At 45.0% G+C, this 115,343-nt stretch carries 97 protein-coding genes and 2 pseudogenes (1 of these 99 running past the window's edge); 61 read left to right on the top strand and 38 right to left on the bottom strand.

From position 1 onward, the window contains the following. Positions 1-963, bottom strand: the 5' portion of a protein-coding gene (locus ACWQAU_RS09085; RefSeq protein ID WP_027821724.1) for a MucBP domain-containing protein. Its footprint begins 2,622 nt before the window's first position; 963 of the gene's 3,585 nt are visible here — the first part of the coding sequence; it begins with the start codon at positions 961-963; the stop codon falls past the left edge of the window. Between the two features lie 455 nt (positions 964-1,418). After that, entirely contained in the window at positions 1,419-2,900 is a 1,482-nt protein-coding gene (locus ACWQAU_RS09080; RefSeq protein ID WP_027821725.1) for an FAD-dependent oxidoreductase, read from the bottom strand. 170 nt (positions 2,901-3,070) lie between these two features. Between ACWQAU_RS09080 and ACWQAU_RS09075 the strand changes: the two genes are divergently transcribed. From ACWQAU_RS09075 to ACWQAU_RS09065, 3 genes are all read left to right on the top strand, one after another. Then, a complete protein-coding gene (locus ACWQAU_RS09075) occupies positions 3,071-3,979 on the top strand; it encodes a LysR family transcriptional regulator (RefSeq protein WP_060418101.1) in 909 nt (302 codons plus the stop codon). A gap of 154 nt (positions 3,980-4,133) precedes the next feature. After that, positions 4,134-4,958, top strand: coding sequence for an NAD(+) diphosphatase (gene nudC / locus ACWQAU_RS09070; protein WP_027821727.1), 825 nt, complete (start codon positions 4,134-4,136; stop codon positions 4,956-4,958). A 301-nt stretch (positions 4,959-5,259) separates the two neighbouring features. Continuing rightward, on the top strand, positions 5,260-6,861 hold the full coding sequence (locus ACWQAU_RS09065; protein ID WP_027821728.1) for a cation:proton antiporter: 1,602 nt from the start codon (positions 5,260-5,262) through the stop codon (positions 6,859-6,861). 481 nt (positions 6,862-7,342) lie between these two features. On the opposite strand, the gene lepA is transcribed toward ACWQAU_RS09065, so the two are convergent. Then, a complete protein-coding gene (gene lepA, locus ACWQAU_RS09060) occupies positions 7,343-9,130 on the bottom strand; it encodes a translation elongation factor 4 (RefSeq protein WP_027821729.1) in 1,788 nt (595 codons plus the stop codon). Continuing rightward, complete coding sequence (locus ACWQAU_RS09055) at positions 9,127-9,789, bottom strand: TetR/AcrR family transcriptional regulator (protein ID WP_027821730.1); 663 nt, start codon at positions 9,787-9,789, stop codon at positions 9,127-9,129. The genes lepA and ACWQAU_RS09055 overlap by 4 nt, the downstream gene beginning before the upstream one ends. Before the next feature lie 943 nt (positions 9,790-10,732). Here ACWQAU_RS09055 and ACWQAU_RS09050 point away from each other — a divergent pair. The 4 genes from ACWQAU_RS09050 (at position 10,733) to ACWQAU_RS09035 (ending at position 21,312) form a co-directional block, all read left to right on the top strand. After that, positions 10,733-12,985, top strand: coding sequence for a BspA family leucine-rich repeat surface protein (locus tag ACWQAU_RS09050; RefSeq protein WP_079111847.1), 2,253 nt, complete (start codon positions 10,733-10,735; stop codon positions 12,983-12,985). A gap of 52 nt (positions 12,986-13,037) precedes the next feature. Beyond that, the gene (locus ACWQAU_RS09045; RefSeq protein ID WP_027821731.1) at positions 13,038-13,610 is read left to right on the top strand and encodes a WxL domain-containing protein; all 573 of its coding nucleotides are present in this window, start codon (positions 13,038-13,040) and stop codon (positions 13,608-13,610) included. A gap of 73 nt (positions 13,611-13,683) precedes the next feature. Continuing rightward, positions 13,684-14,745 (top strand): DUF916 and DUF3324 domain-containing protein, encoded by a 1,062-nt coding sequence (locus ACWQAU_RS09040; RefSeq protein WP_021355886.1) that lies wholly within the window; start codon positions 13,684-13,686, stop codon positions 14,743-14,745. Between the two features lie 468 nt (positions 14,746-15,213). Beyond that, positions 15,214-21,312 (top strand): mucin-binding protein, encoded by a 6,099-nt coding sequence (locus ACWQAU_RS09035; RefSeq protein ID WP_027821732.1) that lies wholly within the window; start codon positions 15,214-15,216, stop codon positions 21,310-21,312. 97 nt (positions 21,313-21,409) lie between these two features. Here ACWQAU_RS09035 and ACWQAU_RS09030 read toward each other — a convergent pair whose 3' ends face one another. Continuing rightward, positions 21,410-21,790: a MerR family transcriptional regulator gene (locus ACWQAU_RS09030; RefSeq protein ID WP_003642358.1), complete on the bottom strand. Its 381-nt coding sequence runs from the start codon at positions 21,788-21,790 to the stop codon at positions 21,410-21,412. Between the two features lie 10 nt (positions 21,791-21,800). Next, positions 21,801-22,637, bottom strand: coding sequence for an SDR family NAD(P)-dependent oxidoreductase (locus ACWQAU_RS09025; RefSeq protein ID WP_003642357.1), 837 nt, complete (start codon positions 22,635-22,637; stop codon positions 21,801-21,803). Positions 22,638-22,946: 309 nt separating this feature from the next. Here ACWQAU_RS09025 and ACWQAU_RS09020 point away from each other — a divergent pair, with 309 nt between their 5' ends. The 3 genes from ACWQAU_RS09020 (at position 22,947) to ACWQAU_RS09010 (ending at position 25,352) form a co-directional block, all read left to right on the top strand. Beyond that, positions 22,947-23,402: a DapH/DapD/GlmU-related protein gene (locus ACWQAU_RS09020; protein WP_003642356.1), complete on the top strand. Its 456-nt coding sequence runs from the start codon at positions 22,947-22,949 to the stop codon at positions 23,400-23,402. Between the two features lie 16 nt (positions 23,403-23,418). Continuing rightward, the gene (locus tag ACWQAU_RS09015) at positions 23,419-24,165 is read left to right on the top strand and encodes an SDR family oxidoreductase (RefSeq protein ID WP_003642355.1); all 747 of its coding nucleotides are present in this window, start codon (positions 23,419-23,421) and stop codon (positions 24,163-24,165) included. Between the two features lie 293 nt (positions 24,166-24,458). After that, on the top strand, positions 24,459-25,352 hold the full coding sequence (locus tag ACWQAU_RS09010) for an SDR family oxidoreductase (protein WP_013355936.1): 894 nt from the start codon (positions 24,459-24,461) through the stop codon (positions 25,350-25,352). On the opposite strand, the gene ACWQAU_RS09005 is transcribed toward ACWQAU_RS09010, so the two are convergent. The 4 genes from ACWQAU_RS09005 to ACWQAU_RS08990 form a co-directional block, all read right to left on the bottom strand. Beyond that, a complete protein-coding gene (locus ACWQAU_RS09005) occupies positions 25,333-25,845 on the bottom strand; it encodes a TetR/AcrR family transcriptional regulator (protein ID WP_003643401.1) in 513 nt (170 codons plus the stop codon). The two genes, ACWQAU_RS09010 and ACWQAU_RS09005, sit on opposite strands and share 20 nt — an antisense overlap. A 243-nt stretch (positions 25,846-26,088) precedes the next feature. Next, complete coding sequence (locus ACWQAU_RS09000) at positions 26,089-27,084, bottom strand: FecCD family ABC transporter permease (protein WP_027821733.1); 996 nt, start codon at positions 27,082-27,084, stop codon at positions 26,089-26,091. Beyond that, positions 27,081-28,079, bottom strand: coding sequence for a FecCD family ABC transporter permease (locus ACWQAU_RS08995; protein WP_003643400.1), 999 nt, complete (start codon positions 28,077-28,079; stop codon positions 27,081-27,083). Before ACWQAU_RS08995 ends, ACWQAU_RS09000 begins: the two co-directional genes overlap by 4 nt. Then, on the bottom strand, positions 28,076-28,870 hold the full coding sequence (locus tag ACWQAU_RS08990; protein ID WP_003642350.1) for an ABC transporter ATP-binding protein: 795 nt from the start codon (positions 28,868-28,870) through the stop codon (positions 28,076-28,078). The genes ACWQAU_RS08995 and ACWQAU_RS08990 overlap by 4 nt, the downstream gene beginning before the upstream one ends. 284 nt (positions 28,871-29,154) lie before the next feature. Between ACWQAU_RS08990 and ACWQAU_RS08985 the strand changes: the two genes are divergently transcribed. Continuing rightward, on the top strand, positions 29,155-30,036 hold the full coding sequence (locus ACWQAU_RS08985) for an ABC transporter substrate-binding protein (RefSeq protein ID WP_046947578.1): 882 nt from the start codon (positions 29,155-29,157) through the stop codon (positions 30,034-30,036). A 120-nt stretch (positions 30,037-30,156) separates the two neighbouring features. On the opposite strand, the gene ACWQAU_RS08980 is transcribed toward ACWQAU_RS08985, so the two are convergent. After that, positions 30,157-30,756: a TetR/AcrR family transcriptional regulator gene (locus tag ACWQAU_RS08980; protein WP_003643398.1), complete on the bottom strand. Its 600-nt coding sequence runs from the start codon at positions 30,754-30,756 to the stop codon at positions 30,157-30,159. A 117-nt stretch (positions 30,757-30,873) separates the two neighbouring features. Here ACWQAU_RS08980 and ACWQAU_RS08975 point away from each other — a divergent pair, with 117 nt between their 5' ends. The 3 genes from ACWQAU_RS08975 (at position 30,874) to ACWQAU_RS08965 (ending at position 34,208) form a co-directional block, all read left to right on the top strand. Then, positions 30,874-32,352 (top strand): DHA2 family efflux MFS transporter permease subunit, encoded by a 1,479-nt coding sequence (locus ACWQAU_RS08975; RefSeq protein ID WP_022638460.1) that lies wholly within the window; start codon positions 30,874-30,876, stop codon positions 32,350-32,352. 116 nt (positions 32,353-32,468) lie between these two features. Then, a complete protein-coding gene (locus tag ACWQAU_RS08970; protein ID WP_003642346.1) occupies positions 32,469-33,422 on the top strand; it encodes an aldo/keto reductase in 954 nt (317 codons plus the stop codon). 219 nt (positions 33,423-33,641) lie between these two features. Next, positions 33,642-34,208, top strand: coding sequence for a TMEM175 family protein (locus ACWQAU_RS08965; RefSeq protein ID WP_027821735.1), 567 nt, complete (start codon positions 33,642-33,644; stop codon positions 34,206-34,208). 148 nt (positions 34,209-34,356) lie between these two features. Here ACWQAU_RS08965 and ACWQAU_RS08960 read toward each other — a convergent pair whose 3' ends face one another. Further along, positions 34,357-35,394, bottom strand: coding sequence for an SDR family oxidoreductase (locus tag ACWQAU_RS08960; protein ID WP_003642344.1), 1,038 nt, complete (start codon positions 35,392-35,394; stop codon positions 34,357-34,359). A gap of 126 nt (positions 35,395-35,520) precedes the next feature. On the opposite strand from ACWQAU_RS08960, the gene ACWQAU_RS08955 reads away from it, so the two are divergent. Next, a complete protein-coding gene (locus ACWQAU_RS08955) occupies positions 35,521-36,087 on the top strand; it encodes a TetR/AcrR family transcriptional regulator (RefSeq protein WP_011102040.1) in 567 nt (188 codons plus the stop codon). Between the two features lie 158 nt (positions 36,088-36,245). Here the strand turns inward: ACWQAU_RS08955 and ACWQAU_RS08950 are convergent, their stop codons facing one another. Further along, positions 36,246-36,974, bottom strand: a complete 729-nt coding sequence (locus ACWQAU_RS08950) for an SDR family oxidoreductase (protein WP_003642342.1) — start codon at positions 36,972-36,974, stop codon at positions 36,246-36,248. A 132-nt stretch (positions 36,975-37,106) separates the two neighbouring features. On the opposite strand from ACWQAU_RS08950, the gene ACWQAU_RS08945 reads away from it, so the two are divergent. Further along, a complete protein-coding gene (locus ACWQAU_RS08945; protein WP_011102039.1) occupies positions 37,107-37,472 on the top strand; it encodes a winged helix-turn-helix transcriptional regulator in 366 nt (121 codons plus the stop codon). Between the two features lie 283 nt (positions 37,473-37,755). Here ACWQAU_RS08945 and ACWQAU_RS08940 read toward each other — a convergent pair whose 3' ends face one another. Continuing rightward, positions 37,756-38,040: a DUF1905 domain-containing protein gene (locus tag ACWQAU_RS08940; RefSeq protein WP_033608037.1), complete on the bottom strand. Its 285-nt coding sequence runs from the start codon at positions 38,038-38,040 to the stop codon at positions 37,756-37,758. Between the two features lie 285 nt (positions 38,041-38,325). Between ACWQAU_RS08940 and ACWQAU_RS08935 the strand changes: the two genes are divergently transcribed. Then, the gene (locus ACWQAU_RS08935) at positions 38,326-40,908 is read left to right on the top strand and encodes an SH3 domain-containing protein (RefSeq protein ID WP_027821737.1); all 2,583 of its coding nucleotides are present in this window, start codon (positions 38,326-38,328) and stop codon (positions 40,906-40,908) included. A gap of 270 nt (positions 40,909-41,178) precedes the next feature. Here ACWQAU_RS08935 and ACWQAU_RS08930 read toward each other — a convergent pair whose 3' ends face one another. Both ACWQAU_RS08930 and ACWQAU_RS08925 read right to left on the bottom strand, forming a co-directional pair. Further along, entirely contained in the window at positions 41,179-42,591 is a 1,413-nt protein-coding gene (locus ACWQAU_RS08930; RefSeq protein ID WP_003642338.1) for an NAD-dependent succinate-semialdehyde dehydrogenase, read from the bottom strand. A 39-nt stretch (positions 42,592-42,630) separates the two neighbouring features. Continuing rightward, positions 42,631-43,545: an NAD(P)H-binding protein gene (locus tag ACWQAU_RS08925; RefSeq protein ID WP_027821738.1), complete on the bottom strand. Its 915-nt coding sequence runs from the start codon at positions 43,543-43,545 to the stop codon at positions 42,631-42,633. 134 nt (positions 43,546-43,679) lie between these two features. Between ACWQAU_RS08925 and ACWQAU_RS08920 the strand changes: the two genes are divergently transcribed. The 4 genes from ACWQAU_RS08920 (at position 43,680) to asnB (ending at position 49,014) form a co-directional block, all read left to right on the top strand. Beyond that, positions 43,680-44,261: a TetR/AcrR family transcriptional regulator gene (locus tag ACWQAU_RS08920; RefSeq protein WP_079111846.1), complete on the top strand. Its 582-nt coding sequence runs from the start codon at positions 43,680-43,682 to the stop codon at positions 44,259-44,261. 355 nt (positions 44,262-44,616) lie between these two features. Continuing rightward, the gene (locus ACWQAU_RS08915; protein WP_003642334.1) at positions 44,617-45,867 is read left to right on the top strand and encodes a GHKL domain-containing protein; all 1,251 of its coding nucleotides are present in this window, start codon (positions 44,617-44,619) and stop codon (positions 45,865-45,867) included. 4 nt (positions 45,868-45,871) lie between these two features. Beyond that, positions 45,872-46,618: a LytR/AlgR family response regulator transcription factor gene (locus ACWQAU_RS08910; RefSeq protein WP_027821739.1), complete on the top strand. Its 747-nt coding sequence runs from the start codon at positions 45,872-45,874 to the stop codon at positions 46,616-46,618. A gap of 494 nt (positions 46,619-47,112) precedes the next feature. Beyond that, positions 47,113-49,014 (top strand): asparagine synthase (glutamine-hydrolyzing), encoded by a 1,902-nt coding sequence (gene asnB, locus ACWQAU_RS08905; protein WP_027821740.1) that lies wholly within the window; start codon positions 47,113-47,115, stop codon positions 49,012-49,014. A gap of 131 nt (positions 49,015-49,145) precedes the next feature. Here the strand turns inward: asnB and ACWQAU_RS08900 are convergent, their stop codons facing one another. Together ACWQAU_RS08900 and ACWQAU_RS08895 are read right to left on the bottom strand one after the other, a co-directional pair. Beyond that, a complete protein-coding gene (locus ACWQAU_RS08900; RefSeq protein WP_003642331.1) occupies positions 49,146-49,775 on the bottom strand; it encodes a L,D-transpeptidase in 630 nt (209 codons plus the stop codon). Positions 49,776-50,305: 530 nt separating this feature from the next. Then, complete coding sequence (locus tag ACWQAU_RS08895) at positions 50,306-51,511, bottom strand: MFS transporter (RefSeq protein WP_003642330.1); 1,206 nt, start codon at positions 51,509-51,511, stop codon at positions 50,306-50,308. A 111-nt stretch (positions 51,512-51,622) separates the two neighbouring features. Between ACWQAU_RS08895 and ACWQAU_RS08890 the strand changes: the two genes are divergently transcribed. The 22 genes from ACWQAU_RS08890 to ACWQAU_RS08785 all read left to right on the top strand — a co-directional run bounded on the left by ACWQAU_RS08890 (position 51,623) and on the right by ACWQAU_RS08785 (position 77,898). Next, positions 51,623-52,000, top strand: a complete 378-nt coding sequence (locus tag ACWQAU_RS08890; protein WP_003642329.1) for a winged helix-turn-helix transcriptional regulator — start codon at positions 51,623-51,625, stop codon at positions 51,998-52,000. A 365-nt stretch (positions 52,001-52,365) separates the two neighbouring features. Then, positions 52,366-53,019: an HAD family hydrolase gene (locus ACWQAU_RS08885; RefSeq protein WP_003643386.1), complete on the top strand. Its 654-nt coding sequence runs from the start codon at positions 52,366-52,368 to the stop codon at positions 53,017-53,019. A gap of 135 nt (positions 53,020-53,154) precedes the next feature. Continuing rightward, positions 53,155-53,979, top strand: coding sequence for an Ig-like domain-containing protein (locus ACWQAU_RS08880; protein ID WP_003642327.1), 825 nt, complete (start codon positions 53,155-53,157; stop codon positions 53,977-53,979). A gap of 522 nt (positions 53,980-54,501) precedes the next feature. Then, entirely contained in the window at positions 54,502-57,249 is a 2,748-nt protein-coding gene (locus ACWQAU_RS08875; RefSeq protein ID WP_027821741.1) for a BspA family leucine-rich repeat surface protein, read from the top strand. 176 nt (positions 57,250-57,425) lie between these two features. Then, positions 57,426-57,797 carry a cell surface protein gene (locus tag ACWQAU_RS08870; RefSeq protein ID WP_003642325.1) on the top strand — a complete coding sequence of 124 codons (372 nt, stop codon included), beginning with the start codon at positions 57,426-57,428 and terminating at the stop codon, positions 57,795-57,797. Continuing rightward, entirely contained in the window at positions 57,794-58,402 is a 609-nt protein-coding gene (locus tag ACWQAU_RS08865; RefSeq protein WP_013355925.1) for a WxL domain-containing protein, read from the top strand. Before ACWQAU_RS08870 ends, ACWQAU_RS08865 begins: the two co-directional genes overlap by 4 nt. Before the next feature lie 72 nt (positions 58,403-58,474). Continuing rightward, positions 58,475-59,518 (top strand): DUF916 and DUF3324 domain-containing protein, encoded by a 1,044-nt coding sequence (locus ACWQAU_RS08860; RefSeq protein WP_027821742.1) that lies wholly within the window; start codon positions 58,475-58,477, stop codon positions 59,516-59,518. Between the two features lie 180 nt (positions 59,519-59,698). Then, on the top strand, positions 59,699-60,331 hold the full coding sequence (locus ACWQAU_RS08855; protein ID WP_013355923.1) for a GyrI-like domain-containing protein: 633 nt from the start codon (positions 59,699-59,701) through the stop codon (positions 60,329-60,331). Positions 60,332-60,426: 95 nt separating this feature from the next. Next, positions 60,427-60,822 (top strand): iron-sulfur cluster biosynthesis family protein, encoded by a 396-nt coding sequence (locus ACWQAU_RS08850; protein ID WP_013355922.1) that lies wholly within the window; start codon positions 60,427-60,429, stop codon positions 60,820-60,822. Positions 60,823-60,846: 24 nt separating this feature from the next. Then, the gene (locus ACWQAU_RS08845; protein WP_027821743.1) at positions 60,847-61,815 is read left to right on the top strand and encodes a quinone oxidoreductase family protein; all 969 of its coding nucleotides are present in this window, start codon (positions 60,847-60,849) and stop codon (positions 61,813-61,815) included. 724 nt (positions 61,816-62,539) lie between these two features. Next, positions 62,540-63,244: a WxL domain-containing protein gene (locus ACWQAU_RS08840; RefSeq protein ID WP_003642319.1), complete on the top strand. Its 705-nt coding sequence runs from the start codon at positions 62,540-62,542 to the stop codon at positions 63,242-63,244. Positions 63,245-63,300: 56 nt separating this feature from the next. Beyond that, on the top strand, positions 63,301-64,365 hold the full coding sequence (locus ACWQAU_RS08835; protein ID WP_013355919.1) for a DUF916 and DUF3324 domain-containing protein: 1,065 nt from the start codon (positions 63,301-63,303) through the stop codon (positions 64,363-64,365). A 27-nt stretch (positions 64,366-64,392) separates the two neighbouring features. Then, the gene (locus ACWQAU_RS08830; RefSeq protein WP_011102025.1) at positions 64,393-64,818 is read left to right on the top strand and encodes a cell surface protein; all 426 of its coding nucleotides are present in this window, start codon (positions 64,393-64,395) and stop codon (positions 64,816-64,818) included. Further along, complete coding sequence (locus tag ACWQAU_RS08825) at positions 64,811-66,298, top strand: Ig-like domain-containing protein (protein WP_027821744.1); 1,488 nt, start codon at positions 64,811-64,813, stop codon at positions 66,296-66,298. Before ACWQAU_RS08830 ends, ACWQAU_RS08825 begins: the two co-directional genes overlap by 8 nt. A gap of 209 nt (positions 66,299-66,507) precedes the next feature. Next, positions 66,508-67,836: a sensor histidine kinase gene (locus ACWQAU_RS08820; protein WP_015380918.1), complete on the top strand. Its 1,329-nt coding sequence runs from the start codon at positions 66,508-66,510 to the stop codon at positions 67,834-67,836. Between the two features lie 3 nt (positions 67,837-67,839). Continuing rightward, on the top strand, positions 67,840-68,124 hold the full coding sequence (locus tag ACWQAU_RS08815; protein WP_003642314.1) for a TfoX/Sxy family protein: 285 nt from the start codon (positions 67,840-67,842) through the stop codon (positions 68,122-68,124). 330 nt (positions 68,125-68,454) lie between these two features. After that, a complete protein-coding gene (locus tag ACWQAU_RS08810) occupies positions 68,455-69,216 on the top strand; it encodes a helix-turn-helix domain-containing protein (protein WP_027821745.1) in 762 nt (253 codons plus the stop codon). A 133-nt stretch (positions 69,217-69,349) separates the two neighbouring features. Then, positions 69,350-73,423: a mucin-binding protein gene (locus tag ACWQAU_RS08805; RefSeq protein WP_027821746.1), complete on the top strand. Its 4,074-nt coding sequence runs from the start codon at positions 69,350-69,352 to the stop codon at positions 73,421-73,423. 406 nt (positions 73,424-73,829) lie between these two features. After that, positions 73,830-74,204, top strand: a complete 375-nt coding sequence (locus tag ACWQAU_RS08800) for a cupredoxin domain-containing protein (protein WP_003642310.1) — start codon at positions 73,830-73,832, stop codon at positions 74,202-74,204. Positions 74,205-74,219: 15 nt separating this feature from the next. Beyond that, a complete protein-coding gene (locus ACWQAU_RS08795) occupies positions 74,220-74,489 on the top strand; it encodes a cupredoxin domain-containing protein (RefSeq protein WP_027821747.1) in 270 nt (89 codons plus the stop codon). Continuing rightward, positions 74,489-76,414 (top strand): copper-translocating P-type ATPase, encoded by a 1,926-nt coding sequence (locus tag ACWQAU_RS08790; RefSeq protein WP_033608039.1) that lies wholly within the window; start codon positions 74,489-74,491, stop codon positions 76,412-76,414. The genes ACWQAU_RS08795 and ACWQAU_RS08790 overlap by 1 nt, the downstream gene beginning before the upstream one ends. A gap of 362 nt (positions 76,415-76,776) precedes the next feature. Then, positions 76,777-77,898 carry an NAD(P)-dependent alcohol dehydrogenase gene (locus ACWQAU_RS08785; RefSeq protein WP_027821749.1) on the top strand — a complete coding sequence of 374 codons (1,122 nt, stop codon included), beginning with the start codon at positions 76,777-76,779 and terminating at the stop codon, positions 77,896-77,898. A gap of 1,185 nt (positions 77,899-79,083) precedes the next feature. Here the strand turns inward: ACWQAU_RS08785 and ACWQAU_RS08780 are convergent. Together ACWQAU_RS08780 and ACWQAU_RS08775 are read right to left on the bottom strand one after the other, a co-directional pair. Continuing rightward, positions 79,084-80,256 (bottom strand): annotated as a pseudogene (locus tag ACWQAU_RS08780) (iron-containing alcohol dehydrogenase). 295 nt (positions 80,257-80,551) lie between these two features. Then, positions 80,552-80,947 (bottom strand): aggregation-promoting factor C-terminal-like domain-containing protein, encoded by a 396-nt coding sequence (locus ACWQAU_RS08775; RefSeq protein ID WP_003642303.1) that lies wholly within the window; start codon positions 80,945-80,947, stop codon positions 80,552-80,554. 296 nt (positions 80,948-81,243) lie between these two features. Here ACWQAU_RS08775 and yjeM point away from each other — a divergent pair, with 296 nt between their 5' ends. The 5 genes from yjeM to ACWQAU_RS08750 all read left to right on the top strand — a co-directional run bounded on the left by yjeM (position 81,244) and on the right by ACWQAU_RS08750 (position 85,402). Then, complete coding sequence (gene yjeM / locus ACWQAU_RS08770) at positions 81,244-82,728, top strand: glutamate/gamma-aminobutyrate family transporter YjeM (protein ID WP_027821750.1); 1,485 nt, start codon at positions 81,244-81,246, stop codon at positions 82,726-82,728. 126 nt (positions 82,729-82,854) lie between these two features. Next, positions 82,855-83,676: a helix-turn-helix domain-containing protein gene (locus ACWQAU_RS08765; protein ID WP_027821751.1), complete on the top strand. Its 822-nt coding sequence runs from the start codon at positions 82,855-82,857 to the stop codon at positions 83,674-83,676. Positions 83,677-83,832: 156 nt separating this feature from the next. Further along, the gene (locus ACWQAU_RS08760; protein WP_050482350.1) at positions 83,833-84,258 is read left to right on the top strand and encodes an SRPBCC family protein; all 426 of its coding nucleotides are present in this window, start codon (positions 83,833-83,835) and stop codon (positions 84,256-84,258) included. Continuing rightward, a complete protein-coding gene (locus tag ACWQAU_RS08755) occupies positions 84,248-84,385 on the top strand; it encodes a hypothetical protein (RefSeq protein ID WP_003644884.1) in 138 nt (45 codons plus the stop codon). The genes ACWQAU_RS08760 and ACWQAU_RS08755 overlap by 11 nt, the downstream gene beginning before the upstream one ends. A gap of 126 nt (positions 84,386-84,511) precedes the next feature. Continuing rightward, complete coding sequence (locus tag ACWQAU_RS08750; protein ID WP_003644885.1) at positions 84,512-85,402, top strand: SDR family oxidoreductase; 891 nt, start codon at positions 84,512-84,514, stop codon at positions 85,400-85,402. A 91-nt stretch (positions 85,403-85,493) separates the two neighbouring features. Here ACWQAU_RS08750 and ACWQAU_RS08745 read toward each other — a convergent pair whose 3' ends face one another. Further along, complete coding sequence (locus tag ACWQAU_RS08745; RefSeq protein WP_027821753.1) at positions 85,494-86,693, bottom strand: amidohydrolase; 1,200 nt, start codon at positions 86,691-86,693, stop codon at positions 85,494-85,496. Positions 86,694-86,947: 254 nt separating this feature from the next. Next, the gene (locus ACWQAU_RS08740) at positions 86,948-87,544 is read right to left on the bottom strand and encodes a hypothetical protein (protein WP_228402979.1); all 597 of its coding nucleotides are present in this window, start codon (positions 87,542-87,544) and stop codon (positions 86,948-86,950) included. Positions 87,545-87,983: 439 nt separating this feature from the next. On the opposite strand from ACWQAU_RS08740, the gene ACWQAU_RS08735 reads away from it, so the two are divergent. Genes ACWQAU_RS08735 through ACWQAU_RS08725 form a run of 3 tightly spaced genes read left to right on the top strand, consistent with a single transcriptional unit; the run spans position 87,984 to position 92,694 of the window. After that, positions 87,984-89,708 carry an ABC transporter ATP-binding protein gene (locus tag ACWQAU_RS08735; RefSeq protein ID WP_079111845.1) on the top strand — a complete coding sequence of 575 codons (1,725 nt, stop codon included), beginning with the start codon at positions 87,984-87,986 and terminating at the stop codon, positions 89,706-89,708. Further along, complete coding sequence (locus tag ACWQAU_RS08730; RefSeq protein WP_027821754.1) at positions 89,701-91,482, top strand: ABC transporter ATP-binding protein; 1,782 nt, start codon at positions 89,701-89,703, stop codon at positions 91,480-91,482. The genes ACWQAU_RS08735 and ACWQAU_RS08730 overlap by 8 nt, the downstream gene beginning before the upstream one ends. Before the next feature lie 21 nt (positions 91,483-91,503). Further along, positions 91,504-92,694 (top strand): AbrB/MazE/SpoVT family DNA-binding domain-containing protein, encoded by a 1,191-nt coding sequence (locus tag ACWQAU_RS08725; RefSeq protein ID WP_003642293.1) that lies wholly within the window; start codon positions 91,504-91,506, stop codon positions 92,692-92,694. Positions 92,695-92,857: 163 nt separating this feature from the next. Here ACWQAU_RS08725 and ACWQAU_RS08720 read toward each other — a convergent pair whose 3' ends face one another. Genes ACWQAU_RS08720 through ACWQAU_RS08680 form a run of 9 tightly spaced genes read right to left on the bottom strand, consistent with a single transcriptional unit; the run spans position 92,858 to position 98,901 of the window. Further along, positions 92,858-93,514, bottom strand: coding sequence for an NAD(P)H-binding protein (locus ACWQAU_RS08720; protein WP_027821755.1), 657 nt, complete (start codon positions 93,512-93,514; stop codon positions 92,858-92,860). Between the two features lie 16 nt (positions 93,515-93,530). Further along, a complete protein-coding gene (locus ACWQAU_RS08715; RefSeq protein WP_015380907.1) occupies positions 93,531-94,286 on the bottom strand; it encodes an SDR family NAD(P)-dependent oxidoreductase in 756 nt (251 codons plus the stop codon). 16 nt (positions 94,287-94,302) lie between these two features. Then, positions 94,303-94,656 carry a cyclophilin-like fold protein gene (locus ACWQAU_RS08710; RefSeq protein ID WP_003642289.1) on the bottom strand — a complete coding sequence of 118 codons (354 nt, stop codon included), beginning with the start codon at positions 94,654-94,656 and terminating at the stop codon, positions 94,303-94,305. 13 nt (positions 94,657-94,669) lie between these two features. Next, positions 94,670-95,080, bottom strand: coding sequence for a cupin domain-containing protein (locus ACWQAU_RS08705; RefSeq protein ID WP_003643374.1), 411 nt, complete (start codon positions 95,078-95,080; stop codon positions 94,670-94,672). 25 nt (positions 95,081-95,105) lie between these two features. After that, a complete protein-coding gene (locus tag ACWQAU_RS08700; RefSeq protein ID WP_003642287.1) occupies positions 95,106-95,600 on the bottom strand; it encodes a YbhB/YbcL family Raf kinase inhibitor-like protein in 495 nt (164 codons plus the stop codon). 12 nt (positions 95,601-95,612) lie between these two features. Further along, positions 95,613-96,251, bottom strand: a complete 639-nt coding sequence (locus ACWQAU_RS08695) for an SDR family oxidoreductase (RefSeq protein WP_003642286.1) — start codon at positions 96,249-96,251, stop codon at positions 95,613-95,615. A 16-nt stretch (positions 96,252-96,267) separates the two neighbouring features. Beyond that, positions 96,268-97,674, bottom strand: coding sequence for a hypothetical protein (locus tag ACWQAU_RS08690; RefSeq protein WP_027821756.1), 1,407 nt, complete (start codon positions 97,672-97,674; stop codon positions 96,268-96,270). Between the two features lie 47 nt (positions 97,675-97,721). Further along, positions 97,722-98,465 carry an SDR family oxidoreductase gene (locus tag ACWQAU_RS08685; RefSeq protein ID WP_003642284.1) on the bottom strand — a complete coding sequence of 248 codons (744 nt, stop codon included), beginning with the start codon at positions 98,463-98,465 and terminating at the stop codon, positions 97,722-97,724. A 16-nt stretch (positions 98,466-98,481) separates the two neighbouring features. Further along, the gene (locus ACWQAU_RS08680) at positions 98,482-98,901 is read right to left on the bottom strand and encodes a membrane protein (RefSeq protein ID WP_027821757.1); all 420 of its coding nucleotides are present in this window, start codon (positions 98,899-98,901) and stop codon (positions 98,482-98,484) included. A 137-nt stretch (positions 98,902-99,038) separates the two neighbouring features. On the opposite strand from ACWQAU_RS08680, the gene ACWQAU_RS08675 reads away from it, so the two are divergent. The 3 genes from ACWQAU_RS08675 (at position 99,039) to ACWQAU_RS08665 (ending at position 102,236) form a co-directional block, all read left to right on the top strand. Further along, on the top strand, positions 99,039-99,950 hold the full coding sequence (locus ACWQAU_RS08675; protein ID WP_027821758.1) for a LysR family transcriptional regulator: 912 nt from the start codon (positions 99,039-99,041) through the stop codon (positions 99,948-99,950). 340 nt (positions 99,951-100,290) lie between these two features. Continuing rightward, entirely contained in the window at positions 100,291-101,811 is a 1,521-nt protein-coding gene (locus tag ACWQAU_RS08670) for a Y-family DNA polymerase (RefSeq protein ID WP_079111844.1), read from the top strand. Beyond that, entirely contained in the window at positions 101,811-102,236 is a 426-nt protein-coding gene (locus tag ACWQAU_RS08665; RefSeq protein WP_011102010.1) for a hypothetical protein, read from the top strand. The genes ACWQAU_RS08670 and ACWQAU_RS08665 overlap by 1 nt, the downstream gene beginning before the upstream one ends. Before the next feature lie 70 nt (positions 102,237-102,306). Here ACWQAU_RS08665 and ACWQAU_RS08660 read toward each other — a convergent pair whose 3' ends face one another. The 3 genes from ACWQAU_RS08660 to ACWQAU_RS08650 all read right to left on the bottom strand — a co-directional run bounded on the left by ACWQAU_RS08660 (position 102,307) and on the right by ACWQAU_RS08650 (position 104,938). Continuing rightward, entirely contained in the window at positions 102,307-103,443 is a 1,137-nt protein-coding gene (locus ACWQAU_RS08660; protein WP_011102009.1) for a GGDEF domain-containing protein, read from the bottom strand. 198 nt (positions 103,444-103,641) lie between these two features. After that, complete coding sequence (locus ACWQAU_RS08655) at positions 103,642-104,286, bottom strand: DNA-3-methyladenine glycosylase I (protein ID WP_027821759.1); 645 nt, start codon at positions 104,284-104,286, stop codon at positions 103,642-103,644. Between the two features lie 127 nt (positions 104,287-104,413). Then, positions 104,414-104,938: a hypothetical protein gene (locus ACWQAU_RS08650; RefSeq protein ID WP_003643365.1), complete on the bottom strand. Its 525-nt coding sequence runs from the start codon at positions 104,936-104,938 to the stop codon at positions 104,414-104,416. A 114-nt stretch (positions 104,939-105,052) separates the two neighbouring features. Between ACWQAU_RS08650 and ACWQAU_RS08645 the strand changes: the two genes are divergently transcribed. Beyond that, on the top strand, positions 105,053-105,946 hold the full coding sequence (locus tag ACWQAU_RS08645; protein ID WP_003643364.1) for a metal ABC transporter solute-binding protein: 894 nt from the start codon (positions 105,053-105,055) through the stop codon (positions 105,944-105,946). On the opposite strand, the gene ACWQAU_RS08640 is transcribed toward ACWQAU_RS08645, so the two are convergent. After that, positions 105,932-106,279: an ASCH domain-containing protein gene (locus ACWQAU_RS08640; RefSeq protein WP_003642275.1), complete on the bottom strand. Its 348-nt coding sequence runs from the start codon at positions 106,277-106,279 to the stop codon at positions 105,932-105,934. The two genes, ACWQAU_RS08645 and ACWQAU_RS08640, sit on opposite strands and share 15 nt — an antisense overlap. Positions 106,280-106,427: 148 nt before the next feature. Between ACWQAU_RS08640 and ACWQAU_RS08635 the strand changes: the two genes are divergently transcribed. Beyond that, the gene (locus ACWQAU_RS08635) at positions 106,428-107,030 is read left to right on the top strand and encodes an SdpI family protein (RefSeq protein WP_003643363.1); all 603 of its coding nucleotides are present in this window, start codon (positions 106,428-106,430) and stop codon (positions 107,028-107,030) included. A gap of 160 nt (positions 107,031-107,190) precedes the next feature. Here ACWQAU_RS08635 and ACWQAU_RS08630 read toward each other — a convergent pair. The 3 genes and pseudogenes from ACWQAU_RS08630 to ACWQAU_RS08620 all read right to left on the bottom strand — a co-directional run bounded on the left by ACWQAU_RS08630 (position 107,191) and on the right by ACWQAU_RS08620 (position 109,739). After that, positions 107,191-107,857: pseudogene (locus ACWQAU_RS08630) on the bottom strand (LysM peptidoglycan-binding domain-containing protein). 440 nt (positions 107,858-108,297) lie between these two features. Beyond that, positions 108,298-108,912 carry a LysM peptidoglycan-binding domain-containing protein gene (locus tag ACWQAU_RS08625; RefSeq protein ID WP_003643361.1) on the bottom strand — a complete coding sequence of 205 codons (615 nt, stop codon included), beginning with the start codon at positions 108,910-108,912 and terminating at the stop codon, positions 108,298-108,300. Positions 108,913-109,295: 383 nt separating this feature from the next. After that, the gene (locus ACWQAU_RS08620; RefSeq protein WP_003642271.1) at positions 109,296-109,739 is read right to left on the bottom strand and encodes a MerR family transcriptional regulator; all 444 of its coding nucleotides are present in this window, start codon (positions 109,737-109,739) and stop codon (positions 109,296-109,298) included. Positions 109,740-109,844: 105 nt separating this feature from the next. Here ACWQAU_RS08620 and ACWQAU_RS08615 point away from each other — a divergent pair, with 105 nt between their 5' ends. The 5 genes from ACWQAU_RS08615 to ACWQAU_RS08595 all read left to right on the top strand — a co-directional run bounded on the left by ACWQAU_RS08615 (position 109,845) and on the right by ACWQAU_RS08595 (position 115,164). Then, on the top strand, positions 109,845-110,864 hold the full coding sequence (locus tag ACWQAU_RS08615) for an SDR family oxidoreductase (RefSeq protein WP_011102005.1): 1,020 nt from the start codon (positions 109,845-109,847) through the stop codon (positions 110,862-110,864). 196 nt (positions 110,865-111,060) lie between these two features. After that, a complete protein-coding gene (locus ACWQAU_RS08610; protein ID WP_015380877.1) occupies positions 111,061-112,443 on the top strand; it encodes a glycoside hydrolase family 1 protein in 1,383 nt (460 codons plus the stop codon). Then, complete coding sequence (locus tag ACWQAU_RS08605; protein ID WP_011102003.1) at positions 112,443-113,915, top strand: PTS sugar transporter subunit IIC; 1,473 nt, start codon at positions 112,443-112,445, stop codon at positions 113,913-113,915. Before ACWQAU_RS08610 ends, ACWQAU_RS08605 begins: the two co-directional genes overlap by 1 nt. Positions 113,916-113,938: 23 nt before the next feature. Continuing rightward, a complete protein-coding gene (locus ACWQAU_RS08600; protein ID WP_003642267.1) occupies positions 113,939-114,265 on the top strand; it encodes a PTS sugar transporter subunit IIB in 327 nt (108 codons plus the stop codon). Between the two features lie 452 nt (positions 114,266-114,717). Continuing rightward, the gene (locus ACWQAU_RS08595; protein WP_027821760.1) at positions 114,718-115,164 is read left to right on the top strand and encodes a PTS glucose transporter subunit IIA; all 447 of its coding nucleotides are present in this window, start codon (positions 114,718-114,720) and stop codon (positions 115,162-115,164) included. Positions 115,165-115,343 lie beyond the last annotated feature (179 nt).

Here is a 115,343-nt window from a genome sequence, read left to right as displayed (position 1 = left end):
GGAATACGTGCTGGCAGCGATACTATTGACGGCGCTGGTTATCACGCTAGCCGAGGCAGCGCTTGCCGCACTAGCTGCCATCTTAGCACCACTAGTGGGCGCAGACGAGCTGCTCGAAATAGCACTCGTCATTGGATGAATAACCTCTGAACCGTCAGATATCTGGATTGTACTTGTAGTGCTTGCTGCGGCTAATTTTTCTGAGCTAGTCTCACTGGAAGTCGAAAGCGGCACTGACTCGGCAGCACTATCAGTTGTCGTCACACTAGTAGGAGCCGTGCTGTTAGCTGCCGTACTATTAGTGACGTCTGGCGCAGCGGCACTAGCCGTCTTGGTGGTTGTCATACTGGCGACTGAAGTTGGTATGAGTATACTTGCAGAGCTAGCAGGGGTCGTTGAATGAGTTACACTAGAACCGTCAATTTGCTGGATTGTATTCATAGTTTTGTTAGGTGTACTACTTTCAGCACTAGTTGGACTGGAACTAGCATTAGGCGTTGCAGTTGTGTCTGTTGGATACTTAGTGGTCGCAGAGCTGGCCATGGCCGCCGAAGTTGGAATCAGGTTATTGGTGCTTGCTGCCTCGGTCACACTTGAACTAGGTTCGGCGGCGTGACCACTTGTCGCTGAAGAGCTGGCCATTGCTGACATCAATGAGCCACTAGTAGCCGTTGATTTCACGGGCATTGCTGCGGTACTAGTTGCTACAGGACTACTGGTTGTAGCACTGCCAGTTGCGCTACTACCAGTTGTCGATGTTAAGGTAACTTGACTGCCGGATAGCGGGTTAGTCGGCGCTGTTTGATGGACAGTCGGCGCAGTGGTAGTGGGTGCTGTTGTCGAATCAGTGGCCGCAAAGGCGTCTTGATTGGTCAAAATAATGCCGGCCAAAATCGTGGCCGCAATCCCAGTAATTAAGTGCCACTTTGGTGGGTTATTAGTGATAATTTTTCGCTTGTTCAAAATAATCATACTCCTTTTGATGATTGATTTAGTCATAAGCACACTAAATTAGTTAAAGTGTAGCACCATTATTTTGGCGGGTCTAGCCAGTTTGGTGGACGTCTTGTCACTTAGTTGTGAATGGCTGGATGCCGGTGCTTTTCAAAATCATGAAACAAACCGTTATTTGACGGTACTTAACGCCGATGTTGAGCTGAGTTAGAACGGATGGACATTAAGAAGTGCACGCTTTTAGCGCTGAAATGCTTGTTTTTTTAAAGTTTGGTGGCTCGCAAAGGCAAGTTGGTAAACTTGCCTAAGAATGGCCCTCAAGCCAGAGCTACCGATTAACTCGCGAGATTGCGGCGAAATTGGTAGTCACTAAACTGCCCATCGGCGTATCAATGTGAAGACAGCGTAAAACGACCTTTCCGGATAAATTCTGGGAAGGTCGTTATAGGTTTATAAATAAGAAATTAATGACTAACGATTGACTGCTGGTGCGTGTATTGCGCCGCGTGCCGACCGGAATTGCGTCCAGAGTAGAAGGCGTAGCCAACACAGGTTCCAGGCATGTTAGGACCATACGTATCACCAGTTAGTCCAGCGGCGTCGTTGCCAGCAGCATATAGACCGGTGATCGGTTGACCAGCAGTGTCTAAAACTTCATTATTAGTGGTTACTTTGAGACCGCCCATGGTACAAAAGGCGCCGACATTGAGTTCAAAGCCGTAAAATGGACCTTGGGCAACCTTAACGAGATATTCAGGATTCTTGCCGAAATCATCGTCTTGACCATTATCACAATATTGGTTGTAAGTTTGAATGGAGTGGGTGACTTGATCAACGGGTAGGTGCATTTTGGTCGCCAGTGCTTCAATCGTATCGGCTTTAAAAATAAATGGTTTATTGGCGGCCACGGCTACATCGATTTCAGCCTGGAGTTTCGTCATTTTTTCGCCCCGCCGAACGTAAACACCTAAGCCCATGAAGTTCCCGTCCTGAGCCATTTTGTTGATCGCACCTTGGTCGAGAATGCTGAATACTTGGTTTTGGGTGTAGAGCGCGTTGCCGGCGTATGAGAAGTTATAAACGACAGCTTCATCGACAAATCGTTCCCCATGTTCGTTTAGCCAGAGCAACGGTTGCTGACCGGCCGCTGTTTCCATCTGGGAGGCCATGTACTTAAAGGAAGGTTCGCTCGGATCTTTGAGATAACCGCCAAAGAGCATCGCCATTCCCGTGCCATATTGTTGTGCACCGGCTTGCCACGCTAGCCGAAGACCGTCACCAGTTCCTTTACCTGAACTAACTGGAATTAAGCGGCGCGTGTCATAGTGGGTCAGTTTCTGCATCATGTCGGGATTATTGAGGTAACCACCGGTAGCAAGAATGACTGCGGCCGTATTGATGACTTGGGTCTCATTAGTGGCGGCACTTTGAATCGTTACACCGGTAATTGCACCGTCAGTGGCTTGATGTAGCGTGGTGGCGGTCGTGGAAGTCAGTAGTTCGACACCCAGCTTTTGTGCTTGTGGTTGTAAAGCGTCATGTAAGACGGCTTGGCCCATTCCTTTATAAATATGCCACGTGGCTTCGCCGGCACCCATTGCTTGTACGCCTTCGTATTCGACACCTTGATCTTTAAGCCATTGCACCGTGTTGGCGCTATCGTCCAAGTAACGACGCCAGATTCGAGAATCAGCGCGATATTTAGAATATTCGACTTCTTCTTTTAAAACGTCAGTGGCGGAAACGTTGATGTTTTGGGCCTTTTGTAAGTATGAGTCGACGGCAAAGAGACCCTCAGTGTAATTGCTGCTACCGCCAGTATGGCGTCCTTTTTCGAGTAATAACACGGACGCGCCGTATTGTGCGGCTTCTAAGGCTGCCGCTGTTCCTGCTGCTCCGGTACCAACGACGACAATATCGTATGAATCATGTTTTGCTAACGTCATGTCAATTCCTCCAAACTGATTTGTTATCTAATGAGCATTTGACGGTTAAATTCACCATTACTATAATGAAGTAACCGCTATCACACCCTCATCATAACGGGGGTATGGTGGTTAGCAAACAGACAATTTGGTTCGGCAGGCGAATCAATCGTGCGGATGGAGTTGAAAAAATGGATCTTGACCGGCTACAGACGTTCTTAAAAGTTGTTCAGTATGGTAGTTTTCAGCAAGTGGCTGCCCGTGAATACCGTTCACAGCGGACGGTATCAAAGCAAATGACCCAGTTAGAAAATGAATTGAAAGTGACGTTATTTGACCGTGGACAGAACAGAATTCAATTGACTCCTCAGGGGCGGTTATTTTGGGCATCTGCTCAGGATATTGTGAACAACTATACGACGGCCTTGACGGAGTTACGTCAATTTAATGTTCCTACTGATCAAATCTTACGAGTCGGTTATTTCTCAGCCTTTGAGCAGCGGCTCCTATTACCGGCCTTATACGATTTAAAGCAACAGCATTCGGAGCTGCAACTCGTTGTTCGCCAAGGTAGTAACGAGCATCTGGCGCAGCAAGTAGCTGATGGTTCACTTGATTTAGCACTATCGATTAATTATGGCCGTCCCGCCGTTACTCCAGAATCACAGTTAACCGCTGTCCCAATTTATCATAATCAAATGGTGATTGGGGTGAGCCGGCTAAATCCACTGAGTCGGTTGTCACAATTGCCACCGAGTGCGTTGGTGACTTTGCCCATTTTATATTACAGTCCAGAAAGCTCAACATTTTTATTAGAAAGTTTTTTGGCTAGTGCCCCGTTTATTCAAGACTATGAGCAGATTCGGCGAGTATCTAGTGCAGAGCAGATGCACTTGTTAGTTGCGTTGAACCAAGCTTTGGCATTCTATCCTGCGGGGTTAGTGCCAACTAAGCATGATGAACAAGTCGCGTATTTGCCGATTACGGATGCTGCGCAACAAGGCTATGACATCGTGGCGTTATTAAAATCAAACCGGTCCCGGCCGTTGATAGCCAAATTGGTACAGCGGTTAAAGGCGAACGCGAAATCTGACGAGTAGAAGATTAACCTCACAGTGAGAAGGTACTGATACGGTGAGCTTGCTTAAGTAAAAGGACCGGCTGAGATTGCAGGCCTGTAAAAATTCAGTGACTCCGTTATAATAAAACCATTGTTCTCAAACTAATGAATTTATACAGGAAAGTGGGCCCAACATGTTTCAAGATATTCAACCACACGTTTTAAAAAATCAGAATGATCAGCAGCGGGCACCCCGGTCGGGCGATTATATCTTAATTGGTCGTCAACAACAGGTGCTTTTAATGAATGGAACCTTGCCCAAGTACGAAGATGTCGATGCGGATTACGCGTTTAGTCCTGACCAGTATCAGTACTTGCTGGCTGTCGATCAGGCGGCCTTTTTCTGGGTCGATGTTGATGCGGTTGCGAATGATAACTATACCGTTGGCACCACTCGGGGGTTCCGAAACCTGACACCGGCCTGGTTGGCTTTCAGTAGTGCGACGGCTGCCCATTTGGCTTGGTGGTATGATACGAAGCGGTTCTGCGGGCATTGCGGCCAACCATTACATCCAGGCGCTACGGAACGGTCACTGGTGTGTGCAGCGTGTGGTCAGACGATTTATCCGACGATTATGCCTGCGATTATTGTTGGCGTGACGAATGGTGATAAGATTTTGATGACCAAGTTTTTATCCGGCTACAATCATTTTTCACTGATTTCAGGTTATACCGAAATCGGTGAGACCTTTGAAGATACCGTTCGCCGGGAAGTCTTTGAAGAAGTCGGCCTTGAAGTTCATAATATTCGGTACTTCGGTAGCCAACCGTGGGCACCATCGCACTCCTTACTGGCCGGCTATTTTGCGGACCTTAATGAGAACGTGGCAATTGAGCTAGAGACGGACGAACTATCGAAAGCCCAATGGTTCCAGCGTGACCAAATTCCTCATAATGATACGAACACGAGCCTGACATGGACGATGATTGAAGCATTTCGGCATCATCAGGAGAAGTAGAATTATGCTACATTATACCGAAAATTAAACGGAAGTTTTTAATAAGATAGCGTACTGAGAATTGAAAGCTAAATTCTTGGTACGCTATTTTGATGTGATGGTCGAGTCTAAGGCGACTTTCCTACAAACAACCATTATTTAAAACGATGGTAGTGACGATACAAGCAGTTATTTAGTGGGCTATGAGATCATAGCTTGAAGTCAATTAATGATAGTGTCATAAAGTGTGGTTACTTTACAAGATGGACTAAACTGATAATAATCAATATTAGTTATATTAATTAAAAAAGGGTGAAGCAGAATGGCACTACTTATTTCGACTGGTGTGTTAGTGGTTGCGGCAATGGTTAGTATTGTAATTAACCGTCGTTGGCTCCCACGACTATCGGTCAACTATGTGAGCATGTTTATTGGGGCGGGGATTGCGGTTATCCCGTTCTTAAATGGCCTTATCGAAAAGTTCAATTCAGATATTTTTATTGGACTGATTGTAGCACCATTATTATATTTTGAAGGCCAGAATACGCGGCTGAATTTAGTTGGTCGTCACGTACGAGAAATTGTGAGTCTTACAGTTGGCATGGTGATTTTATGTGCAGTCATGGCTGGACTCGGCACTAGCCTGCTAGCGGGTGTTGGACTACCATTAGCCTTTATCTTGGCTGCTATCAGTACACCAACTGACGCAACGGCTACTGAGTCGGTGACGATGGGCCGGGTGCTACCGCAGCGTGAACAGACTAGTTTGAAATTAGAATCATTGTTTAATGATGCTTCGGGAATCATTCTGCTAAACATGGCTATTCTGTGGTATGTTAACGGTTATATTAATTATTCGCAGACCTTATGGGATTTCGTCTATGCGGCTGGTGGAGGGATTGCTTTTGGTGGCCTTGTAAGCGGCTTAATTGTTTATATTCGACAATTAATGTTGCGCTCTAAACTTAATTTTATTAATAACACGTATAATAATGGTACTCCGTTAAAAGTGATTTATTTAATGACACCATTTGTGTTGTACTTTGGTGCTGAAGCACTTGGTGTTTCCGGTATCATTGCTGTTGTATTTGCGGGATTAGTTCATAATGCTGAAGGAGAGCGGAGTGCATTAGCCAATCCTCAGCTCGCCAGTGATATTTATCAATTAATTGGTCTATTGAGCGATATTTTAAATAGTGTGGTCTTTATTGTATTGGGAATTATGTTATTGCGGACCGCGTTGGATCATTCCGTCTCTTATAATGGATCACTGATCTGGATTGTAATTGGTGTTATTTTATACGTGGCCAATCTGTTAGCACGTTATGGTTACGTTCGACTTATTCATCATGTCTCTAATCGAGAAGCGTGGGTATTTGCTTTGGGGGGCATTCATGGTGCTGTGACGTTTGCGTTGGCCTTTACCGTTGCGGAAACTCAAGTTAAAACGACTGATTTCAATTTAGTCTTGATGTCTGAAAGCTTATTGATTATTTTGAGCTTATTAGTACCAACGATTGTTTTTCGCTGGCTATTGCCGAAAATTAAGACTGATACGGATGGTGCGGCCAAAATGGCGGTGATTAGAGAACAGATGATTGAAGCTGGAGTTCATGATTTGTGGCAAATGCCGATTTCACAAGAATTTAAAGCTGCGGTGACGTTTGACCTACGTTCACAGAATGGACACACGACAGTTCGACAGTTTATTTCGGAATGGCGTCGGATGGTCCAACATCCTGAATATACTGCTGATGAAATGCGTGAACTAATGGTTATTTATCGACAAGTATTTCAAACGGAACGCGATTACTTGCAGCGACAATACGATGCGACACATGCCATTAGCGAAGACTTGTTTAACCGCTTGTATCATGAAATTACGATGGCTGAGATGGTTGTTCTGGAGTATGGTGTGAAGTAAGCGGGATAAGCCAAGATTGGTGTGGCAAGTCGAAATATTGATTGGTGATCGTCTCAAATGTAAAGGCACCCCAATACTTATTCACTGTGAATAAGTATTGGGGTGCCTTTTTAAGACTGACTAGAAACCTGCAATTAAATAGTTGGTAATAAATATTAAGTTGGCTGTCAGTGTTTAAATCAATAGGGGGGAATTTTTGTTGATTGCCAGAACTTGATGGGGATATTGCAAGCGAGTGTGATTAGTTGTTTGGAAAGTTCGGCAATGCCACCACTTGATTCATCCGGGGACTGATATGGTGCATGATGTCAAATATGGTCATTAGGATGGCAGTCAAAACAATGACTCGCCGGCGAGTGCCATAATAAAAATTAATGCTGGGTTGTTTAAACGTGAAAACCAACGTCTGATTGGCTGCATTGCAAGGGCTAGTTTCACCCGATTGATTGAAACCCAGAGATCAACGGATGGTCTAACTTGATTAAAGGCTTAAAATTGCATTAAAAACACTTTGTGGCAGCTTAATCGTATTTTTGGACGCGCGGCGTTTATTAGCGCTTTGCCGCCGTAGTAGGGCCGCTTTTTTGGAAGTACTGTGTTGTTCGCCGTTCACTGCTGCATTTTTACGCAATGGTGGGACATCGACGCGGGCGATAACCTTACCTTCAACACGTGCTTGGACGGGTGTGGGATATAGTTGCCGTGGAACCGTCGTCTTCAGATTGGCGACCAATTGCTGCGTCATGTTGGGGGCGTCTTCACGATGGACGATGAAGGTCAACGCATCTACGGGCGCATAGTTGATATCAACTTCAACTTTGACTAGATCACTGACTTCATTAGCCATAAAGGCGGTGCTTAAACTCGCAAAGCCATGTGAGACTGATTTTAGTTCTGAGAAAAAGTGGTAGGCGATTTCTGACAAGGGTATCTTGAGACTTGCAACAATCAAGTCCCCGCTGTTTGCCAAGTCGATCAAGGTCCCTTTATGCTGTTCCGCAAGCTTTAAGACGGCATTTAGATTGTCAGCAGGCATCGTGATCTCGGCTTTCATAAAGGGTTCAGTCACTTCTTTAATGAGACTGAATGCCGGAAACTGAACGGGATTATTGACGATCATTTGCTGACCATTGGTGAGTGTAACGTGGTAAGTCACATTGGGAGCCGTTGTTAGCACGTCGACCCCGTACTCATCGTGGAGTCGTTCACGAATGATTTGGAGGTGAAAGGTCCCTAGAAATCCGCAACGGAAGCCAACGCCAAGCGCCTCGGATCGTTCTTCAACATAGGTAAATGACGGGTCGTTCAAGTTCAATTTTTGAACGGCTTCCTTAAGTGCCGGATAGTCATTATTCTTAGGATATAAGCCCGCGAAGACCATTGATTTGGCTGGTTGGTAGCCGGCTAGCGGCCACTGCGTGGGGGTGGCGACGGACGTCAGCGTATCACCAACACGGACTTTTCGTGGATCTTTAATACCAGTGACCACGTAACCGACGTCACCAGCGCTTAGCGATTCTTGGGGGTGCATTTGAGGCGCGAAGACACCAATGGCCTTGCCGTTAAAATCCTGTTGTCCTTGCATTAAGCACAGTGCTTGTTGTGATTTGAGCTGACCATCAATCAGTCGGACATAGGCAATGACACCTTGATATGGGTCATACAACGAATCAAAGACTAAAGCTTTCAGCGGCTGGTGTAAGTCGCCTTGGGGAGCTGGCAACCGCTGCTTGATGGCTTCCAAGACGGCCGGCACGCCTTGCCCGGTTTTAGCGGAGATTTGCAAGACTTGCTCGGGTGTGAAAGCTGAGTCGAGGTCGTTCAATTGGGCCAACGCAGCGTCAATATCCGCAGAGGGCAGATCAACTTTATTGAGAACTGGTATCAAGGTTAATTGACGTTGTTTGGCAATTCGGTAATTGGCAATGGTCTGCGCTTGAACGCCCTGAGTGGCGTCTACTAATAGGATGGCACCCTCGGTAGCAGCCAAGCTTTTAGCCACTTCGTAATTGAAATCAACGTGACCAGGGGTGTCAATTAAGTTATATTCATATTCTTGACCATCATCGGCCTGATAGTAATTCCGAACTGTGCGTGCTTTGACAGTCACACCATGAGCCTGTTCAACGGTCATATCGTCTAATAATTGGGCGTGTTGTTCACGCGCACTGACGGTCTGGGTCAGCGCCATGATTTGATCCGCCAACGTTGATTTACCATGATCAATGTGGGCGATGATGGCGAAGTTACGGATATGGGATTGTTTCATTTGTGCGAAAACTCCTTCAAATATTGGGTCAAGTAGTAACGAATTTGTTGTTGGGCCTCCGGTATGAGTCGAATTTCGAAGTCGGGATAATCAACGGATAATTTATGATGATTAAAGCTGGTCAAAGCCGCCATATTCATGAGCCCACTGATAATGCCACTTTGAATAATGAACAGGTGGCTAAATTGGGACTGGTCTAATAAGTGGTCTGTTTGGATAACGAGTTGTTGTCCTAAGCGTTGACTGGCGCGATACAGGGCCTCACGTTGTGTGATGGTTTCCTGCATGTTAGCTTTGCCTTCTAGGATTGGCCCACGAATGGCATTCAATCGAATCAGAACGCTATGTTCTTCAATTAATTGGCGAGTTTGGGTGGTCATCCACGCGATAAAGTCGTCAGCTGATAGTGGTGGTTGCTGGGCTAAGTCGGTCGTGAGTTGGATAAAGTATTGTTGATAGTCTTCCAATAAAATCGTCATGAACAAGTCTTCTTTGGTCGTGAAATAGCGAAAAGTCGCCCCCTTAGAGCTACCGACGGCTTCCGCAATTTGCTGCATGGTGATTTCGGGATAGCTCCTATGGGCAAATAAATTAATGGCAGCCGTCATGATGGCTTGACGCTTGGCTGCTTTTTGACTGGGCGTATAGATATTAGCCATGTCGGATCCTCCTAATTTAAAAATGACCGGTGGTTATCTTTGAACCAGAATACGCCAAAAATAACCACGGGTCAAGATTGAAGTGGTGAGTGCTGGGCTAAGTCGGTCTTGAGTTGTGTAAAGTACCGCTGATAGTCTTCCAATAAGAGCGTCATGAACGAGTCTTCTTTGGTCGTAAACTAACAAAAGGTCATTCCTTTTAATATTTAATTATTAAATATATGGTATTAATTATAGTTTCTATTGGAATAGGTTCGGAGTTAAAGGGAGAGCAGAGCTGCATTATTTAGTGGGATTTATCATTACAACTGGCAATGATTAGATAACTAGGCAGGTTGGGTGATTAAAAGCGCTATGTGTAGTTTGCGGATATTTTGGAAAGTGATAATCAGGCCGAATATTAATGGTGTCCATCCGGTTTATTCGGTCTAACTGTCACGTAAGCCTTCTGGATTAACAGGGGTGGATAAATGCAATAAATACGTTAAAATTTTTAACCATTATAAAATAATAATGTTATAATTATACGGTAAACAGGGGAAACAATACTGTCTGTTATCTATTGTTGATAATAAGGGTATCAGCGCGATATTAAATTTATTTTTATAATCAAACTGTGGATGAAAGGTTAACGGCTGAGCCGTTAGTCTCTAATAAAGGGCGATAATGATTAAGAAACGGTGCAAAAAGACGCCAGTACGGATCAGAAGTCCAAAATAGTCTGCGTTATATTGTAACTACCGTGCAGGCTAATCGTTGGCAAGGCCGGTTACCACCGACTAGTGAGCAAGTGTGCCAATGGTTACTAGTTGCATTAGGTGTTCTACTACTGGGACTGTTATTGATTGCTAGTTAGGGTAACTATAAATGTGAGCGCTATCAATGACTGAAGTTGAAAGATTACGCTGTCACATAGAATTGCTGATTAAAAGGGGATGGTCGGGTGCGGCGAATATGTAAAGTATTAATGGTAATTATCAGTATTATTTTAGGAAGTAGTGCGCCATTGAATATGGCAATACCACCGTTATTGGCGCTGGCCGCGCCGGACACTAGTAGTTCTTCGACGATGAGTAGCAGCGCAATTAGCAAAGTTACTGATACCAATGTGATGGCCGTGAGTGCGGATGTGACGAGTACAACAGACACGTCTGATACGAGTAGCTCTGACAGTACGTCGGCGACTAGTACCACGACGGGTAATGATACCACTGAGACGGCAGACACGGCAGTGGAATCTGGAACTGTTGGGACGGTAGCATGGACCATTGACGACGCAGGGGTGTTAACGCTTAGTGGTGGTAGCTTTGCTGATTTAACTGGTAAACGTTCGCCTTGGTATGATTATGCTTCATCGATTACGAATATAAAGATTACGGATGAAATTACGGTCACAACGGCTTCGAATTATGGATACTTGTTTGCTAGCCTCGCTAACGTAGCAACAGTCACAGGTTTAAATAAGCTTTCGATGAGTGGTGTAACTAGTACCCAGTCTATGTTTTATCGTGATAGCAAGTTAACTTCAGTCGATTTTGGACAGACCGATTTTTCAACAGTGACTACTATGGAATCAATGTTTGAAGGGTGTAGCGTGTTAACTAAAGTAAATACTACGAACTGGAATGTCAGTCATGTAAAGAGTTTTAAGAGAACATTTTACATGTGTGGAAAACTCACTATGCTTGATGTGAGTAACTGGGATGTAACACAAGTAACTAATTTAGACAGTACATTTTCTGGCTGTTCTTCACTGCCTGAGTTAGATGTCAGTCGCTGGAATACTGCTAATGTGACAACACTAGCGTCTACATTTTATAGTTGTTCTTCAGTAAAGATAATAAACGCAAGTGGTTGGGATACGGCACGAGTAACCGATATGACTGCTACTTTTATGAACTGTACTTTGGCAACTGAACTTAATGTTAGTGGTTGGGATACAGCGAAGGTAACTAGCATGTCTCGAATGTTTTTTTATTGTGAAAATGTCATCCAACTAGACGTTTCTGGATGGATCACTTCCCAAGTAACTTCACTGGGGAGTATGTTTCAAAACTGTTCTAAAGTAGTAACGCTGGATGTTGGTACTTGGGATACTAGTAAGGTAACGGATATGTCATTTTTATTTGGAGGCTGCAGTTCTTTAACGACTTTAAATCTTGAAAAATGGGATACTGGTTCTGTAACAACTCTTTATTCCACCTTTTATAACTGTTCTGGGTTGACTAGTTTGCTGGTTGATACTTGGGATACTAGTAAAGTTACAAATTGTTTTTGGACGTTTGGTGGTTGCTCATCATTAACAACTCTCAATCTTCGTAGCTGGGATCTTCAATCTGCTACCGCCAGTTACGGGAATTTTTTTAATGGTTCAAAAAAATTACAGCATTTGACACTAGGTCCTAATTTTACGTTTCATAATGATAAGACGATGTACTTGCCGGAGCCAAGCAAACAACTACCATACAATGGGACGTGGCAAAGGAACAATGATGATCCAACCTATACGTCGGCGGAACTAATGACTAATTATGATGGCGCAACCATGGCGGGGACCTATAACTGGGTTAAGACAAGTGGAACGGTGCTTGTCAAATACGTAGACGGCGATGGTGTTGAAATTGCGGATGAAGAGACGTCATCCGGGACATCGGGTGATGCTTACCAAACAACGGCCAAAACGATTGATGGTTATACGCTTCATGCAACGCCAACTAATGCAACTGGAACGTATGACGCTTCGACGATTACAGTAACCTATGTGTACGATGGTAACTTATTCTTCAATTCGTCACCAACAATGCTCGATTTTGGCAGTCATACAATATCGGGAACAACTGAAACTTATGTGCCTACTCTGGATAAGACACTTGCGGTTCAGAACAATGGGCAAATAAGTTCAACCTGGAATTTGACTGCAGAACTCGATAGTTCAGGCTTTGTGGGAGCGGACACTGGAAAAATGTTGTTGGCTACATTATATTACCAGACCGATGATGGAAAAATGACCTTGTCACCTGGGGTAGCCGTACAAGTCTACTCACAGACAACGACTGATCATAAAAGTGTTGATATTTCGGAACATTGGTCCAGCAACTTAGGATTGCTACTAGAAGTCCCAAATGGGGCTGCCATGGCTGACACATACCAAGGCACGATTTCATGGCGTTTGAATAATACCGTGGCCAATAATTAATTAGTGATTCATAGTTAAAAACACAGCTTAGTTTGAAAGGAAGCGTATTGTAATGAAGAAATTCGTTTTGGGATTAATGATTTCTGCAGGACTTTTGGGAGCCACAACGGTTGTGGCTAATGCTGATACGACTGGTTCTTCGACCGGTGATGTAACATTTACTGGGGGAACATTGTCAATGAGTGTTGACGCTACTCATTTAGCTTTCGGTAGCAACACGATTAGCTCCAGTGATGCCACCTTAGCCACTTCATCGACACCAACCGTTACGGTAAGTGACTTACGTGGGACCAGTGCAGGCTGGACCTTAACGGTTGCTCAGGGGCAACAATTCAATACAGCTCTTAATGGGACTGGTTCATCGCTGATTAATGCTGCTTTGACAGTTGCGGGTACTGAGAGTGATTCGGCAGTGACAAATGGCAGTACTACGTTAACGCCGGGGACAACTTCTGCCGCGGGTGCAGCTGGGACCGTCGCTTCTGCTAAGAATGGGACTGGTAACGGGGCATCAACGGTGACATTTAGTGATTCTAAGCTGGCTGTTCCTGGGAAAACGACTAAATTAGCTACGGGGTACACAATCACGTTAACTTGGAATTTAAACGACACACCAGGTAACTAATCCGGGTGAACAATTAGCCGATGTTGGCTACGGCCAATGTCGATACATAATCTGAGAAAAAGGCGGGGTTAAAGTGCAGAAACGATTGCGATTATCTTTGGGAATGTTATTGGCGGTTGTCGCTAGTCTATTAATGATGGGACAAGTAGCCTCTGCTGATCAGGGCGTTGGTTTTGAAATCACGCCAGTCCAGTCTAGCAGTCAGGTCGATAAGCGTCTCTCTTACTTTGATTTGAAGTTAAAACCGCGACAAACACAAACCGTTGCGGTCAAAATTCATAATACGGCTAGTGAGCCCATTACGATCAATATAGGTATCGCTAAGGCCACGACAAATATTAATGGGGTTGTGGAATACAAACATACGAATAATCGCAGTGCGAATTTGCCGTATGATATTAGCAAATTAGTGACAACTGATGAACCACAAGTCAAGCTGGCTAAGGGGCAAGTCAAGACGGTCAAGTTTCAAATTAAGATGCCGGCCCAAAGTTATCAAGGCATTTTAGCAGGTGGGATAACTTTCCTGAAAAAGGCCACGGCAACTGATACTAAAAAGGCCGTGGCAGTCAATAATCAATACGCTTATACTGAAGCTGTAATTTTGCATGGTAGTAAAGACCTAACGACCAATCAGCTGACGATGAATAAGATTACGGTCAAACAGCTCAATGGGCGCAATGCTATTAATTTTCCGTTAGTCAACCATACGGCGGCTTACTTAAATAAAGTACAAACTAACATCAAGATTTATCATCGGGGTGGCAGTCAAGTTGTCTACCATCAAAAGTTAGCGAACGGCCAGATGGCACCTAATTCAATCTATAAATTGCCATTGCAGACAGGAGAAAAAGCGCTAGCAGCTGGTAAATACACGGCCGTCGTGAAAGTTACTTCCAAAAAGCAACACTGGCAATTTAAGCAGAATTTTGTGATTACAAAGGGCCAAGCGGATACCTTGAATAAGACGGCGGTCTTGAAGCAAGGGCCTAACTGGTGGTTATATATCGGGATTGGCTTATTACTGTTATTATTGATTATCCTGGTAATTTGGTATATTCGGCGCAAGCAGAAGAAAATCAGGTCGCTTGAAGAACAGTTAGCTGAAAAGAACCGTCAAGATAGTGAATCATAATCAAGACGCAAGTGCAATTTAATCGATTAGCACAGATTAACAATTAACATGAATAGTGGATATCAAGGGCGTTTTGGGAATGTAATATTCTGAAGATGCTCTTTTTGAATTGTTTGATATAAAACAGAAATTAACGAACATTGAATGACTAATAACCACCTGGAAAATACCGGCATACTATTAAAGTAATGTTGCAAGGATTAGATGTTTTGACGATATTTATAATTAATGTATAAATGTTGTTGGAGAATATGGTTCTATGTTTATCTAAAATAGTTATAGTATATATCATGACTATAGGTGCTAAATTGAAGTTGAGTTCTCAGTAAAGTGTTGTTATATCAAAACTTTGGTGGCCGTTAATTATTAGGTCTACTGTTAGTAAGAGGTGTATACTGATTGATAATATGAGATATATAGGGTATTAATACTGTTATAACTAATTGAAAATGTTTCGGGGTAGATAGAATGCAAAGACGACGCTTACAACGAGCACAATTAACAGAAAAACGAACTTATAAAATGTATAAAAAAGGACGCCTGTGGTTAATTGCAGGGTTGAGTACTTTCACTTTGGGTGCTAGTCTGCTACCGATGATGGGGCGGGCAGACACGACTAGTACGACTGCTGAGCAACAGGGGACGGGGACAGAGACAACTGGCAACCAAGTTACATTGGCTAGTAAGTCGGTTGGTAGTAGTTCGATGGCTAATGATGGCGAAGAAAAAACTAATAACAGTCAGGTAGAGACGAGTAGTGAAGCTAGTAATGTTACTGCATCGACTGAAGCTAAGTCAACGGAATCAACGACTCAGACTGTGGTTGATTCCACCGTGACTAGTACGGCTACTGAAACAACACGTGCAAACGGTGCTACTAATCAAACCAGCAAAATGTCCATAGTCGATACGACGTCTAACAACACAGAACAGAATCAAGCAGTAGGTGGTACAACAGACAGTACGGCAAGTACCGCAACTATTGAGGATCAAGCTAAGGCCGCCAACAGAGCAACCACTGATGGCAAGATAAATACGGCTACAGTAGCTACGAAAACAACTACAACTGCCAGTTATGCAACCGCGGATATTAGTACGAATACCATTCGCGGTGCGCAGAAGCTAGCACGAGCTACTGTGGCCACTGTTGCGACAGTAAATTCAGCGACTAAGACGTATGATGGTAAGATAGATACACCAAATCGCTATACGATTACGCTAACTGACGGAACTAAGGCGCCTTCAGATTGGGCTGTAACGAGTACTGCGAATGTTTATACGGTTACTGACTTAACGGACGTTGATACGTCCAAGTTTGGATCGAGTGTTGGAACATACATATTGGCACTCTCAACGGCTGGAATTACTAAGCTAGCTGAAGCTAATAGTAGCGCGGATATAACGGCTGCTAACGTGGCGACAGGAACACTAACAATCAAGCAAGCTCCGGTACCGACTGCGATAATTACCATTGGTTCAGCCAGTATTGACTATGGGGATGCTAAACCAAGTACGTATACAATTACGGTGCCGAGTCAGTATGCAGTCCCCAGCACCTGGACGTTAGCTAGTTCGGCTACTGATGGAACGACTAATACTTATACGATTGCAAGTTCTAGTGGCGATGTTATGGTTCCCACAGCAACCCAATCTGGAACGTATCAGCTTGTGTTGTCAGATCAAGGCTTGACAGCTTTACAACAGGCTAATCCTAATGCTGCTATTACTGCTGATACGATTATTGCTGGTAGTTTAGTTATTGCGGCACATGACATTATTACGATGGGTGCGACGACAATTGTCGTTAATAAAACGACTAGTACGGTTCCGGTGACGGTCAATAGTCGTACTATTGTGGTTCCAACAGGTTGGACAATTCGTTACGATGATATTCAGACTGATGCGATTGTGTATGACGTCCCCGTTTCCGATACGACATATTCGGAAGCGGTTAATACTGCTGTGGTTGATAAATACACCATTACATTGACTGATGATACGATAGAAACATTAGCTAACCTTAACAGCAGTACGACTTTTAATAGTACGACGGTTGGTAAGGGAGTAGTGCTTGTCAAGGCTAGTGCCGCAGTTGCCATCTCACCTGCAAACTATGGCGCGCAGGCTAGTGCCGAAACTCCGGTAACAGGGCTGACAATTTCACATGCCCGAACAAAGGGAATTGATTTAGCATATGGTCAGGCGCTGTATTTGATCTTGCCGCTTATTAATATGAATCCATCAGGAATGACTGTGGCTAATCTTACTGATTATGTTATTATTCCATCTGGTTTTAAGGTTGCTACTAATAGTGAAGGAGCTATTAACATAGCGACTGATCCAAGTAGTGTGTTAACGTCTGCTATTGAAGCAATGATGACGAAAAATGATGTGACCTATCAGGGGTTAAAGGTGACCCAACTGACAGACTACAGGGGTCGCCAAACATTTAAAATTCATTTTGATAAAACCACTGTTTATGACGGTGGTGCATTTGCAACGCTAAAATATGCATTATTACCGGTCATTGCTGTTCAAAACACTGGGGTGACTAGTGGTTTAATTGGTAATCAAGTTTCAAGCCCGGATTCGGCGGTGGTTTATGTTACTGATGATTCTAATGAAAATAATGGTAGTTATTCGTTGAATTTGCAAAATTATACTAATATTGACAGTGTCGCTGATGCATTAGGAATTGCGGATGCTGTCACGATTGGTAGTGGTTTCACAAGTTACCTATATCATTACACGCTATCGGCCAAAACGATTACCGATACTTATAGTTTAGTAGGAAACGATGGCACGTCATTAGGCGAAGTAACTTTTACGGGCGACAGTGGTAAGACGTATGTACCGATGACTAAATTACCCATGACAATTACACAAAATGGCGTGACGTATTATTTGAACACTAGTGCAGTTTCGTTAACTCAGACATATTCTGGTGATAGTAATTCAAATTACACAGTTACTTACCAGCGCTACGTCACAACGACGACTGATACTGCGGCCAAGATAACGATTGCACTAGCTTCAAAAGTCTATGATAACAACGTCACGACTGATCCAAGTCGCTATACGGTATACTTGCCGACTGAATATACGGCCCCAAGCGATTGGACTGCTGATAGCGCGGCGACGGCTGTGGATGGGACGACGGCGTACCAAGTCAGTACCGACTACCTTAACACCACTGCAATCGATCAAAACGTGGGCACTTACGCTGTCACGCTGAATAGCGCCGGGATGGCAGCCTTATCCGCTGCTAATCCAGATTTCTTGATTGCAGGCGATGTGAATGTTGGTGGGACTCTGACGATTACTCAACGTCCAGTGACGATTACTTTGCCGGATACGATTCTGTGGGCCAATGGTCAGGAACAAAATATTACGCCGGTCATTACTGGTGTTGTTGCGGTGCAAAGTTTGGATTACACGTTAACGTCAGGGTTAACTGATCCGGACACGACAACCATTACGGCCACGCTGACGAATGCCGCTGCTAATAGTAATTATAAATTGACGAATTCACCTAGTGGTCAGTTGACGGTGGGCGCCGTAACGGTTGTCTATCAGTATGGGTACCGCGACAAAGCGGGGACGCTACACGTGGTAACAACGGCTAATGGAACGGCGACGCACGGGACTGATGTTACCGCTAAGGACTATTTGAGCTACACCACGAGTGATACGACTGCTACGCATGCCAAAACTGGTTATACGTTACAACCAGAAAGTACTGGCTACCAAGCCGATGGTACTTTAGCGGACATTGGTGGTCAGGTCGTGTACACCTATTTAGCGAACACAGAAAAGATTGCGGTCGTTTACGTCGATCAAGATAAGAACAACGTGATTTTATATCAGGTCCCCCTCAGTGGGAGCTTTGGCACACACACGAATTATACGACGGTGCAGGACATTGCGGCGTATGAAAAATTAGGCTACGTGCTAGCTTCGGATGAGGTCCCAGCGCAGCTTGAGTTTGATCAGGATACTGAACAGACCTACTACGTATACCTGAAACATGGCACCATCACGGCGACGGTTGATCAGCCAGGTAACGTGGCCGTTAGTGATTTGATGAAGACCAGTCAGCGAACGATTCATTACGTTTATGCTGATAACACACCCACGGACTTAGCGGATGTGCTTCAAACGGTCACGTATACGCGCACGGCAACGGTGGATGCGGTGGATAGAACGGTCCTTTCGTACGGTAATTGGACGACCACTGTGAATAGCTATCCGGCCATTGAGTCGCCGACCATTACTGGTTACACGGCGGATCAAACGACTATCGCGGCGGCTGTACCCGCTAGCATGGGCGAGACTACGGAAACAACGGTCCGATACAGCGTTAATTCTGAAACAATCCGGGTTCAATTTGTCGATGGGACTACGGATAACCAGGTCTTAGGTTATATTGATTTGAATGGGAAATACGGTGATGCTGCCGACTATACGGTCACTGCTGACATTGCGAAGTATGCAAAATTAGGCTATGAACCAGTTCGCTCGGATTTGCCTAATCAGCTGATTTATAATCAGAATGCCCAAGTTTATACGGTTATACTAGCGCATCGTCACATGACGGTCAGCGTTGATCATCCGGGCCAACCTGGTCAGGCCATCGATGCTGATTATCCAGCCGGTCCTAAATATCCGGCAGGAACTGGTCGTGATTCGTTGGAACAAACAGTGACTCGGACGATTACGTATCAATATGCGTCAGGTGAATCAGCGGCTGAAACGGTTAACCAGTCGGTCACGTTCAATCGCACGGCAACTTTCGACATGGCAACGGGTAAGCAGCTGACTTACGGTGACTGGACAGTGGCACCTGGTCAGTCAGCACTATTGGCCGCGGTCACGTCACCAACGATTACAGGTTATCAAGCCAGTGTTACAGAAGTCGAAGCAGCGTCGGTCACTAGTCACGATAAGCCGCACTTGATTGCAATCACGTACACGGCCAAATCACAGACCGCAACCGTTGCGTTTGTGGATGTAACGAGTGGTAAAACACTACCTACGACGGTAGTAACTGGTGCTTATGGCACTACGAATGATTATTCACCCGTTTCACAGATTACTGCGTATGAAAAACTGGGCTATCGATTAGTTTCGAATAATGTTCCGACGACTGGCATCATTTTTGATCAAGATAACGTCATTAAGTCATACACGGTCAAGCTAGCGCATCAAATGACGACGGTCACGCCAACTAAGCCTGGTCAACCAGGTCAACCAGTTGATTCCGCTCATCCAGAAGGGCCCAAGTACCCAGCTGGTACTGGGCTTAAAGATTTAACAACTAGTGTTCAGCGAGTCATTACCTATGTTTACAATGATGGTCAAACTGCGGCGCCAACCGTCACGCAAACGGTCAGTTTTGAGCGCAAGGCGACCTTTGACCAAGTGACAAAGGTGGTGACGTATATGGATTGGCGTACACCTGAATCAGCGTTGACGGAGGCATACGCAGTCGTTGAATCGCCAATAATTGCTGGCTACACCCCGAACGCAACCCGTGTGGCTAGTGTAACTGTCAGTGCCAAAGATACTGAGTCGCGACAAACGGTTACTTACCAAGCAAATCTGGAAACGGCGACGGTGACTTATGTCGATGCCACGACGGGCCACCGACTGGGTACAAGCGTGACGTTAACCGGACGATTCGGTACGCAAGCGGATTATCAACCAACGACAATGATTGCGCAGTATACCCAGGCAGGCTATGTCTTGATGGGGAGTGATTATCCGGCAACGGGTGTTACTTTTAATCAGGCGGGCGTCGTTCAGAAGTATACGGTGTACTTGGCTCATAACAAAATCGTGATTACGGCACCAGATCAGCTCACCAAAACGATCACGCAAACGGTTCACTATCAGGATCAGGCTGGGCACACGCTTCAAGCTGATACGATCCGGGCGCTGACGTTCACGCGTTCTGGGATGAAAGATGCGGTGACTGGTGTGGCAACGTATCGTGATTGGGCACCGACCGGGTTGAACTTTACAGCCGTGTCTGCGCCAACGATTGCGAAATACCATGCGTTGACGGCGACCACTCAGGCCGTGGCAATCACGGCTGCTAGTGCTGATGATGTCCAAACGCTAACATATGCGCTGGACGTCCCAACACCGACGAAACCGGTCAAACCGACTAAGCCAGCCAAACCGACTAAGCCGACAACATCGGACGATTTAATCAAGCCAACGACGAAACCAATCACGGCTGCTAAACCAACGCAACTCACTGAGCCAGCAACGGTTGTGAAGGATTTTCAAGCCACAACTGGCAACCAGACGCCAGCTAAATCGACAAGGACGTTGGTATCGAGTCGCATTAAGGCTGTCAAAACAGCTCCTGCATCAGCGATCATCAAGCCGGGAAGTAAAGTAACGGAGCCGGCTCACAAGGCTCAAGCAGATACAACGAGTCGATTGCCACAGACCGGTGAAACGCGGCGGTCTGAAGCAGCTGCTGAAACACTAGGGCTCACACTAGCAACATTATTGCTGGGCTTTGGTGGCTTGAAGCGTAAGCGGCATGAAAAGTAATGAATTTTTTTAACTGTGCATAACAAAAAACGCTTAACATCCTAGCATTGGCGAAAAGTCAATGGGAATAGGGTTTGTTAAGTGTTTTTTGTTGTGTTTAAGTATCAATGGATTGATGTTCAAAGTAGTCGATTTTAGTTGCCAATAACTGATCGATTGCTTCCAGATGCCGGATGCGATCCCGAATGACTTGTTGGTACTGCTTGAAAGCGACTACTTTTGCTTGACCATCTAGTGCTAGATGGGCTGGTGTCAATAGACTTAAATCGAGATCTAAGTCCCGAAATATTTTAATGAGTTGGAGTGTTTCCAAGTTTTTGTGGGAATATTGACGGTAATTGTATTGGTTTCGCTGAACATCAGGCAGAATGCCAAGGTGCTCGTAATATCGTAACGCATCCTTAGTCATTCCAGTCATCGCGGTGACTTCCTTCGTAGTGAAGTAATGCTGTTGCTCAGGAATTTTAAACGTTAACACGAGCGTCTCCTTAATATTGAGAACTGAGTCGCCATAAGTCGTTGGCCTTAGAGCGAGTGTACTGCTTAGATAACCGAACTTGACGTAGGCGGTCATCGTAGAAGTGTCCACTTGTGTGAGTGAGTTCGGGAGCAGTAGCTAACCATGCACCAATCGGGGAATTTTTGCGAGAGAAACTTTCACCCAGTATCCGACCAGCCAAACGACTCACCCAACTACCGCCAGCACCAAAGTTAGAATCTGGGACATAGCCGGGGTGGAAAATGTTGATTGTCACGTTGGTTGCTGTTAAGCGTTCACTGAGAGCTAACGTGAGTAGTACGCGCGCAGCAGTGGCCTGGGCTGTGACGGTCATGGCATTGTACTTGGATGTGGCCGGGGCGTCAAAGTCTGGAAGACTCACTTTAGCATGGTTAATCACGAATGGCAGGGCACCAACCAATAGAATGCGCGCTTGGTCACTGTGCTTTAGCAACGGTAACAAGGCTTGAATGGTCCAAAAATGGGTGAGGTAATTTAAAACTAGGTTCAAATCATAACCATCTGCCGATAAATGTCGCTCAGGTAGCATCACACCAATACTATTGAGTAGAATATCGATGTGATCCGTCATGGCTGCAAGCTGATGAGCAAATTGTTGAACACCAGTTTTGGTACTCAGATCGGCCAAAGCCAATTGGACAGCCTGATTGCCAGTTGCTTGACTAATATCGGCTTGAGCCTGTCGTCCTTTGTCAGCCCGACTGCCAACGATAATCACATGATAGTTTTGGTTGGCAAGGTCAATTGCGGTGTGTTTACCAACGCCAGAAGTCCCACCAATAATAACAGCTAATTTTGATTGCATGTCAGTCACTCCTTCAATTCGATGATTATGCGCAAGTATAAACTATGGGGTCGACCCGATAGCAAGCATTAAATTAATTATGACGTGCAGTAGTTATTGGCGATTTAGAACATAATCAGCAGAGTCCTTCTATGCTTTAAACCTATGAATGTGTATTTAACATAAGCATTTCACATATATAGTGAACGCTCGTATACTGAATTTAACTTAATAAGGGAGGGACGCATCATCAAAGCAAAGTATTTAGATCAAGATTATCTGCAAACAATTCAGCCAATTGTCGATGCTAATCAGCGCCGCATTCAAGCGTTGAATGTAACCCGGGAACCAAGTGAAATTCGTGAACGTCTTGCGGAGATAACGGGTCAAACTATCGATATTTCAGTCGAGATTCGCGTGCCACTGTGGACAGACTATGGGCGGAATTTAAAAATCGGCAAACGTGTTTTTATTAATGATAATGTTCAGATCACTGATTTAGGCGGGATTGAATTAGCGGATGACGTGCTGATTGGTCCGGGTGCGATGTTACTATCCGTTAATCACCCGTTAGATCCTGCTAAGCGGCATGCGGTTGAAGTTCAGCCAATTCACATTGAACGAAATGCCTGGATTGGTGCTGGTGCCAAGGTATTAGCTGGCGTCACAGTTGGTGAAAATGCTGTTGTGGGTGCCGGCGCAGTTGTGACAAAATCAGTGCCAGCAAATACGGTGGTGGCCGGCGTCCCTGCTAAAGTGATTAAAACAATTGAGCAAGTAGATTAACGGAGGTTTTATAAAGATGAGTATTAAAGGTAAAGTGGTTGTTATTACGGGTGCGTCCAGCGGTATTGGTGCCGCCACGGCCAAGTTATTAGCGGCTAAAGGCGCTAAAGTTGTATTGGGGGCGCGTCGAGAAGAGCGGTTACAGGCCTTGAGTCAAGCGATTGGTGACAACGCGGTCTATCAAGTAACTGATGTAACAGATCGGCAACAAGTTCGCGCTTTGATTGACTTGGCCGTTTCCAAGTTTGGGCGTGTCGATGTGCTATATAATAATGCCGGTACGATGCCCCAGGGTAATCTGAGTGACCGTGAATACGATAAGTGGCAGATGATGTTGAACGTGAATATTATGGGGGTTTTGAATGGAATTGGTGAAGTATTGCCAATCATGCAAAAGCAACATGATGGTTTGATTATCGCAACGGATTCAGTTGCCGGACACGTTGTTTATCCCGCATCAGCGGTGTATAACGGGACTAAGTATGCGGTCCGGGCCATTATGGAAGGCTTGCGGCAGGAAGAAAAGGAACACGGAATTCGTTCAACCATCGTGTCGCCAGGTGCAGTTCGGACGGAGTTGGTCAATACAATCGGCAATACGCAAATTCAGGCCGGTATCAGCGAGCTGATGAATGCGGACGATCGTCAAGGATTGGCTTTAAATCCGGAAGATATTGCTAACGCGGTATTATTTGCGATCGATCAGCCTAAACACGTCGCCATTAGTGAAGTGTTAGTACGGCCAGCACAACAGGAAGTTTAATCATTAAATCAAGTGCTTTAAATAGTCGCGGCTTATCTGTAAGATAGGTCGCGACTATTTTGATAGGTGCTACTGATTAGATAAGCCCACATGTTGAGTGGATAATAACGTTAGATACAACGACATTTTTAGACAAGTGTCGTTATCGTGAATAATATGGATATTTTGTTGCTGTCTTTGCGTTGTGATCATCGTTAAGATAGAAGGCAACGAAAGCCTCGAATTAGGTGTGTCACAAGTATTGAATATTGAGGATTAATTAAAATAGTGTAGATGAGCGGAGATGGTTATTGATGAAAGTATTTATAACAGGTGGTACGGGATTTGTAGGTAGTGCGGTTGTACAAGAATTAGTCGCTAATGGTTTTGAGGTCGTCGGACTAGCTCGTTCTGAGACGAGCGCTCAAAAACTCATTAGTTGGGGGGCTCAGCCTGTACGCGGAAGTTTGACTAGTTTGTCAACGTTGGCGACGGCTGCTGCTCAGGCAGATGCCATTATTCATTTGGGCTTTAACAATGATTTTCGGCATTTTTTTCAGGCTGGTGCAATGGATCGGCGGGCCATTGAAACTATGGGGCGTGCCATTAGTGGGACTAATAAGCCGTTGGTCGTTACGTATGGGACGACGGGTATTAGAAAGCATGTCGAGACGGAGCATGAAGTCGCGGATACTGGGCTACTCAAATGGCTCACACCGAGAAAATCTGAGATCGTTGCACGTCAGTTAATGGCTCAAAACATCAATGCGTTTGTCGTACGCTTATCACCGGCTGTTCATGGTGCGGGTGATATGGGCTTTACTAGAACAGTGATTGAGCGTGCTAAAAAAAGCCACCGTGCCGAGTACTTTGGCTTAGGAACACATGCTTGGAGTGCTGTTCATCGGTTAGATGCGGCGCACTTGTTTTATTTAGTCACGATGTATGGCCTTGAGCATCCAACAACTAACGAGCGTGTTTTCAACGCAGTTGCCGAGGAATCGATCACAACCGCGGCCATTGCGCGTACGATTAGTCGTAAGTTAAATGTTCCATTAAAGGCTAAGTATAATCCACTGAGTTTTGGCGACACAGCGATGCTTTACCTAATCAATTGTCCGACCTCCAGTCAGCTTACACGACAAATATTAGGTTGGGTTCCAGTACAACCAGATTTATTAACTGATATTAGTAGTTCACGGTATTAAGTGGGTTACTAAAAATATTGTCCAAGGTAGCCGTATCCGTGAATATATTATAAGGCGCATTGCCCACGGTTATCCATAAGGTGAGTCCCTTGATACGTCCAACAGCTAGAAACCGGACTAGTCGTTGATCATCGTCAACAGTATCTTTACACAGATGGATTAGATAATTCAGGAATGCATCGCGAAAGGCGTCATCGTTAAATTGATGACGCAATGTTTCTTGGAAACGCGCATTGCCGAATGAGTTGAGCGTTTCAAAAGGATGTGTGAAGATCTGGTCAATAGTTAGCTTCGATTGCTGCCGCTTTTGTTCAAATAGGGCTTCCAATAAATCGTACTGATCTTGAAAGTGCTTGTAAAAAGTTGACCGATGGACTAACGCTGCATCCGAAATATCTTGAACGGTGATTTTTCGAAAGGGCTTGTCACTCAGCAGGTTTTCATATGCCAGTAGAATCGTGGCCTGCATCCGTTGATTTCTTTGATTAGCCATTACGAATACCTCCTCGAAATTTAATAGAATACGATTAGTATAACCTGTCCGGTGTGCCGATACAAAGATGTGGTGTAAGCATTTGAAATTCAGAGCGCTTATAAGCATGTGCCCTGCGGCGGTATAGTCAAGGGACTAGAATTGGTAAGCCAACCAAATATTTTAATGATTAATCGAAAAAAACGAGTGCAATAGTTGGTATGTTCATGCATACGACACGATTGCACTCGTTTTAAGGTTTATTTATCCCCGCACTAACAGGTAAATAAAATATGGCGCTCCAATCAATGCGACGAGCACGCCGGCTGGCAGTTCAGTGGTCGTGGTGATTAGTTTTCCTAAGGTATCGGCAGCTAGTAATAACGTACTCCCTAACAGACCAGCTAACGGAAGCTGATAGCGTTGTCGGGATCCCACGATTCGTCGTGCCAGGTTGGGGGTAATCAGGCCAATGAAACTGATACCGCCACTAATGGCGACACTGACGCCGGCTAACATGGCGGCCACGCTAATCAATCCCAATTGTTGGCGTTTCAAGTTGATTCCCAATGTTTGGGCAGTGGTCGTACCGAGTGTAAAGGCGTCGAGAACGGGTAATTGAATGAATAGAATACCACTACAGACTGCCAACCATGGAAGCGCCCAGCCGATATAAGACCAATCAGTGCCCCACAAACTACCGGCCAACCAATTCATGACAAATTGATAATTATCAGGTGATAATTTTAACGTCATCAACACCATTAAGGCTGAAAAACAGCCGGACAAGGCGACGCCGACCAGTAACAGGCGCTTAGACGAGATCCCTCGTTGACGCTGATTCGCTAATAAAAAAATCAGGGCCGTACTTAACCATGCCCCAGCTAACGCAACGATAGGTAAACTCAGCGTTAACGAAGCGTTGGTGCCTGCACCAATAATGAGTAACATAACGGCTAGTCCAGCGCCGTTATTAATTCCGAGTAGACTAGGGTCGGCCATTGGATTGTTGGTGACCGTTTGTAAGACGTTACCGGATAATGCCAGGGCCCAGCCAACCATGATAGCGAGCACGATCCGTGGTAAGCGAAAGTTGACTAAGACTAGCATGTCGGTCGCATTACCGCGACCAGTTAAAATTCCCAGCAGAGCGGGCCAGCTGATGGTCATTGTACCCGTACTAAGGTTGAGAATCGCTAGTCCGAGCATGCTAGCAGTTAAGAGCAGTGACCAAATAATTAAGCGACGATTAGGGCTCATGCTTTCATCGGCTCCTTTCGTGCAAGGTAGATGAAGCACGGTACCCCGATTAAGGAGATAATGATGCCAAAGGGCGTTTCATGTGGCGGATTAACTAGCCGTGCAATCAAATCCGCACCGACCGTCAGTGTTGCACCAAGGATCAACGTTAATGGCATGCTATTGCGGTAATTAGCGCCCACTAACCAACGCGCCATGTGGGGAATCATCAGGCCAACAAAAGTAATCGTGCCAACTAATGCCACTGAGATCCCGGATAAAATGACGGCACAGATGAGAGCTAGGCCTCGCAGTAATGGGAGACTTTTCCCTAAACTCTGTGCATTGTCGTCAGTAAGATAGGCTAAGTTTAGTTGCGGTGCGAGTAGTAGGGTCAGTAGCAATCCCAAGACTAATCCTGGACCGAGAAACTTTAATTGTGTCCAGCTGACGGCACCCAGGCCACCGAAATACCAGAACGCGAGGTCCTGTTTGAGCTGCAACACAAGGGCCAGCCCTTCGCTCAGAGCTGTTAATAGGCTGCTGATTGCAATCCCAGCGAGTACCAGAATCGTGGGATCGAGTTGAACATGGCGGGCGGTGCTGATACTGAAAATCAGTCCGGCACTGGCTGCCGCACCAATAATGGCCCAACCAGTCGTTTGTAAAGTTGATAACTTTGGAAAAAAGGCTAAACACAGTGTTAGCATTAAGCCCGCTCCCGCGTTAATCCCCAGTAAGCCTGAATCCGCTAACGGGTTACGCGTCACTGCTTGCATTAGGGCGCCGCTACCAGCAAGAGCTGCCCCAATCAACGCCGCTCCAAGGACGCGGGGCACACGAATGTGCCGGATAATTTGTTGATCAAGATTGCCAGTGTGTGTGGTCGTCAGGGCGTGCCAGACGGTGGCCGTACGCATCTGGTCAGCGCCAAATCGCAAACTGAGCCCCATGACGAGAATGAGCACGCCGGTACTAAGTGCCAGCCACCCCCAATATCTGGACGTTGACTTCATGCGGGGGCCACTTCCTGACAGCCGTTATAGGTCAAAATCAGTGGGGTACCGTGGTAGTCAACGAGGGTGGCATCAATATTGAAAATTGTTTTTAAATTAGCGGCCGTCATGACGGTGGACACGGGACCGTGGGCCAAAACGTGACCGTCCTTGAGCGCGATTAATTGGTCAGAGATGCGAGCCGCGTGGTTCAAGTCGTGTAATGCCATAATGATAGTTCGGTGGGCCTGTTCGTTGAGCTTTTTGACGAGTTGCATCACTTCTAATTGGTGAGTCAAATCTAAGTAGGTGGTGGGTTCATCCAGAATAATCGTGTCAGTATCTTGAGCAACGGCCATGGCGATCCATGCCCGTTGACGTTGTCCGCCAGAAAGGGTGCTTAGGGGCCGTTGGCGTAAATCTTGGAGGCTGGCCTGAGTGAGCGCCCATTCGATTTTTTGATGGTCAGTTGTGGTGAGCCCACTTAACGGCCGCCGATAAGGTAAGCGGCCAAAACTCACCAGTTCTTCTACGGTGAGATCGTTAGCCGTTTGGTTCGTCTGTGGTAAGACTGCAATCTTTTTCGCAAAAGTTTTGCTTTTGATTTGTTGAATGTTTTGATGATCCAGTAGAATAACGCCGGTTGTTGGTGGCAATAGGTGGGCGATGGCACGAATGAGGGTCGATTTACCGCTACCATTCGGGCCAATCAGCGTAGTGATCTGACCATGCGGAATCGTAATTGATAGCTGATCGACGATAACCTTGTCGCCATAACCAATACTAATATTTTGGGCTTCAATGGTATTCACAAATAGGATTCCTTTCTTAAAGTTAAGCGTTCAAGGAGGTTCGCTTAATAAGTTAACTAATTTTGTTTAGTTGTGCACAATCTTATTTTGCCAGCTTGTTTGTTGGAAAACGTGATTAAAACAACTGCTAACTAATAATTAGTGTTAAATTGATAGTCTTATCTTAAATGTTTTTATTGACAATTGATAGTGTTTTCACTAATAATTTTGGTAGCGCTTGAAAGGTGGAGACAGTTGTGACAAAACGGTGGCAAATTGTAAAATTGGGATTAGTATTGGGGTTAATGGGAAGCCTACTATTAGGGGCGTGCGGTGCGAAGCAGCCGACAAGTACGACAGTTACACGAACCGATTATTTGAAGCATAAGGTCAAGGTGCCGAAGCATCCGAAACGGATCGTGGCGAGTTATTTGGAAGATGATTTAGTGGCTTTAGGCATTAAACCGGTCGTGCAGTGGTCGGTCAAAAATGGTAGTGGTACGCAGGCTTACTTGAAAGAGCAGTTGAAAGGGGTGCCGCTAATTGACTATTCGTTACCATATGAAGCGGTGACCAAGGCCAAACCGGACTTGATTCTGATTGGGACGAGTAGTACAGTCGCCAATGGCAAGTATGCGCAATATAATAAAATCGCCCCGACCTACGTGGTCAAAAATGGGACTACGGTAACGTGGCGCCAAACTTTCCTTGATGTGGCTAAGGTGGTTAATCGCCAGGCTAAGGCCAAAAAAGTCCTTGCTAAGTATGACAAACAGGTCCAAACGACGCGGCAAGCGTTGAAAAAGTCGGGTCAGCATAAAGTGGCGGTGTTGTGGGTCACCAATAATACCGCCTACATGGTCAATGACAATTCAGCCAGTGGGGCCTTGCTGTATCAAGATTTACAATTGGGTGAACCAAGTTTAGTTAAACAAGTGTCTAAGTCGGCCACGGCGGATTGGTCGGCGGTCTCGTTAGAAAAGCTCGCTAAGTTAGATGCAGATGATATTTTCTTAGTGAATAGTCAAAAGAGTGCGTCGCTATTTAAGGACCCGCTGTGGAAAAATATCAAGGCCGTGAAGAACAACCATCTGTACCAGTATGGTGACAGTAGCAGTTGGCAGTATTCGGGACCAATTGCTTATTCACAAATGATTGATATGGTGAAGACAGACTTGTTGAAATAATAGTTAGTCAATCATTATAACGAAAAATAATAGGATTGAGATAAAAATTTAAAACGCGTAAATTACTCACAGTAAAATAAGTAATTTACGCGTTTTATTGTCTATAGACAGCGGTAATCATCATCCCAACGCGTGTTGATAGGCGGGGACTAATAAATCATCGACAAGTAGATGAAGGGTGGCATCAGTAATCGGTTCATTAGCAAAAGCACGGTAGCGAAGCCAGTCGAATGGCATCAGTTGTAAGTCGCACGATAAAGTCCCCGTACGCAGTTCCCCACGTTGCTGTGCACGCTGACACACGCGTTCAATCGCATGGGCGTCAATCTTTTTCACAGCATTGAGCAAGTCCTTAACTTCTGGATTTGCTTGTTGATCTAGGTGGTGAAACCAAGTGATAACTAAAGCTTGATTGAATGTATTAATACTGACAGTGAAGCGCTTGAGTACTTGGAATAAATCTTCAGAAAGTGTCTGACCGGTCAAGCTCACTTCGTCTAGTTGACCATGGTTTTCCGTAATGATTTGGTCCTGGATAGCCGCAATTGCAAGCTCTAGTGGTGAACGCCAGCGTCGGTAAATGACAGGCTTACTGGTGCCGGCCTGTTCCGCGACGTTAGCGAACGTCAATTGTTCAAGACCATCTTGATTTAAGATGTCACGGGCGGCTTGATAGATGGCGTTTTCGAGTTCAGCGCCACGACGACGTGTTTTAGTCATGTAATCCCTCTTTTTTAAATAAGATACTTTAAGTTTCTTATTGACTTTTTCTTTATATAGCGTATTATACCAGTTATGCGAATAAGACACTTTGAGTTTCTTAATTAGGAGGATAATATGCAAGCAAAAGCAAAAATTTCAAAAGCAACTATGACGATTGCCTGGGTCGTAGTGTTTGGTGCGATGGCACCATTATTAGATTCAACCATGATCAACATTGCCATTAACAACTTAGTGACTAGTTTTCATAGTAGCGTGACGACGGTCCAGTGGGCAGTTACAGGTTATTTACTGGCAACGGGGGTCGCGGTGCCATTTTCCAGTTGGTTACTCAATCGTTTTGATGGTAAAGCGGTCTTTGTGGCTGGTGAGATTTTGTTTGGTCTTGGCTCGATATTTGCAGCCGTAGCACCGAATATTCAATTATTGATTATCGCTCGGTTAGTTCAAGGTTTTGCGGGTGGCTTGATTATGCCACTCTTGACGACCTTGCTTGTGCAAACTGCGGGTGCAGCAGTGATGGGCCAGATGATGGCAACAGTTGGGCTACCCATGATTTTAGGACCATTAATCGGACCGGTCATTGGTGGAATCATTATCAAATTTGCATCGTGGCATTGGATTTTTTGGATCAATGTCCCAGTAGTCTTGATTTCAATCGCTTTGATTTTGTGGAAGATGCCGAATTATCCGGCACAAAATCGAACAGCGAAAATGGACTTTATTGGTATCTTGCTACTAATTGTGTCCTCAAGTGCTATCATTTATAGTTTGGTTAATGCCGCGCATACTGACCGTTTTAATAACGCGACAAGTATTGAGATGTTAATTCTAGGGGCGATAGCGTTGATTAGTTATGTCGTATGGGCCGCTTGGCAAAAAGAACGGGCGGTAGTGCCACTGCACTTATTTAAGTTTGCATCATTTGATGGTGCTGGCTTAGGATTGTTTATCGCTGGGACGGTATTGAACGGCGCAATGTTGTTACTACCACTCTATTTTCAAAACGTTCGGGGAATGAGCGTGATTAACGCCGCTCTAGCGCTATTACCTCAGGGAGCGGGAATGCTAGTTTCGCGGACGTTAACGGGAAGGCTAACAGATCAAATAGGCGCTAAGTACGTGGTTCTGGGAAGTGTCGTCATCACGTTTGTCGGTACCTTACCGTTTTATTGGTTTGGTCAACAGACGTCTTACTGGATTTTGGCACTTATTTTATTTGTGCGGGGAATTGGTGCTGGTGGTATTTTAATGCCGTTAATGGCCGATGCTTATACAGGAATGCAACCTGGACAAGTGCCAGCTGCAACAATTGGGACCAGAATTATCCAAAATATTGGGAGTGCGTTTGGATCCGCTTTGATTACGACGATTGTAACGGCGTATTCCACACACCAAGTGAATGTGTTTGAACGACACCTAAAAGCAGAAACGTATCACGTCGACGCAGCTCACTTACAAGTCTTTACAACAAGCCATTTGCAAGCAATTCGCTTAGCAGCGTTTCAACAAGGCTTTCTAGTGATTGCAATTGCCGCAATAGTTATTATTTTGCCAACCTTATTGCTGACTAACAAATTGAAGGCGGCGAAGTAACAAGCTAGGAGAAAAAATAATTAAATCCGCTTGACTTATAGTCGGCTCTAACAACTATTATTAGTCTCGTTGGCAGATGTTTTTAACTATAATTCATCAAAAAGGGGATAACAATTATGAAGACAATTCAAATTGGCGCTAGTCAGCTCAAAGCGTCTGCGGTTGCGCTGGGTATTATGCGGATGGTTCGTTTAGATACCGATGCGGCAGCGAACGTCTTAGAGACCGTTCATGACCGGGGCGTTAACTTTATTGATTCAGCGGATATTTATGGTAACGGTGATTCGGAACGGATTTTCGGGCAGGCATTAAAACAGTCGAGTTTAAAGCGTGAAGACTTTTTTATTCAATCTAAAGGTGGTATTGTACTCGATCCCGAGAAGAGTTCTGGTGAACTAGTCTTTGGTCAACGCTATGACTTTTCTAAGCAGCATTTGATTGCAACGGTCGATAAGATCTTGCAACGGATGCAGCTGGACTACCTAGATTCGTTTCTATTACACCGGCCCGATCCGCTGATGGATCCCGCCGAAGTCGCCGCGGCGTTTGATGAATTGCAAGCTACTGGTAAGGTGCGTCACTTCGGTGTTTCCAACTTTAACCCGATGCAAGTCGAGATGTTACAAGCGGCAGTCAGCCAGAAATTGATGATCAACCAATTACAATTTGGTGTCATGCACACCGGTCCAATTCAGTTTGGGTTGCACACGAATATGCAGGATACGGCTAGCCTTAATCATGATGGCGAAATTATCGAATATTCGCGGCTACACCACATGACGATTCAAGCTTGGTCACCCTATCAATACGGCATGTTTGCTGGGACCTTTATTGATAATCCGAAGTTTCCAGAATTGAATGCGAAATTACAGGAATTGGCTGATCAATATCATGTGACTAAAAATGCGATTGCGACGGCTTGGATTTTACGTCACCCGGCCAATATGCAGGTCATTTTAGGTTCAATGAATCCGCAACACCTTGATGAGAGCATTGCGGGGACCGATGTGACGTTGACACGCCAGGAATGGTATGACGTTTACTTTGCAGCGGGCAATGATTTACCTTAATTTGAATAGTCCTTGTGATGATTAATTAATCATAATAGGTTTAGGTTCTTTCGAAACGGTTACTAGTCTCGAAAGAACTTTTTTGTGTGGTGCAATTGTGGTTGTTATAACTTGGTGTATTGATCAATTGCTGAATAAAGTCAGAATTGACTTTATTGGTAGTTAAGTGGTATTAATCATAAAATTGAGTAATGATAGATTATAAGGAGGAACGATTATTTGAACAAGGCAAGATTAGAGTCGTTTACAGATGCGATTATCGCGATTGTTTTAACGTTATTAGTATTAGACTTACCGCGGCCTCAAACTCCTTCAGTGCGGGCACTCTTTGCGGAATGGCAAAGTATTTATGTTTATATCATTACATTTACACTATTGATTTCAATTTGGCTTAATCATCACGATTTATTCGTGCAGGTCAAAAAAATCGATCGGGTTGTTTTTTGGGCGAATAGTTTCTGGTTGCTATGTCAGTCTTTTATTCCATTCATGGCCTCATGGATTACTAAATTTCCGCATTCAAAATGGCCCGCAGTATTTTATATTCTTACGGGTTTTGTTTGGATGTTGGCTTATCAGTTACTAGTAGCCGCCGTTAGAAGATTAAATCCACACATTCATCGTATGAGTAGTCCGGCATTAAGTGTTGTTTTTGGTGGCTTTTTAGTGGTTCTAACAGTCGCGTTAATTAATCCCGATGTGGGCTTGTTCCTAATCCCCGTTCACGCATTTGCTAGTGTTATTTTGGCGACTAAACGTAAGTGGCATTTACGCAAGTATTTTTAATATAAAGATGAAATTAAAAAGTAGGCTCATATCTGGTTTAGGCTAGTATCGCAATGATAACGAACGACAACGCCCGCAAGGTTGAATACTGAGTCCAATCTTGCGGGCGTTGCCGGTTAGTATTTAGTTGGTGTTAGTAGGAGTATGCTTATGGTTTGGTGACGATTCCTAGGTCAATCATAGATTGGGCGGTTGCAATAATCGATTCCGCAGCGGGACGGGGATGCCAATCCAACAATGTTTGGGCTTTATGATTGCTCGTTTCCGCGTAGGTGCCAACTAGTGAGGCGACCATTCGCAATTCTGGTCGGGCCTTAGCGGCTAGCTTAACTGCTGCATTGGGAATGGTTTTGGTTGGTAGCTGACTGGCAAAAGCTGGAAAGGCCTGTCTTAAGACATTTGCAACGTCAAGCATGGATAGCGTCTCACCCGTTGTGGCTAGAAAACGTTCGCCGTTAGCTTGCGGTGCGGTCATGGCAAGCAAGTGCAGACTAGCCACGTCACGAACATCAACATAACCGGAATCAACGTTTGGAACGGCTTTAACTTGGCCTTCTAAGAATTGTTGGATTTGAATATTGGAATGTGAATATTTGGCGGACAACACCGGACCCATGACGGCAACGGGATTGACCGTTGTTAATTCTAACCCGCGGCCCTCATGGTTAATAAAGTCCCAAGCTGCTAATTCAGCACGTGTCTTGGATTCTTGATAAGGATGGATCGCTTTCCAGTTGAGATCAGACCAGTCAGCTTCAGTGTAGGGGGTCGTACGATTTTTGTGACCAGCAAAGATGGCCCCGTACGCAGACGTTAACACGACTCGTTTAACGCCCGCATCACGACTAGCAGTTAGAACCCGCCGAACACCGTCAACGGCTGGTCGGATCATTTCAGCTTTGTTTTTGAAGTTGAGCTTTGGGGTTGGGGAAGCGACGTCGATCGCATAAGTGGCTCCGGCCATCGCTTCCGACCAGTGTTCATCATGCGCCAGGTCGGCCACAACAATTTCGAGAGCTGATAAGTCGGTGATACCACCATTGGTCAGCATTTCTTTAATAACGGGTGCTTTGGCTAATGAGCGGACCGTTGTGCGGACGGCGTAGCCTTGTTGTAATAATTGACGAATGATATGAATGGCGATAAAACCGCTACCACCAGTGACGACGACTAATTGTTTTTGCATGGGACTACCTCCAAATGAATTTATGAATTGCTGTTACACTTGTAACGTCTGTGCCAGTATCTTACAATGGGGTCACGACGAATACAAGGTAATCACGAGCATCTGTGACAGAATGGAGGAATTGTTATGGCAGCGACCAATCACGCGCAAGCAATCAAAAAGGATTCACAAACTTATTTAACTACGGCCTTATTACAATTATTAAGGACTCATGATTTAGATACGATTACGGTGACCCAAGTTGTCAAGCGAGCTGGGGTCAGCCGGATGGCCTTTTACCGTAACTTTACGACACTCGAAGATCTTTTGACAGCGTACTTCGCCCCGGCGATTGCAGCGCGGTTTCAGGACGTCTTGCAGCATGTACCGGCCAATCGGAAGTTATTAGCGATGGGTCAATTTTTTAGTGATTTTGCGCCGACGTTACGACTGGCTGAGCAACGTGGTTTTGAAAACATTATTCAACAACTTTTTAACGCTAATATGACTAATTATTACCAAGCAACGATGACTAATGGAATGCTCACGGCGGTGCAGCTTAAGTATTGGACAAGATTCATGAGTGCCGGGGTATACGCAATTTGGCGCGAATGGCTACTTGGCGGACAGTTGGAGTCCTTAACAACGATTCATGAAATACTAGCAACTTTGCAGACAGCAACGATGCAGGCGCTGACTCAGGCTCAAAAATGAGCAGTGGAAGAATGATCCTAAATTAGCGGTGTGAGGAGGTCGAAACGCCGATTTTAGCGTGTTGATTGGGTACTTATGAGCAATTGTAAAAGCCACCTAGCCATGCACCGGCAGAGCTCGGTGCGGTTAGGTGGCTTTTTTAATCAAATGAGCTGAGATTAAGCATCTTGGGCCGTGGCAGCAATGTCAACTTCACGGATATTGACATTTTGCGGCATGTCATACATGAACTTGACCGTGGCAGCTACGTGCTTGGGGTCCAAAGTCAGGCCACCCATGGAAGCTTTCCATGCTTCGTAATCGGACAGTGCCGACTTGCTAGTAACGTGGGTTAACAGCTCAGTTTCGGCTGCACCGGGGGCTACCAGCATGACGCGCACGTTCTTCGGCGCATTTTCTTCACGGAGTGTCTCGGATAGCCCGTGGACGCCAAACTTGGATGCAACGTAAGCGGCGTGATTGACGAACGTTTTCTTGCCAGCTAACGATGACATATTGAGAATCGTTCCATGTTCCCGGTCACGCATGTCATTTAGGACAATTTGAGTGCCGTTTAAAACACCCATCACGTTCGTATTAAGCATGGTTTGCCACTCTTGTGGGTCCTGATTTTGAACATTTCCTAGTAACATTAATCCCGCATTATTAACTAGTAAGTCGGTCTTGCCATACTTGGCTTCGGCCTTGCGAACGGCAGTTTCGAATTGGTGATAGTTGGTCACATCGACTGTGTCGATCATGGCATTTTCAAAGTTCGCAGATAAGGCGGCTAACTTTGCTTGGCGACGCCCTAATAGTAACAGTGGGTAGTTGTCAGCGGCGAATAACTTGGCAATCTCGGCACCAAAGCCAGAACTGGCTCCAGTAATGACGACTAATGGTTTCATTTTGTAATTCCTCCGTAATTTTGGATAATGGTTTTCGTTTGAATTTTCAACGATTTACAGTATACTTGGCTAGATTAAACGCGACAAGTACGCACTTTTAGGTAACCACCAATTGAGAGCAGGGAGTTAATAATGTTAAAAGAACGGGTAACTGCGCAACCACGCTACCGAAATGAATTTGATGCCACGATGCAGTTGATTCGTGGTAAGTGGAAAATCATGATTTTGTTTGAACTGGCCGAGGTTAAAGTCAGCCGTTTTGCTGACTTGCAACACCATATTCAAGCGGTATCGCATAAAACATTGGCGAGTCAATTGAAGGAATTGGAACAAGATGAGTTGATCGAACGGCATGATTTTAAGACCGCTCAGCCGCATGTCGAATACCGGTTGACCGCTAAGGGGCAGAGCTTGATTCCCATCCTAGATGCGATTTGTACCTGGGGTGATCAACATGTTGATCCAGCTTTGATTGAACGTTCACTGTGTGACGAATAGGCTAGTCTAAACGGGAGCGTGGGCTTTGTACGGCGCCATGGGAAAAGTACGTTGTCAGTCAAAAGCAACTAGCGGCGCTGTTTTGATGACCATTACTAAATAATCGCTTCAAGAATTTCTAATGACATTCTTGAAGCGATTATTTGTTATTCAACTAACTCGTGCTGTTTGAAAGCTGACAGCCAGCTATACGGGCTGTTTTATAAGATGAACCAACTATTGCCGCCGGGATGGGGGTGGGTCGTTATCATAGACGAGTACAACGCGGAATCGATGATTTGAATTAATCGATTGCCGTTACGTTGACAGCGACGACATCGCCAATGCTTTTGTGGAGTTTTGCACGAATATCCTTACGAATACCTAAGATATAACAAATACTACCATCAAGGTTTTTAACACCCATATTAACGATAGAACCGTTGTAAGGGACCTCATCGAAAGTGGCATGGACTTTGACGCGCCCCTTACCGAAAAGGTCGCGAATATCGAAGGGACAGGCCACGTAAGCCCCACCTTTGCCAATTGTTGCGGCTTGAATCGGTGCGTCAAATTGATAAGTCTTCATTATTATATGACCTCCGCCTAAGCGTAATTATGGAACGGCTTCATTTTTATAATCAGATTTCCATATTATCATAGCAAATTAGCAATTGTTGGTGAACTAAGTGGTCACTCACAACTAATTATAATTAAGGTGAACCGCTATTTGCGTGAAATATTAACCGGGTATATCGTTGGTATCAAAAATATTTATCGAAAAGTACAATTATTATACTAAATCCCCTTGCGAGCGGGGCAATCAACCGCTTATAATTAAACTACTTTAAGTAAATTAAAAAAGGGTGTTTACATGAATTTTAAATCACAAAATCCAATTGATGCAAGTCAGTCGGAAAGATTCAAGCTTTATAAGTCGGGGAAACTTTGGCTGGTTGCTGGATTAACTTTCTTCTCATTTTTAGGAGGTTCCGTTCTTAACAATACAAACGTGCACGCTGATGCTACAAATGCAACGACAACATCGTCTTCAGCTGCAAGCACGGCCTCTAGTGCAAGTGTTGCAACGAGCTCTGCTGCTAGCGATGCGACGACTAAAGCGACCTCAGTTTCGTCAAGTGCTGCGACTCAAGTAACGAGTGCGGCAACAACTAAGACGACCAGTCAAGCAGCGACGGCATCGTCGAGTGCGGCCACTAGCCAATCGACCAGTACAGCATCTAGCTCGACTAGTCAAGCAACTAAGACGGCTTCGAGTGCAGCCACTAGTACTTCTGCAACGGCTACAAGCCAAGCAACCAGTGTCGCTTCTAGTACGGCAACCACTACTCAAGTAAGTCATACCGCAAGCAGTACTGCTGCCAGTGCTGCTTCAAGTACTGCAACGGTCAAGGCTGTTAAGGCCGCTTCAAGTACGGTAAGTAGTGCGGCGACGACCGCTACTAAAGCCACAGCTAAAGTTGCTGCCGTTGCTTATACCGCAGCAACGACGTCTTCAACGGATGTCTGGACGATTGGGGATACGACTCGGCCACGCGTTGATGTTGTTGACGTGGCGTCATATCAAAGTACCATGACGCAATCTGATTTCAATAAGTTAAAGGCTGCGGGTGTTAAGACGGTCATCGTTAAGTCGACTGAAGGCACTGATTACACGAACCCAGCTGCACTGAACCAAGCAAAGATGGCTAACAAAGCTGGCTTGAACGTTGATTTCTACCACTATGCAACGTTTAGCACGGCTGATGCGGCTAAATCTGAAGCGACTAACATGGCTGGTTTCTTAGTTAAGAACAATGTTTCAACCAAAGTTCTCTTGTTCGCTGACATGGAAGATTCATCTTCATACTCAGTTAACGCAACGGCGAACTTGAACGCGTTCTGGTCAACGTTAGATTCCTTTGGTTACAAGAATCACGGCGTTTATACGTCCAACTCATACTTATATCGGGATGCTGTTGTTAAGACAGTTGGCCAATCACGTGTATGGCGGGCCCAATACCCATACACGCCTTCTGCTAATAACCTTTGGAACACCAATGATGGTGCATGGCAATTCTCCGATACGGCACTCTTACCATCTGGTTCAGATTATACCGGTTACATTGATGTCAGCATCGATTACAATGGTTTAACTGAAGATAGTGCCGGGACCAATACATTCGTAACGACAACTAGTAGCAATGATACGACGACTAGTGAAGTAACGACTGACACTAGTGCTACGACCAATACGTCAACTAGTTCAACGACTAAGAAGGCCTCTGGTTGGTATACCTTTACCAAGAACACAGCCATCAAGAGCGCTGCCAGTGACAGTGCTAAAACAGTTGGAACTTATAGCAAGGGTAACCGCGTTTACTATAATGCTGAAATTACAACTAATGGTGAAACTTGGTTACGTTACTTAAGTTACAGTGGTAGCGAACATTTTGTTAAGATTGCCGCAGCTAAAACGACCACGACTAAGCCAGCCGCAAGCACTAGCAAGACGGTTACCAAGAATGAAACTGGCACTTACAAGTTTACTAAAACGACAGCTATCAAGGGTTCAGTTAGTGACTCAGCTAAGACTTTAGGGACTTACTACAAAGGTGACACGGTTTATTACAATGCCAAGGTTACTAAGAATGGTGAAACTTGGCTCCGTTACCTGAGTTACAGTGGTGCGCAACACTACGTTAAGATCAGTGGTGCAGCTACGTCAACGACTACCACCAAGCCAGCCACTAGTTCTAGCAAGACGGTCACTAAGGCTGAAACTGGGACTTACAAGTTTACTGGCACCACGGCCATCAAGGGTTCAGTTAATGATTCAGCCAAGACTTTAGGGACTTACTACAAGGGTGATACGGTTTATTACAACGCCAAAGTCACTAAGAACGGCCAAACTTGGCTTCGTTACCTGAGTTACAGTGGTGCGCAACACTACGTTAAGATTAGTGGTGCAGCCACAACAACGACGACGTCAAGCAAGTCAACGGCTACGGCTAGTGCTAAGACAGTTGCGCAAAGCGGGACTTACAAGTTTGCTAAGACGACTGCCATCAAGTCTTCAGCAAGTGATGCCGCTTCAACTGTTGGGACTTACTACAAAGGCAATACGGTCAACTACAACGCCAAGGTAACGACTAACGGTCAAACTTGGTTACGTTACACGAGTTACAGTGGTGCGCAACACTACGTTAAGGTCAGTGGCGGTGCCGCAACGACCACGTCATCTTCAGCAAGTAAGACGACGGCGGCTGCTGGTACGTACATATTTAAGACCACAACGAATATTCGGACCGCTGCTAGTCTAAATGCCTCAGTTGTTGGCCAATACTCCGCGGGCGAATCCGTTTATTATATTGGAACGGTTTCTGCGGATGGCTATCAATGGCTGAAGTACTTATCTAACTCTGGTGCTTACCATTACGTTGCTAAGATTGGCTAACAATTAGTTACCAATTACTAGTGCAATAACAAAACAGGCTTTGAGATCACGTCAAGCGACGCGATTTCAAAGCCTGTTTTGTTGTGTGATTGAGTTAGTGGCCTGTTCATCTTATTTTGACAAAAGTCGGCATAGACGCACTTAACAAAAAGTTTACACTGATTCGAACTTCTTTCAGCGGGCCTAAGCTGGTAGCTTTTGACACTAAAAGTTTGAAGCATGCTTCGTATTCAAGCACGTGTAATCGGTGCTGTAGTGAGGGGATAATGTTTATAAAACAACTAAGCCACCAGCACCGTTGTCGTAGTCAGGTTTCTGAGCAGTGACAACCAGTTTTTCGTTAACAAAGGCCATTAAGCCCAGGCTGCTTAACTCGCGACCATAGCCGGAGCCCTTGACGCCACCAAATGGTAGTTCTGGTAAGGAGCTGAGGAAGGTGTTAACGAAGACCATCCCAGTTTCAATTTGTTGGGCAACCGCTTTGCCATGCGCCGCAGTTCCGGCGAAGACGATGCCACCTAAGCCCAGTTCAGAGTTGTTGGCTAAATCGATAGCTGCTTGTTCAGAATCAACTTTGAAGACTTGGGCAACTGGACCGAACATTTCTTCGTAAAAGAGGGGGTTGTCTTGATCAATGTCCGTTAAGATGGTTGGTTGGAAGAATTGGCCAGGTAAGTCGATTGGTTCGTTGCCATAAGCAACGGTTGCACCACCGGCAATGGCCCGGTCAACTTGGTCTTGTAGCTTTTCCTTAGCGCGTTTGGAATTCATCGGTGCCAGGGTAGTTTGTGGGTCCATAGGATCGCCAGGGACTAATTTGGCAAAACGTTCCTTCAACTTTGCTAAGAAATCATCGTACACATCCGCAGCGACAATAAAGCGTTTTGATGAGGTGCAGACTTGCCCAGCGTTGTATAACCGGACCCGCCATGCTAAGTTGACTGCTTCGTCAATATCAGCATCCGCTAAGACGACGAAAGCGTCCGAACCACCTAATTCCATAGAACTCTTCTTCAAGTTTGCACCGGCCGCTTTGGCAACCGCTTGTCCACCACGCTTAGAACCAGTCAGTGCGACGCCTTGGATGCGGGGGTCGGCAATAATATCGCTAACTTGATCATAGTTTAAGAAGAGGTTCGTTAGACTACCAGCGGGAGCACCAGCTTCTTCGACAATCTTGGCGAAGGCCGCAGCCGATCCCGGTGTATTAGAGGCGTGCTTTAAAATCATTGGATTGCCGACCATGTAGTTCGGTGCGAAGACCCGCATGATTTGGTAGTATGGGAAGTTCCAAGGTTCGACCAACATCAGGACACCGGTTGCTTGTTTTTCAATTTCGGCATCGCCCGTTGCTTGAGTGCTGATTGGGGTCGGTGCCAATAATTCAGCACCGTGATCAGCATAGTAATCAGCAATCATGGCGCATAGTTCGACTTCACCTTGAGATTCACTCAGTAATTTACCCATGTCGATTGTTGCAATTTTAGCTAATTCATCTTTATGTTCACGTAACAGTGCGGCAATCTTATGGAGGCTGGCTGCACGGGAACTAACGGGTTCATGACGCCATTGGTGATAAAGGGCGTCGCCGGTAGTTAAGGCCTGTTCGATTTGGTCAGTGGTTGCGTTGTCGTAAGTTTTAACAACTTCATTGGTATATGGATTAATTGTTTGATAAGCCATAGTAAACTCCTCCTATAAATGTTCAGGTATTGTAAACGGTTAATCTGCGATTGTATGGGACTGGTAACCGCCTTCACTATTGTACGCTACCACAAAAGTACGGACAAAGTCAGCTAATTTGACTTGACCAGCGCTAGTGTCAGAAGCATTTAGATCTCCATAAAGTCCTTCAGGTTCGCGCTGATAGCGACTAGTTTGGACTAATGAAGCGGCAATTTTAACGGGAACACCGTGGTTCGTCAAGTTAGCTTGATATTGTTCATCTGAGATTTGTACCCATTGTAGATCGGGCATGTTTAAGACGTCGCGCAGATCAGCAACGAATTGGTCACCGGTGAACGTATCACTGAAGGCATACTTGACGGTGATACCGGCTGGCGTGTGATCAATTAGGGGATAAACGACACTGGCAATGTCCTCGGGCGCAACGTATTTTTGTGCTGAAGCAGCAGGCGTGCTGGAATAAATTTTATGTTCAGCCTTGATTGTTGCTAAGTTACCGAACAAGTTAGCATAAAATCCGGTTGGACGGACAAAAGCCAGGTTAACCCCGTCAAGTTGTCGTAATTCATGTTCAATTAAGTTGTAAGCATGCAGCGAGCCAGCCACTTCATCGGCATCTGCGCCGATGCTACTGAGGTTGACGACGTTGGTGACGCCGGCATTTTCAATTGCCTGTTTCCAAATTTTAGCCTGAGCCACGGCCCCTTCGAAGGGATCATCACCGATACCACCAGAAAGCATGAGATAAACCACATCTTTGTCAGTAAAAGTGGTGGATAAGAAATCAACATCAGTCATTGTACCAATGGCGGCATGGGCGCCGACAGCTTCAATTGAAGCTTGGCGCTTAGGACTAGTTGAGATAATGGTGACGTCATGACCGGCTTGGACGAGCTTAGGAACAACGATCCGATTAATGTTTCCTAATGAACCTAACATTGCAATTTTCATAATTATATAACCTCTTTAAAGTTTGATTTTTGCTTTTTAAAAGATAAATCTATCTTTCAACGTTTGCCATCATAAAAGATAATTCTATCTTTGTCAAGCTTGAAAAAGATATTTTTATCTTTTATACTGAAGACATGAAGAAAAAAGATATGAACAAACAAGTTAAGATTCAAGATGCGGTTGCGGCAATCATTCTCGCTGAGGGTCCAGCCGGGGTTTCAACGACTAAGGTGGCTAAGCGCGTCGGCATTGCACAATCCAATGTTTATCTCTACTTTAAGAATAAACAGGCTCTGATCGATAGTGTCTATGCGCGTGAGACGAACCGAATTCTTAGTACTACCGACTTAGACCGATTAAGTGATTCAACAATCGATGTGACGACTCGGATTCGATTATATGTACAGCAGGTGTATGACTATTCGTTAGCCAATCCAGATAGCTTGACGATCATTCAACAGATCAAGGCATTGAATGGACAGGGGATGACGATTTCGGCGGCGGATGCCGATCCGAATAATATTGTCGCTAACTTATTAACGGCGGGTATCGATGCTAAGGTGATTAAGCAGTTACCGGTTAGTTTGCATATGGGGGTCGTGTTTTCAACTATTCATACGCATACGACGAATATCAGTAAGGGACGGTATGCTCAGGACCAATATACATTTGGTGATATTTTCCAAATGATTTGGGACGCGATGAAACAAGATTAGGAGGTTTAATGACAAAAGACGCGACTTAATTGATAGGCACGAGTGGATATCAATTAGGTCGCGTCTTTTTTTTGCGTTCATGTAGCGATTAGTCGTCTTGAAATGACGGTTTAGTATCTTAAAGGCTGGTTGAATAATTCGGTTCATTGTGTATTCTTTTCAAGTGTCGGTGAGTGTTTTAAACTGTAGGTACCAGTTTGAGCAACCAATATGTAAGGGGGACTTTGATGGTACAGTGGGCAAAACGATTCAGTGAAACGAAGGAACCGGTTGTATTGATTAGTCATAATCAAAATAGGTGTGCCGGCAAAATAGTGGTGTTAATGATGAGTAGGCTGGAGTTGTGGGGTAGCTGATGAAGATTATTTTTGTGCAAACGCTGTTCCTATTCTTGTTTGTTAAGGTGCTTTTGCGTGATTGGCGGGTACTTAGTATTTGGGATATCAGTTATGCGGTGGTCAGTAGCCTAGTGAGCGGCTGGATTTTTTCAGTAATCGGGCAATATGCAGCATTGCCATTATTGGGACTGGTGGTGCTGTTTACTTGGTGGCATACACATAGCTTCAGTGAGTCATTATTTGTTAGCCTACAGGTGATTATCTGGTCAATTGTCGTCGATCATATCAGTTCACTTTTAACGTATATGTTGAAATTAGATGACGGGTATCTTTTGATTTTTATGGGATTACAGCTGGTTGGTTTAATCACATTGAATCTGATTTTAATGAATACGCATATCCAGACGACGTTCAATCGTCCCAGACTGAACCGGGTTACGGCCTTGCTGCTACTCGCCATCTATTTATACATTATTGTCAGCGAGGGCCTCGACAGTGAATTGAGAATGGTCGTCAGTAACTTAGTTGTGTTGTTGGTCGTTATGGGGCTCGCGATTGCCATCTATGATGAGTATCGGGTTACGATTCGGGCCAAGTACCAGGTTCAACAACAACGCCTGCAAATCAAAAATGATACACGGTACATGCATGAAATCGAAACGCATTATAATGAATTGCGCCGGTTTCGTCATGATTATCAGAATATAATGTTGTCGATTAATGAGTATTTGAAAACGGATGATTTGGCAGGCTTACAGCAATATTACCAACAAAATATTGCTCCAGTGACCAAGCGCGTTTCGGATGAGCAGTATAATCTCGAAGATTTAAGTCGTGTTCAGGTCAAATCGGTCAAGAGTATTCTATTTAGCAAACTCAGCTATGCGCAATCACAGGGAGTTAAAGTTCAATTTGACTTGAAGCAAGTGCTTAATGGGGTAACGACGAATGAATTAGACTTGGCAATTGCGCTAGGTATTATTTTAGATAACGCGATTGAAGCCACGGCCGGTCACTATCATGGTGAGCTGATGAGCGCCATTTTTGTTACGGCCCACAGTACGGTGTTCTTAGTTCAAAATAACGTTTTTGATTCCTTGCCACCTTTATGGCAGCTAAAGGAAGCGGGGTATTCGACTAAGGGACAAGAGCGGGGCTTAGGCTTGAGTCAGCTCAGCGCCATTGTTAATCGAAATGAAAATATGATATTGGAAACGCGGTTATTGGCCTCAGCCTTTGTTCAGCGTTTAACGGTAAAGCGGGAATGATAAAATGATCAAAGTATATATTTGTGAAGATGATACTAAACAGTTACAAACCTTGCAGCAACTGGTCAGTAAAGTGATTATTGATCGTCAATTGGATATGGGATTTGGCCTAACGAGTGCCGATCCGCATGAAATATTAGCGCATGTCAAAAGTCAGCAACCAACTCAAGCCGTCTTTCTTTTAGATATTGCGTTGAATTCGGATATTAATGGCATTCAGCTTGCCAGTCAAATTCGTGATTTAGGCATCCGAAGTAAGATTATCTTTGTGACGACGCATACGGAGCTATCATTGACGGTGTTTCAGTATCAAGTGGAAGCCCTGGATTTTATCTTGAAGGATTTTCCGGGTCGCTTATACGAGCGATTAAATACCGTCTTACGCGTGGCACAGGAGCGTTTCAAAGCTGAAGACAATGATCAAAATAGTTATATCCAGATCAAAATTGGCGAGACGATTCGATCGTTGGACGTGCAACACGTGTTATTTTTTGAAAGTTCAATGAGCCCACATAAGATTATCGTTCATTTAGATGATGGTGAACTTGAATATTACGGTTTATTAAAGGATGTGCCGGATTTGAATTCTGATTTTTATCGTTGTCATAAGTCATATGTTGTTAATCTGACCCGCATTCGGTCATTGGATAAACGGTATCGGCGACTAACGATGGCTAACGGTGAAACCGTCCTGTGTTCCGCAGCGGCCAGTCGCTACTTAGTAAGGCAGATTGGCAAAAACAATCGCTGATTGAAATCTTAGTCGATTTATATTGACGGCAGTAAAATTCAGATTGGCAAGATTCGGTTTGCTAACTAGTAAAATAATCTTTTCAGCAATTTGATTTCCCTGAAACGGTTATTTTTTTACGCTTTATTCAGGTGTATTGAATTATGAACCTGAGCTGGGCCGTTCCAATCAATTCGCTTGCGTTTATTTTGAACTTATCTTCAATGGGCCAAATAAGGTCTTAATGTAGTGTAATGGTTAGTCCGCCTGTCTTAAAACGGCCGTTGCGACGGGCTACACTAAATTATAATTAGAGGCAACCAGTTTGAATCAAGTGGGTTATGTTCGCCACAAGTACGGCTGTTAATTATGATCAAGGTTGGCTTGCCATTATTTCGCAGGTCAAATCGTCGTACTGGACATGGGTTGTCTGTGATTTGAGCGTGACTTGTGATTGGTCACTAACGATAATATTGGTGATTAGTCGTAATAACTTAAGTGTGGGAGTGAATAGAATGTGTGGATTGGTTGGGTGCTTAACGGATCGGCGAAAAGTTGATAATGCCGCGTATGATCAGGTTGTGCGGGAAATGACTAAAATGATTGTGCATCGGGGTCCGGATGATGAGGGGTACTTTGCGGATGATAATATCACGATGGGGTTTCGCCGATTAAGTATTATTGATTTGGCAGGTGGTCATCAACCGCTGTCATATGATAATGAACGTTATTGGCTAACGTTTAACGGTGAGATTTATAACTATGTTGAGCTACGTGAACAGTTAATTCAAGAAGGCTACACGTTTAAGACGGATTCCGATTCGGAAGTGATCTTAGGGATGTACGCAAAATACCAGGCCAAGTTGACGACCTATCTGCGGGGAATGTTTGCCTTTGTGATCTGGGATAAGCAGGAAAAAACGTTATTCGCGGCGCGTGACCAATTTGGAATCAAACCGTTTTATTATGCGATTGCCGGGGATGATTTTTACTATGCGTCTGAGAGTAAGGCGATTTATAAGATTTTAAAAGATAAGCATTTTGATCAAGAGGCGTTACAAGATTATTTGACGTTCCAATATGTGCCGGAAACTGAGACCCTGACAAAGGAAATCAAGATGCTGGCGCCGGGCTGTTCATTAACAAAACAGTTGGGACACGCGCCGCAAATCAAGCGTTATTATCATCGGGAGTTTCATCCAGTCGTCCGTTCTGAACAGGACTACGCGACACGGCTTAAGGAGACGTTGATTGATTCGGTTAAGATCCATATGCGTTCCGATGTCCCAGTTGGGGCGTTCTTATCGGGCGGGATTGATTCGTCAATTGTGGTGGCGATTGCCAAGCAGTTCAATCCAAATCTCAAGACGATCTCGGTGGGCTTTGAACGACCTGGCTATAGTGAATTAGACGTCGCACAGGAAACGGCTGCTAAGTTGAATGTCGATAACGTCCAAATGACCATCACGCCGGAAGCATTCATGGCAGCCTTTCCACATTTTGTCTGGAGCATGGATGATCCGTTAGCTGATCCGGCCGCTGTCCCGCAGTATTTCTTGACTAAGGAAGCCGTCAAGCACGTTAAAGTTTGTCTCACCGGTGAAGGGGCTGATGAACTTTTTGGCGGGTATACGATTTATCATGAACCCGAATCCTTGAAAGCCTTTCGGTATACGAAGCCAATCAACGGGGCCCTTCAACGGATAGCCGCGATGATACCAGCAGGAATGCGGGGTCGTTCGTTGCTTATGCGGGGGACGACACCGTTAGAGAAGCGATACGTTGGCAATGCGTTTATCTTCAATGAAACTGAGAAGCAACAGTTCATGAAGCACTACAATCGTGACCATTCGTTCCAACAGACAACCCGGGTATTTTACGATGAAGCCAAGCATTATGATTTAATCTCTAAGATGCAATTTATCGATATGCACACGTGGTTAAATGGGGATTTGTTGCATAATGCGGACCGGACAGCGTTAGCCCACAGCCTTGAATTGCGGACACCCTTTGTTGATCGGGAGGTGTTCAATCTGGCAGCGGAAATTCCAGCCAACTTGCGAATTAGCCACGGTACGACGAAGTACATTTTACGAAAAGCGGTTGAAGATATTGTACCCGCGCACGTGTTATATCGCAAAAAGCTTGGTTTCCCAGTACCGATTCGGTTGTGGCTCAAAGATGAGATGTACGATTGGGCTAAAAATATTATTGTGACGTCGCAAACCGATCAGTATTTTGACAAGACATATTTCTTAAAACTATTGGATGACCATCGAGCGGGTATTCGTGATAATTCGCGTCAATTGTGGACCGTGCTGACCTTCATGATGTGGCATAAGTTATACGTGGAAGCTGATATGTTAATGGATAGTGTAACGGCCAATCATCTTGCTGAGCAAGTCGAAATCGGTTAAGCTGTTCATATTAAAGCTAAATAAGAACTCGTTCAACGTGCCAATGAGAATAAAAATCATCCAGCGACCTGATTGTCTTAATACAAATAGGTTGCTGGATGATTTATTTTGGTGGTTTTGTAGTTGTTTCGTTAGTCGATGACGACTTTAGTGCCATACTTGATGTTGTTATAGACCCACTTGGAATCTGCAACGCTCAGATGAATGCAACCGTGTGAAGACGGTCGCTTGCCAAGATCAGCAGCGTCTGATTTGATAAAGTGACCTTGGGCATCTACGGGTGTGGAGTGGAACAAATATTCACCATGGTTGAGCCATGAGACCCAGTAATAGGCACCTTCATCAACACTAGCGCTATAAAAATATTTTCCCCGTTCGGCTTGCACATGATAGGTGCCACGGGGTGTTTTGCGGTCAGCAGTTGGCACGCCACTGGATGCATACATTGTATAGAGAACGTGGTGATGGTTCATCAAGTATAGCCGTTGTTTAGCCAACGATACGTGAATCCATAAGTCCGGATAGCGGTTGACATTGGGATACGCGACTGTTTCGGATGATTGACGCCAGTTGATTGGTGTGCGCATGACCGTTGATTTAGCCGTGGTTTTGGCTTTCGTCTTTGACACGACTTTTTTTGTGGTTACCGTTGATTGGCTAGGTCTGTGGGCATCACCAACAACTTTGACAGTGCCGACCGCCAGTAAGCCGATAACTAAAGTGATGCTAGTTAATAAAATTAATGTTGATTTGCGTTGCATGTTGCGCCCCCATAGTTGGTTGGTTCTGTCTGGCTCTGACTTGATAGTTAGTGGTAATAGTCAATACTGACCATTCAATCAAGACCTTCTCAGTAAAAGTGGAAACCAATCGTATATTACCGTTATAGCTTTCTGAAAGTGAAAATGCAACCCAGTCGAATGCTGGGTAAGTCGGTTTTACGAACAAATCGGGGTCGCGATAGTGTAAAGCGGGCATATTCGGGCTTTAAGTCAATTAACACAGCCTAAAATGACAATAATTGGTCTTCAAATAACACTGAAAATAAACAATAAATTCCAACTAAAAGTAGGAAGGCCGCCGGTGAAAATCGGGACGATTCATTGCTAGCACTCTGAGTCGCCTATTAATGAGGTTCCTGAACTAGTGACGGTTAAGTGGATTTAAAAGATAGTGACATAAAGAAAAACACTCAGCCTAGCGATAGGACAACCGAATTGGTGGTCATTGTTAAGCCGCTAAGCTTAGTGTTTTCGATGACCGTTTAAGACGACTACGGGTCATTTAGTTATTAATTTTGAACGCAATGCCGGTCGGTGCTTTTTGCGGGCCGCGCTAACCAAATTAGACCTAACAATAGGACTAAGCTAACAGCAACCATGATGGCACCAAAGATCGGTGTCCAGCCTAAGCCAAGGTTGGTCGTGACTTGACCACCAATACCGGAGCCGAGTGCGATACCGACGTTAAAAGCGGAAATATTTAACGCTGAGGCCATCGTAATATCGTGTGGTGTATTCTGTTCAGCTAACTGAACAATATAGAGTTGGAGCCCAGGGACGTTCATGAAGGCAAAGATTCCCATCAGTAGGACGGTCAATAGCCCTAGCCAGTGACTGTACCCGGTGACGCTTAGAATGAGTAAGGTGATGAGTAACCCACTGAACATCTTGAATAGTGCAATTAAGGGCCGTGCATTGGCCCAACGACCACCCAGTGTATTACCAAGGGCGACCATTAAGCCGTAAACGACTAGAATCAAAACGACAGCGCTCGCTGACCAATGCATCTGCTGTTCTAGTAGTGGTGATAGGTAGGTGTAAACTACGAAGGTACCACCGTATCCCAGCGCCGTGACGAGTAAGGCGAACAGTAGTTGTGGATTAGTGAGTACGCGGATAATCCCCCGGACCGTGGCTTTACTGGGTAACGGCAGATTACGTGGAATTAACCAGTAATCAGCTAACAAACCAATGACACCAATCATGCTAATAAAGATAAAGGACCAGCGCCAACCGCCTAATTGACCAATCATCGTTCCCAACGGAACACCAGTAACCGTTGCGACAGTCAGTCCTGTAAACATGATGGCAATCGCCGAGGCCCGTTTGGCAGGTGCGACCACGTCAGCGGCAATTACTGAGGCGACGGTCATAAAAATACCGTGAGCCAAAGCGGCCACGACCCGGCCTGCAAGTAAGACACCAAAGGTTGGGGCACTTGCTGCGAGTAAGTTACCAATAATAAATAAAATCATAATTAACATCATCAAGCGGTGACGGTTAAGCCGACCGGTGAGTAATGTCATGACGGGCGCGCCAATCATGATACCAATGGCATAGATCGAGACGGTCAGCCCAGCTTGCGCCAAGTTGATGTGAAAGTTGCTAACGAGTAGTGGCATTAAACCAACACTAATAAATTCCGTTGACCCAATGGCGAAGGCACTGATTGCGAGTGCAAAAAGTGTCCAACTGGGATTAAACTGTTTTGTCATAAGATAAGCCTCCTGCTATTGCTAAGTTGATAAATAATGATTATACTAGCAAGTGACTTTTAGACAAGTACCGACTTTAAAGTGGGATACCCACTAAAAAGTAAGTATGGAATGGAGGGACAATTATTGGAAACCAAAACGTATCATATTGGGGTCGAGGCCACAATGGAAATTATTGGGGGTAAGTGGAAATCAATTATTCTGTGCCATCTGCGTACTCAGACGATGCGGACGAGCGAATTGGAACGCGCGATTCCACAAATCTCGCAGAAAATGTTAGTACAACAACTTAGAGAGTTGGAAGCCGCTAATATTGTGACGCGCAAAGTGTACCAACAAGTGCCACCGCGCGTGGAATACGGACTAAGTGATTATGGCCGGAGTTTGTCCGTTGTCTTACATGAGCTGTGCGTGTGGGGTGAGGATAATATTGATCGCCGCCGAGCTGCGGGTGAAGAGATTGCCTTGTTACATCGAGACGATTTATAGACAATGAGTTTAAATTAAAAATGGTGCGTCAAGAATGAAAATATTCTGGCGCACCATTTTTGATTAGGGGGAGTTAATGTTGGGTCGGTTGACGACTAAATAAACAACAAATCAGTGGAGTTAACTTATTGCTACTAGCTATTGTGCAGTGATTTGGCTAGGAGTTCATCTGCGAAACTCACTGGGTTGTTACTAAAGAACTGCGGGGGTATTTTACTATACTTACTAAATATATAGAAATTCGCACAAATTCTGTACTAACCAGATTTTGAAACTTAATATTAGTAGCAATGACTCCGCTTACATTTTTAAATGGTTATGATAAGCTTAGATTATTGACGATAAATAGACTGGAGTTGGTGAGTATGACGAAGGCAGTTATTTTTGATTTAGATGGATTATTGATTGATAGCGAGGTTATTTCATTAAAGATGTATCAACGAATCGTACAGGATTATGGGCAGACGCTTTCCATGGCGACTTATGCACAGGAATACAGTGGTAAGTCGGCGGTGACGAATATGCAACACTTGATTGAACGTTTTGACTTGCCGTTTAATGTTGATACTGGATTAAAGCGGGCGTTAACGTTGGAAAAGACGTTTATGCAGGATGGCGTTGAGCTCAAACCGGGAGCACGGGTGTTGTTACAGTTTTTACACCGGAATCATTATTCAGTGGCCTTAGCTTCATCTAGTATCAAGTCGCGGGCATTAGACATTTTGACGTCCCATGATGTGGCGCAATATTTCGACCAGTTTACCTTCGGACCGGATGTCGATCGTGGTAAGCCATATCCAGATATATTTTTGATGGCATGCGCCAAACTCCAACAACAACCTGCAGATTGTTTGGTTCTGGAAGACAGTGAAGCTGGCATTCAAGCGGCGACGTCCGCGAAGATTCCGGTAATTTGTGTGCCGGATATGAAACGGCCTAACCAGCCCTATGCTGATCAGGCGACTGCGATTGTACCGTCGTTAACGGATGTGATAACGCATTTAAAATCAGTTCGATAAGATTCAGTTGTAATTAAAGCATAAAGATTATTAAATTATTAATAAGGAGCGGTTGTCCGATAGAAAAACTGCTATACTACGAGGCGTAAATAAATCGCTGACAAGTTAGCCAGTGGAACGAAGGAGTCTTGATCAATGAAGAAATTGATGATTGCTGTAACTGGTTTAGCCATGGTGGCAACGCTGGGAGCAGCGGTACCCGTTACAGGGATTACAGCGAATGCGGCGACTAAGAAGACAACGGCTACGAAGAATGTCGCACCAAGTTTGAAGGTCAATGCAATTTACAATAATACGACGCAAATTACAGGTACGGCAACCAAGGGCGCTAAGATCACCGTAAAAAGTACGGCCAACGCCAAGAAAAATCTTGGAACTGCAACGGCCTCTAAAACGACGGGAAAGTACACGGTTAAATTAGCCAAGACATTGAAGGCGCAAAGCAATGTTTATGTGTACGCCACGAATCCAACGACTAAGGCTTATTTCTACCGCGTCATCCGTGTTCAGACTGCCAAAACTACTGCCTCTTCAACTAAGAAGACGACTAACAAGACAACCACGACTAAGAAAGTGGCAACTAAATCGACGGCGGCCACTTCGTCATCCAAGAAGACGACTAAATCGTTTAAAGTCAACGCGCCAGCGGGTACTTGGAAGTCGAATACGACTAACAAGTACTCCCAAATCTTAACGTTTAGCGCTAAGAATGGATTTAATCAGACGCTTTATAAGAATGGCAAACAAGTTAAAAAGCTGGTCTCGTATGCGAGTTATAGCATGACTGCCAAGACGCCAACGTTCTGGAAAGTCAGCTATAAGTCAGGCTCGACTACTAAGACCCTATATTTACGCTATACAGCAACTAATAAGTTTACGGTCGTTAATGCTAAAAATCAGATCGTTAAAGTTAAGGTTGGCAATGCCCCAGCAGCTGTTTGGACGTTTACCAAGAAGTGACGGGTCGTTAAATATCTTAAGTGCGAACAATTCCTCGGTATTTTGGGGAATTGTTTTTTTGTTGCTTGCTGATCAATTAGATTGAACGTGGCCTAGTGAATATTAAAATAATTGAAAAAACGCAGATAGCTTATCGTCATTAGCAGGTTAGGTGAGCGCATATAAATTGGCCAATTTGGGCTGTTCATAGTGACCATGATGGAAAAGGCACTACAGCGTTGGTAAGTCATCTAGTTCGCTCGAAAAATGACTTGGTCGTGAGTCACTTCAAAAATGACCATCGTGCAGTTGTATCCATGAAGAATACTGAATAAACAAGTAAATGAAAATGGGTGTTCGTTAGCTGATACTTATCATTTAATTACGGTTATTAACACAAATAATATCACGGTGATAAAAATTTAATATTCGGATATCTGTAAAATTGTAAGTCTTTTTCTGAACGTCACAAACTGAAAATAATGTAAGATAATTAACGTCAAGAGATGTTAAAATACTATCTATGTGAAGGGAGCGATAGGCATGCAACACCGGCAATTATGGTATCGGGGCGGCCTGGGACTGGCACTAGCGCTAGTTGTGGTTGGATATCGTGGATCACGGACAGTTATTCGGGCGGTTCCCCGCGCACAATTGAGTGTTGATCAAAAAATGCCATCGACTAGCAGTGTTTTTTCTGCTTCGAAATTGACGTTGCAAGATGAGGCAAACAACTCGGCACCACAAGTGTCACCTGAGGCCCAGGAAAGTTCGGGACCTGACAAGCAGTCGGATTTAACATCAGGCAGTAGTACCAGTAGCAGTGGTATCAGTAGTGGCAATAGCAGTGGCAGTACAATACTGGAAAACGCTAAAAATAATCAAACATCAGAAACGGCGACGACCAAAGCGGCAGAAATGGTCAATGGGACGGTTAAAATGACCTTAGATACTAATGGCACATTGCATTTGAGTGGTGGGTCATTTGGTGCATCGCTAGGGTCAGCCACGGGGAGTTGGATTGTAAAAACCTTGACGGCTAACGGCTATCAACCGACCCAAGTTTCAAAGATCGTCATCGACGGTAAGATAACGGCAACTGCTATGACTAATTATTCATATCTGTTTGCTAACTTACCTAATGTTACGGCGATTGATGGGCTAGCCAACCTTAATTTAACTGGCGTAACGGATATCTCGTGGCTATTTTTGAACTGTTCACAGTTAGGCGCGTTGGACTTGAATAGTTGGGATGTCAGCAGCGTCATCAGAATGGAGGGAACGTTTCAAAATTGTGCCAAGTTAGTTACGTTGAATGTTGCCAATTGGAACACGGATTCATTACAGTATCTAATTGACACTTTCAATGGTGACAGTTCATTAACGTCGTTACCAGTTGGCAAGTGGAATACCAGTAAAGTGGCGACGATGATGCGAACATTTACGGATTGTTCTTCGCTGACGTCATTAGACATCGCTAATTGGGACACCCGTGTCGTAACGAACATGTCCGCGATTTTTAGAGGAATGTCGAAGGTTAAGAGTTTACCCATTGATAAGTGGCAAACGGGACGCGTGGTTAATATGCAGTTAGTCTTTTCAGGTGATACTAGCTTGGAAAGTATTAACGTCGCTAATTGGGATACGAGTCGGGCCACTGCGTTGGATGGGACTTTTGCTAAGCTTCCTAATATCAAGTCCCTGCCACTCGACAACTGGAATACAAGTAACGTTCAAACGATACGGAGCACATTTTATGGCGATACTAACTTGACCCAGCTGCCGATTGACAACTGGAATGTCGGCAAAGTCTTTGATTTTAATTCAACCTTCAGTGGCTGTGCCAGTTTAACAACTGCACCGGTTGCGAATTGGAACACCCAGAGTGCCACCAATCTTGGTTATACTTTTGAGGGCATGACTAGTCTCACCTCGTTACCAGTAGATAATTGGCAGACTGGTACTGTCACGAATATGGCCGGAACTTTTTCTAGAGTTAGTCAGTTAAAGAGTCTCCCGATTAGTAAGTGGAATACGAAGAATGTACAAAATATGGCGGGGACTTTTTCTGAAATGAGTAGTGTCACGGCATTATCAGTAGATAATTGGCAGACTGGTAATGTGACGACAATGAGGGGCATCTTTACCAAAGTTAGCCAAGTTAAGAATTTGCCAGTTGGTAAGTGGAATACGGCGAAGGTCGTTGACATGGGACAAGTATTTTACGGCAACCCCCAGTTAACTAGTCTGCCCATTGAAAACTGGAATACAAGTTCAGCCACGGATTTTTCACAGCTATTTGCGGAAGATTCGGGTTTACAAACCTTGAGTCTAGGTGCTTGGAATACGACCAAAGTGACTAACTTTGAATCAGTTTTCCAAAATACCAGTCTAGACAAATTAGATTTGACTGGCTGGAATACCAACAGTGCGCAAACTTATACCAACGCTTTCAGTTCGAAGTTGCCGCTTAAACGTCTATTGTTGGGCCCCAGTTTTAACTTTTTTAAGAGTGAAAGTTGGCACTTGCCAAATCCTAGTAGTGAGGCACCTTATATTGGGAAATGGCGTAGTTTAAATAATAAAAAAGTTTATACTTCGGCTGATTTGATGACTAAATACGATGGTAAAACCATTGTTGGAGAATTCGAATGGGCCACTGGCAACACGATTACAGTAAAGTATGTGGACGCTGCTGGCAAGTCCTTGGCACCCGACACGAAAATCAGTGGTGCAACTGGTGATGCCTATCATATTAAACCAATTGAGATTGAAGGGTACGTGCCAGATCAACCAGATGGGGTTCAAGGGAATTTTACCGACAAAGATGAAACGATTACATTAATGTACAGTCCTGGAGGACTAATGTTTGCCTCAGCACCGCAGACCATTAATTTTGGTCAGAATCCGATTACTGGTAAATCAGAAAGTTACGGTGCCTCCTATGATACTGGGCTAGTTATTCAAGATGGCCGGTCAATAGGTTCAACGTGGTCGCTCAATGCAACGCTCTCAGCATCAGGCTTCACTAGTAAGCAGTCGGCACGACCATTAGCGGCTGTGCTCAGTTATAAGGATCAACAAACGGGTGGCGAGTCAATTCTTACGCCAGGTGTGGCACGGTTGATCGTCAATAACCATCAAACTGTTTCGAACCAAGGCGTCAATATCCTTGGTCAGAAAACGGCACTTGGGGCACTATCGTTACAAGTGCCAACCGATCGTGCCTTGACGGATACGTATCAGGCGACGGTCACTTGGACGCTTAATCAAGGGGTTCCTAATCGATGATGAAAAAAATAATGGTTAGGTAACATAAAATTTGTAAGACTGCTTGATTGTTGTTAGTAAGTTAGTTATGTATATTTACAATGTACCACAATAACTATTCTAGCTTAATGATTGGTTTCGGCCAGGGTTGGTTTTAGTTATGCCGCAAATAATGATATAGAGGAGGAGTGGTGTTGATGAAGCGTTTGGGGTTCATCACAATTGCCATTAGTACCCTACTTTGTTGGGGGTGGTTGTCAGCACCGATTATTGGTGTGGCTAGTACGGCTGAGAGCCCAGCAACGATTCGTTTCGACGGCCAGGCTGAGTCATCGAACTCAGACACTGGCGCTAATCAGTTACAGGTGACTGAAGCGTCAAAGTCGAGTCATTCGATTGTGCATCAGCCGAATGCTAGTCAAGCTGTTCATCATCAGAACCCGGGGTGGTTACCACAAACGAGTGAACAATGGTGGCTGAGTGCTTTCATTGGTGGTATTGGGTTATTGGTCGTTTTAATTGGTTGGCAATTGGTTAACTATCTAAAAAAAAGGAGTTCATTATCATGAAAAAAACATTATTAGGACTTTTATTCTCAGCAGCATTGATTGCAACATCAGGTTTGACCGCGAGTGCGGCCGATACGCCACAAACGTCTAATGGGACAGTTGGTTTCACTGGGGGCGACATCACTATTGATAATGGTGATACGGACTTAGCTGGTGCTAGTCTTGACTTTGGTACCAACCAAATCACCGCAGCTAACAAAGACGATAACTATGACAACACGAATAAGTCAGCGGCGGTATCCGTTGTGGACTTACGGGGAACGGCTGCTGGTTGGGATTTACGTGTGAAGCAAAATGACGTTTTTAAAAACGACAAAGCGGTTGCTAATAAAGAATTGACGGGTGCGATTCTAACATTGAATGGTGTTTTGGATTCAAATGCATCGACGACTGGTGCGGACGCAACGGCCAATACCGGTGTTGCGCTAGATACACTCAATAGTGACAAGGTTTTGATGACCGCCGCTGTGGGTAAGGGGAATGGTAAGAACGTGGCTGATATTGCTAAGTCACAACTAATGGTTCCTAAGACTACGGCACGAGCTACGGGAAGTTATAGTACAACGTTAACTTGGAGCTTGAATACTGCACCAGCGAATAGCTAATAAGTATTGATCGGAAAAATAATGGCTAGTAGGGGGTAATGTCATTTTTCCGAATCATGATTAGGGGGAGAAATGATGTTAACAAAGAGATGGTGGCAGTTAGGAATTGGTTTGCTAGTCGGATTAGTTAGTCTAAGCTGGGGACGAACGGGTTCGGCTAACACAGTCGGTTTTGAGGTCGCACCGGTGGCTTCCAAATATCAAATCGATAAGGCTGTTTCATACTATGATTTGAAACTAAAGTCTAGCCAAACAACCACTTTGGCAGTGAAAGTGACGAACACAAGTACCCAGGAAATCACCGTGCATACGGCAATTGTACCGGCGACAACTAATCCCAATGGGGTGGTTGAGTATCAGGCAACGGCTGATGGCAAGAACATTGATTTGCCAGCTGATGCTAGTCAACTGATTACGACGGCGGCGAATAAGATTACCCTTGCTAAGGGAACCAGTAAGATCGTGACTTTTAAGGTGAAAATGCCGGCTCAGAAGTATGATGGTGTTGTCGTTGGTGGACTGAGTTTCTTAAAAAAGGCCGCCAAACAACAGAGTAAGAGCGCAATGGCGATTAAGAATCAATACGCTTACTCAGTGGCGGTCGTATTGCATGGTGACCACGCGCTCACCAAGAACAAGTTGACATTGGGTAAGATTGATGCGACGCAAAATAACGGGTATAACCAAATTAGTTTACCCCTACAAAATCGAACGGCCGCTTTCTTGAATCAAGTCAAAACTGATGTCCAAATCTATCGTCGTGGTAGTAACAAAGTGCGCTACAAGCAGGTCAATGAACATGGTCAGATGGCACCTAATTCAGTTTATGCCTTACCGTTACGGGTTGGCCGGGATGCGTTGAAACCCGGCCAATATACCGCTAAGTTGGCCGTGAAGTCCAAAAAGCAACATTGGACGTTCACCAAAGATTTTGAAATCACGCGTGATCGTGCGAACCAACTCAACAAAACCGCCGTGATTGAACATCATACTAACTGGGGGTTGTGGATCAGCCTCGGTCTGCTAGTCATCTTGTTGTTACTGATTGCTTGGTACATTCATCGCAAGCAGCTAAAGATCAAGCGATTAGAAGAACGGCTTAAAGATAAATCATAAATTCATAGCCATTAGTACTGTTATAAACGGACTCGGTCAGGTTGGCCGAGTCTTTTTTGTGGGTTCGGTGGCAATGAATACAAATTTACCTTTGCTAACTTACTCATTATCTTTTTGCAGGCAATGCGCAGCGGCTTGTTTCTAAGTATAATGAAAGTGTAGTTAACTTAAAGGATGTGAATGAAGATGAAGTATGAATGGCGTAAACAAGAAAAAACAACCTATGCTACTAAGAAGCAACCCCAACTGTTGACGATTCCAGCCCAAACTTTTATGAGTATCCATGGAACAGGGAATCCCAATGGCCCAGAGTTTCAGACGCACCTGCAAACGTTATATCCAGCTGCTTATGGGCTCAAGCATGCGTATAAGCAGTATGCGCAAACACAGGCGTGTGAATTTGATGATTACGTTGTTTTTCCGCTTGAAGGGGTCTGGTCATTGACGATTAAGGGACAGCAACTTGACCATCTTGACAAAGATGAGTTCAGTTATGACATTATGATTCGGGTCCCAGACTTTGTTCCCAATGAACTGATTGCACCGGCTTTGGCAGCGGTTAAAGCTAAGAAACAACTGCCAACTGAACAAATTAACGTGCAGCAGTTCGACGCAATGCAAGTGGCACAGATTCTGCACCTGGGTGCTTATGACGATGAACCCGCGAGTTTTGCCAAGATAGATGAACTGGTCGCCAATCAGGGGATGCATCGTACTAGCAAGATTCATCGAGAAATTTATTTATCCGATGCACGGCGGGTGACACCTGATAAACTGAAAACCATTCTCCGATATCGAGTGGCGTCGAATTAATGCGAAAACTTTTGACTGGCATTGGGCGTGAAGCACGAATATAATTTAATTATATTTTAACTCATATAAAATTATAATTAAGGGGTGCTGATAGTATGACGCAAATAGAGATTAGTGATCGGCTGAAAGCTTTATTGGTTGCGAAGGGCTTTGATAAGAAGCAATTGGTTTTGGTGACGGATGATGGTGGTGGCAAGTACTCTTTGCACGGGGGTGCTTGCAGTATTGGAACTAAATTTACGATAATCGTACTTGACCAGCCGGACCCCGAATACAACGTAACGGTGGTGAATGATCAAGGCCTCGCGCTTTGGACCTCCACATACGATCTCATTTTCTTTAACGATGGTATTAAGATGGATTACGATCAGGGGCGGATCGCTATTAAGGACAATGCTCATATGCTGGACAATGCCGTTCAAATCGCTAAAGGAGCGGAAGTTTTAGCTGCTTTTGAACAGGGCGTCCCAGCCGATAACCTAACTTGTTAATTGCGATATGAAGAAGGCATAATAATGAAGGCAGTTATTTTTGACGATTTTGGTAGTCCCGATGTATTGCGCATTGCTGACGTGCAACGGCCGGTGGCGACAACTGCGACCGTCTTAGTGAAGGTCATGGCGGTGGCCGTTAATCATGTTGATACGTTTGTTCGGAGTGGGGCGTTTAAGACGGCCCTGGCAGCACCACACGTGGCGGGACGTGATTTAGTCGGTGAGGTCGTAGCCAGTTCGCAACCGGACTTTCAAATCGGCGACCAAGTCTGGACGAACTCAATGGGCTATGAAGGCCGAATGGGCGCAACGGCCGAGTATGTGGCGGTGCCAACTGATCGCTTGTATCACGTTCCTGATGGCGTGGCGCCCATGCCACTCGTCGCGGCGGTCCATTCAGCTGCAACAGCCGCCATCGTACTTAACGACGTCATGGAAATTCGTCGCGGCCAGACACTCCTAATTGAAGGTGCCGCGGGCAACGTTGGCCGCAAGCTGATTCAACTTGCGCATCAAATGGGCGTGACGGTTGTGATAACCGCATCACCACGAGATTTTGCACGGTGTCAGCAGTTAGGCAGTACCGCCTGTTATGATTATCACGCGGGGTTTGTGGACCAGTTAACGACGGATCAGTGGACTTTTGACCATGTGATCGATACCTCGGGACGCGTACCACTGGCGATTAATTTGGCGTTATTACGATTGGGTGGTCAGGTGACATTGATTACGGCACCGCAGGATAACCAATTTGAGTTCCCTGTTCGCCAGTTTTATATGTCTCAACAGCGAATCACTGGTTTTGTGATTAGCCATGCAACGGTTGACCAGTTAGCACAAGCGGCCAGTCGTTTAAACCGATCTTTTAGCGCCGGACTGCTATTGGATGATCAGGTCAGCCAGCGATATTTTAAGGATGCCGCTCAGTGTCACGCTCAATTGGAAGCAGGCACGGATCATCACCAGCGCTTTGTGTTATTACCGAGTTGATTCAGCATAACGATTGAAAGCCTGATTAATTAACCAGTAATACTATGTCAACAATAGTATTGTAATTTTGGTGATTTAAAGTGATTACTTGGCAGGGGGACTGGACAGTCGGCTCCCGTGCTTCTAAAGTTGCGACCAATGTTATCTGTGAAAGGACCGGCGTGCTAACAATCCGAAAGGTGATCGATACGGCGACCTTTACTAATGTTAATGGCATTCCTTTGTGGTAATACGCAGGCTTGAAAAGAATATCGATGACGAAAGTCCAACACTTGTCAGCAAGGGTTGGACTTTTTGTGGTGCAGCACCAGAAGCAATGGCAGAAAAATAATTAATTTACTACGTATACTAGATTGTTGATATGAATTTATTTATTCGGATAGCCATCGATTGTTGGTGAACGGCTTTAAAGGAAGTTCGCCTAATTATCTCAAGCAACCCACGCTTGATAGCGGTTACACGAACAATCCGGGTTTGTAAATATAGTTAACGTTATACATTATTAGCGCTGTTACTGACCAACCAATATAATGAAAATGTGGTCAAAGGAGTCGGCATTTAAATTAATTAATCAATCGTACAAGGTTATTGGGGGAGGTCACAAGTGATTTAGTGCCAGTAATTTATGAATTGTTATGAGAGCAATCATTGTTGATAATGACCACCGTTCTTAGTTGATGAAAGCTAAACAAGCGCTGGTAAATGAAAAAGGGGGATTTATACCATGAAGCCAATGTTAGGACACTTATTAATGGCAGGAACTTTATTATTAGCGGGTAGTACACCGATTGTTGCCAATGCTGCAGAAAATCGTAGTGGGAATACGGATATCAAAGCGGAATTTACGAAGAGTACGTCCACGGTGACGCCAGTTGATCCATCAAATCCTGATGTGCCAAGTACTGATGGCGATGGTGACAACGGGGCGGCAGCAGGTGGCGACCTGTCGCTGATTTTTGTGTCTAAATCGTTAGGATACGGGACGCATGAGCTGGACGTTTTAAATGATCAACAATATAAGGTTGACCCAACTAGTTCATATACTTTGCTATGGCAGGATAAGATGGTTGTAGAAGTTTCTGATGTTCGGGGAACCAATGCCGGCTGGAAATTAACGGTTACCGGCTCCAATTTAACAGGAACGGATGGTACGGCTGCAAAGGGCGCAACGCTCAGTTTACCAAAAGGTGACGTGGTCAACAGCGGCTCGGAGGCCAATGGTGCGGTTGCCACGGCTTCCGAAGTTGCTTTAAATGGTACGGTGGGATCAAGTGCCGTCTTAAATGCCGATAAGGGCGGTGGTTCTGGGGTAACTGTTAGTCGCTTAGATCCAAAGGCGTTGACACTGAATATTAAGGCTAATACGGTTAAGGCGCAGGCCTATAGTGCTAACCTGAATTGGACATTGAGTGATTTACCAACAAATTAAGCGTCATCGGGGCGAACGGCGCCCCAAGTACATATGTGAGTAATGGGGGCGAGAAGATGCAATTATTGAAGCGAATCATGGTCATTGTGGGAACGTTAATTTTAGGCCTGCAAGTTAGCAGCGTTAGTGGATTGGCAGCCAGTAGCGCAAGTAGCAGTAGCGGTAAAACCACGCAAAGCAATGACATCGGGTTTAGCGTGGCCGCGAAGATTCCGAATAATCAGATTGATCAACATAATTCCTATTTTGATTTAAAAATGACGCGTGGCCGACAGCAACAGATTCAGACGACGATTTATAACGTCACCAACGCTGACATCAAGGTTCGAACGGCGATTCATACGGCTTATACGAACGGCAATGGCATTATCGAGTACGTGACACCAACTAAAAGTTATGATCCTTCTTTGAAGTATCGAATGGACCAAATCACTAAAATACAGGGACCAACGACCATCACGATACCCGCAAACGGGTCAAAAGTGGTAACGGCGACGGTCACGATGCCTAAGCAAGCGGTGAACGGTGTGATTTTAGGCGGTTGGTATTTTAAACGGGTCGCCAATAAAGTCACCGGAAGTGTTAAGGGTTCCATGAATATTGCCAATCAGTATTCGTATGTGATTGGACTGAAATATACTGCTGGTATAGTGCCACAACCACAATTGAAGCTCGATACGATTACGGCGGGCATGCAGAATTATCGGCGAGGGGTGTTTCCACAATTACGCAACGTTACTGCGGTGATCGTCCCCAAACTAACGATTACGGCTAGGTTAACGAGTAAGAATAGTGGCAAGGTCATCAAGAACTTTACACAGAAGAATGTGCAATTAGCACCTAACTCAGTTTATAAAGTACCAATTTTGACAGGGACCAATCGTTTGCAGGCTGGTTCGTATCATGTCCGGCTAGTTGCTAAAAATACCGATCATCGATGGGTGTTTGATAAAGATTTTGTCATCAGTACGGCCGCGGCAGATAAGTATAATCAGGCTTCCGTTGATAATTCGGGAATGAGCGTTGGCTGGTTTATTCTATTCGGAGCGTTAGGCATGTTAATTATTGGATTAATCGGTCTATTAATCTTTTTCTGGATCAAAAAGCGGCGGCGTGCTTAGTTCGGTCAGTGAAATGGGGGAAGGACCATGCCGAATAAATGGTGGCGATTAATATTAGGGGTAATGCTCGTGCTGAGCTGGGCAATACCAGTGCGGGCGGCAACACACGGTCGCACTGAGATCAGTGTGGGGTTTTATGAGACTAAGTATAGTGCTGACCGGATTATTCCCGCCCGTGTGATTCCTGATGGTGGTCACCCGTACGTTATTAGACCAGCTGACCCGGGTACCCAGGGTCAGAGAAATCAGTCAGAGCGCAAGCCAATCCGCCGACAACTAATTATCGATGGCTGGTTGCGTGGGCAATCACGCAATGGTCAACAATTGCCCCAAACGAGTGAGCGGCTTGTCATTGGCAGTATCCTTGGTGGGATGGGGTTGTTAGCTAGTGTTTTAGCAGGCGCGTTGTACCGAATATTAAAACGGCAAGATGGGGGTGAACGGAATGCGTAACAGACGAGTAAAATGGTTACTAATTCTTGTATTCGGTATACTCGGCTTGCTGAATTTGCTGCCCTTAGAGGGTAACGCCGCGACTTTGACGAGCAAGATGACGGACGTGAAAGCTAATGCTACTTTTCAGGCCGTACCGGGTGGTAATTCGGTTGGTAGTAATGTTGATAACGGTTTGCAAGCGTATCCAGCATTAGGCAATGTGTCCGCTAACTATGCGGATAATGGTCGAATTACGAGGCAGACGACCCAAATTACAATGACGATGACAGGTTCGATTACCTTAAAATCTAGTAACTCGATGTCAAAAGCTTATTTTGATATTATGGCTGGTCCGGCAAGTGGGAGCTACACCGGGGCGACATTAGTTACGGCTACACCTACTAGTCTTGGCAGTGGCAATTCGATTATGATTAGTTCTTCAAAACAGACGCAGACGTTATCGGTCAATTTTCAAAATATTAAAAGTGAGTTGCCAATCTATATTGGCTTCCGAATCACAGTGAATGGTGAGGAAGGTACCTATCAGCTGGGGCGTTTCAACGCGCAGACATTATCTCCTAAAATTACGGGGACACTTTATTCGACTGATACGACGATCAAAGGAACCGGGACACCCGGCAATACGATCAGTAGTAATGTTAATGGTGTGACGACGACGGTCGGAAGCGATGGAACGTACACGCTGAATCTTGGGACTGCACTCGGTACTTTAAGTAACGTCACCGTCACTGAGGTCGATGAGATTACCGGTGATAAGGGGACGGCGACCGCAGCGGTGACCCTCAAAAAACTAAATATTACCAGTTCAAAGACGGCAGTCGATCTATATCCTGGTGACTTAGATTCACTGACAAGTGATAGCGCGGTCGTCGCCTGGTTAGTTAAGCAAGCTGGCATCGTTGCGACAAATCCGGATAGTGCGACTGACACAATTACTTACGCGGCCAACGAGACTAGTTTAGTGAGCAAGTTGAGTAGTTTAGCCGTTGGTAGCAGCACCACAATCAATATTTATGGGAAAGGCAGTTCTGGGCTGAAGTCGGATGCTAAGGCAATTACTGTGACGATGCGGGATGGAACGTTGAGTCTGGGCACATTACCAGCAAGTTTGACGTTTGGCACCCTGACGATTCCGTTTAAAGAAACACTATATCAGCCGACAAATGCTTGGAACATCACTGTTAATGACACACGGAAGACCGGTTCACAGTGGTACTTACGGGCGACAGCAACTGCCATGAAATCCAGTACGCGGACCATGAGTGGCAACCTGATTTATCTGAACGCGGGGAACAAACAGGTGCTGACGAATACTTCGGTAACAGTCAGTTCTGGCAAGAAAATCGCGGGTACGACGAGCACTAATGCTGCAAGTGGTTGGTCGAGCAGTCAGGGTATTTTATTGGATGTCCAACCTAGTGTGCAAATTGACAGTTACAGTGGGACGATTAATTGGACCTTACAGGATACACCTTAAAAATTAATATAAGTGGTTAAAAGATATTGCAAAAGTATGTCGATTTGCAATGTCTTTTTTTATGAATAATTAATAATAAGATTTTAAAGGCTTTATTATAGTTTAATGCAAATTTATGTTTACAATATAGAGTAAAGGGTTTAATGAAGCCGTATTTCTGATATAGTAAAGTGAACTAACAAATGTATTAATATGATGAGGTGGTTGGCGTGTCAGCAGTACTTTTAGCGCTGTCGTTGATTTCTGGCGGTTATGAAATGTTGTTTTTAATGATTGGTTTTAGAGAATATGTCACTTGGCGGATTGCCATCATTTGGCTAAGTCTGGTTATCATTACGATGAGCCTGGGGGAAGTGGCTTCAAACTTATGGCCCCAAGTCCCTCTGGCTTATTTTTGGATCATCCCGATTGTTTGTGTGACCACCTTTATGAGTTCTCGGTTGTTGTACACCCAGTGGATTTTAATGTTACCGGTGGCAATCTTTTTGAATGCGCTTAAGCGATTAGTAGGGGCGATCATGGGTGTCATTGCCAAGGCTGTAGCCCAATCTGCATCGCCAATGTTATTACGGCAAGCGATAGGTCTACATTCGACAGCGGATATTAATCTCTTTTTAGCGTCGATTATGATGCTGCCGGTCATTATTATTTTAGGGATGTTAGCGCATCGCTGGTTAGTACAAGTGTCGGCCGCCGATTTCTTGCAACGGGCGCGTGTTAATATTAGCGATTACTTATTAGTTATTTTGTTTTTTGCTATTTACATTATTGCGTATGTTTTTGCGATGGAATGGTCAGTCAATGCGCAAACGTATATGGCAATTGCGGCTATCGTGACGTTTGGCATTATCGGGTCGTATTTAATTAGTAATAAAAACAGTCACTTGAATGATGCGCAGCTATTGCTACAAGTCTCAAATTACAACGAATTATTAAGCCACCATAACCGTGATTTACATTTGTTTAAACATGATTATGAGAATATTCTTTTGAGCATGTCGGCATTTATTCAGAACAATGATATGGCCGGCTTAAAGCGTTATTTTACAACGGAAGTAATGCCTGCCAGAGTAACCCTTAATCGTCAGTCGGGACTGAGTGATTTGAGTCGCTTGGATATGCCGACGGTCAGTGGTCTAATTTATGCAAAATATGAGGCAGCCAACGGTCAGAACGTTCATTTAGTGGTGACAATCTTAGAGAAAGTCACGTTAGCGGATATTCCACAGATAAAAGTAGTGCGGATTTTGGGTAATTTGCTGGATAATGCGACGGATGCTGCTGCCCGAGCGAATCATCAAGTGGCGCTAACTGTTAAAAATCGGGATGCTCACACAACGGTATTTTCGATTACAAATCAAATTCCAACGCATGAAGCGGTAGATTTATCAGTTATCAAGAAAAGTCGATTTACAACTAAACCAGGACATTTGGGTTATGGATTGAGTAGTATTGAACAATTAACTACAGATCAATTAGTTGTTAATTATTGTATTGAAGAGGGCAACTTTATTGCAGAGCTCATTATCAAACATTAAACTATGATTATGAATCGAAAGGATCTGAATTTGGTGGCATTACTAACAACATTACCTAATATTGGGCCAACATTAGCCAAACAATTGCAAGCCGTTGCGATTACGACACCCGAACAGCTAAAGTCAACGGGTAGCAAAGTCGCTTTTACTGCCATAAAAAAGGCCAACCCCCACGCTTGTATTCAATTATTGTATTCGTTACAAGGCGCAATTGAGAATTGCGCTTACCCACAGTTATCACCGGCAACTCGCGAAGATTTAAAACAATTTTTTAGATCATTGCTATAACTCATGAATGGCAATGTGAGCGCTGGTCGGAGAATTTAACGATAAGCTTTTAGATAATTAAGACCATACTTTTTTCACTTTATGTGAATTGGTTAACATAAAAATGATTGCTTTAAAGCGGTTATCCCAGATTACGAGGGATAACCGCTTTTGTGTATTGATTGTTAAATAAAAAATATTTGTTAGAATCATTAGTGTACAGCGGGATTAGTTAGCATTGTAAATTATCAGATGGCAAATGTAAATAGTATTACTGCTAGACATCTGTTAAAATGAGCATTATTTTTGGGTTAACAAATTTTGACCAATAACGTAAAGGAGTTACAGATTATGGGGACAGAACTACAATTTGTACAATATTTACATCAAATGCGTGATTATAATGATCAGCACCCAACCACCAAGGGGCTGATCTTATTAGGTTACTTAGAACGAGATTTTATTCGATTTTACCGGGCCGGTAAGATTGAAGAAGGCATTCAATTTGCTAAGAAAAATCTGACCCGTTCGCGCGATTTATTAAATAAATTATCGAGTGAGGAAAAACAGCTGCAACTCAGTGCGCTGGTTGATGTCTTAGCTTTTGAGGGAATCCAAAATCGTGCTGAGATTTATGAATTTGTTAAGCTACGTAATGATTATCACCGTTGGTTAGTTAAATTACCCGTGACGACGGAACGTTACCAGCCACTAGTTGTGCAGATTATTCGTGATTTTGCCGCAATTGCCAAACCGAACGCATTAGCTTATAACGCACATTTAGAGTCAACGCTCGATGTGATGTACTATACCAATGCTCACCTGCATGATCAATTATCGGTGAAAAAGGTATTGGCCCACGTCAATGCGCGGTGCAATCCTGAGTCAGTGCGGCGGTCGTTTAGTCAAGAGATGCATATGTCGATTCGTGATTACATCAATGCCAAGAAAATTCAGGAAGCTGAGCATATGTTGTTGGCAACGGATTTAACCATTCGAGCCATTGCTGCTGAACTCTGTTTCTACGATGCCGCCGATTTTTCAAAACGATTCAAGAAGGAGACCGGTCAAACGCCCTTAGAATTTCGACAACTTAATACACGAACTGATTAGTACTTGTATTTTTAAAGATAACCTTTTTCGCGTAAATACAAACCCCCGTTTTACTCGCATAAAAGCAGGTATACTATGTCTCAAAATTCAAAATATGTCGATATTTGACTAAAATTAACAGAGGCAAATTACTATGCGATATACACGGGGCAAATGGCGCGTAACCAATCCCAAGGTTTGGTTGTTTTCTAGTGTTTTAATTTTAGGTTGGAGAATTGTGCCGACAGTGGCTCAAGCAAGTGAAGCTGAGACGGTTACCATGTCGAGTCATTCGGTGCAGTTAGAAACGGATAGTCAAGACCAATTAACAGAAGTAGCACGGATTTCAAAAACTGCGGTAACTCGTGACCGCCACAGTGTGACCGCCCAGTCCAGCAAGTCAGCTGACAGGACTAGTTCGGAGCAATCTGCTACGACTGGCACTGTTGAGGCGGTCAGTCCAACGACTAGTGAAGCCCAACAGCGGTCAACACAGCAAGATAAAACAGCTGTTGAACAACAGGCAAGTGACTCAACAGCAGCTTCTGCGGGTGCCAGTACTAATCAGGCGTCAGCCGCAACAAGTTCTGATCAGGCGCCAGCAGCCAACTCAACTGGCACTCATCATGCGATTGATATGGCCAGTTCAGCTAGCGCACTAGGTGCTGACAGTGGGGCCCATTCTGAAAGTTTATCTGAGGCGCAACGCTCAGGTGGTCAAGGTAAGACGATCGATTCAGATTTATCGGGGACTGTTCATTCACAGTCATCAGTGAGTACCGTGACGACAGCTACCCCTGTGAACTCAAATTCAAGCCGAGCTGTAGCGGCAACTGATCAAATGAGCAGCAGGGTTGAGAAAAGGGCATTGAATAAAACAAATGTCACTAAGTCAATAAACATACCAGTTGCAACAAAGCAGCCGAGCAAGCAACGGACAGTCACCGCTTCGTCGTTTTTGACAACAGCAAAGAACTTAGCCGATAAGAACTATCTTGATCAGTATGCCAAACAGCATGGGCAAGCGGCTTTGATTGCTTTGATCCAAGATTGGTTGTCCACGTATCGAATTATTGCACTTACAGGAATTACGATTGTGAATAGTTCGTTTGATGGTAGTGTGGCTACGATTAGTGGTGGCTTGCACGTTATCAATACGGGGGCGACAATTCGTTCTGGTCAGGATGATGAATGGGAGACCATCATAAACGGTGGTTTGTCAGTGACAAACAATACAATCACGTTTACAACTACCAATGGATTGGTGGACCGTCCCGTAGCTAATCAGGATATGGATTTTACGAAGCCTCGGCCAACAGGAAATGGTGCAATCAAAGGTTTACCGAGCGTTACGGTTGATTCTTCGTTAATCAATGCGCAAGAATTTAGTCAAGCTCAGATCAATATTAGTGACTTTTATGATCAACTAGTTACTGCAGGGACCATTTTATCGGCAACTAATGGTGGCACGTTGAGTAAGATGCTGATTGGTGAGTCTGGAACTGCTGATTTGGGCTCTTATCAAGGACACCATTATTATGCCGTGAATATTGATTTGAATGACTGGCACAGTGGTATTCGGACCACTGGTTTTAATAATGATGATGTGGTTATTTATAACGTCGTCACGGCAGCACCTGCGTTAACCATTGGTGGCGGTTTTTCTAGTAGTACACCGAATCTAGTCTGGAACTTCAATCATGCCATGCGTATTCAGAATACCACGATGATAACTGGTAAAATCGTGGCACCACATGCTGTCTTTACAACTAATCAAAATGTTGATTCAGCGGCCGTTTTACAATATGGATATGGCGATGTTGACAGTGCTATTCGAGAGACGATTACGAGCCAAAACGAGCATAATTATGGTTTTGGTCAAGTGGTTACTGATGACCCGTTGGATTACTTAATTGCAGTGATTAAGTCGGATGGTACGAGCATTGATACTTTAGCTGGTTTTCGCCATCTACTAGCAACCGGGCAACTGAAGATCACGATTACAGATGCGGCTGGGACACGTTTATCAGGGTTGAATGCAGTTGATACACATATTGCGGGCCAGCATCGCTATCTAATTACTTACCAATTTGGCGATCAGACTGCAACGACTTGGTTGAACGTCCAACCATCGCATGAGCCCATAATACCTATCAGCCGGATACCGGAATATTCAGCGATAACGCGGACGATCAATTACCAAGATGAGCGAACTGGGGCGGTGCTTGCTGGCCCAGTTATACAAAATGTACGGGTCGTGCGATTTGCCATTTTTAATGCTAAAACTCATGAATTGCTCGGCTATGATACAAACGGCGACGGAATTGTTGATACTAGTGATGGGACAATTGCATGGCTGTTAGTACCGCCAACGGATCAAGATTGGGTACAGGTTGTCTCACCAGACTTATCTGCGCAGGGTTATCAAGCTCCTGATATTCCGGTAGTTGCGGGGCAAACAGTGATCATTAATGGTGGTGATAGAACGATGAATACAAATGTAATTGTCAAGTATCAGCAACAAACGCATATTGCAACGACGCAGCGAACGGTTACCCGGACGATTAACTATATCGATGGTGGAACACTGCAACCCATCGCGTCACTACATGCTGTTGTTCAAACGGTTAAGTATCAATTATTAGCTGTGGTTGCTCATGACGGAACGATACTTGGCTACGATACCAACGGAGACGGACAGATTGAGACACAATTGGCAGATGAAGCATGGTTGATTGTTGGTTCAGGGCCGTGGTTTGGCGCGGTTAAGTCGCCAGATCTGAGCCATGAGGGCTACGCAGCGCCGGACCTAAAAGTAGTGCCGGAGCAGATGGTTGCTGGGGTCGATGATAAAGATGTTACGATCAATGTTTATTACCGACTAGCAACTCAGGCCGTTACGGTGTATCAAAATAAACGGCGCGTTATCAGCTATATTGATCGACAGACCCATCAATCGATTGCCACGACCGTCCAGCAATTGGTTATTTACCAACGAACAGCAATTATTGAAAAAAAGACTGGCAAATGTTTAGGCTATGATTTAAACGGTGATGGATTAGTTGATACGAGTCAAGCTGATTATGCGTGGATTTTAGTTGGCAGTGGTCAATTTGCCGCGGTAACGTCACCAACGCTAGTCGTCCAAGGCTATACTGATCCGGACATAAGGACTGTAGCGGCTCAAACGGTCGCGATTACTGATCCGGACCTGATGACGACAATCGTGACTTATGACCATCGTATTATTACGGTAACACCAGGCAATCCTGCTCGACCAGGACAGCCAGTTGATCCTGACAATCCGAATATCTTGTTTCCAGATGAGGGTGGCGACACCGATTTAACGCACACCGTTACTAGAATCATTCACTATGTTTATGAGGATGGCACGACAGCCGCAGCCTCGGTCCTACAAACCGTCCAATTTCAACGCAATGCGATGATTGATTTAGTGACGGGCGAAGTGACATACCAAGAATGGGTACCAGTCTCGGTAACGGAAATGGCGGGCGTTATTTCACCAATTGTAGCGGGTGCCACGACCACATTAACAGAAGTGGCAGCCCAGCAGGTGAGTGTCACAACTGCCGATCAGGTTGTAGTGGTTACTTACAAGAAATCGGCAATCAAACCGGAAGAACCGGGTCAACCTGAGCAACCAAGTCAACCGGAAGAACCGGGGCACCCTGAACAACCAAGTCAACCGGAAGAACCGGGGCATCCTGAACAACCAAGTCAACCGGAAGAACCGGGGCATCCTGAGCAACCAAGTCAACCGGAAGAACCGGGGCACCCTGAGCAACCAAGTCAACCGGAAGAATCGGGGCACCCTGAGCAACCAAGTCAACCAGAAGAACCGGGTCAATCCGAAAAACCAGGGGAACTGCAAAAACCGAGTCAGCCAGCTGATTCTGAGCAACCAGATGGATTAAGTGATCAAGCCAATTTGAGTCGTAATCAGGCTGAACAATCACGGACGTCACAGCCATCACAAGCAGAGTCAGATCAAAGCGTTGTGCAGACGAATCAGCAGAAAACAGCTGCGTCCGTTTCAGGTATTGGTTGGGTTAGTGCACAGGCGGTATCAAAACGTACCACTAAGCACCATCGGATGACGACCCTTCCCCAGACAGACGAGCAGAATACGCAATTATCACTCTTGGGGATGATTGGATTAGCATTGAGTTCAATTTTAGGTTGGCTGAAGATTAAGTCCCGCGATTAACAGTTGTGAGATGATACCCGTTGTGAGTTGCGGATCTTTAGGAACCGGGATTGACGGGGTTAATGTTCCTTTGAGGGACAGCTAGTTTTGAATGATTAATATAGGCAATCACTGACGTTTCTTATTAAACGGTAGTGATTGCCTTTTATGGTATCGTCGTTGGTACTTTTGATGCGGTCAGTTGACCGGTCAAAATGGCGACTAATAACTGAGCAAAGGAACACACGCGGCACTTTTCGTAGTGACACTAAATGTCAGACATATGATAGTAGCAACTGGGTGGGGCGTTTAAAAAATTAAGGGTTATGCCTAAAAATAACATTTATCGTTGACAATTGTAAACGAAGGGATTAATATACACATATAGATTACAAGTGTAAACGATAATGAGAAAGGGACGAATAAAATGATGATTAAAGTATTAGTCTTATTAATTGGTGGGTTAGCAATTGGGTTTATTCTGTGGTGGTTCTTCGGGAAGCATGCTACGACAACGGTCACCGCGAGTGCAGTTGATGATCTACAGCAGGTTGATGTGGAGGTTAAGGGTGGCTATTCGCCAGAACAAATCGTGTTGAAAAAAGGGGTTCCGGCGGTACTTAATTTTACGCGCAAAGATGCCTCTGGTTGTCTGGACCACGTGGTGTTCAGTGATTTTGGTATCAATCAGGAATTGCCACAAAATCAAGTTGAAGCAATTACGATTGATACGAGTAAGTCTGGTGAATATCAATGGGCCTGTGGGATGGACATGTTTCATGGGAAATTAATCATTAAATAGTGGGAGGAAAATCAAATGAGCGCACGACAACAAATCAATATTACAGTAGACGGCCATTATGATCCAGCAGAAGTAGCGTTACAACAAGGTGTACCGGCCCAATTAACATTTACGCGCACGAGTACGCAGGGGTGCTTAGCGCAAGTACATTCAACCGACTTGCACTTTGCGACTGAGTTACCCCTTGACCAACCGCAAACGGTGACGATACCAACTGATCGAGCCGGTGAATTTCACTTTAGTTGTGGGATGGACATGGTGAGTGGCAAGGTGGTGATTGCGTGATGAGCACGACGAAACGGTTTTGGATTTCATTAATATTTTCCCTGCCACTACTGGCTAATATGATTTTGATGCCCTTTGGCTGGATGCTTCCGGGTGGTGATTGGACGCAGTTGGTTCTGACGACCATCATTATGGCTGTTTCGGCTCGGCCGTTCTTGCAAAGTGCGTGGGCGTCCTTTACTAAGCACCATGCCAATATGGATACTTTGGTGGCGATTGGCACCGCGACGGCTTATTTTTACAGCTTATATGCAATGGTAACGGGGCAAGCAGTCTTCTTTGAAAGTGCCGCACTTGTGACCACTTTCGTTTTGCTCGGCCAAGTCTTTGAAGAACGGATGCGACACAACGCGTCCAGCGCGGTCGCAAAGCTAGTGGGCTTACAAGCCAAGGAAGCGGAAGTGTTACGCGATCAAGAATTTGTAAAAGTGCCGTTGGATCAAGTAGTGGTCGGCGACATTATTCGGGTCAAGCCAGGGGAAAAAATTCCCGTTGATGGTGTAATTACAACTGGCCGCTCAACGGTTGATGAGTCAATGGTGACGGGAGAAAGTATGCCGGTTCAAAAAACGGTGGCGGACGCTGTCATTGGTTCAACGATTAATAGTAATGGGACCTTTCAGTTCAAAGCTAGCAAGGTCGGTGACCAGACAATGCTGGCTCAAATCGTTGAGCTCGTTAAAAAAGCACAAAACAGTCACGCACCGATTCAAAAGCTGACCGATAAAGTTTCTGATATCTTTGTGCCGATTGTGCTAATTATTGCTATCGTTACCTTCTTGACCTGGTATGTTTTCTTGAATGCTAGTCTCGCGAATGCCTTGATTTTTGCGGTCGCTGTGGTCGTGATTGCCTGCCCGTGTGCGCTAGGTTTAGCTACGCCGACCGCACTAATGGTCGGTACCGGCCGTGGTGCCAAGATGGGGATCCTGATTAAAAATGGTGAGGTCTTGGAAGCTGTCAATGACGTTAAAACGGTGATCTTTGATAAGACGGGAACGATTACGGTTGGTCACCCACAAGTGACCGATGTTATCGGCGACGAAGCCCAAGTACTGCGCGTTGCCACTAGCTTAGAGGCGGCTTCGGAACATCCTTTAGCTGCGGCAATATTAAAACGCGGCACGGCCCGTGGTATTCAAGCACCAACCGCCACGAACTTCCAAGCCATCGAGGGTAAAGGTGTGACTGCTCAAGTTGAGGGCCAATTAGCGGTGGTCGGTAATCATAAATTATTAACTGATGAGCCGATTAGTGCTGAATTACAACGCCAAGCCACTGAGCTTCAGGACGCGGCGAAAACGGTCGTGTACGTGGGCTTAAATCACGAAATCATTGGATTGATTGCCATTCAAGACGTCGCCAAATCGACGTCTGAGGTAGCCATTGCGAGTTTGAAAGCACGTGGCTTGAAGACGGTCATGTTAACCGGCGATAACGAACGGGTCGCACAAGCTGTGGCGGATCAAGTCGGTATTGATGAAGTGATTGCTGATGTGCTGCCAGGTGATAAGGCTGAGCACGTTCACGCGTTCCAGAAGGCTGGCAAGGTGGCCTTTGTCGGCGATGGTATTAATGACGCCCCCGCGTTGACGACGGCGGATGTTGGGATTGCCATGGGTTCCGGAACTGATATTGCAATCGATGCTGGTGGCATAGTGCTCGTTAAGAACGATCTGCGCGACGTTGACCGGGCGTTGGCATTGAGTAAGAAGACGTTTAATCGTATTAAACTTAATCTGTTCTGGGCTTTCGTGTACAACGTGCTCGGAATTCCAGTCGCGGCGGGCCTCTTCTTTGCCATTGGTCTGACGCTTAGCCCCGAATTGGCCGGATTAGCAATGGCCTTTAGTTCATTGTCCGTAGTCACGAGTTCGGTATTGCTAAATAAAGCTAAGATCAGTTCGAACGCCCAACCTGCGTAGACGATGAGCAGATAGCGTCGGATGAAATCGTGCTTGTTAAACAAGCAGAAATGTGTGTTAATGGTACAAAATATGCGGGTGTCTAACGCCAGTTCACGTTGTTGAGCTGGAGGCGACACCCGCTTTTTGAGTCGAAAATTTAAGGAAGAAAACTGGCTATAAATTCCTCACAATCAGTAAAAAAGAGTATTAGATTTACACTAATTAAGTATCATATCGTTAGTGTAAAATTAGAAGAATGCCCATTTAACGGAGATAAGTGTGGTGTTAGATGCTTTTGTAAGCGCTTGAATCAAATTGTGTATTGTGTAACAATATTAATTGTAAGCGGTTTACATACTATTTGAAACGAGGGTTTGAACATGAAAATTAAAGCAGCAGTGGTTGATAAAGTAAACGATCCATTTGTCATTAAAGATGATATTGAATTAGCTGAAATGAAAGCAACTGATTTACAAATCAAAATGGTTGCGACTGGAATTTGCCATTCTGATGAAGCAATTCGGCGGGGTGATGCGTCGTTAGGTTATCCAGTAATTTTAGGACACGAAGGTTCTGGAATCGTCGAAAAGGTCGGTTCAGAAGTAACTAATTTTGAAGTGGGCGACCATGTTATTCTATCATTTTACGCTGACGGAACATGTGATAACTGTCTGAAAGGCATGCCAATTAAATGTCGGAATTATGCCGACTATAACTTGAGTGGGACTCGTCCCGATGGTTCCGACCATTTCCAAGAAAACGGGCACCATATCAGTGATATGTTCGACCAATCTTCCTTCACGACTCATACGGTAGTTGACCAACGTAATGCGGTTAAAGTACCAAAAGAACTAGATTTACGTCGCTTGGGACCTTTAGGCTGCGGCTATGTCACCGGGAGTGGCACTGTTTTGAACAGTTTACAGCCGCGCCCAGGACAAACAATTGCAGTCTTTGGGACTGGTGCGGTTGGTTTAGCGGCAATGATGGCTGGTAAGATTTCCGGCTGTACCGAAGTGATTGCGGTCGACATTGTTGATTCACGGCTAGAACTCGCCAAAGAATTAGGTGCTACTCACGCCATTAACAGTAAGGAGGAAGATCCAGTTGAAGCAATCAAGAAGTTGACGCATGGTTACGGGGTCGACTTTGCCGTTGATACGACTGGGGTAGAACCAGTTATGGTTTCTGCAATCCACGCACTTGCTCAAGGTGGGACGGCTGCTTTGATTGCCGTTACGGCCAAAAATATCACCATTAGCTCATGGAACGATTTGTGTGTTGATGATAAGAAAGTCATCGGTGTTAACATGGGTGATGCCATCCCTGGTGTTGATATTCCACGGTTAATCGATTTCTATCAACATGGCATGTTCCCATTTGAAAAGACCGAAAAGTTCTATAAGTTTGAGGATATTAATCAAGCTAATGCTGATTCAGGTAGCGGCAAGACCATCAAACCTGTCTTGATCATTGATGAAGATTATCAATCGGGGAAATAGCTGCCGGCTGGGTGCCATCAGTTATGATGAATAACTTCTAAAACAGCGATGTCAAAAGTTGATTTTGACATCGCTGTTTTTTGCGTTAAACACAAGCCGCTTGGACGGCTTGCATAATTTGTGATTAAAATGTGCCGGTTAGGTAGATTCCTGTTCGTCAGCCGGTGCGCGTCCTATTCCGACCTCCGGGGCTGGGTGACAATTGCTGGAACGTAGCCGACGTCGATTTGAGCTAACGCCCAACCCGCGTCATCTCAAATACGAGTCTTATTCTAAGCCGGAAGTACCCCACTTCCGACTAAGAATAATTTGGCTACTAAGCATTGTCACCCAGCCCCTCCGGTCTCAAGAGTGTGAGGGGCCACGAGTTGAAGCCGAGCATTGCCTAGCCAACGGATTAATGCGGTTTTGGCATTAGTCCGTTGGCGTAGCAAGCACAGGCTTTAGTGGCCCCGAACTCGGTACAATTTGTTGTTCGCTATTTGATACTGGAACTTTAAACAAAGCGTTAGGTGTATTAAGCCCTCTGTCAAGAGCTTAAATCTTACTACACCAATTCAGGATTAGTGAGCTATCTCAATATCATTTTCACCCTGACAGTTGATTGACAAAATTATGGTTTATGAAAAACAATGACGAATTCACCAAAAGTTGGGTACGCACATGTCCGCCATTCGAACACTGTCCCGACTGGAAGGGGTTTCGGCCAATGCCCAGTGGTGAAATTTCACTTAGCAAGCGTCCTTGGCTTGGTTAGTGAAAGGCCAGTATTTGAGACGTGGGCTTCGGCTTAAATCTGTGCCCACCACGTTCCGGCAATTGGCAGAAATGCCTGGAGGTCGGTGTAGGACGAACTAACTAAACAAGTTTACGCTGAGTCGAACTTTTTTCCCAGCGGTCCATAGCTGGCTGTTTTTGAATTTAAGAACCGGCACGTTTTAATCACAAATCAGGACAAATTAATTTGCACAATGCGTGTTCTGATAGATATTCTTATCTGTGTTTGTCGGTTTATTGTTGCGGTGTTTATTTTGAATAGCGCGTCCAAACGTGGGGTGCATGGCATTGCCGAGTAACGATTCGAGTTGTAGAGAGGTCCCAATCAAATAATCGGTTCAAGAATTTACTATGAATTCTTGAACCGATTATTTGCTGTGAATGATTTAGTTAACTTTGAATGGGGGATTACTTGGCATCATATGCGGCTTGGAAAATCTTGATGATGTCTTCTTTAGTACCTTTGCGTGGGTTAGAGAAGGCGTTACCGTCTTTAAGCGCATTAGTCGCCATGTGTTCGAAGTCCTCGATCTTGGCGCCAATTTCCTTGATGGAATGCGGAATGCCAACGTCTTCGCTGAGTTGTTTCATCGCTTTGATAGCTAATTCGGCAGCATCACGAGTCGATAAGCCATCAGTGTTTTCGCCCATAATTTTGGCGAGCTCGGCGAAACGTTCGGGGCACGCGATTAGATTATATTCTTCAACGTAGGGTAAGAGCAGCGCGCAGCAGACGCCGTGGGGTGCGTCATATTGGCCGCCGAGCTGGTGGGCCATGGCGTGCACGTAACCTAGATTGGCGTTGTTAAAGGCCATGCCGGCTAACATTTCAGCTTCGACCATGTGTGTCCGGGCTTCTAGGTTATGCCCATTGGCGACGGCTTCACGTAATGATGTTTCGATTAATTTGATGGCCTGGATGCACTGTGAATCGGTAATCGGATTGTGATCGACAGAAACAAAGGGTTCGATAGCCTGGACAAAGGCATCCATGCCAGTTGCGGCCGTGAGTCCCTTAGGAACATCTAGCATGAGAGTGGGATCGTTAAAGGACACGAGTGGCATGTTACGCCATGAAGCAACGACGAACTTATAATGCGTTTCTTCATTCGTAATGACACAGTGACGGGTCAATTCAGAACCAGTCCCAGCGGTAGTGTTGACCGCAATCAGTGGTGGTAGGGCGTTCTTGAGCGTTTCAATCCCCGCTAACTTAGTGATGTCGTCGCCGTTAGTCATGATGATGCCGGCACCTTTTCCGGTATCGTGGGCAGAACCACCGCCAATGGTAATCAGGGAGTCCGCTTGATTAGCTTGATATAAGGCTTTAACAGCTTAAATGTTATGAATTTTAGGGTTGGGTTCAACTTGATTATAAATTACGTAGTCAATCCCGGCAGCATCCAGTGACCGCCGCACCTGAGCAACGGCGCCGTCTGGCAGACTTTCAAGAAATTTGTCGGTGACGATGACTGGCTTGTGCATACCAAGAGTTTTGGCACGCTCGCCGATTTTACTAATGACACCAGGACCGAAAAAGTTAACGCTAGGCATTAAGAAATCAAAATTACGTTCAGTCATATTAATAACCTCTTTTTATATTGTAATCGCTATCATTACTAATTTACGAATCAAATTATAGTCGTAATAATTACAATTTGCAATACTTTTTGGCTAATTAATTATGTTTTTCACAATATCGTTTAGAAAAGGTGCGGCGATCACGGCACACCTGTTGTAACCAAGTGTTAAATGACGGTGAACTATAGTCCTCATGCTATTTTATATTACTGCCTACAAAAAGACGACTAATTACAAAGATTCACAATCTTAGTAATTAGTCGTCTTTTTAGTGTGATCCAATAGAAAAATTGGGTTAGTACCAGTGATGATGTTGCCAGAACCGTTTGGCCTTGACCCAGGAGCCGTAGCGCGAGGCGACGTAGGTATTAGCACGTTTTTCCTGATTGACGGGTGACAAGTTGCCGTGTAAGTATGAGCGCAACAATTGATAGCGACCGTAGCAGCGGCCATTACGAGCCGTATAACTGTATCCAGATTCACGATAGGCGATCCAATTTTTGGCAGCGCGGTTGGCTTTCGAAAGCTTGGCGTTGATCTTGGCAATTTGCTGGGCTTGGCTAAGCTTCTTGGAGGCCTGGGCGGTGATTGTGGTTTGTGGTCCAAGACTAGTAGTCACGTTAACGACGACCCCGAAGACACAACTAGCCAAAACTAATAGCAACATGGTTTTAAAGTTAAATTTTTTCATGATATGTATAACCCCGTTTTATATTTTCCCTAAGCTGATAAGTGTAGAATACGCCAATTATGTGTCAGCTATGTTAAAGAAAAGTTACTATGTTATTAAATGAACGTTTCCGTTATGAAATAGTTGTTGTCAATAACTGTTGCGGCAATTGTTTAGATGAATAATTGCGCTGACTATCACATGAAAAAATCATAATATTGTTAGGAAAACTAAAGCGCTTTATTGCCTTCGTTCGGTAATCTTAAATTGGAATAGCTTTACAAAAGTATTAAAGGAGTAAGTGAGGGAGTGCAATAATGGCAACAAAAGATAATGAAAAGATTACATTGATGGCGCTAGTCATGATGATCTTTACGACCGTTTTCGGATTTGCCAATAGTACGGTGGCCTATTATTTAATGGGTTACAGCTCGATTCTATTTTACCTAGTCGCAGCCGTACTGTTCTTCATCCCGTTCGCGCTAATGATGGCGGAGTTCGGGGCAGCGGTTAAGTCTGATAGTAGCGGGATGTACAAGTGGCTGGAAGTGAGTGTGAATGCGAAATTTGCGTTCGTGGGCACGTTCATGTGGTTTGCGTCGTACATTATTTGGTTAGTCTCAACGTCAGCTAAAGTCTGGATTCCGTTTACGACCATCTTCTTTGGGAGCGATCAAACGCAGCGCTTTGCGATGTTTGGTCTGAATGCGACGCAGATGATTGGGCTTTTGTCCTGTCTATGGATGGTGCTAGTGACGTTCGTTTCCATCAAAGGGATGAAAGGCATTGTGCGGGTCACGAGTTTAGGCGGCCTGGCGGTGACCAGTTTGACGGCAATCCTGTTAGTGGTTTCGGGGGTCGTTTTAGCCTTGAATCACGGACAATTCGCACAACCGTTACAACATGTGATGACGTCACCAAATCCAAGTTATCAGCATCCAGTCGGGTTACTCGGGTTTGCCGTTTTCGCCATTTTTGCTTACGGTGGGCTAGAAGTTCTCGGTGGGATGGTTGATAAGACCAAGAACCCCGAAAAGACCTTCCCACGCGGAATTATTATTTCTGCCATCGTCATTACCTTAGGCTATGGCCTGGGAATCTTCTGCTGGGGGATTAGTACGAACTGGCAAGCCGTTTTGTCGAATCCAACGACTAACCTCGGTAATATTAGTTATGTCATGATGCAAAACTTGGGCTATGTTTTAGGGCAAGCGCTTGGTTTGAGTACAGCGGCCGCTAAGACAATGGGACTGTGGTTTGCACGGTACACCGGCTTAGGGATGTTCCTCGCTTACAGTGGGGCGTTCTTCACCTTAACTTATTCACCATTGAAGACGCTTATCTTGGGAACACCTAAGGAACTGTGGCCGAAGAAATTTACGAAGCTCAACAAAGCTGGTATGCCAAGTTATGCCATGATGGTTCAATGTGCCATCGTGATTGTGATCATCTTGGTGGCGTCCTTTGCAACGGCAGACGCGTCAGCCTTTTACAATGTGTTGACCTTAATGGCGAACGTTTCGATGACGTTACCATACCTCTTCTTGCTATACGCGTTTCCAAAGTTTAAGGAAAACCAGAACATTGTTAAGCCTTTTGAAGTGTACAAGTCATTGGCTTGGACGAAAATTATTAGTTGGGTCGTGTTCATTGTCGTCTTAGGCGCGAATGTCTTCACGTTGATCCAGCCAATCTTGGAAACTGGGCAGATTCAAAATACGATTTGGATGCTAGTTGGACCAATTGTCTTCGGTGTGGCCGGGATTATTTGGTATCAAGTTCGAGAACGGCATGTCAATTAAATAACCAATTTCAAAATACCATTCGATTGCTGACTGATAAAACAGCATTGAATGGTATTTTTTAAGTGCCTTAATATGGGAAATTTAGTACACTCATTAGCAAAAGCTATCTAGGGGGGAATGGTCATGACATTGGGAACTGCGTTAAAGCAGGCACGCAAAGCCCAGCAACTCAATCAAAAGCAAGCTGCCCGGGGAATTTGTGCACAATCGATGCTGTCAGCAATTGAAAATGATCGCTACGTGCCGAATGCCCGGCTATTACTGGCGCTGTGTCAGCGATTAGGGGTCGCGGTTAGTACGTTGAGCCTAGCCGACGATTTTGAGATCAGTGCCGAGCAAGCGTTTAATGACCGCGTTCGGCAGATGTGCAATGCCCATCAGTATCAGCAATTGAAGGATTGGCTATTACAGCCAACCACTTTGGAACATGTTCAAACGGATGAGCAGACTCAGGCTTACTATTATTATCTGGGTGTCGCCTGTTGGCAGGTTGATCACACATCGGATGCTGCACAACAAAATTTACGGCTGGCAATTGGTATGGCTGCTCCCAGCTCGCCGCCGACAACGTTGACACGCTTGGCCTTGATTTCGTTAGCCGTCGTTAAGGCGCACCACCATCCTCAAGCCCCAGTCGCGGCCTTAGTCACCCGGGCACTCGCTGACATTGATGCGAGTGCATATGAAGAAAATGCCAACATTGTTTTTTACCTTGCTGGGTTGGTGGCCTATGAACAACATGATTCCCAGTTGGCGGTGGCCCGTTTGACGCAGGGGTTGGCCTTTGCGACTACACACGATTCACACTACATGCTGGCCAATATTTATCAGTTGATGGCGCAACTCGCAATGGCGGCGGGGGAGACTGCCACGGCGCAGGTTGCCAGCCAACGGTCACAAGTTTTCAAAGACCTGTTTAAAGAACAAATTAACGACCGCCTGTAAATTATCAGTATTCTGATTTTATGTTGGCGTCCCCACCGTGTATTTTATAAGCACCAACTAAATACATGTGCACTTGATCTAACGGCCCGTTATTGATTTGGAGTGGTTGGGCGTAATAACGATGACCGGGTCAGGATGAACATTGGGGGTTATAAAATGACAACAGCATTATTTACCAATCAAGTATTAACACAGGCAACTCCAGCAACGGTGCGAGCATTGCTAGCAGATCCGCTGAACTTACCAGCATGGGCGACTGCCATTACCACGGTCAAGCCAACCGCGACGGGGTACGTGTTACAGCGGTCCGGTTCGGTTTTTGATCAGCCGGAACAGTTGCAGGTTACAGTCGGCACTGACCAGGTCATTTATCACAGTGAGGGTGGCCAATTGGGGTATGAAATTGTGTTCACCATGACGCCATTGGCCGAGCAAACTGCGGTCCAGGAAGAGGTCTCCCTTACGACCACACCGCCGAGCTGGCTGCCGTTGCCACTAGTGAAGCCCGTCATGCAACGGGACTTTCAGCGGAAGTTGGGTCAATTGACAACATTAGCGGAGGAACAGCCGAATGACGATTAATGATGGGATGACGTTAATAAAAGTGTTAGTGACGTGGTGGTCTGTCAGTTGGTTATTACGGGCCACTTTGGTCGGCGTTGTTGGAATAATTGCCTATCGTTTTTTGAAGCAGCGTCAATTTAAGTGAGTTAAGACGATGACAGCTTTTATGCCTAATATCTAATCGTAACTATTATTATTTAGTGTGCGTTTAACTATCATCCGAAAACTAATTCCGGTATTCTATGGGTATTCTTTTGAAGGAGGAAATCTCATGAATCAACCAGAATTACGTGACCCACGCTATTTATATAAGACTGATGGCTTTGATAAGCAGGATCAGGAGACGCCCGCACTACAAGCTAAGATGCGTCCTGAACCCGATTGTGGTGAGAAGAGTTACCAAGGACATGATAAGTTGTTGAATCGACGCGTTTTGATCACGGGTGGTGATTCGGGAATTGGCCGGGCTACCGCGATTGCTTTTGCACGGGAAGGCGCTGATGTTGCGATTCAGTACTTGCCGGGAGAGGAGCCGGATGCTGAGGCGGTTGCCGAACTAGTGCGCGCTGCGGGCCGTCAAGCGTTATTATTACCTTGTGATTTCAAGGATGTTGACGTTGTGACCGACCTCGTGGACCGGACAATCGCTGAATTTGGTGGTATCGACACCCTTGTCCTAAATGCGGGGCAACAGATTTCACAACCTTCACTGGCTAAGCTGCCGATCGAACAGGTGCGTGCGACCTTCGAAGTGAATATCGTCGCGATGTTTGCGTTGGCTCAGGCGGCCTTGCCAAAGATGCCCGCTGGCGGTAGCATCGTCACCACGACTTCGATTCAAGCCTATGCGCCGAGTGGTCATCTATTAGATTATGCTGCGACTAAGGCGGCCATCAAGAACTTTACGATTAATTTAGCAGCCGAAGCGGCCGAAAAGGGGATTCGGGTCAATGGCGTTGCTCCCGGGCCAATCTGGACGCCCTTACAACTAGATCAAGGCCAGCCAATCGAGGCGCTGCCGAAATTTGGCCAAGACACCTTGCTCAAACGAGCGGGACAACCCGCAGAACTGGCACCAGTGTACGTCTTTTTAGCTTCTAACGACGCGAGCTATGTGACCGCGCAAATTTATGGCGTGACTGGTGGCGGCGTGATTAATTAGGTGTTCACTGCAAGTTAATTCCTGATTGGCTTGAATAAATCATAAGTGGCTACCTTGGATGGATACATTCAAGGTAGCCACTTTAGTGTGTTTAATGATCTGATGAGGCGTTCATTAAGTAATCCAGCGCTGCCGTTCCCAACGCTTTGGCTGCAATTAGTAAACAGTCTTCATTCATCATAAAATCAGGGCTGTGGTGTGGGTGGGTCTCACCCGGAGCTGGTTGACAGCCGGCATAGATAAAGGTGCTGGGTTTGGCTTGTGCAAAATAGGCGAAGTCCTCCGAGGGGTCTTGGGGGCCGCAGTCGAATATTTTAGTAATTTCTGGAATCTGAGCAGCTTGAATACTGGTGATGACGCGCTGTGTCAGGGTTGCATCATTCATGAGTACCGGATAATTATCATCGTAATCAAGCGCAGCTTGGACACCGAAAGTCGCCCCGACACCGTTCGCAATTTTAATAATCTGGTCACGGATTGTCTGGCGCGTGGTTTCGTCCATAATCCGTACATCGCCCTTGAGGGTGAATTGCGCTTTGATCGCATTGAAGGAACCGACGCCGTCGAATGAGCCGATGGTGACACTGCCGGTATCAAATGGGTCAATCCGGCGGGAAATAACGGTTTGTAAGGCGGTTACAAAGTAACTTCCAGCAACAATTGCATCGTTTGAGAGGTGGGGCATCGAGGCGTGCCCACCCTTACCCGTGAAGGTGACCGTAAAATTAGCCCGCCCGGTCTGCGTCGCATTTAAGTGATAGGCAATCGAGCCCGTCGGCATGGTACTCATCACATGCAGCCCAATGACGTTATCGATGCCGTCTAGGACACCAGCAGCCAACATACCCTTAGCACCACCCGGTGACACTTCTTCAGCGGGTTGGTGGATAATGCGGACGCGACCACGTAGCTGATTTTTCAGCCCGAGTAAGGTCTTCGCCAGTACCATGAGATAAGCAGTATGACCATCGTGACCACAGGCGTGCATGACATTGGCGTTTTGCGATTTAAATGATAAGTGGTTGTCTTCTTGAATCGCGAGGGCGTCAAAATCAGCGCGTAATGCTAATTGAGGTCCAGGTTGACCGCTATCGATGTCGACGACGAAGCCGTACCCATCACCATAAGCGGTGGTTGAGACGCCCAGTTCACGATAGAACGCTTTGATGTAAGCTGCAGTTTGTTCTTCATGAAATGAAATCTCGGGGTGGGCGTGTAAGTGGCGACGAATCTTGATCATTTCCGGTTCCGCCGCCGTGAGTTGTTGCATGAGTTGTGCTTGAAGGGTCATTAGAATCTTCCTTTCTGATCGTTAGTCAGGCGCTATCATTAGTGTAGCATCAAACGAGAAGCTTGGTGTTGATCATGCTATGGCAGACAGTCATTAGACATACTGTGGCATAGTGGGCAGCGTGACCATGTGTGAGATGATAGTATTAGCACGAGATGGTAAATGCGCCAACTGACGATGATGTGGATGTCAAAATGGACCGGTAGTTGATCGTATCGCTACCGGTCCATTTTTGAATTTAGTCGTAATCTGGATTAAAAATTAGTGACTTGTTTAATGTTTGCTTTTAATACGGGTAATTTAACAGCTGGGCTAGTTTTCTTATTCGGGACGCGTTGAGTAATACGTAGCCCATGACTGCCGTGTTTTAGTTGGGCGTTCGAAAGGAAAAGGTTAGTTCTTGGGCGGGTTGCTTTAATGGTCTTGAGGTAACGACCATTTTGCGTAATCGTGAGTGTCGTGTGACTGGCATTGGCAACCGTATAATGGATGCCCTTAGCCGTTTGTTCAGCACTGATGACTCTTACTCGCGGCGCCGCGTAGCGCTTGGCTGGAATGGTTGCTAGTACTTGTGAGCCGTCGACGAGCTTAAAGGTTCCGTAACCTTGAAACGGCTGAGTAATCGTGAATTTACCGGCTTTAACGGTCGAAGTTGCGACCGGTTTACCCTGATAGTTTAAGACGAGTTTGGCGTGACGACTTGTTTGGCCCCGAATGATCAAAGTATGGGATTGGGAACTGTAAGTAGTCGTGACCTTCTTAGTCGCGGCCGTGGCTGTTGTCGTGAGTCCTCCTAAGCTAGCGACTGTGGTAACTGCAATAACTGAAAGCAAACCTTTGTTAACACGCATGGCGAGTACTCCTTTCTAACAAGGCGTTCGGTGTCTTGGCTGATTGGATTAGTGCTGTCGATGTGGTGGTTAAATGCAATGACATGGATACGGTTAGCCCCCATAGCTTAGTTGGATTATAGCAGGGAAGCAGTTTGCCAGTAAAAGATTGTCGATAATTAGTTGGTTATCTAAATAATTAATTTAGTGATGTGGGAAAATATCACATGATGTAAATGTGGTCCTTATTCTATGGTAACGGCCGTTGTAACTGTGTGTGAGTGTTGAATGGCCTTAAAGGGCCTGTTATATCTGCACATCGTATTCATTATTTCTCCCACACATACTGAATTATTATCATCGTAATCTGTTTTTGCAAAAGATATGATATATTGATTGTCCTGACTGTTAATTTCAGGTACCCTAAACAGGAGACCACAATTATGAGGAGGAACGATTGATGAAGATTTTGATGCCATATTTTAAGCGGTATCGACTAGACGTCTGGATTGCGATGCTGTCGGTCATCGTCTTAGTGTTTGCGACGTTATGGCAACCGCGATTATTGCAAGTCATTATGGAAGCCATTATCAAGAATGATCAGGCTACGGTATTCCGTGAAGGGCTGATGTTGCTTGGTTTGGCCGTACTGGGAATCATTGGTGGGATCGTGAATACGATATACGCAGCCCGGGTGGCCCTTGGTGTGGCGACCGACTTGCGAGCTGACCTATACGCTAAGGTCCAGTCATTAGCCTACGCTGACGTGGAAAAATTTTCACCGTCCAACTTAGTGGTACGAATGACGAACGATATTAATCAAGTCCAACAGATTGTGATGGCTGGCTTTCAGCAAATTACCCGGATTCCATTACTATTCATCGGGGCACTGATTCTCGCTGTGATGACGATGCCTGAGCAGTGGTGGGTCATTGTTGTCATGATGGCGGTAATCTTAGGGGTCGCACTGATTGCGGTGCGGCGAATGACTAAATACTTTGCACAAACGCAACAAGATATTGAAAACGTTAATACGGTTGCCCGCGAAAACTTAATGGGGATTCGGGTTGTTAAATCGTTTGTTCAAGAACCAAACGAGATCAAAAAGTTTTCGGCCGCATCCGATGAATTAACCGCTGTGACCGCTAAAATTGGGTACTGGTTCGCTATTCTAATGCCAGCGTTCTTTTTGACGGCCAACGTGGCGGTCGGGGTCGCCGTTTACTTGGTCGGTCAAACGATTACGACGCACCCGGCCTATTTAGCAGCTATTACGAGTTTTATTTCTTATTTAATGCAGATTTTATTTGCCGTGATCAACGGGGGATTTCTCATGACTTTTGCGTCGCGGGCCGTCATCTCACTTGGTCGAATCGGCGAAGTGATGACTACCGAAGCAAGTATGACCTACGTTGATGGCGACGCGGCGCCCGTAGCTGGTGATATTCACTTTGACCACGTAACCTTCACTTATCCGGGAGATGCGCAGCCAACGCTAAAAGATGTGACCTTTACGGTAAAAGCAGGGTCCATGCTGGGGATCGTTGGGGCCACTGGATCTGGTAAGACGACGTTGGCCCAGCTGATTGCGCGCTTGTATGATCCGGATAGTGGGACGGTCTCCATCGGTGGAATTGATGTGCGGGCCTTACCAGAAAAAGCCCTTCGATCCACGGTGGCCTATGTCTTACAACGGTCCACGTTATTTTCTGGCACGATTGCGGGTAACTTACGGCAAGTTAAGCCGGACGCCCAGCCTAGTCACATGCAATGGGCGGCTAATATTGCGCAGTCTGCGGAATTCATTGAACGGTTGCCACAGACGTACGATGCCCCCGTGGAAGAACGGTCACAGAACTTTTCGGGTGGTCAGAAGCAGCGACTAGCGGTTACGCGTGGCGTAATTGCCAATCCAGAAATCTTGATTTTAGATGATGCGACTTCGGCACTCGATGCGCGTTCAGAAAAACTTGTTCAAGAAGCTTTGGATCGCGAGTTGAAGTCAACGACGACCGTGGTCATTGCCGAAAAAATTGCTTCAATTATTCGTGCGGATCAAATCTTAGTGTTAGATAATGGTCGCATTTCGGGCCAGGGGACTCACCACGAATTGCTTCAAGATAGTGCGATTTATCGCGCTATTTACCAAACGCAAAAAGCACGGGAGGAGGGCTTACATGAGTGATTTACGCAATGCTGGTAAATATTACTGGCACTATTTAAAACGCTACTGGTTAGGCTTCTTACTAAGTGTGATTCTGATTGCCTTTTCGACTTGGTGCATTGTGGTCGCACCGACTTATCTGGGACGAGCCGTGGAGGAGCTGACGCAGTACTTGCAGCAGTGGACGAATCAAGCGACTCGGGCACAAGCAAGCTTGCAACCGTTCAACCGGACCCTGATCATCTACGTCTTGTTGTATGTCGGTGATGCTAGCACGATTTTTATTGCGAGCTTGATCTTAGCACGCGTGACGGCCTTTTCGACCGGGACAATGCGGGTAGGCCTATTTCGGAAGATGCAACGGATGAAGGTTCAATACTTTGATACGCATAGTGACGGGGATATTCTGGCTCGGTTCACCTCTGACCTAGATAATATTTTTAATGCCATGAATCAAGCCTTGCTAGAAATTTTATTAGCCGTGGCTCAGTTTGTTGGCCTGCTAATTGTGATGTTTAATCAAAATACTACGATGGCGTGGGTGACGATGGCTTCTACGCCGGTTGCATTAATTATCGCGGCGTTTGTCATGCACAAGGCTGGCGTCGCGGTGAACCAACAACAGGATGATATCGGTCAACTGAATGGTTATATCAATGAACAAATTACCGGTCAAAAAGTCTTGATTACCAACGGCTTACAGCAGGACTCCTTGAAAGGCTTTCATCAGTATAATGGTAAGGTTCGCCAGTCAGCGTTGACGGGTCAAATCTGGTCAGGTATTTTGAATCCACTGATGCAAGGGATGTCACTGCTTAACACGGCAATTGTCATCTTCTTTGGCTCATGGTTAGCGCTGAATGGGAGTATGTCGACTGGAGCAGCTTTGGCGCTGGTCGTGGTGTTCGTTAACTACGCCCAACAGTACTACCAGCCAATTATGTCATTGACTAGTTTATATAGTATGATTCAGTTAGCGATTACTGGTGCACGGCGGGTCGATGAAGTCCGTAATCAACCGGATGAAGTGAGCCCCGCTAACGGTAAAGCGCTCGACGGGATTCATGATGAATTACTGATTGATAATGTGCGCTTTAGTTACTTACCAGGTAAAGAAATCTTGCATGGCGTGTCGATCCATGTGCACCGCGGTGAGATGGTGGCACTCGTTGGCCCAACTGGTTCGGGGAAAACGACGGTCATGAATTTGTTGAATCGCTTCTATGATGTTGATAGTGGTGCGATTACGTTTGATGGGGTGAATATTCAAGACTTTGATCTCCAGGTGCTACGGCAAAATGTCGGGATTGTCTTACAGGAACCCCAGTTGTTTACGGGCACGATTGCGGATAATATTCGTTACGGGGACCCAACGGCTAGTATGGATCGGGTCATCGATGCGGCGAAGCAGGCTAATATTCATGACTTTGTGATGAGCCTGCCAGATGGCTATCAGACGCGCGTTTCCGACGAACAGAGTATTTTTTCTGCCGGTCAAAAGCAGTTGATATCAATTGCCCGGACGATTTTAACAAATCCCAAGTTGCTGATTTTGGATGAAGCGACTTCGAACGTTGATACGGTGACGGAAGCCAATATTCAAGCCGCAATGGACAACGTCATCCAAGGGCGAACCAGCTTTGTCATTGCTCACCGCTTGAAAACAATCCTGAATGCCGATAAAATCGTTGTATTGAAGGATGGTCAAATTATTGAACAGGGGAACCACCATGATTTATTAGCGGCAAACGGCTTCTATGCGGAACTGTATCGTAATCAGATGGTCTTTGAGTAATGAAAGTATAAGGAGTCGGACATGGCAGGGCAAGAGCAACAAGTGCGGGTTTCAATCCCAGTCTCAGCATTAAAACGAGCCGGGATTGATCGCGATGATCAGTTACAGTTAAAGGTGCGCAATGACGCACTAGTCTTAGAGAAGATTAAGCCACGTCAACCACAGTGGCAGCAATACTTGATAATCTGGCCGCTGTTGGTTGCAATCCTATCGGGGTTAGCCAGTTACGGGTACTGGTGGTTTCAAAAAGTGCGACCAGTTCCACTGACAGGTGCGCAATCAATCGGGAGTTTGACGATTGTGGCCGGTGTGGTTACCGGCGCAGTGCTATTTGTCGGCTTTTTCTTAAAAACGCGTAATGATCCAGAAAATCGATTTTCGCGCCATATTTATTGGCGGAACTTTCCAGTTATTACGATTGCGTTTATTATGATCTTAGCCTTTGCGCTGGTCGGGGCTTTCTGGGTATTAGAATTATTATTTCCAGATGTCATCTTCGATCGCTTTACATCTATGTTGCTACTGGTCTTGTTTACGTATTTTGCGGATGCGTTCATGATTAGCGCTGCGTTGACGATAAATGCGCGGTCGTTATCAACGATTTTAACGGTGGTGATTGTCAGTGGCTGTGTTATCTCAATGGCCGCCAATGGTCAACGGCGATGGTGGCAGCATAATTTAAGCTTTTTAGGGACGCATGCCGCTGAAAATGCCTGGCAATTCAACTTGACACTGATTTTTTCGGCGTTATTGATGGTCGTTCTGATTGACTATCTATTTGTTTCACTTAGTCGAATTTATCCGCGTACTTGGCGAACGTCAACCTTGCGGATATTGTTGACGTTGACCGCTGTCGATTTCGGGGCGGTCGGGCTATTTCCTAACAACCTGACGTTTCACTGGTTACATGACTTAGTTGCTGGTGGCTTGGTCACGTTGTTAGTCTTGTTGATTGTGGGGGTGCGGTGGCTATTACCAGCCGTGACGAAAGATTTTCTGTGGCTCTCATACGGCGTTGGCGTGGTGCTATTACTACTCAACTTTGGTTTTCGCTGGTTTGGGTATCCATCGCTGACGGCATTTGAGATTCAAGCCTTTGCGATTTCGTTTGGCTGGTTGCTGATGCTATTTTCACGTCTACAAGCGTTAGTCAATGAAGACCCGGAATTGTTGACGATTAAGTTGGAGCAGGAAAGTACGGCAGGGCAATAAGTGCCACGTTGTTTTGAAACGGTGGCTGAGTATATTAATAATAATTGAATCAGATAAAACTGGCTGCTAGACACGGTTTAAAGTGTCTAGCAGCCAGTTTTATTAATTATGGATGATTGTTGAAGCGGGTTAGGTGTAATTGATTACTTTTAAATGTTCACATTTAGCGATGCTGAGCCATCAATTTGACTTGTGGCAACATGTTATCAGTGCCCGGTTGAGAAATACCAAGGCTGGTATTTTCGTATGCTGTTGGCTCAGCAATAATCTTCATGATTAAATCAGCAATACTAGCGCGTGAAATCATGGTTCCTTTGAAGCGTTCACCTTTGTAAGTCAGTTCATAGTCAATTTTGGTATCGTCGGTCATATAGGCCGCACGAATAATTGTAGCAGGAATATCCGATGATTCAATTATTCTGGCCGCATGTCGCGTATCGTTTTTAGCAGCGTGACCGACTACCTGTTCGACCCAAGCGCCAAATGGATTAGGGGTTTCGTGGTAGAGTCCGGATCCTGTGACCCAAATAAGATGGGGCACAGGATTGCGATTCATTGACGTGATAATGGTCTGTGCCAATAATGCCATATTCCCGGCTAGATTTGCATAGACGATATCCTGATTAGGCATAACAGTGTCTAGTAGCTGTGAATCACTGACATCACCTTGAATAACCGTTTCTCGTTCTGGTGAAGTGACTAGTAGGCGCCCTGCATTTCTTAAGACTAGTGTCAACTGGACGTCAGTTTCGGCTAGGAGTCGTTGTTCCACAATCCGCGCAATTCGACCGTTAGCCCCTAAAATTAAAACCTTGGTCATTCTGATCCTCCTCGTATTAGTGAATAGTGTAACCACCGTCAACAGCGACGGCTTGACCAACCATGTAACTGGCAGCATCACTGCAAAGAAAGAGTACGACTTGAGCGACTTCTTCTGGTTTAGCTAAACGCCCCATGGGAATTTCGCGGACTAGGTCGTCCATCTCCTGTCGTTCAGTATCATCCATTCGGGCAACCATTGGTGTATCAATGATTCCTGGACACACGGCGTTGATCCGAACATTCCGGTCAGCGTATTCTAAGGCGCTACTCTTTGTCAGGCCTAAGACGCCGTGCTTTGAAGCGTGGTAGGCAGTTCGATCAGCAATACCAACGAGACCACCCATTGAAGAACAGTTTACGATTGCGGCTGGTGTTCCCTGAGCACGCATCTGTCGTAATTCGTACTTCATACTGAGAAACATGCCTTTTAAGTTAGTATCCATGACATGATCATATTCTTCAACCGATAGATCGGCGGTATCGGTGACTGGACTTTGAATCCCAGCATCGTTATAAGCATAGTCGAGGTGCCCAAACTGAGCAACTGCGAATTTCACCATTCCGGCGACGTCTTTGGGATCAGCGACGTTACACTTGAATGAAACGGCTGAGTAGCCATGATCGACTAGCTGTTGGGCTTCGTCTTTAGGTTCATGATGGCCAGCTAAAATGACGTGAGCACCTGCTTTGGCGAATAGAGTGGCAGCACTCAGGCCGATTCCCGTGCGTGCACCTGTAACAATAACGACTTTATCTGTAAAATTGAACATGACTTTCTCTCCTTAATTAATCTTCTTCAAACTGCATTTTAATATTTCTTGATGAACGGAATTGTTTCAAATCGCCAGCATTAATGTGACCAATTTTTTGAAGGTTACTAATCACTTCGCCAGTTTGCTCATAAAAAATCACTAAGCTGTGTCGCGGTGTCCAGTAGGCGATATCACCAACTGCATAGCCAGTAGTGTGTGCCTCGTTAGCAGGGAGTGCCTGCTGAAAACGATACGTCAATTCACGGTTATAAAGGTTGAGCATCGGCAGTGTTAGTGGTAGTTGTGAAAGTAACGCTGCGGTGGTGGCATTTTCTTCCAAATTTGCTGTGAAGTGGCGGTCGTTGGCTGTTATCTTCATTTTCTTCATTATCTAGTACCTCCTAAGCCAATGCGTTATATTCGTCATTACTAACGGGTGATAGCCATTCTGGTGTGCCTGCAGTGATGGCAATGTGACTGAACCAACTATCTTTAGTAGCACCGTGCCAGTGTTTGATACCGTCATGGGTGCTCACCACATCACCAGGATGTAATCGCTGTGCCGGTTGCCCGGCTTCTTGGTACCAGCCTTCGCCACCAGTGACTAATAAGATTTGATAGCCATTGTGATGGATATGCCAGTTGTTACGGGCTCCGGGTTCAAAGCTGACGTTGCTGACAGTTACGTTGACTTGCTCGTCTTTCACTAGAGCGTTGTGGTAACTTTTACCGGTAAAGTATTGTTGAAAAGCAACGTTTAAATCTCCCATTGCAAAAATGCCGTGTTGGACGCTATTTTCATTATTGTTCATTGTTAAAAACACCTTTCATTTAAAATTAATTGTGGGCTAAAATTTGAAGCTCGGCTTTTGTTAGTACGTTTCCCACTAGTTGTTCACGGAAGTCGTTGTAATAGAAGCGGTTATTCAACGGCAAGTTGTGCTTGAGTGCAAATACGGATAGTGTATATCGATGAGGCTGATCAGGTGGATTCGGTCCGGCATAGTGATCGGCGAAATACGAATCGTTTAACTGATAAAAGCGTGACATCCATGAGTTTTGACCTTGGGGGCCCTCAAAATTACGACTGAAATCGGCTGGGATTTCTGCCATGACAGGAATATTGGTCGCGAGCCAGTGAATGAACGGAAAACCCGTTCGTGGGACGGCGTCGTAATCAATGAGCGAAATAGCAAACGCAGTCGTTATTGCAGGAATTGATTTGATTTCAATTGGAAACGATAGAATCGGTTGGCCTGAGTGTTTGACGTTCGCGTTACTGGTATAGATTCGTGGTAAAAAGCCATCGTCTAAATCAACTTTAATTTGCATTAAACCGACCTCCTAGTAAAAACCAGGTTTGTTCCAAGCAGTATTGGGTTCAGCGACGCCAATGCTACTTCGCTGATATAATTGGGGATTGTGAATAATTTCAGTAATCAGGTCAGCAACGGCCTGGCGTGTCACCTGCGTATCTTTGAATGGCATCCCCTGAGGAATGACCTTGTAGTCCGTATGCTGGTCATTATTATATAGCCAGGCCATTCTTAAAAATGTATAGTTTAGTCCACTATTATCAATCACGGCAGCAGCTCGCTTGATTTCAGTATAATCACCCATCATTTGGGCATTCCAAATACCAAATTTACCAGCGACTTCATCGTAAATGCCTAAACCACCTGCGACAATTAGGCGCTCGACACCATTTTGCTTCATCGCATCGACAACATTTTGATTGGCGGTGGTGAAATGCCCCGTTGCCAAGTAAACGATATCTTGACCCGCGATTGCCGCCGTAAGATCAGCGGAATTATTCCAATTGCCGTTCGTGAGAGTAACCTGCGATTGGGCGGCGTACTGATGAAGCCGTCGAGTAGCTTGACGAGCAAATAGTGTGAGTTCAACATCGTTTTTTGCAAGTAGGCGTGGAATTAAATATTTTGAAATGTTACTGGTAGCACCTAATAAAATAACTTTTTTCATTGTAAGAACCTCTCTTTTAAAAAATAAGACTTAATAAAGTTGCTACGCCCAAACTAAGTACGAGGAAGATGAGGCAAAATTGCCAATTCCAACGTACCGAGACAGTTGCTGAGCTGACATGTAACAGGGTCGCGACAATCATGACGATACCTGCAAACGGTGATAACATGTATGCAACGACGCTTCCGATATTCAGGCTCAATGCGATTAATAGTGGTGAAAGGGCAATGTGCATGGTCATAATAATCTTGCCAATTAGTGCTACTGATGCTAGTGGGTGAATGCCAATTAGGGAAACCAATACGACAATAATGGGAATTAAAACGACCAATAACCAGCCAAGGTGAGCAAAGCTTGGTGCTAACGCGTGGGTTAGTTCGCTACTGATAGTGGAATGTTGAAAACCGTACGTGAACGTGCCGATTCCAACAAAGAACGGCGCAAGCGCTGCACCGCTTGCAATTCCGTGTTGCCAATAATCAAGGCTAGCTTTTTTTAGTGCAAATTTGAAGGCTGTTTGGCCCGTAGTCGGCTTGAGCCCTAATGCCGTGACCCAAATCAGGACAATTAGTAAACCGGAAAGTGTAACAGCGTTCATTGAACTTACGACTTTGCTTTCCATTAAAACAAAGCTGAGTATTAGTAGGGCAATAACGGCCGCCACTAAACTGACAAGTGATGCGTGTTCGGTAAAACGAGTCTGCTGCTTAGTATTGGTTGTCACGGGCTGAATTCGCATATACGGTTGGTTATGTTCCATCAAATACGCTAGCAATAATCCTAACAGGCCTAAAATCAGGCATGGTATGAATAATTGGGTCCACCCGACTTTAGTAACGGTACTGATTAGAAAGATTGTTGCTGCTCCAGGTGCCCATAATGTGCCGAGCGTAAATCCACGGGTTACGGCTGTTGCCGAAAAACGGGTGGCGTCTTTGACTTGGCGCTTGATACTGTCGCCTAGAATTGATAGGACAATGGCAACGGTCCCCATGGAGAGAATACTTGATAGTAGGTGCGTGACAATCATGACAAAGGTGAAGGTTTGTTTGGGGCCACGAATGTGCTTTTGCATGAATGCTTCGACAGTAGCTTGGTAGTTGCCAATGGTGACAGGGATTAAGAAAAGTTGCATAACAACTAGTAACACCACGATATCGGCCATTGAAGTGATTGCCATGGCTAGACCGTTGATTGATAAACCCGTAGTACTTAGCAGTCCCAACCCAGCAATGAAAAAGATCAATGTCGCGACTTGAAAAGAGCGGCTTAAGCTTTGAATTCCGAGAATTGAGACCCCGATTGCAAGCACGGCATTTAATAGTGTCAAGTTGACGGGGACAATTAAGCTTAGTAACTGAATGATTATTAGGCTTAAAACTAGACTGTGATAAATCGTCGCTTTATTGATAGACCGTTCCATTCATGAATCGCTTCTTTCTAATATTGATCGTGGATTGTCGTCATCGATTAGCCTTGCTTTGTCGGGTAAATGGTAAATTCATTGACGTTGACGTCATCTGGTTGTGCAACTGCGAAGTCAACGACACGGGCCACTGCATCTGGGGTGATACCGACGGATGCATATAATTTATTCATACCTTGCTTAGCATTGGTATCGGTAATGGTGTGCAATAATTCAGTGTTGATAGCTGCCGGATAGAGGCTGGTGGTCCGAATATTGGTGTGTTCTTGAGCACTTTCCATGCGGATTACTTCCATTAAGTTGCGTACTGCAAATTTAGTTGCACCATAGATGCCGGAACCAGCGAAACTCTTAAGCCCAGCTACTGAAGATGTCGTAATGATTTGACCATACTTTTGATTGGTGAAATCAGGCATTACTGCGGCGACACCGTTCAAAACACCTTTTAAGTTCACATCGATCATGGCATTCCATTCATCAGTTTTTAGTGCACTGATTGGTGAAGTCGGCATGATACCGGCATTATTGAAAATGACATCAATACCGCCAAATTCTCGCTTGGCTAAAGCAACTAACGCTGTTAAGTCTTCAGGCTTAGTCACGTCCGTTACGCGGTAAGTGGCTTGCCCACCTTGTTGCTGGATTTTATTGGCTAATTTCTGTAGGCGTTGTTCACGCCGTGCACCTAAAACAACTTTGGCACCATGGCTGGCTAACAATTTGGCACTGGCTTCGCCAATACCCGATGAGGCTCCTGTAATAACGATAACTTTGTTTTTTACTGACATATTTGTTCCCTCCTGATTAATTTTTTTGTTTATTTAAAATGTGATGGTAATTTAAGACGTCCATTGTGGAAAAATCATGACCGGAAAGCTGGATTTTTTCACCATAGGGTGATAGTGAAATTTGATTGTGCCCAATAACTTTCCAAGTACCGGAATAAATATTAGTAACGTGATGTTGGTTCTCCTTCCACTTGTGATCCGCAGTGAAAGTGATTTGTTGGTGAATATCTTTGTTGTGGTGATTGATCCAAACACCAACGACATCCGCTTCGGTCAGATGCGAGTTGTCCGAATGGGTAACGCTTGTCTGTTGCTTGGTTGCTTGGTTAGACTTGTTGGTGGTTGGTGAGTGTTGCTGAACTGCATAGACGATGACGACAAGTGCAGCGACGGTAACAATAATTTGAAAAATAGTTTGCATAAACTTTTTGTTCAATTAATCATCTCGTTTCTGATGTGCTGTGCCTCAACTACAATGACTAGTATAGCCAGCAACGTGCCTCCTGAGAAGAATCCGTTAGTTAGCTTAGTATTAACTTTTAGTTTATACTAGAAGGTTAGGAGGTGACCGTTGTGGATTTTAATCAATTACAGACGTTTTTACGAGTTAGTGAGTATGGTAGTTTTACGAAGGCGGGGGAACAGAGTTTTATATCGGGTACTGCGGTAATGAAACAGATCAACCGGCTGGAAGCGGAGCTTAACCTAAAACTATTCGTCCGAACTGCGACCGGGGTCCAACTCACACCACAGGGTAAGAAGTTCCAACCGTATGTGCAACAGTTGCTCGATTTACTAAACACGGCCATTGAAGAGACGCGACGGGTCCGTTCAGACGATAAGCAACTGATTTTGTTGGGAACTTCCTTACTACATCCTGCTGATGTCTTCATGTCATTATGGAAAGAACTGGCACCAAAAATGCCTAAATTTCAGATTAGATTAGTTCAATTGCAGGAAGACTTGAATTCGAGAAATCGTGAGTATGCGATGCTTGGTCGGAGTAGTGATTTAATCGTTGGGACGTTCGATAGCACAACTTTGAAGCAGTCCTTTAGTGCGATACAGTTGGGAGCGTATCACTTTGGAATTGCTGTCCGTAGTGATAATCCATTAGCCCAGTTGGATGAAATCACGTACAGTGACCTTGCGCATCGTAAAGTTCTGATGGTGTCAACGGGAATTAGTGAGAAAAATGATCTGGTTCGGAGTGAAATGTTGGCGGCAGAACCTAGTATTCAGCCAATTGATACTAGCGGGCGTTATGACATCAATACGTTTAATGAGACCGTTGAGGAGAATATCGCAATGATTTCGCTTACGCCGTGGAAAAGAATTCATCCGAATTTAGTTACAGTACCGCTGAAAACGTCCGTGACAGTACCGTATGGCCTATTAAGCACCAAGTTCCCGGGTAAGAAGACGGCAGATTTTCTACATGAATTTACGAAGTTGGTCCCGACTGAAACGCAGAGCCACTCATAAAATGACATTAAAAAGGCAACTGTTCGTGGTCACGGTACGTGCTGGTGGACGGGTGCCTTTTTGGGGCTTAAGTCTAATTTGAAGTGTGCAATTATTTGTTAACGGATACTGGCATTCAACCTGATTTTAATTTATAATTAGTTAAAAGAACATATGTTCTTTTAACGACAAATTATTGAGTCAGGTTTCATCCAAAAGTGAGTGTCATGGGGGCGAGCGACATGCGGCTATCGTTAAAATTCGATCAGCAGCATGAGATTTACTTTGGATTACCAGTAAAATGTTAAGGTGAACAACGACTGCGATTGTGCCGATTAATTGGAAGGGAGTCATTATATTGATGGAACAGCGAACATACATGGCAATTGATTTAAAATCATTCTATGCCTCAGTCGAATGCGTTGCTCATCAACTCGACCCATTGAATGCCAATTTGGTTGTCGCTGATACGAGTCGCACTGATAAGACGATTTGTTTGGCGGTTTCGCCAGCACTAAAGCAATTTGGTGTTCCAGGGCGGCCCCGGTTATTTCAAGTTGAACAACGGGTCGCAACTTTAAATCGCGCCCGTGGTCGCCAGACTTCCTATCAGGCGGTTCGGCGGCATCGCTCAATTTATCGTGATCAGCTCCTCAAGCATGCTAATTTGGGTATCGATTATCGGGTCGTTCCCCCACGAATGAGTTATTACATGCAGAAGAGTGCTGCGATTTATGATATCTATTTGCGCTTCATTAAGCCAGAACACATTCACGTGTACTCGATTGATGAAGTCTTCATGGACGTCACAGACTACTTAAGTACTTTTCAGGTTTCACCACACGCACTGGCAAAGACGATGATTCACGAGATTCAGGCCGAGACTGGGATTACGGCGACGGCTGGGATTGGTGCTAATCTTTACTTAGCTAAGGTGGCGATGGATATTGTTGCCAAGAAGATTCCCGCTGACACTGACGGTGTTCGGATTGCACAGATGGATGAGCAGCAATATCGGCAATACTTATGGGCGCACGAGCCGTTGACTGATTTTTGGCGAGTCGGTCATGGCTATGCTAAGCGGTTGGCAGCCCTGGGGCTCAATACGATGGGTGACATTGCGCGCTGTTCACTAGGAACCTTGTCGGATTCTCATAATGAAGAACAATTATATCGTGAGTTTGGTAAAAACGCGGAACTGTTAATTGATCATGCGTGGGGCGATGAGTCGGCAACAATTGCTGACATCAAAAATTACCATGCTAGCGAACATGGTATATATGCCAGTCAAGTGTTGATGCGACCGTATACTTATACTGAAGGGCAGGCCGTGTTACGCGGCATGGTGAATAATTTGACACTCGAACTGGTTGCTCGCCACGTGGTGACAGATCAGTTGGGAATTCGTATTGATTACGATGCTAATGCTTCGTCAGTTGGCACGCATTATCAGGGTGCGGTCACCGAAGACTACTATGGGCGACAAGTACCAAAGCCCGCCCATACCACGGTGACATTAGCGCAGGCGAGTGCTTCACAACACGAGCTAGGGGCTGCGTATCAACAGCTTTATCAACAAGTCGTTAATCGTCAATTGATGGTTCGACGTGTGACCGTTATGGCGAACCATTTGGTCGACGAACAGCAGGTTAGGCGCCAACCTCGGTATCAACAAACTAACTTATTTGAAAATCCAGAAGTGGCCCAAGCGCAAGAACGAGACGCACAACGCAAACGTGAACGCGATGGGCAATTGCAACGCGCTATTTTGAAATTACAACGTCGTTCCGGGAATAAGAATGTCGTCATTCGCTTGGCAGATCTAAAACCGAGTTCAACTACGATTGAACGTAATGAGCAGATTGGGGGACATCGTGCCTAATGACAAAAGAAGCCAGTACTACTGCGTTATTTAATGATACGAGTCGCTATGCGGATATTTTAGAGTGCTCGCGACCTACTTCAAGGCATTTACCAATGCCCCAAGCAGACCGTGCTGCCCAATTTGCGCCGTTCGCGGCGTTGACTGGTTATCATGACTTGATTGAAAAACACGCTGCAATCTATGCCCATAAACACTATCCAAATGCTCAGGATAAACGAGCTGTGGCGACCCAGTTGAAACAGATTGCAGCGTTACCAAAACTACCATTGCTCAACGTCGATTATTTTAACGATACCGTTGGCTATTATCAGACGGCAACCAGCCAGTTGGTGAAGCTCGATTGGCATCAAGCCCGGATTTATCTAACGGCACCAGCAAGTATTGCGATGGCCAATATCCGTAGCGTTTCTGTAGCGAATTAATCTTAATTAAGGACGGTTCCAATGACTAAAATTAGTCGTTAGAACCGTCCTTTTAAGATTAATGATTATTTTATTTCGCGGTGATTTGCATTCGTCCGTGCTTTTTAGAATGATATAGATTGGCGTCGACGCGCTGATAAAAGGCCGTTGGTGATTGGTCATCAGCTGCTAATTCTGATAGGCCAATCGAGATCGACAGTTGGATTTGATGATCATTAACTGGTACAGCGATATGATTGATGGCCGCAAATAGTTGTTCAGCGACCGCAAGTGCTTCGGTTAAATCATAGTTGGGGAAGATAACGTTAAATTCCTCGCCACCGGTTCGATATAGTGAGATTTGCGGATTATTAGCATGAAAGACAATCGTAGCTACTTGGGCGACGTGCTGAAGAATTTTGTCGCCAGCCAAGTGACCATAAGTGTCGTTGACTTGTTTGAAGTGGTCGATGTCAAACATCAGCATGGTCAATTGTGAGCCGTTTTTCCGACTGCTTGTAACCTGATAATTAATGGCTGTTTTGTAAGCTGCAAAATTTTCGATTTTGGTCAGAGCGTCGTGATTAGCGAATGCGACCAGATTCTGTTTGAGGTGTGCATTGGCTGACAACATGCTGGCGTAGATATAGAGCAAGGAAGCAAAGACGAGTAGGTAGGTCCATTCTTGCCAATAAGTTGCCCATGATAAGTTGAACTTAAGCTTCATGAACCACCAGAGAACGGCCCCAAAACCAGCACAAGTGACTAAATAAAGTGTGACTTGTCCCTGTTTCGTTTGGAGTGGGACGTGTTTACGCAATCGGCCGAGCGCCGTAAAGAAGAGGATCAGTGTGACGGCGTGCCCCCACGACTCCCAGTAATACAAGGAGTGATTGAAGCCCATAAAGATAAAGACAAGCGGGTACAAGTAGTAATAGCGGACACGTACATTGAGAAAGTAGCCACAAAAAGTTAGCCCGATGAGCTGGAAATTCATGAAAATCCAGGCGTCGTTCTGGCCCACAACGGCAGTTTGCATCCCAAAGACAAATAACATCATGTAGATTAAGCCGTACCAGTCGGTAATAAGCGATTGGTCAACCCGCCAATGATGAGTATTGAAGAAGTTGATAATCCAATTTTGTGATACCCAAAAAAGGGTCAGCACGCCTAGGATGAAAAAAACACTTGTAATAAATGGAGTTATCTCCCAATGTGACCAAGTCATACGCAAACACCTTTCAAATCGCAAAAACTGCGTTGGTTCGAATTAAATGACGCCGGTATAAGTATATCCCTTTAACTGCTAAATAGCGACTGTGATTATGGACTTTAATTGGCTTTTTAGCCGTTATTATCAGGGAAAATCAGCGGGCCTCGCGCTAGATACGCCGAACGGCAATTAAAGCAGCGCAACAAGCCTGGGTTAAGGCTTAAAATGCCCGAGTTGGTGCGGTGAGCGTGGGGGCAGCATCGTTGACGAAGGCCGGGGAGTCGTCGTAATAATGCCCAGTTGGTCGGGACGTGCCGTAATAAAACCGGTGTTTACCAGCCAAGCATTAATCGTTACCGGACCGACAAATTTAAAACCAACTTGTTGTAAGTGCTGTGCGATGCGATCGCCAGTAATTGTTGTGCGTGGGAGTTCATCATAATACTGGGGCTGGATAATTAATTGTTGATGGCCCAATTGTTGCCAGAGATAGTCTTTAAAAGACTGTGTGGTCCGAATTTGTTGAATCAGGCGAGCGTTGTGAATCACGGCTTCGATTTTACGACGGTTTCGTATGATGGCCGAATTGCTGAGGAGACCGGTGATTTGTTCTGGGCGATACGCTGCCACCACCTCAATTTGCCAGGCGTCAAATGCTGCGCTGAATGCTGAGCGTTTATTGAACACGACGGCCCAGTTGAGACCAGCGGCAAAACCGCCAAGACTCAGAAACTCAAATAATTGTTCATCGCGCTGAACCGGGATACCCCATTCGTGTTCAAAGTAATACCGGTAGCCGGCATCGTACGGATAGTAACGATTGAATAGTGGATCATCATCAAACCAGTTGGTAATCATTAAACAAGCCTCATTTCCAAATCAATTAGTAGACACTAACTAAATACGGTAAATGGGTCGGAAAACACGTGGATAAAAAAAACTTTTCCAATCCTCCTGAGAATGGAAAAGTTAACTTAAAGCGTGTTCAACGATGATCTTTGATTACAAGGTTAGTTGGCATGTGGCGAACGGTTTTCGTCGCGTGGTCACGCTTGATCTGAGCTAGAATGGTCCTCATACTGACTGTGGCAGTCAGATCTTTTTTAAAAGTATGAACACCAAAGCTGTCATAAGTGACATGGTCATTTTTGAGTGTGAACCAGTTCGGCTGGAGTTGCTTGGCATCTGCCTTAATGTGTTTATCAGACCAAACCAGATACTTAGTTTGCCCCTGGTCAGTGTAAATTTCGACCTGCCAACCCAAGCTGAAATCACTAACTTCTTGCCAACGCTGAATCTTTAAGTGCTTGATTGCGTAATAAATAATGCAGCTGTATTTTAAAGCAGGCTGTTTAGCAATGGTCGTTTCGGTAATCGGTTGTGGTTGTTGGATAACGCGTGATTTGTGAACCGTAGTTGTGGTGGCTCGCGGGGTGCGGTGTAGGGTGCTGAGACCAACAATGGTACCGATAATAAGAACAGTGATAATCGGAATCAGAATTTTTTTCATAAGAAACTCCTAACGAATAAAATTGTAAAACGTAAATATTACTATTTACAAGAATGGCATTTATTGCTATTCTTTAAAACGTAATGATTACTATTTAAAAAGGGAGTGGCAATTGTGAAACGTTTGTGGCTATTACTAGGTGGACTTGTTATTGGTGGGGGCTTGTTAACGGGCTGTCAGTCTAAGTCAACGACTGCTGAATCGCATAAGGTCAACATTGTTGCGACGACGAATTTTTATGGTAGTGTGGCAAAAGCTGTCGGTGGCAAGCACGTCAGCGTGACGTCAATTATCAACAAACCGTCCGTTGATCCCCATGATTTTGAGCCAACACCAACCGTGGCTAAGACGGTTGGTCAGGCTGATCTCGTCATCGCTAATGGCATCGGCTATGATGGCTGGATGAACAAGGTCGTGCACTCGACGCAACGAGCCAAATTGATTCGGGTCGGCGAGGACGTGATGCATCGCAAGGAAGGGGCTAACGAGCATCTCTGGTATGACAGTGCAACGATGCCCGCCACCGCGAACTATCTCGCTAATCAGTTAGCTAAAAAGCAACCCCAGTATCGCACGTATTTTAAGGCCAACGCCCGCAAGTACATCGCCACGCTTAAACCGATTCAACAGGAACAGGCCAAGTTACGAGCGAAGGCTAACAAGTTAAAGAATCGGCAAGTGTTAGTCAGTGAGCCCGTCTTTGATTACGCATTGACCAGTTTAGGGTTTAAGGTTGCTAATCAAGACTTTGAAAATGCGATTGAGAAGGGCACTGACCCAGCACCGCAAGTTATCCACAAGATGCAGCAGGCATTAAAGAGTCGGCAAGTCGCCTTCTTTGTGAATAACAGCCAAGTTAGTGATAAATTAGTGACTAACATGGTGTCATTAGCCAAGAAGAATCAGGTGCCAGTGTTGAATGTGACTGAAACCATGCCAGCTAAGTTGACTTATCAACAGTGGATGTTGGCACAGTATCGCCAGCTCAACCAGTTATTGTCCGATTAAGGGACGGACCTGCAAGGCGACGACGCCCGATTGCGCAACTTGGACGGGGGAATACAACGTTAGCATTTCTTGAACCATCTGTGTTACCGGCGTTCCCGGGGCACTGCCGACTTGAACGGCGGTGTATTCGCTCAGTAAGGATTCAAAACTAGCGAAACGCGTGATGTCGATGAGCTGAGTGGTGAGCTGCTGGCCAGTCGTCAGATCGATGAAATTTACAATGTCACCGACTTGTAAGGCTTGGCGTTTTGCATCGTTTAAACGGATTTCAATTGTTTTGAGCCCCGATTTTATTAACAGCCATTGTGGATGAATCAATTGCATGGTGGTCATTGAACGTCCTCCTAATCAGTTTAGTCTTAATTATAGTGGATAACTAACGAAATAGGGGCCTAAATAATGGCAATGATGTGCCTGAACACCGGATATTAGTGGTAGGTAGCTGGCGCCTGTCTATAATTAGGTTAACAATACAAGGGGGATGGCACAATTGGCAAAACGAACAGCGATTCCAGTTAGATTACAAATCGTTGGCACGATGAGCGCGTTAATCATCATGTATGCGTGGGGCCGCTCACTAATCGGCCAGCCGTTGCAATTGGGCAATCAACAGTTTACTTGGTTAGGGTTGGTTTACTTGACCGGCGCTTTTCTATTCTTGTTAGTGGCCCCATGGCTGACCAATCGCTTAGCGTTGACGCCGTTTGACTTCATAGCGATGACGGATCATCTGGCAATGGGGTGGTTGGGGTATCTTATCCTAATTTTAGTCGTTCCGATATGGTTTCAGCCGGCCAATTCCGGGCTTACACTCGGCGTGCTTTCCAGTGTGGTTGGTGGAATTTGTATGGATGTTCCACAGAATGTGACCTGGGGTATCCGGGTACCCTGGACGTACAACTCGCCAGTGATCTGGAAGAAAGTCAACTGGCTGACCGGACTATTGTTATTAATCGCCAGTTACGGCATGGTTGGCATCGGCTGGGTATGGCCCACACTGTTCCCAATCTATCAAGTGAGTGCCATTGTGGGAATTATCGTGATTGCGTTGGGCTATGCGCACCATTTGGCCCACTTGACGTAAGTTGTGTTGGTGATTATTAACACGGCAAATTGATATACGCGGATCATAATTAGGGGTCGCGAGTGGCACAAGTCACGTTAATCGTGGTTAGTTGAAGCGTTGTTAACAATCGTTGAACGGCAAAAAAGGCTGGAAAATTCCAGCCTTTTTTAGTGTCTTTTTAATAGAGGGCCCAGGCTTGCATGCCTTGTGCGTGGTACAAGTTAACTGCGGCGTCGATTTGTTGTTGAACGGAACCACCACTAATATGGATGTTTTGGAATAAACCGTATGCACCGCTTGCGCCGTTAACGACGTGTGGCTGCCAGTTAGATTCACGATTGATGATGTGATTCCAAGTTCCGGCGTCAACACCAGTCCGTGCTTGCATTTGACCGAGCACGTAACTTTGTAGGTTATCACCCGAATAGCTTTCAGTTGCCGGGGTAGTTGCTGGTGCCGAAGCAACCGTCTCGTTAGTTTGTGCTGGTGTTGTTTGAGTCGTAGTTGCGGCCTGTGTTTCAGCTGGCTGGCTGGGTTGGTGTGGTGACCGGTGCCTGCTGAACTGGCGCTGAAACGACCGGTGTCGCTGGTGCTTGACTAGTAAGGTCCTGGGCGTTCACCCCTGGAATCCGTAATTGTTGGCCTGGTAAAATTAAATGGCCGTGAATGTTGTTGGCTGTTTCGATTGATTCGATCGTCGTCTTATATTCTTGTGAAATTGCCCAGACACAGTCACCCTTCTTAACGGTGTAAGTTGCGTCGGCGTGTGCAGAAACAGTTCCGGCCAATAGTAGGCCAACCGTTGCAGCGGATGTTGTTAAGATTGTGGTTAATAATTTTTTCAAGTTATACTCTCCCATTTTTTGTAAGCAATCAGCGTGTCGTACAATTGTTGATCAACAAAAATTAGTATAGCGGCGACTTATTACTCGCATGTGTCGCTAATTTTAAGAAGCGATTGCGAGATTCTGAGAAAATTATGGGGAGTAAATATTTTACTGAATAGTTGAAGACTATCGTGACGGGACGTATCGGTGACAATATATCGGCTACTAATATAAAAAATATGACAGAAATAGCAATATAATAATTACTGAAATTACCGATAGTTGAGCCAGTTAGCAAAAATAGCGGCAATTACAATGTTTAACGTGACATTCCCAATATTAAATAGTTAATACCGGTATTGTTCTTATAAGTTTAAAAGGATGTTGATTATAGAAAGTAATTTAACGCAACAAAAAAAGTCGGGGAGGAATCCCGACTTTGTCTTAATAGTTTTAGATTAAAGGGCCCAAGCAGCCATACCTTGTGCTTCATATAGAGCAACGGCAGCGTTAACTTGTTCTTCAACAGAACCACTGCTGATGTGCATGTTCTGGAATAACCCGTAGGCACCACTAGAACTGTTGCGGACGTATGGTTGCCAGTTGGATTCACGCGTAATGATCGTGTTCCAAGTCGAAGCTGAGACACCAGTCCGTGATTGCATCTGACTTAAAACGTAACTCTTCAAATTGCTACCGGTGTAGCTTGAAGTCGTGGAGTCAGTTGAACTCGTTGAAGTGGTCGTTGCGGTTGTGTTGCTAGTTGAACTAGAACTAGTCGTTGAAGCACTTGAACTCGTTGTGTTTGAAGTCGTTGACGAGGTGTTGTTATCAGAACTGGTTGAACTCGTCTTAATAGATAGTTTTTGACCAGGTAAGATGTAGTGACCCTTGATGTTATTAGTCGTTTCAACATGATTAATAGTTGTGTTGAATTTTTGTGCGATGGCCCAAACGGAATCACCGCTCTTAACGGTGTAAGTTGAGTCGGCGTTAGCATTGAGGACACCGGCGAATAATAAACCAGCGGCTGCAGCTGAGGTAGTTACGATTGTACTTACAAGTTTTTTCAAATTAGACACTCCTATAAATTTTGTGATTATCGATTAAATAAGTTACTGACAAAAATCTTAACTGCGATGTCATTCGCAATCAACAGAACCCAGTCTAACGCCTCCGTGTTACTTGTTAGTGTCGCGAGTTTTAAGAACGCAATGCAAAGATTACAAGAATACGGACTTTTGTAATCTTCGTAACCGAACTGTGACTTTGAAAAAGGCTGGTTAAATCGGTTGATAGGGGACAGTGACAAGCTAAGTTAACCAAGTTGAGGCTTACCTAAAATTAACATTATGACGTGAAATCACCCAAAATTCAGCCATAAAAAAAGCCGATTATTTTAGTATAATCGGCTTTTAGTGCTTGAAAATGGCGTCAAACACGGCTATTTAACAGTTTATTCCGTCACTGGAAATGGATCTGCTAAACCGAGGGCTTGTTTTTCAGACTTCGCTTGAGCAATTTCCTCTTGCACTAATTCACGCGCGTGCGGATCACTATATAGGTTTAATTTGTAATCCACTTCCTTCAGATTTTTCATGATTTGGGCTTGCTGAGCAAGAATGGCATTGCGGTGAGTCGTCAGCAGCTCTCGTCGTTGTGCAATCGATTGGGGACCTGCCATGACATAACTGATATATTGGCGAATAGCACTGATTGCCATACCGGTATTTTTGAGGCAAATAATCGTATGTAATAGATGAAGATCGCCGTCTGTAAATGCTCGGTAGCCGGATTCATTGCGACTGACAAAGGGAAGTAAGCCTTGTTTATCATAAAAACGCAAGGTGTACGCACTTAGTCCGACCTTATCAGCGACTTCTTTAATCGTATAGGTCAAAAAGATTCCTCCTAACACTTGCCTTAGAGTATTGTCTAAGGTTTATATTAGCTATATTAACAAGCCATGATGAAAAAAACAACCAATATTCCGGGGGAATTAAACATGAATAAATCATTAGTATTAGTCACTGGCGGTAATGGCTTCTTAGCCAGTCATATCATTAAACAACTATTAACAGCGGGCTATCCGGTTCGGGCAACGTTACGGTCGTTAGATAAAGCAGCTGGTGTGAAGCAGACGCTAGCGGGTACACCTAACTTAGATCGATTGACATTTGTTGCTCTGGATCTGACACAGGATCAGGGTTGGGCCGAAGCAATGCGTGACGTGACGTATGTGATGAGTGTTGCGGCACCAGTATTTGTTAATCAAGGTCAGGCTTCTGATGAGGTCACTAGTGCGGCCAAGGTCGGCACGATCCGTGTTCTAAAGGCAGCGACGGCGGCCGGTGTTAAGCGGGTCGTCATGACTGCCAACCTTGGTGCCGTTGGCTTCAGTCGTTTGGATCATGATCATCCCGTCACTGAAGTGGACTGGACCCGCGAAGACCAACCGGGGCTTTCGTTGTATGAAAAGTCGAAGTTGGTTGCTGAAGAGGCTGGCTGGGCGTATTGCAAGGCGCATGCTGATAGTCCAGAATTCACGACGGTTAATGCCGGTGCCATGCTTGGGCCATCGCTTAATGGGCACGTCACGGGTAGTTATAATCTAGTTAGTCGGATATTAACTGGGCAGATGATGCCAAACCTTAAAGTCAATGTCATCGACGTTCGCGATGTCGCTGACTTAGAGGTTCGGGCGATGACGGCGCCTGCAGCGGCCAATCAGCGTTTTCTAGCAGTGGCCGCCACACCAATCTCGATGCGGGACCTCAAAACATTGATTCAAGAACAACGGCCGCAGTTGGCTGCAGGCCTGACGAAACATTTGATTCCAGACTGGTTTGTGCGGGGGTTAGCCCCATTTAGTGGGCAATTACGCGAGTCTAGTTTGATGATCCGCATCAATCACGAGGTCAGTACCCAAAAAGCCCAGCAATTGTTAGGGTGGCAAGCGCGCTCAGCTGATACTGCGGTATTAGCCGCTGTCGATACACTGGTTAAGAATGGTTTGAATAAATAGGACGATCAAAACGGTCTAGCAGTAGTATTTACTGCCAGGCCGCTTTTTGTAGCTACTTTAGTGGCAACCGGACTTAGTTATTTTAACAAAAGTATATATTTTTAAAGTAAAAGTATTGATTTTGAAATAGAAATAGGATAGTATTATTTCACGAGGAAAGCGTTTTCCAAAATAAATGACACAGAGGAGGAGTTTGATGGATAAGGAGCGACAGATGCCCAAGGATTTTTTCTGGGGTAATTCAGTGTCAAGTATGCAAACTGAGGGTGCTTGGGATGAAGACGGTAAGGGCCGTTCAGTTTATGATGTTCGTCCTGCGACAGCAACCACTTCGGATTGGCATGATGCCATTGATGAATATCATCGTTACGAGGAAGATCTTGATTTGATGAAGGACTTACATTTGAATATGTATCGAATTCAGATTTCATGGTCACGAGTAGTTCCAGATGGTGATGGTGAGTTTAATGCCGCTGGAATTGCGTTTTATGATCGGCTGGTTGATGCGATGCTGGCACGGGGGATTACACCGATGATTTGCCTGTATCACTTTGATATGCCGTTAGCCTTAGCTGAAAATGAAAACGGGTTCATGTCGCGCCACACCGTTGATGCGTTCGTCCGTTTTGGTGAAAAGATGATTGCCCATTTTGCTGACCGGGTTAAATATTGGATCGTGTTCAATGAACATAATTTATACTTTACCGACGAAGTCTTCAACATTTCAGGGTACACCAAGGGTGATCAAAGTGTTAACGACTTATACCGGATTTTCCACCATACTATGTTAGCGCACGCGCGCCTAGATGACTTTGTTCATCAGAACTACGATGACGTGAAGATTGGTGGTATGTTAGCTTACACCCCGGTTTATCCAGAAACAGCTAAGCCAATTGATATTATGGCGGCTCGTAAGAGTGACGAATTTTTGAACAACAACTTGAATGACGCTTACGTGCACGGGCACTATTCACCAGAAGTCCTGCGTTACGTTGAACAACAGGGCATCGATTATGATTTGCAACCAGGTGATGAAGCAATCATTGGCAAAATGAAAGCGGATTTTTTGGCCTTTAGTTATTATCGTTCAACGGTTATCAACGGGGATAAAATACCCGTTGATGCCGTTCCGAATCGTTATCTCAATTATTCATTTGAGGCCAACCGTTTTTTACAAGCTAATGAATGGGGCTGGGCGATTGATCCACTCGGTTTCCGCAACTTGATTACCAAGTTGTATGACCAGTACGAAGTACCCGTGTTCCCGATTGAAAATGGGATTGGGTTACGCGAGCACTGGGATGGCCAGCATATGATCGAAGATGATGAGCGGATTACTTATCATGAAGAACATATCAAGGCGATGAAAGATGCCATGTTGATCGACGGCGCTAAGGTACTAGGTTATCTCGGCTGGGGCTTGATTGATATTCCAAGTTCACACGCAGATATCGAAAAACGTTACGGAGTTGTTTACGTTAACCGGAGTAATCATGATCTAAAAGACTTAAAGCGGGTTCCCAAGAAGTCATATTATTGGCTGCAAGGGGTCCTAGCAAAAAATGGAGATGAATTGTAATGGAAAATAGTAGTAATGGTGCTGTTAGCAATTTCATTAACAACAAAGTTTTACCGCCAATAATGAAGTTCGTTAACACTAAACCAGTTAAAGCCTTACAAGACGGGATGGTCTACGCCTTACCATTTATTATCATTGGGTCCGTATTCTTGATCTTATCTAATATTCCAATTCCAGCTGTGGCTGCTGTTATTAAGGCCTCTGGTTGGGCAGCGTTCTTTAACCAGGCCTATACAGTAACGTTTGGGGTTCTCTCACTTTGGGCGGCCGTTGGGATTGCCTATGTGTATGTGCGTAACGAAGGGTATGAACCACTGCCCGCTGGGTTAACTTCCATGGCCGTATTCTTACTTTTGCAAACGCTTAACATTGCCAATCCATTAGTAGCTGCGATGGGTAAAGCCGGTACTGGGATTACCAATGCTGCTGGGAATGTCGTGATGTCAGGTAGCGCCGTTTCACAGAATATCGATAAATTACCAAAGGTCCTACAAAATTTTGTGCAAGCACCCGTTACTGGGGTTGTTAATATTACCTGGCTAGGTGGTCAGGGGATGATCGCTGCCATTATTGTCGGTATCTTAGTTGGTTGGGCTTACTCCGCTATGATTCGTAAAGGTTGGAAGATTACCCTACCAGAACAAGTACCAGCCAGTGTTGCCAACCAATTTACTGCCATGATTCCTGCCGGGGTCATCTTGATTGTTGCAATGTTAATCTTTGCGGCCTTCAGTGCTTTCGGTAATACTGACATGTTGCAATTTATTTACAAGGTTCTTCAAACACCGCTTCAAGGATTATCCGATTCACTCGGTGGTGCGCTGGTTATTGCGTTCTTAGTGCCATTCTTCTGGTTCTTTGGGGTCCATGGTGGGTTGATCATGGGTGCCATTACTAGTGGGTTACTGATTCCGAACACGTTCGACAATGCTTCATTATATAAAGCAGGTAAGTTGACCGTTGCCCAAGGTGCTCACATTGTAACTAATGAATTCTACAATAACTTCATTAACTTAACTGGTTCTGGGATTACGATCGGACTTGTTATCTTTACGTTGTTTGCTGCTAAGTCCGTGCAATTTAAGACGATTGGTAAAGTTGAATTTATTCCAGCATTATTCAACATTAACGAACCATTCTTGTTCGGGTTACCGATCGTGATGAACCCATTCTTGGCAATTCCATTCTTCTTGACACCAGTTATCGTGGCCTTATCCACTTATCTGGTCATCTACTTCGGCATTGTGCCACCATTGAATGGTTTCGCGGCACCGTGGACGACCCCAGCAATCATTTCTGGTTTCCTGATTGGTGGCTGGAAGATGGCTATCTGGCAAACAATTACGTTGGTCATGTCAACTGCAATTTACTTCCCATTCGCTAAGAAGTACGATGCTATCTTAACGAAGGAAGAAGGCGAAAAGGCCGCTGCGGAAGCTGCTGCTGGTAACGCTGAAATTGAAAAGATGTAATTATAGAAAGGAATTAAATAATTATGGCTGAAAAAATTATTATGTTGGCATGTTCTGCGGGAATGTCAACCTCACTATTAGTGTCTAAGATGGAAGCTGCGGCAAAGCAAGATGGTGTTGATTACAAGATCTTTGCCACCTCAGCGGCTGATATTGACCATCAACTGAGTCAAGATCCGCATCCCGATGTCTTGTTATTAGGACCACAAGTTCGCTACATGGCGAATGACGTGAAGAAGAAGACTGATAAGGCTGGGATTCCAATGGATATCATCAATATGTCCGACTATGGCATGATGAATGGTGAAAATGTCTTACAAGCAGCTGAAAAGTTACTCGGCGACAGATAATTAGGATTTAACCGGGGAAGTCAATGCAATCGTGAATCACCAACGTGTGCGGTGGTTGCTTTAACATGATTGGGACTTGTCCGAGTGATAATCAAACACTAACCAAATCCTAGATTGTTTTGGTGGTGGGCATCTCAGGATGTTATATATGTTACGATTCCTCACTGGCTAAGTGCTGGTGGGGAATTTTTTGTCGGTGGCTGGGGCCCGCGATACGGTACTGCGAGGGTGTGCAAGCGAGTAAGCGAGAGAAGCATTTAGTGTGGGCGTTACTTTGACAGTGCTTAATTTTAAAGGACGGCTGCTGATTCAAAATGGCTATTAATCAAACAAATTAAATAAAACCCTTGACCTGAAACCCGTTCGAGCAGTTAGGATAAAGGTAATCAAAGAACGGCAGCTGGCCAGCGCCATTATGGAAATCTATTCATCAAATTCAGGAGGGTTTTATCATGGGACTATTTTCATTTGGTAAAAAAGTTAAATTATATGCACCAGTTGATGGCACACTGATAGATTTAGCCGCAGTCGCTGCGGGTCAGACGGGGTTTGCGGTGACGCCAGAACGCCACCATATCTTCAGTCCAGTAACGGGAACCGTCAGTGCCCTGATTCCAGAACAAAATGCGATCGAACTGGCAGCTGGAAAGCTGACGGTACGGTTACGAATGGGTGTTAATACCAGCGCAACTCCGGCAACTTATGTTCATGAAGGCGACCAAGTGACACCAGAAACACCACTCGCTTTTGTGGATCAAGAGCAGGCCGCTGAAAATGGGGAGGATATGACGGTGTTGGTGGTTGTGGATAAAGGTGGGCAACCCGCTGAAAAAATCAGTTTATCCACAAGTGGACAAGTGAGCCACGACCAAGAAGTTGCCACGGTTGTTGCTAAGTAGGACGGATGATGGGGCTAATCGTGTGTAATTGTTTGCGATGAGCTGAGTCAGAAGGAATTTCATCGCGTCACCATAGTTGATTGATGCAAGGTCAACTAGCAATTGCAATGCAGTTGTTAAATACGAAGAGGCTGTGACATAAGTATCTAGAAACAAAGCAGGTCTGGAAAAATCTTCGG

This window comes from Lactiplantibacillus sp. 3062, from assembly GCF_055413545.1.
This window is presented reverse-complemented; position numbering and strand designations above follow the sequence as displayed.

Coding starts and splice junctions, on each gene's coding strand:
- ACWQAU_RS09080 (WP_027821725.1), bottom strand. CDS start 2,900: ATGACGTTAGCAAAACATGATTCATACGATATTGTCGTCGTTGGTACC.
- ACWQAU_RS09075 (WP_060418101.1), top strand. CDS start 3,071: ATGGATCTTGACCGGCTACAGACGTTCTTAAAAGTTGTTCAGTATGGT.
- nudC (WP_027821727.1), top strand. CDS start 4,134: ATGTTTCAAGATATTCAACCACACGTTTTAAAAAATCAGAATGATCAG.
- ACWQAU_RS09065 (WP_027821728.1), top strand. CDS start 5,260: ATGGCACTACTTATTTCGACTGGTGTGTTAGTGGTTGCGGCAATGGTT.
- lepA (WP_027821729.1), bottom strand. CDS start 9,130: ATGAAACAATCCCATATCCGTAACTTCGCCATCATCGCCCACATTGAT.
- ACWQAU_RS09055 (WP_027821730.1), bottom strand. CDS start 9,789: ATGGCTAATATCTATACGCCCAGTCAAAAAGCAGCCAAGCGTCAAGCC.
- ACWQAU_RS09045 (WP_027821731.1), top strand. CDS start 13,038: ATGAAGAAATTCGTTTTGGGATTAATGATTTCTGCAGGACTTTTGGGA.
- ACWQAU_RS09035 (WP_027821732.1), top strand. CDS start 15,214: ATGCAAAGACGACGCTTACAACGAGCACAATTAACAGAAAAACGAACT.
- ACWQAU_RS09025 (WP_003642357.1), bottom strand. CDS start 22,637: ATGCAATCAAAATTAGCTGTTATTATTGGTGGGACTTCTGGCGTTGGT.
- ACWQAU_RS09015 (WP_003642355.1), top strand. CDS start 23,419: ATGAGTATTAAAGGTAAAGTGGTTGTTATTACGGGTGCGTCCAGCGGT.
- ACWQAU_RS09010 (WP_013355936.1), top strand. CDS start 24,459: ATGAAAGTATTTATAACAGGTGGTACGGGATTTGTAGGTAGTGCGGTT.
- ACWQAU_RS09005 (WP_003643401.1), bottom strand. CDS start 25,845: ATGGCTAATCAAAGAAATCAACGGATGCAGGCCACGATTCTACTGGCA.
- ACWQAU_RS09000 (WP_027821733.1), bottom strand. CDS start 27,084: ATGAGCCCTAATCGTCGCTTAATTATTTGGTCACTGCTCTTAACTGCT.
- ACWQAU_RS08995 (WP_003643400.1), bottom strand. CDS start 28,079: ATGAAGTCAACGTCCAGATATTGGGGGTGGCTGGCACTTAGTACCGGC.
- ACWQAU_RS08985 (WP_046947578.1), top strand. CDS start 29,155: ATGGGAAGCCTACTATTAGGGGCGTGCGGTGCGAAGCAGCCGACAAGT.
- ACWQAU_RS08980 (WP_003643398.1), bottom strand. CDS start 30,756: ATGACTAAAACACGTCGTCGTGGCGCTGAACTCGAAAACGCCATCTAT.
- ACWQAU_RS08975 (WP_022638460.1), top strand. CDS start 30,874: ATGCAAGCAAAAGCAAAAATTTCAAAAGCAACTATGACGATTGCCTGG.
- ACWQAU_RS08970 (WP_003642346.1), top strand. CDS start 32,469: ATGAAGACAATTCAAATTGGCGCTAGTCAGCTCAAAGCGTCTGCGGTT.
- ACWQAU_RS08960 (WP_003642344.1), bottom strand. CDS start 35,394: ATGCAAAAACAATTAGTCGTCGTCACTGGTGGTAGCGGTTTTATCGCC.
- ACWQAU_RS08955 (WP_011102040.1), top strand. CDS start 35,521: ATGGCAGCGACCAATCACGCGCAAGCAATCAAAAAGGATTCACAAACT.
- ACWQAU_RS08950 (WP_003642342.1), bottom strand. CDS start 36,974: ATGAAACCATTAGTCGTCATTACTGGAGCCAGTTCTGGCTTTGGTGCC.
- ACWQAU_RS08945 (WP_011102039.1), top strand. CDS start 37,107: ATGTTAAAAGAACGGGTAACTGCGCAACCACGCTACCGAAATGAATTT.
- ACWQAU_RS08940 (WP_033608037.1), bottom strand. CDS start 38,040: ATGAAGACTTATCAATTTGACGCACCGATTCAAGCCGCAACAATTGGC.
- ACWQAU_RS08935 (WP_027821737.1), top strand. CDS start 38,326: ATGAATTTTAAATCACAAAATCCAATTGATGCAAGTCAGTCGGAAAGA.
- ACWQAU_RS08930 (WP_003642338.1), bottom strand. CDS start 42,591: ATGGCTTATCAAACAATTAATCCATATACCAATGAAGTTGTTAAAACT.
- ACWQAU_RS08925 (WP_027821738.1), bottom strand. CDS start 43,545: ATGAAAATTGCAATGTTAGGTTCATTAGGAAACATTAATCGGATCGTT.
- ACWQAU_RS08920 (WP_079111846.1), top strand. CDS start 43,680: ATGAAGAAAAAAGATATGAACAAACAAGTTAAGATTCAAGATGCGGTT.
- ACWQAU_RS08915 (WP_003642334.1), top strand. CDS start 44,617: ATGAAGATTATTTTTGTGCAAACGCTGTTCCTATTCTTGTTTGTTAAG.
- ACWQAU_RS08910 (WP_027821739.1), top strand. CDS start 45,872: ATGATCAAAGTATATATTTGTGAAGATGATACTAAACAGTTACAAACC.
- asnB (WP_027821740.1), top strand. CDS start 47,113: ATGTGTGGATTGGTTGGGTGCTTAACGGATCGGCGAAAAGTTGATAAT.
- ACWQAU_RS08900 (WP_003642331.1), bottom strand. CDS start 49,775: ATGCAACGCAAATCAACATTAATTTTATTAACTAGCATCACTTTAGTT.
- ACWQAU_RS08895 (WP_003642330.1), bottom strand. CDS start 51,511: ATGACAAAACAGTTTAATCCCAGTTGGACACTTTTTGCACTCGCAATC.
- ACWQAU_RS08890 (WP_003642329.1), top strand. CDS start 51,623: ATGGAGGGACAATTATTGGAAACCAAAACGTATCATATTGGGGTCGAG.
- ACWQAU_RS08885 (WP_003643386.1), top strand. CDS start 52,366: ATGACGAAGGCAGTTATTTTTGATTTAGATGGATTATTGATTGATAGC.
- ACWQAU_RS08880 (WP_003642327.1), top strand. CDS start 53,155: ATGAAGAAATTGATGATTGCTGTAACTGGTTTAGCCATGGTGGCAACG.
- ACWQAU_RS08875 (WP_027821741.1), top strand. CDS start 54,502: ATGCAACACCGGCAATTATGGTATCGGGGCGGCCTGGGACTGGCACTA.
- ACWQAU_RS08870 (WP_003642325.1), top strand. CDS start 57,426: ATGAAGCGTTTGGGGTTCATCACAATTGCCATTAGTACCCTACTTTGT.
- ACWQAU_RS08865 (WP_013355925.1), top strand. CDS start 57,794: ATGAAAAAAACATTATTAGGACTTTTATTCTCAGCAGCATTGATTGCA.
- ACWQAU_RS08860 (WP_027821742.1), top strand. CDS start 58,475: ATGATGTTAACAAAGAGATGGTGGCAGTTAGGAATTGGTTTGCTAGTC.
- ACWQAU_RS08855 (WP_013355923.1), top strand. CDS start 59,699: ATGAAGATGAAGTATGAATGGCGTAAACAAGAAAAAACAACCTATGCT.
- ACWQAU_RS08850 (WP_013355922.1), top strand. CDS start 60,427: ATGACGCAAATAGAGATTAGTGATCGGCTGAAAGCTTTATTGGTTGCG.
- ACWQAU_RS08845 (WP_027821743.1), top strand. CDS start 60,847: ATGAAGGCAGTTATTTTTGACGATTTTGGTAGTCCCGATGTATTGCGC.
- ACWQAU_RS08840 (WP_003642319.1), top strand. CDS start 62,540: ATGAAGCCAATGTTAGGACACTTATTAATGGCAGGAACTTTATTATTA.
- ACWQAU_RS08835 (WP_013355919.1), top strand. CDS start 63,301: ATGCAATTATTGAAGCGAATCATGGTCATTGTGGGAACGTTAATTTTA.
- ACWQAU_RS08830 (WP_011102025.1), top strand. CDS start 64,393: ATGCCGAATAAATGGTGGCGATTAATATTAGGGGTAATGCTCGTGCTG.
- ACWQAU_RS08825 (WP_027821744.1), top strand. CDS start 64,811: ATGCGTAACAGACGAGTAAAATGGTTACTAATTCTTGTATTCGGTATA.
- ACWQAU_RS08815 (WP_003642314.1), top strand. CDS start 67,840: ATGATTATGAATCGAAAGGATCTGAATTTGGTGGCATTACTAACAACA.
- ACWQAU_RS08810 (WP_027821745.1), top strand. CDS start 68,455: ATGGGGACAGAACTACAATTTGTACAATATTTACATCAAATGCGTGAT.
- ACWQAU_RS08805 (WP_027821746.1), top strand. CDS start 69,350: ATGCGATATACACGGGGCAAATGGCGCGTAACCAATCCCAAGGTTTGG.
- ACWQAU_RS08800 (WP_003642310.1), top strand. CDS start 73,830: ATGATGATTAAAGTATTAGTCTTATTAATTGGTGGGTTAGCAATTGGG.
- ACWQAU_RS08795 (WP_027821747.1), top strand. CDS start 74,220: ATGAGCGCACGACAACAAATCAATATTACAGTAGACGGCCATTATGAT.
- ACWQAU_RS08790 (WP_033608039.1), top strand. CDS start 74,489: ATGAGCACGACGAAACGGTTTTGGATTTCATTAATATTTTCCCTGCCA.
- ACWQAU_RS08785 (WP_027821749.1), top strand. CDS start 76,777: ATGAAAATTAAAGCAGCAGTGGTTGATAAAGTAAACGATCCATTTGTC.
- ACWQAU_RS08775 (WP_003642303.1), bottom strand. CDS start 80,947: ATGAAAAAATTTAACTTTAAAACCATGTTGCTATTAGTTTTGGCTAGT.
- yjeM (WP_027821750.1), top strand. CDS start 81,244: ATGGCAACAAAAGATAATGAAAAGATTACATTGATGGCGCTAGTCATG.
- ACWQAU_RS08765 (WP_027821751.1), top strand. CDS start 82,855: ATGACATTGGGAACTGCGTTAAAGCAGGCACGCAAAGCCCAGCAACTC.
- ACWQAU_RS08760 (WP_050482350.1), top strand. CDS start 83,833: ATGACAACAGCATTATTTACCAATCAAGTATTAACACAGGCAACTCCA.
- ACWQAU_RS08755 (WP_003644884.1), top strand. CDS start 84,248: ATGACGATTAATGATGGGATGACGTTAATAAAAGTGTTAGTGACGTGG.
- ACWQAU_RS08750 (WP_003644885.1), top strand. CDS start 84,512: ATGAATCAACCAGAATTACGTGACCCACGCTATTTATATAAGACTGAT.
- ACWQAU_RS08745 (WP_027821753.1), bottom strand. CDS start 86,693: ATGACCCTTCAAGCACAACTCATGCAACAACTCACGGCGGCGGAACCG.
- ACWQAU_RS08740 (WP_228402979.1), bottom strand. CDS start 87,544: ATGCGTGTTAACAAAGGTTTGCTTTCAGTTATTGCAGTTACCACAGTC.
- ACWQAU_RS08735 (WP_079111845.1), top strand. CDS start 87,984: ATGAAGATTTTGATGCCATATTTTAAGCGGTATCGACTAGACGTCTGG.
- ACWQAU_RS08730 (WP_027821754.1), top strand. CDS start 89,701: ATGAGTGATTTACGCAATGCTGGTAAATATTACTGGCACTATTTAAAA.
- ACWQAU_RS08725 (WP_003642293.1), top strand. CDS start 91,504: ATGGCAGGGCAAGAGCAACAAGTGCGGGTTTCAATCCCAGTCTCAGCA.
- ACWQAU_RS08720 (WP_027821755.1), bottom strand. CDS start 93,514: ATGACCAAGGTTTTAATTTTAGGGGCTAACGGTCGAATTGCGCGGATT.
- ACWQAU_RS08715 (WP_015380907.1), bottom strand. CDS start 94,286: ATGTTCAATTTTACAGATAAAGTCGTTATTGTTACAGGTGCACGCACG.
- ACWQAU_RS08710 (WP_003642289.1), bottom strand. CDS start 94,656: ATGAAGAAAATGAAGATAACAGCCAACGACCGCCACTTCACAGCAAAT.
- ACWQAU_RS08705 (WP_003643374.1), bottom strand. CDS start 95,080: ATGAACAATAATGAAAATAGCGTCCAACACGGCATTTTTGCAATGGGA.
- ACWQAU_RS08700 (WP_003642287.1), bottom strand. CDS start 95,600: ATGCAAATTAAAGTTGATTTAGACGATGGCTTTTTACCACGAATCTAT.
- ACWQAU_RS08695 (WP_003642286.1), bottom strand. CDS start 96,251: ATGAAAAAAGTTATTTTATTAGGTGCTACCAGTAACATTTCAAAATAT.
- ACWQAU_RS08690 (WP_027821756.1), bottom strand. CDS start 97,674: ATGGAACGGTCTATCAATAAAGCGACGATTTATCACAGTCTAGTTTTA.
- ACWQAU_RS08685 (WP_003642284.1), bottom strand. CDS start 98,465: ATGTCAGTAAAAAACAAAGTTATCGTTATTACAGGAGCCTCATCGGGT.
- ACWQAU_RS08670 (WP_079111844.1), top strand. CDS start 100,291: ATGGAACAGCGAACATACATGGCAATTGATTTAAAATCATTCTATGCC.
- ACWQAU_RS08665 (WP_011102010.1), top strand. CDS start 101,811: ATGACAAAAGAAGCCAGTACTACTGCGTTATTTAATGATACGAGTCGC.
- ACWQAU_RS08660 (WP_011102009.1), bottom strand. CDS start 103,443: ATGACTTGGTCACATTGGGAGATAACTCCATTTATTACAAGTGTTTTT.
- ACWQAU_RS08655 (WP_027821759.1), bottom strand. CDS start 104,286: ATGATTACCAACTGGTTTGATGATGATCCACTATTCAATCGTTACTAT.
- ACWQAU_RS08650 (WP_003643365.1), bottom strand. CDS start 104,938: ATGAAAAAAATTCTGATTCCGATTATCACTGTTCTTATTATCGGTACC.
- ACWQAU_RS08640 (WP_003642275.1), bottom strand. CDS start 106,279: ATGACCACCATGCAATTGATTCATCCACAATGGCTGTTAATAAAATCG.
- ACWQAU_RS08635 (WP_003643363.1), top strand. CDS start 106,428: ATGGCACAATTGGCAAAACGAACAGCGATTCCAGTTAGATTACAAATC.
- ACWQAU_RS08615 (WP_011102005.1), top strand. CDS start 109,845: ATGAATAAATCATTAGTATTAGTCACTGGCGGTAATGGCTTCTTAGCC.
- ACWQAU_RS08610 (WP_015380877.1), top strand. CDS start 111,061: ATGGATAAGGAGCGACAGATGCCCAAGGATTTTTTCTGGGGTAATTCA.
- ACWQAU_RS08605 (WP_011102003.1), top strand. CDS start 112,443: ATGGAAAATAGTAGTAATGGTGCTGTTAGCAATTTCATTAACAACAAA.
- ACWQAU_RS08600 (WP_003642267.1), top strand. CDS start 113,939: ATGGCTGAAAAAATTATTATGTTGGCATGTTCTGCGGGAATGTCAACC.
- ACWQAU_RS08595 (WP_027821760.1), top strand. CDS start 114,718: ATGGGACTATTTTCATTTGGTAAAAAAGTTAAATTATATGCACCAGTT.